94 protein-coding genes and 4 pseudogenes (2 of these 98 cut by a window edge) are annotated in these 115,343 nt (G+C 63.9%); 44 read left to right on the forward strand and 54 right to left on the reverse strand.

What is annotated here, in order from left to right; all coding sequences use genetic code 11:
- The 3 genes from AAHK21_RS11715 to AAHK21_RS11725 form a co-directional block, all read left to right on the forward strand.
- Positions 1-63, forward strand: partial view of a helix-turn-helix domain-containing protein gene (locus tag AAHK21_RS11715; protein ID WP_094011513.1) — the 3' end only. It extends 264 nt beyond the left edge of the window; 63 of the gene's 327 nt are visible here — the last part of the coding sequence; the start codon falls outside the window, past its left edge; its stop codon occupies positions 61-63.
- Positions 64-193: 130 nt separating this feature from the next.
- Positions 194-565: a hypothetical protein gene (locus tag AAHK21_RS11720; protein ID WP_367857304.1), complete on the forward strand. Its 372-nt coding sequence runs from the start codon at positions 194-196 to the stop codon at positions 563-565.
- A 160-nt stretch (positions 566-725) separates the two neighbouring features.
- The gene (locus AAHK21_RS11725) at positions 726-1,187 is read left to right on the forward strand and encodes an Lrp/AsnC family transcriptional regulator (protein ID WP_367857305.1); all 462 of its coding nucleotides are present in this window, start codon (positions 726-728) and stop codon (positions 1,185-1,187) included.
- A gap of 5 nt (positions 1,188-1,192) precedes the next feature.
- Here AAHK21_RS11725 and AAHK21_RS11730 read toward each other — a convergent pair whose 3' ends face one another.
- Positions 1,193-1,483 carry a DUF3077 domain-containing protein gene (locus tag AAHK21_RS11730; protein ID WP_028689051.1) on the reverse strand — a complete coding sequence of 97 codons (291 nt, stop codon included), beginning with the start codon at positions 1,481-1,483 and terminating at the stop codon, positions 1,193-1,195.
- Positions 1,484-1,935: 452 nt separating this feature from the next.
- On the opposite strand from AAHK21_RS11730, the gene AAHK21_RS11735 reads away from it, so the two are divergent.
- From AAHK21_RS11735 to AAHK21_RS11785, 11 genes are all read left to right on the forward strand, one after another.
- Complete coding sequence (locus tag AAHK21_RS11735; protein ID WP_367857306.1) at positions 1,936-2,298, forward strand: toxin; 363 nt, start codon at positions 1,936-1,938, stop codon at positions 2,296-2,298.
- Positions 2,276-2,590: a DNA-binding transcriptional regulator gene (locus AAHK21_RS11740; protein ID WP_023630006.1), complete on the forward strand. Its 315-nt coding sequence runs from the start codon at positions 2,276-2,278 to the stop codon at positions 2,588-2,590. The genes AAHK21_RS11735 and AAHK21_RS11740 overlap by 23 nt, the downstream gene beginning before the upstream one ends.
- Before the next feature lie 160 nt (positions 2,591-2,750).
- Entirely contained in the window at positions 2,751-4,433 is a 1,683-nt protein-coding gene (locus AAHK21_RS11745) for an NAD(P)/FAD-dependent oxidoreductase (protein WP_102681915.1), read from the forward strand.
- 16 nt (positions 4,434-4,449) lie between these two features.
- On the forward strand, positions 4,450-5,232 hold the full coding sequence (locus AAHK21_RS11750; RefSeq protein WP_367857307.1) for a carbon-nitrogen hydrolase family protein: 783 nt from the start codon (positions 4,450-4,452) through the stop codon (positions 5,230-5,232).
- 95 nt (positions 5,233-5,327) lie between these two features.
- On the forward strand, positions 5,328-7,643 hold the full coding sequence (gene pqqF, locus AAHK21_RS11755; RefSeq protein ID WP_367857308.1) for a pyrroloquinoline quinone biosynthesis protein PqqF: 2,316 nt from the start codon (positions 5,328-5,330) through the stop codon (positions 7,641-7,643).
- A gap of 170 nt (positions 7,644-7,813) precedes the next feature.
- The gene (gene pqqA / locus AAHK21_RS11760; RefSeq protein ID WP_003243383.1) at positions 7,814-7,885 is read left to right on the forward strand and encodes a pyrroloquinoline quinone precursor peptide PqqA; all 72 of its coding nucleotides are present in this window, start codon (positions 7,814-7,816) and stop codon (positions 7,883-7,885) included.
- A gap of 73 nt (positions 7,886-7,958) precedes the next feature.
- Positions 7,959-8,870 (forward strand): pyrroloquinoline quinone biosynthesis protein PqqB, encoded by a 912-nt coding sequence (gene pqqB, locus AAHK21_RS11765; RefSeq protein ID WP_367857309.1) that lies wholly within the window; start codon positions 7,959-7,961, stop codon positions 8,868-8,870.
- Positions 8,871-8,897: 27 nt separating this feature from the next.
- On the forward strand, positions 8,898-9,635 hold the full coding sequence (gene pqqC, locus AAHK21_RS11770) for a pyrroloquinoline-quinone synthase PqqC (protein WP_367858983.1): 738 nt from the start codon (positions 8,898-8,900) through the stop codon (positions 9,633-9,635).
- Positions 9,632-9,907: a pyrroloquinoline quinone biosynthesis peptide chaperone PqqD gene (pqqD, locus tag AAHK21_RS11775; protein WP_046857401.1), complete on the forward strand. Its 276-nt coding sequence runs from the start codon at positions 9,632-9,634 to the stop codon at positions 9,905-9,907. Before pqqC ends, pqqD begins: the two co-directional genes overlap by 4 nt.
- Positions 9,879-11,027 (forward strand): pyrroloquinoline quinone biosynthesis protein PqqE, encoded by a 1,149-nt coding sequence (gene pqqE / locus AAHK21_RS11780; protein WP_367857310.1) that lies wholly within the window; start codon positions 9,879-9,881, stop codon positions 11,025-11,027. The genes pqqD and pqqE overlap by 29 nt, the downstream gene beginning before the upstream one ends.
- Positions 11,008-12,819: an alpha/beta hydrolase family protein gene (locus AAHK21_RS11785; RefSeq protein WP_367857311.1), complete on the forward strand. Its 1,812-nt coding sequence runs from the start codon at positions 11,008-11,010 to the stop codon at positions 12,817-12,819. Before pqqE ends, AAHK21_RS11785 begins: the two co-directional genes overlap by 20 nt.
- 31 nt (positions 12,820-12,850) lie before the next feature.
- On the opposite strand, the gene AAHK21_RS11790 is transcribed toward AAHK21_RS11785, so the two are convergent.
- Both AAHK21_RS11790 and AAHK21_RS11795 read right to left on the reverse strand, forming a co-directional pair.
- Positions 12,851-13,009: a YqaE/Pmp3 family membrane protein gene (locus AAHK21_RS11790; RefSeq protein ID WP_003177654.1), complete on the reverse strand. Its 159-nt coding sequence runs from the start codon at positions 13,007-13,009 to the stop codon at positions 12,851-12,853.
- A gap of 155 nt (positions 13,010-13,164) precedes the next feature.
- Positions 13,165-14,442, reverse strand: coding sequence for an aspartate aminotransferase family protein (locus AAHK21_RS11795; protein ID WP_367857312.1), 1,278 nt, complete (start codon positions 14,440-14,442; stop codon positions 13,165-13,167).
- Between the two features lie 210 nt (positions 14,443-14,652).
- On the opposite strand from AAHK21_RS11795, the gene AAHK21_RS11800 reads away from it, so the two are divergent.
- Complete coding sequence (locus tag AAHK21_RS11800; protein WP_367857313.1) at positions 14,653-15,576, forward strand: LysR family transcriptional regulator; 924 nt, start codon at positions 14,653-14,655, stop codon at positions 15,574-15,576.
- A gap of 384 nt (positions 15,577-15,960) precedes the next feature.
- Here the strand turns inward: AAHK21_RS11800 and AAHK21_RS11805 are convergent, their stop codons facing one another.
- The 9 genes from AAHK21_RS11805 to bioB all read right to left on the reverse strand — a co-directional run bounded on the left by AAHK21_RS11805 (position 15,961) and on the right by bioB (position 26,342).
- Entirely contained in the window at positions 15,961-17,739 is a 1,779-nt protein-coding gene (locus AAHK21_RS11805; protein WP_367857314.1) for an acyl-CoA dehydrogenase C-terminal domain-containing protein, read from the reverse strand.
- 130 nt (positions 17,740-17,869) lie between these two features.
- Positions 17,870-19,156, reverse strand: a complete 1,287-nt coding sequence (locus AAHK21_RS11810; protein ID WP_367857315.1) for a diguanylate cyclase — start codon at positions 19,154-19,156, stop codon at positions 17,870-17,872.
- Positions 19,157-19,423: 267 nt separating this feature from the next.
- Positions 19,424-21,229: a phenylacyl-CoA dehydrogenase gene (locus tag AAHK21_RS11815; RefSeq protein ID WP_367857316.1), complete on the reverse strand. Its 1,806-nt coding sequence runs from the start codon at positions 21,227-21,229 to the stop codon at positions 19,424-19,426.
- Positions 21,230-21,479: 250 nt separating this feature from the next.
- Positions 21,480-21,776, reverse strand: a complete 297-nt coding sequence (locus AAHK21_RS11820; protein WP_102681902.1) for a pyrroloquinoline quinone biosynthesis protein PqqE — start codon at positions 21,774-21,776, stop codon at positions 21,480-21,482.
- A 109-nt stretch (positions 21,777-21,885) separates the two neighbouring features.
- Complete coding sequence (bioD, locus tag AAHK21_RS11825; protein ID WP_367857317.1) at positions 21,886-22,566, reverse strand: dethiobiotin synthase; 681 nt, start codon at positions 22,564-22,566, stop codon at positions 21,886-21,888.
- Position 22,567: 1 nt separating this feature from the next.
- Positions 22,568-23,392, reverse strand: a complete 825-nt coding sequence (gene bioC, locus AAHK21_RS11830; protein ID WP_367857318.1) for a malonyl-ACP O-methyltransferase BioC — start codon at positions 23,390-23,392, stop codon at positions 22,568-22,570.
- On the reverse strand, positions 23,385-24,116 hold the full coding sequence (locus tag AAHK21_RS11835; RefSeq protein ID WP_367857319.1) for an alpha/beta fold hydrolase: 732 nt from the start codon (positions 24,114-24,116) through the stop codon (positions 23,385-23,387). Before AAHK21_RS11835 ends, bioC begins: the two co-directional genes overlap by 8 nt.
- Positions 24,109-25,281 (reverse strand): 8-amino-7-oxononanoate synthase, encoded by a 1,173-nt coding sequence (bioF, locus tag AAHK21_RS11840; RefSeq protein WP_367857320.1) that lies wholly within the window; start codon positions 25,279-25,281, stop codon positions 24,109-24,111. Before bioF ends, AAHK21_RS11835 begins: the two co-directional genes overlap by 8 nt.
- Before the next feature lie 2 nt (positions 25,282-25,283).
- Complete coding sequence (gene bioB, locus AAHK21_RS11845) at positions 25,284-26,342, reverse strand: biotin synthase BioB (RefSeq protein ID WP_046857413.1); 1,059 nt, start codon at positions 26,340-26,342, stop codon at positions 25,284-25,286.
- An 89-nt stretch (positions 26,343-26,431) separates the two neighbouring features.
- Between bioB and AAHK21_RS11850 the strand changes: the two genes are divergently transcribed.
- From AAHK21_RS11850 to rarD, 4 genes are all read left to right on the forward strand, one after another.
- Positions 26,432-27,169: a ComF family protein gene (locus AAHK21_RS11850; protein ID WP_367857321.1), complete on the forward strand. Its 738-nt coding sequence runs from the start codon at positions 26,432-26,434 to the stop codon at positions 27,167-27,169.
- A gap of 57 nt (positions 27,170-27,226) precedes the next feature.
- Positions 27,227-27,991: a TOBE domain-containing protein gene (locus AAHK21_RS11855; protein ID WP_046857415.1), complete on the forward strand. Its 765-nt coding sequence runs from the start codon at positions 27,227-27,229 to the stop codon at positions 27,989-27,991.
- 78 nt (positions 27,992-28,069) lie between these two features.
- A complete protein-coding gene (locus AAHK21_RS11860; protein WP_367857322.1) occupies positions 28,070-29,044 on the forward strand; it encodes a serine/threonine protein kinase in 975 nt (324 codons plus the stop codon).
- A gap of 64 nt (positions 29,045-29,108) precedes the next feature.
- On the forward strand, positions 29,109-29,996 hold the full coding sequence (gene rarD, locus AAHK21_RS11865; protein ID WP_046857417.1) for an EamA family transporter RarD: 888 nt from the start codon (positions 29,109-29,111) through the stop codon (positions 29,994-29,996).
- Between the two features lie 260 nt (positions 29,997-30,256).
- On the opposite strand, the gene AAHK21_RS11870 is transcribed toward rarD, so the two are convergent.
- Positions 30,257-30,775, reverse strand: a complete 519-nt coding sequence (locus AAHK21_RS11870; protein ID WP_046857418.1) for a glycine cleavage system protein R — start codon at positions 30,773-30,775, stop codon at positions 30,257-30,259.
- Positions 30,776-31,236: 461 nt separating this feature from the next.
- Between AAHK21_RS11870 and AAHK21_RS11875 the strand changes: the two genes are divergently transcribed.
- Positions 31,237-33,414, forward strand: a complete 2,178-nt coding sequence (locus AAHK21_RS11875) for a malate synthase G (RefSeq protein WP_367857323.1) — start codon at positions 31,237-31,239, stop codon at positions 33,412-33,414.
- Positions 33,415-33,527: 113 nt separating this feature from the next.
- On the opposite strand, the pseudogene AAHK21_RS11880 reads toward AAHK21_RS11875, so the two are convergent.
- Positions 33,528-33,984, reverse strand: a pseudogene (locus AAHK21_RS11880) (PleD family two-component system response regulator).
- Positions 33,985-34,189: 205 nt separating this feature from the next.
- On the opposite strand from AAHK21_RS11880, the gene AAHK21_RS11885 reads away from it, so the two are divergent.
- The 8 genes from AAHK21_RS11885 to AAHK21_RS11920 all read left to right on the forward strand — a co-directional run bounded on the left by AAHK21_RS11885 (position 34,190) and on the right by AAHK21_RS11920 (position 45,124).
- Positions 34,190-36,127 carry a putative nucleotidyltransferase substrate binding domain-containing protein gene (locus AAHK21_RS11885; RefSeq protein WP_367857324.1) on the forward strand — a complete coding sequence of 646 codons (1,938 nt, stop codon included), beginning with the start codon at positions 34,190-34,192 and terminating at the stop codon, positions 36,125-36,127.
- Entirely contained in the window at positions 36,124-36,834 is a 711-nt protein-coding gene (locus tag AAHK21_RS11890; RefSeq protein WP_367857325.1) for a PolC-type DNA polymerase III, read from the forward strand. The genes AAHK21_RS11885 and AAHK21_RS11890 overlap by 4 nt, the downstream gene beginning before the upstream one ends.
- Positions 36,835-36,958: 124 nt before the next feature.
- Entirely contained in the window at positions 36,959-37,477 is a 519-nt protein-coding gene (locus tag AAHK21_RS11895) for an RNA polymerase sigma factor (protein ID WP_367857326.1), read from the forward strand.
- Positions 37,474-38,418, forward strand: coding sequence for a FecR domain-containing protein (locus AAHK21_RS11900; protein ID WP_367857327.1), 945 nt, complete (start codon positions 37,474-37,476; stop codon positions 38,416-38,418). The genes AAHK21_RS11895 and AAHK21_RS11900 overlap by 4 nt, the downstream gene beginning before the upstream one ends.
- Before the next feature lie 147 nt (positions 38,419-38,565).
- A complete protein-coding gene (locus AAHK21_RS11905; protein ID WP_367857328.1) occupies positions 38,566-40,890 on the forward strand; it encodes a TonB-dependent siderophore receptor in 2,325 nt (774 codons plus the stop codon).
- Between the two features lie 78 nt (positions 40,891-40,968).
- On the forward strand, positions 40,969-42,081 hold the full coding sequence (locus AAHK21_RS11910) for a PepSY-associated TM helix domain-containing protein (RefSeq protein WP_367857329.1): 1,113 nt from the start codon (positions 40,969-40,971) through the stop codon (positions 42,079-42,081).
- Positions 42,078-42,251 (forward strand): hypothetical protein, encoded by a 174-nt coding sequence (locus AAHK21_RS11915; protein WP_367857330.1) that lies wholly within the window; start codon positions 42,078-42,080, stop codon positions 42,249-42,251. Before AAHK21_RS11910 ends, AAHK21_RS11915 begins: the two co-directional genes overlap by 4 nt.
- 71 nt (positions 42,252-42,322) lie before the next feature.
- Complete coding sequence (locus AAHK21_RS11920) at positions 42,323-45,124, forward strand: DUF6543 domain-containing protein (protein WP_367857331.1); 2,802 nt, start codon at positions 42,323-42,325, stop codon at positions 45,122-45,124.
- Here the strand turns inward: AAHK21_RS11920 and AAHK21_RS11925 are convergent.
- The 8 genes from AAHK21_RS11925 to glnE all read right to left on the reverse strand — a co-directional run bounded on the left by AAHK21_RS11925 (position 45,085) and on the right by glnE (position 55,118).
- A complete protein-coding gene (locus AAHK21_RS11925) occupies positions 45,085-46,527 on the reverse strand; it encodes a lipopolysaccharide kinase InaA family protein (RefSeq protein ID WP_367857332.1) in 1,443 nt (480 codons plus the stop codon). The genes AAHK21_RS11920 and AAHK21_RS11925 overlap by 40 nt on opposite strands.
- Positions 46,527-47,279 carry a lipopolysaccharide kinase InaA family protein gene (locus AAHK21_RS11930; RefSeq protein WP_023630142.1) on the reverse strand — a complete coding sequence of 251 codons (753 nt, stop codon included), beginning with the start codon at positions 47,277-47,279 and terminating at the stop codon, positions 46,527-46,529. Before AAHK21_RS11930 ends, AAHK21_RS11925 begins: the two co-directional genes overlap by 1 nt.
- The gene (locus AAHK21_RS11935) at positions 47,276-48,010 is read right to left on the reverse strand and encodes a lipopolysaccharide kinase InaA family protein (protein ID WP_367857333.1); all 735 of its coding nucleotides are present in this window, start codon (positions 48,008-48,010) and stop codon (positions 47,276-47,278) included. The genes AAHK21_RS11930 and AAHK21_RS11935 overlap by 4 nt, the downstream gene beginning before the upstream one ends.
- A complete protein-coding gene (gene rfaP / locus AAHK21_RS11940) occupies positions 48,010-48,816 on the reverse strand; it encodes a lipopolysaccharide core heptose(I) kinase RfaP (RefSeq protein WP_367857334.1) in 807 nt (268 codons plus the stop codon). The genes AAHK21_RS11935 and rfaP overlap by 1 nt, the downstream gene beginning before the upstream one ends.
- Complete coding sequence (locus tag AAHK21_RS11945) at positions 48,813-49,937, reverse strand: glycosyltransferase family 4 protein (RefSeq protein WP_367857335.1); 1,125 nt, start codon at positions 49,935-49,937, stop codon at positions 48,813-48,815. Before AAHK21_RS11945 ends, rfaP begins: the two co-directional genes overlap by 4 nt.
- Positions 49,937-50,995 (reverse strand): lipopolysaccharide heptosyltransferase I, encoded by a 1,059-nt coding sequence (waaC, locus tag AAHK21_RS11950; protein WP_046857430.1) that lies wholly within the window; start codon positions 50,993-50,995, stop codon positions 49,937-49,939. The genes AAHK21_RS11945 and waaC overlap by 1 nt, the downstream gene beginning before the upstream one ends.
- On the reverse strand, positions 50,996-52,045 hold the full coding sequence (gene waaF, locus AAHK21_RS11955) for a lipopolysaccharide heptosyltransferase II (protein WP_046857431.1): 1,050 nt from the start codon (positions 52,043-52,045) through the stop codon (positions 50,996-50,998). It abuts the gene before it with no gap.
- 139 nt (positions 52,046-52,184) lie between these two features.
- Positions 52,185-55,118 carry a bifunctional [glutamate--ammonia ligase]-adenylyl-L-tyrosine phosphorylase/[glutamate--ammonia-ligase] adenylyltransferase gene (gene glnE, locus AAHK21_RS11960; RefSeq protein WP_367857336.1) on the reverse strand — a complete coding sequence of 978 codons (2,934 nt, stop codon included), beginning with the start codon at positions 55,116-55,118 and terminating at the stop codon, positions 52,185-52,187.
- A 383-nt stretch (positions 55,119-55,501) separates the two neighbouring features.
- Here glnE and aceE point away from each other — a divergent pair, with 383 nt between their 5' ends.
- The 6 genes from aceE (at position 55,502) to AAHK21_RS11990 (ending at position 65,350) form a co-directional block, all read left to right on the forward strand.
- Positions 55,502-58,147 (forward strand): pyruvate dehydrogenase (acetyl-transferring), homodimeric type, encoded by a 2,646-nt coding sequence (gene aceE, locus AAHK21_RS11965; RefSeq protein WP_046857433.1) that lies wholly within the window; start codon positions 55,502-55,504, stop codon positions 58,145-58,147.
- Positions 58,148-58,160: 13 nt separating this feature from the next.
- Positions 58,161-59,795: a dihydrolipoyllysine-residue acetyltransferase gene (gene aceF, locus AAHK21_RS11970; RefSeq protein ID WP_367857337.1), complete on the forward strand. Its 1,635-nt coding sequence runs from the start codon at positions 58,161-58,163 to the stop codon at positions 59,793-59,795.
- Between the two features lie 308 nt (positions 59,796-60,103).
- Complete coding sequence (locus AAHK21_RS11975) at positions 60,104-61,066, forward strand: IS110 family transposase (protein WP_367856008.1); 963 nt, start codon at positions 60,104-60,106, stop codon at positions 61,064-61,066.
- Positions 61,067-61,221: 155 nt separating this feature from the next.
- Positions 61,222-63,915, forward strand: a complete 2,694-nt coding sequence (locus tag AAHK21_RS11980; protein WP_367857338.1) for a putative bifunctional diguanylate cyclase/phosphodiesterase — start codon at positions 61,222-61,224, stop codon at positions 63,913-63,915.
- Between the two features lie 148 nt (positions 63,916-64,063).
- Positions 64,064-64,732 (forward strand): peptide-methionine (S)-S-oxide reductase MsrA, encoded by a 669-nt coding sequence (gene msrA / locus AAHK21_RS11985; RefSeq protein WP_023632108.1) that lies wholly within the window; start codon positions 64,064-64,066, stop codon positions 64,730-64,732.
- A 3-nt stretch (positions 64,733-64,735) separates the two neighbouring features.
- Positions 64,736-65,350: a glutathione S-transferase gene (locus AAHK21_RS11990; protein WP_367857339.1), complete on the forward strand. Its 615-nt coding sequence runs from the start codon at positions 64,736-64,738 to the stop codon at positions 65,348-65,350.
- 198 nt (positions 65,351-65,548) lie between these two features.
- Here AAHK21_RS11990 and creD read toward each other — a convergent pair whose 3' ends face one another.
- From creD to AAHK21_RS12010, 4 genes are all read right to left on the reverse strand, one after another.
- Positions 65,549-66,877, reverse strand: a complete 1,329-nt coding sequence (gene creD / locus AAHK21_RS11995; RefSeq protein WP_367857340.1) for a cell envelope integrity protein CreD — start codon at positions 66,875-66,877, stop codon at positions 65,549-65,551.
- A 170-nt stretch (positions 66,878-67,047) separates the two neighbouring features.
- On the reverse strand, positions 67,048-68,481 hold the full coding sequence (gene creC / locus AAHK21_RS12000) for a two-component system sensor histidine kinase CreC (RefSeq protein WP_367857341.1): 1,434 nt from the start codon (positions 68,479-68,481) through the stop codon (positions 67,048-67,050).
- Positions 68,481-69,161 (reverse strand): two-component system response regulator CreB, encoded by a 681-nt coding sequence (gene creB, locus AAHK21_RS12005; RefSeq protein WP_038707205.1) that lies wholly within the window; start codon positions 69,159-69,161, stop codon positions 68,481-68,483. The genes creC and creB overlap by 1 nt, the downstream gene beginning before the upstream one ends.
- A 108-nt stretch (positions 69,162-69,269) precedes the next feature.
- Entirely contained in the window at positions 69,270-69,770 is a 501-nt protein-coding gene (locus tag AAHK21_RS12010; RefSeq protein ID WP_094011550.1) for an ATP-dependent zinc protease, read from the reverse strand.
- A gap of 182 nt (positions 69,771-69,952) precedes the next feature.
- On the opposite strand from AAHK21_RS12010, the gene AAHK21_RS12015 reads away from it, so the two are divergent.
- Positions 69,953-70,840, forward strand: coding sequence for an acyltransferase (locus AAHK21_RS12015; protein ID WP_046857441.1), 888 nt, complete (start codon positions 69,953-69,955; stop codon positions 70,838-70,840).
- Positions 70,841-71,011: 171 nt separating this feature from the next.
- Positions 71,012-72,361 carry an APC family permease gene (locus tag AAHK21_RS12020; RefSeq protein WP_367857342.1) on the forward strand — a complete coding sequence of 450 codons (1,350 nt, stop codon included), beginning with the start codon at positions 71,012-71,014 and terminating at the stop codon, positions 72,359-72,361.
- A 53-nt stretch (positions 72,362-72,414) separates the two neighbouring features.
- Here the strand turns inward: AAHK21_RS12020 and AAHK21_RS12025 are convergent, their stop codons facing one another.
- On the reverse strand, positions 72,415-72,984 hold the full coding sequence (locus AAHK21_RS12025; protein ID WP_367857343.1) for a DUF2780 domain-containing protein: 570 nt from the start codon (positions 72,982-72,984) through the stop codon (positions 72,415-72,417).
- 657 nt (positions 72,985-73,641) lie between these two features.
- On the opposite strand from AAHK21_RS12025, the gene AAHK21_RS12030 reads away from it, so the two are divergent.
- Positions 73,642-74,418: an RHS repeat-associated core domain-containing protein gene (locus AAHK21_RS12030; RefSeq protein ID WP_367857344.1), complete on the forward strand. Its 777-nt coding sequence runs from the start codon at positions 73,642-73,644 to the stop codon at positions 74,416-74,418.
- 138 nt (positions 74,419-74,556) lie between these two features.
- Here the strand turns inward: AAHK21_RS12030 and AAHK21_RS12035 are convergent.
- Positions 74,557-74,830 (reverse strand): annotated as a pseudogene (locus tag AAHK21_RS12035) (formaldehyde dehydrogenase, glutathione-independent); the annotation flags it as partial.
- 161 nt (positions 74,831-74,991) lie between these two features.
- Between AAHK21_RS12035 and AAHK21_RS12040 the strand changes: the two are divergent.
- Positions 74,992-75,168, forward strand: a complete 177-nt coding sequence (locus tag AAHK21_RS12040; RefSeq protein ID WP_367857345.1) for a hypothetical protein — start codon at positions 74,992-74,994, stop codon at positions 75,166-75,168.
- A 67-nt stretch (positions 75,169-75,235) separates the two neighbouring features.
- On the opposite strand, the gene fdhA is transcribed toward AAHK21_RS12040, so the two are convergent.
- The 7 genes from fdhA to AAHK21_RS12075 all read right to left on the reverse strand — a co-directional run bounded on the left by fdhA (position 75,236) and on the right by AAHK21_RS12075 (position 84,287).
- Positions 75,236-76,435, reverse strand: a complete 1,200-nt coding sequence (fdhA, locus tag AAHK21_RS12045; protein WP_367857346.1) for a formaldehyde dehydrogenase, glutathione-independent — start codon at positions 76,433-76,435, stop codon at positions 75,236-75,238.
- Positions 76,436-76,721: 286 nt separating this feature from the next.
- Positions 76,722-77,579 carry a formyltetrahydrofolate deformylase gene (gene purU, locus AAHK21_RS12050; RefSeq protein WP_023631289.1) on the reverse strand — a complete coding sequence of 286 codons (858 nt, stop codon included), beginning with the start codon at positions 77,577-77,579 and terminating at the stop codon, positions 76,722-76,724.
- 11 nt (positions 77,580-77,590) lie between these two features.
- Positions 77,591-78,223, reverse strand: coding sequence for a sarcosine oxidase subunit gamma (locus AAHK21_RS12055; protein WP_367857347.1), 633 nt, complete (start codon positions 78,221-78,223; stop codon positions 77,591-77,593).
- Between the two features lie 177 nt (positions 78,224-78,400).
- A complete protein-coding gene (locus AAHK21_RS12060; protein WP_367857348.1) occupies positions 78,401-81,418 on the reverse strand; it encodes a sarcosine oxidase subunit alpha in 3,018 nt (1,005 codons plus the stop codon).
- Entirely contained in the window at positions 81,415-81,750 is a 336-nt protein-coding gene (locus tag AAHK21_RS12065; protein WP_023631299.1) for a sarcosine oxidase subunit delta, read from the reverse strand. Before AAHK21_RS12065 ends, AAHK21_RS12060 begins: the two co-directional genes overlap by 4 nt.
- A gap of 17 nt (positions 81,751-81,767) precedes the next feature.
- Positions 81,768-83,018 carry a sarcosine oxidase subunit beta family protein gene (locus tag AAHK21_RS12070; RefSeq protein ID WP_046857448.1) on the reverse strand — a complete coding sequence of 417 codons (1,251 nt, stop codon included), beginning with the start codon at positions 83,016-83,018 and terminating at the stop codon, positions 81,768-81,770.
- Positions 83,019-83,033: 15 nt separating this feature from the next.
- Positions 83,034-84,287 (reverse strand): serine hydroxymethyltransferase, encoded by a 1,254-nt coding sequence (locus AAHK21_RS12075; protein WP_217868001.1) that lies wholly within the window; start codon positions 84,285-84,287, stop codon positions 83,034-83,036.
- Between the two features lie 318 nt (positions 84,288-84,605).
- Here AAHK21_RS12075 and AAHK21_RS12080 point away from each other — a divergent pair, with 318 nt between their 5' ends.
- Complete coding sequence (locus tag AAHK21_RS12080; protein WP_046857450.1) at positions 84,606-85,646, forward strand: low specificity L-threonine aldolase; 1,041 nt, start codon at positions 84,606-84,608, stop codon at positions 85,644-85,646.
- Between the two features lie 99 nt (positions 85,647-85,745).
- On the opposite strand, the gene AAHK21_RS12085 is transcribed toward AAHK21_RS12080, so the two are convergent.
- The 4 genes from AAHK21_RS12085 to AAHK21_RS12100 all read right to left on the reverse strand — a co-directional run bounded on the left by AAHK21_RS12085 (position 85,746) and on the right by AAHK21_RS12100 (position 89,504).
- Positions 85,746-87,683, reverse strand: a complete 1,938-nt coding sequence (locus tag AAHK21_RS12085; RefSeq protein ID WP_367857349.1) for a methyl-accepting chemotaxis protein — start codon at positions 87,681-87,683, stop codon at positions 85,746-85,748.
- Positions 87,684-87,885: 202 nt separating this feature from the next.
- On the reverse strand, positions 87,886-88,869 hold the full coding sequence (locus AAHK21_RS12090) for an RHS repeat-associated core domain-containing protein (RefSeq protein WP_367857350.1): 984 nt from the start codon (positions 88,867-88,869) through the stop codon (positions 87,886-87,888).
- Between the two features lie 105 nt (positions 88,870-88,974).
- Positions 88,975-89,277 carry a cell division protein ZapA gene (locus AAHK21_RS12095; RefSeq protein WP_023630184.1) on the reverse strand — a complete coding sequence of 101 codons (303 nt, stop codon included), beginning with the start codon at positions 89,275-89,277 and terminating at the stop codon, positions 88,975-88,977.
- Positions 89,274-89,504, reverse strand: a complete 231-nt coding sequence (locus tag AAHK21_RS12100; RefSeq protein WP_023630185.1) for a hypothetical protein — start codon at positions 89,502-89,504, stop codon at positions 89,274-89,276. Before AAHK21_RS12100 ends, AAHK21_RS12095 begins: the two co-directional genes overlap by 4 nt.
- A 276-nt stretch (positions 89,505-89,780) precedes the next feature.
- Between AAHK21_RS12100 and AAHK21_RS12105 the strand changes: the two genes are divergently transcribed.
- Positions 89,781-91,406: a methyl-accepting chemotaxis protein gene (locus AAHK21_RS12105; protein WP_367857351.1), complete on the forward strand. Its 1,626-nt coding sequence runs from the start codon at positions 89,781-89,783 to the stop codon at positions 91,404-91,406.
- 68 nt (positions 91,407-91,474) lie between these two features.
- On the opposite strand, the gene AAHK21_RS12110 is transcribed toward AAHK21_RS12105, so the two are convergent.
- The 3 genes and pseudogenes from AAHK21_RS12110 to gbcB form a co-directional block, all read right to left on the reverse strand.
- On the reverse strand, positions 91,475-91,897 hold the full coding sequence (locus AAHK21_RS12110; RefSeq protein ID WP_367859043.1) for a hypothetical protein: 423 nt from the start codon (positions 91,895-91,897) through the stop codon (positions 91,475-91,477).
- Between the two features lie 81 nt (positions 91,898-91,978).
- Positions 91,979-92,284 (reverse strand): annotated as a pseudogene (locus AAHK21_RS12115) (RHS repeat-associated core domain-containing protein); the annotation flags it as partial.
- 220 nt (positions 92,285-92,504) lie between these two features.
- Complete coding sequence (gene gbcB / locus AAHK21_RS12120) at positions 92,505-93,605, reverse strand: glycine-betaine demethylase subunit GbcB (RefSeq protein WP_046857453.1); 1,101 nt, start codon at positions 93,603-93,605, stop codon at positions 92,505-92,507.
- Positions 93,606-93,902: 297 nt separating this feature from the next.
- Here gbcB and gbcA point away from each other — a divergent pair, with 297 nt between their 5' ends.
- A complete protein-coding gene (gbcA, locus tag AAHK21_RS12125; RefSeq protein ID WP_367857352.1) occupies positions 93,903-95,195 on the forward strand; it encodes a glycine-betaine demethylase subunit GbcA in 1,293 nt (430 codons plus the stop codon).
- 151 nt (positions 95,196-95,346) lie between these two features.
- Here gbcA and AAHK21_RS12130 read toward each other — a convergent pair whose 3' ends face one another.
- The 9 genes and pseudogenes from AAHK21_RS12130 to AAHK21_RS12170 all read right to left on the reverse strand — a co-directional run bounded on the left by AAHK21_RS12130 (position 95,347) and on the right by AAHK21_RS12170 (position 106,033).
- Positions 95,347-96,090 carry an RHS repeat-associated core domain-containing protein gene (locus AAHK21_RS12130; protein WP_367857353.1) on the reverse strand — a complete coding sequence of 248 codons (744 nt, stop codon included), beginning with the start codon at positions 96,088-96,090 and terminating at the stop codon, positions 95,347-95,349.
- A gap of 446 nt (positions 96,091-96,536) precedes the next feature.
- Positions 96,537-96,857: pseudogene (locus AAHK21_RS12135) on the reverse strand (RHS repeat-associated core domain-containing protein); the annotation flags it as partial.
- A gap of 78 nt (positions 96,858-96,935) precedes the next feature.
- Positions 96,936-97,781: an RHS repeat-associated core domain-containing protein gene (locus tag AAHK21_RS12140; protein WP_367857354.1), complete on the reverse strand. Its 846-nt coding sequence runs from the start codon at positions 97,779-97,781 to the stop codon at positions 96,936-96,938.
- Positions 97,782-98,228: 447 nt separating this feature from the next.
- Positions 98,229-98,999 (reverse strand): electron transfer flavoprotein subunit beta, encoded by a 771-nt coding sequence (locus AAHK21_RS12145; RefSeq protein ID WP_367857355.1) that lies wholly within the window; start codon positions 98,997-98,999, stop codon positions 98,229-98,231.
- A gap of 11 nt (positions 99,000-99,010) precedes the next feature.
- A complete protein-coding gene (locus AAHK21_RS12150) occupies positions 99,011-100,243 on the reverse strand; it encodes an electron transfer flavoprotein subunit alpha/FixB family protein (RefSeq protein WP_367857356.1) in 1,233 nt (410 codons plus the stop codon).
- Positions 100,243-102,195: a dimethylglycine demethylation protein DgcB gene (dgcB, locus tag AAHK21_RS12155; protein WP_367857357.1), complete on the reverse strand. Its 1,953-nt coding sequence runs from the start codon at positions 102,193-102,195 to the stop codon at positions 100,243-100,245. Before dgcB ends, AAHK21_RS12150 begins: the two co-directional genes overlap by 1 nt.
- A 176-nt stretch (positions 102,196-102,371) precedes the next feature.
- Complete coding sequence (gene dgcA, locus AAHK21_RS12160; RefSeq protein WP_038707195.1) at positions 102,372-104,432, reverse strand: dimethylglycine demethylation protein DgcA; 2,061 nt, start codon at positions 104,430-104,432, stop codon at positions 102,372-102,374.
- Positions 104,433-104,447: 15 nt separating this feature from the next.
- Positions 104,448-104,978, reverse strand: a complete 531-nt coding sequence (locus tag AAHK21_RS12165) for a DUF5943 domain-containing protein (RefSeq protein WP_367857358.1) — start codon at positions 104,976-104,978, stop codon at positions 104,448-104,450.
- Positions 104,979-105,055: 77 nt separating this feature from the next.
- Positions 105,056-106,033 (reverse strand): dipeptidase, encoded by a 978-nt coding sequence (locus AAHK21_RS12170; RefSeq protein WP_011536164.1) that lies wholly within the window; start codon positions 106,031-106,033, stop codon positions 105,056-105,058.
- A 274-nt stretch (positions 106,034-106,307) separates the two neighbouring features.
- On the opposite strand from AAHK21_RS12170, the gene AAHK21_RS12175 reads away from it, so the two are divergent.
- Positions 106,308-106,709 (forward strand): lysozyme inhibitor LprI family protein, encoded by a 402-nt coding sequence (locus AAHK21_RS12175; RefSeq protein WP_046857459.1) that lies wholly within the window; start codon positions 106,308-106,310, stop codon positions 106,707-106,709.
- 55 nt (positions 106,710-106,764) lie between these two features.
- Here AAHK21_RS12175 and AAHK21_RS12180 read toward each other — a convergent pair whose 3' ends face one another.
- Entirely contained in the window at positions 106,765-108,441 is a 1,677-nt protein-coding gene (locus tag AAHK21_RS12180; protein ID WP_367857359.1) for a DUF4153 domain-containing protein, read from the reverse strand.
- A 318-nt stretch (positions 108,442-108,759) separates the two neighbouring features.
- Between AAHK21_RS12180 and ilvD the strand changes: the two genes are divergently transcribed.
- Positions 108,760-110,601: a dihydroxy-acid dehydratase gene (ilvD, locus tag AAHK21_RS12185; protein ID WP_046857461.1), complete on the forward strand. Its 1,842-nt coding sequence runs from the start codon at positions 108,760-108,762 to the stop codon at positions 110,599-110,601.
- A gap of 164 nt (positions 110,602-110,765) precedes the next feature.
- On the opposite strand, the gene AAHK21_RS12190 is transcribed toward ilvD, so the two are convergent.
- Positions 110,766-111,824, reverse strand: a complete 1,059-nt coding sequence (locus AAHK21_RS12190; RefSeq protein ID WP_367857360.1) for a haloacid dehalogenase-like hydrolase — start codon at positions 111,822-111,824, stop codon at positions 110,766-110,768.
- 244 nt (positions 111,825-112,068) lie between these two features.
- On the opposite strand from AAHK21_RS12190, the gene AAHK21_RS12195 reads away from it, so the two are divergent.
- Positions 112,069-113,460: an L-cystine transporter gene (locus tag AAHK21_RS12195; RefSeq protein WP_046857463.1), complete on the forward strand. Its 1,392-nt coding sequence runs from the start codon at positions 112,069-112,071 to the stop codon at positions 113,458-113,460.
- A gap of 40 nt (positions 113,461-113,500) precedes the next feature.
- On the opposite strand, the gene AAHK21_RS12200 is transcribed toward AAHK21_RS12195, so the two are convergent.
- On the reverse strand, positions 113,501-115,343 hold the 3' portion of the coding sequence (locus AAHK21_RS12200; protein ID WP_367857361.1) for a TonB-dependent siderophore receptor. 545 nt of this gene lie beyond the right edge of the window; only the last 1,843 of its 2,388 coding nucleotides appear in the window; the start codon falls outside the window, past its right edge; it ends in the stop codon at positions 113,501-113,503.

Raw genomic sequence — 115,343 nt, forward strand, 5'->3', positions numbered from 1 at the left:
AAGGCTACCCGCGAGAAGATCGCGGCAGCGCTGGGTATACCGGTGCAGTCTCTGGATCTGTAGTTCGGGTCGCTCTGACCAGCGGCAAAGTGCCTTTAGCACACCCGTTCTATTTCGCCATCACTGCCGCGTTTCTAGAATCCCTCCATCGCTTCGGCACCGGGTCGGAGCCCAGTGATCGAGGGAACGTCACATGAATATCCAAGGAACGCTTGGGACCCTGCTCATTGTACCGATGCTGGCCACGCTCGCAGGTTGCGTGGCACCGGGCTCCTACAACCAGGGCCAGCAGCCTAGCCAGATGGCCGGCGGCAATGCCCCGTGCACACCCAGTGCGACCGACAACCTGATATCCACCGGCCGCAGCCTGCTCAGCATCGCCAACTCGGTACTCGAAACCAAGAACAGCATGAATGGCACTTCAGCCACCTATGACCAACGCATGCAGCTTGCGGAGAACGCGCAGAAGGTCAACAAAGGCAACCAGATGCTCGACAATGTCGAGAGCATGACTGCTGGCCTGAAGTCGCCTTGCGCCACGGCGCAGACCAGCGCGTCACGCTGATAAAACCCAGCGACAGCCTTGGGGCAGGCGCCTTCAGTGCCTGGCCCAAGGCTGTTGGCGTAGCGTGACTTCACCTCACGCCTGCTTCGAATGTTCCACCCGCCTCTTTCTCATCGGCCCCAGGCTGGCTAGGCTAGTGCACCCTATGCCGAGACTCGCCATGCCAGACGCCCGCGCTATAACCCTCGACGAAGTCGATCGCCAGTTGATCTCCCTGTTGCAGATCAACGCCCGCGAAAGCGTCGCCACGCTCGCCCGCCAACTGGGGATCGCCCGTACCACGGTGAACTCGCGACTCGAACGCCTGGAACGCAACAAGGTGATCACCGGCTATGGCGTGCGCCTGGGGCAACGCCTGATCGGCGGCGGCCTGCAGGCGTACGTGGGAATCAAGGCGCAGCCACGCTCGGGCAAGGACATCGTGCGCCACCTGAGCGCCATGGGGCAGGTCCAGCAGTTGTGCGCGGTCAGTGGCGAATTCGACTATGTGGCCTGGCTGCTCAGCGACTCACCGGAGCAACTGGACCAGTTGCTCGACCTGATCGGCAGCCTCGACGGGGTGGAGAAGACCACCACGTCGATCATCCTCAGCAGCAAGGTGGACCGCGGGCAGCCAGGCTGAGGCCCTCAGGCCTCCATCGCGTCGAGCAGCCCCTCCAGCAGCGCCCGTACCGTTTCCGCCGAATGCAGGATCGACCAGATCATCGCCCGCCCCGCCTCGGGGGCATGGTGCTGGGCATAGTCGTCGGCGATTTCCTGGATGGCCCGGGCCAGCATGCTGGCGTGGACCAGGGCGTCGGCGGCATCGACGCCGGGGCGTACGGTGAAGATAGGGGGATGGCTGGACTGGCAGGAGCAGAAGGACTGCTCGGTAGTTGGGTTCAGGGCGAGGGGTGGGTCGGGGACGATCTTTTTCATGGTGTTGCCTCCATTACCGGCTCAAGGAAGCCACCACGCAACCTTCTCACGGGAATGGGTGGCAGCCATGCGCGAGGTGAGAACCGGCGAAGTTGGAGGCTACATTCCGGCCAGGCAAAACCTGCCCGCGCACAGCTGCCATGACAGCATGCCTCCAGTTTGATCGCCGGGTTCTCACGCCCGATCACCGAATATGCGGTGACCGGCTGAAGTTAACCGCGAAGGTTTACCCGCACAGCCAGACCGGAGCGACAGGGCTTGTAGGATAGGTCTCGTTAAATTTCACGTCTGTAGGAAAAGGTCTGACAAACAAAAACCTAGCATCCTCCCAATGACATATCCGGCAACTCTCCCCCGCCAGCACTCCCTCGATCCACGTTTAGGCTGATGACATATGCCCTATTGACGTAGCACAAACCTCATCACAAACTATACGCGGATCACGTACAAAAATGGATGCCCTATTTATCGAGCTGCCCGCTTTCGAGCGCTTTCGCAGCCAGTATCTGGACGATGAAGATTTCCGGTCTCTGCAACGCGTACTGCTTCTGCATCCCCATGCGGGTGACGTCATCAAGGGAACGGGCGGCCCCAGGAAGGTGCGTTTCGCCGATGCACTACGCCATAAAGGCAAGCGAGGCGGCACCCGGATCATCTACTACTGGTGGCAGGCCGGGCTGCAGTTCTGGCTTTTCACGCTTTACGGAAAGGAAGTCCAGGATGACCTGACACCGCAGCAACGCCAGGCCCTGAAGAACCTGCTTGAACGCGAATACCTGATGAGGACGACCAATGCCACGCAACATCTTCACTGAACTCACCGAAGGTTTCGACGCCCTTGCCGATGAGCGCGCCGGCAAACTGACCCTGCGTTCGCACAAGGTAGCCTTCGAGGAACTGGCCCCGCTGGCCCCCAATGAACTGACCGAGCTGCGCCAGCGCCTGAACATGTCCCGGGCGGTGTTTGCCGCGTACCTGCGCACCAACGCCCGCACCCTGGAGAGCTGGGAGCAAGGCCGCTCCAAGCCCAACGCCCAGGCCGTGGCGCTGATTCGGCTGGTGCAGAAGTACCCTGAAACCGTCGAGCACCTGGCGTCATTGAGCTGATTCGTCATTTTTTAATAAACATCAATCATCAAGACGAAACAAATCACATAACGACGTCAATTTTCACCTTAATAACGAACACCCCACTTCATAAAATGGCCACCAGGCATTCTCTATACTCAGGCTCCGCCCCCTGCGCAGCCCCTGGCAAGGTCATTACATGAACAAGAAAAACCGCCACCCCGCCGACGGCAAGAAACCCATCACCATCTTCGGCCCGGACTTCCCCTTCGCCTTCGACGACTGGCTGGAGCACCCGGCCGGCCTGGGCAGCATTCCCGAGGCGCGCCATGGCGAAGAGGTGGCGATCGTCGGTGGCGGTATTGCCGGGCTGGTGGCGGCCTACGAGTTGATGAAGCTGGGCCTCAAGCCCGTGGTGTACGAAGCTTCCAAGCTGGGTGGCAGGCTGCGTTCGCAGGTGTTCAACGGCACCGACGGCATCGTCGCCGAACTGGGCGGCATGCGTTTCCCGGTGTCGTCCACCGCCTTCTACCACTACGTCGACAAGCTGGGCCTGGAGACCAAGCCCTTCCCTAACCCGCTGACGCCGGCCTCGGGGAGTACTGTGATCGACCTGGAAGGCCAGACCTACTACGCCGAGAAGTACGCCGACCTGCCACAACTGTTCCACGAAGTGGCCGACGCCTGGGCCGACGCCCTGGAGAGCGGCGCGCAGTTCGCCGACATTCAGCAGGCCATTCGCGACCGCGACGTACCGCGCCTGAAAGACCTGTGGAACAAGCTGGTGCCGCTGTGGGACGACCGCACTTTCTATGACTTCGTCGCCACCTCGCGCTCGTTCGCCAAACTGAGCTTCCAGCACCGCGAAGTGTTCGGCCAGGTGGGCTTCGGCACCGGCGGCTGGGACTCGGACTTCCCCAACTCGATGCTGGAAATCTTCCGCGTGGTGATGACCAACTGCGACGACCACCAGCACCTGGTGGTCGGCGGCGTCGAGCAGGTGCCGCAGGGCATCTGGCGCCATGTACCGGAGCGCTGCGCCCACTGGCCGGCGGGCACCAGCCTCAGCACGCTGCATGGCGGCGCGCCGCGCACCGGGGTCAAGCGCATTGCCCGCGCCAGCGATGGTCGCCTGGCGGTCACCGACAACTACGGTGACGTGCGCCACTACGCTGCTGTGCTCACCACCTGCCAGAGCTGGCTGCTGACCACCCAGATCGACTGCGAGGAGTCGCTGTTCTCACAGAAGATGTGGATGGCCCTGGACCGCACCCGCTACATGCAGTCGTCAAAGACCTTCGTCATGGTCGATCGCCCATTCTGGAAGGACAAGGACCCGCAGACCGGCCGCGACCTGATGAGCATGACCCTCACCGACCGTCTGACCCGCGGCACCTACCTGTTCGACAACGGCGACGACAAGCCGGGGGTGATCTGCCTGTCCTACGCCTGGATGAGCGACGCCCTGAAGATGCTGCCGCACCCGACCGAAAAGCGCGTGCAACTGGCCCTCGACGCGCTGAAGAAGATCTACCCCAAGACCGATATCGCCGGGCATATCATCGGCGATCCGATCACCATCTCGTGGGAGGCCGACCCGCACTTCCTCGGCGCCTTCAAGGGCGCGCTGCCGGGCCACTACCGCTACAACCAGCGCATGTACGCGCACTTCATGCAGGCCGACATGCCCGCCGAGCAGCGCGGTATCTTCATCGCCGGTGACGACGTATCGTGGACCCCGGCCTGGGTCGAAGGCGCGGTGCAGACATCGCTCAATGCCGTGTGGGGTATCATCAACCACTTCGGTGGCCAGACCCACCCGGACAACCCCGGCCCGGGCGATGTGTTCCACGAGATCGGTCCGATCGCCCTGGCCGACTGAGTGAAGGAGTAGCGCCATGCGCATCGCCCTGTTCCAGGGCACGCCCAAGCCGTTGGACGTGCCCGGCAATCTCGAGCGCCTGCAGCACCAGGCCCAGCAGGCTGCCGCCCAAGGCGCGCAGTTGCTGGTGTGCCCGGAGATGTTCCTCAGCGGCTACAACATCGGCCTGGACCAGGTGGAACGCCTGGCCGAGGCCGAGGACGGCCCCTCGGCGATGAGCGTCGTCGAGATTGCCCAGGCGCACCGGATCGCCATCGTCTATGGCTACCCCGAGCGGGGCGAGGACGGGACGATCTACAACAGCGTGCAACTGATCGACGCCCATGGCCGCAGCCTCTGCAACTACCGCAAGACCCACCTGTTCGGTGAGCTCGACCGCTCGATGTTCAGCCCAGGCGCCGATCACTTCCCGGTGGTCGAGCTGGACGGCTGGAAGGTCGGCATGCTGATCTGCTACGACATCGAGTTCCCGGAGAACGCCCGGCGCCTGGCGCTGAACGGCGCTGAGCTGATCCTGGTGCCGACAGCGAACATGGCGCCCTACGACTTCGTCTGCCAGGTGACCGTGCGCTCGCGGGCGCAGGAGAACCAGTGCTACCTGGTATACGCCAACTACTGCGGCAGCGAGGGCGAGATCCAGTATTGCGGGCAGAGCAGCATCATCGGGCCGGACGGCGATGTGCTGGCGATAGCCGGCCACGAGGAAGGCCTGTTGCTGGCAGATCTGCAGCGCGAGCGGATAGTGAAAGGGCGGGAAGCGTTTCCCTACTTGGCGGACCTGCGTCGGGATCTGCACTGATTGCGCCATTTTGCGGCCTGTCGCCACGACAAGCCGGCTCCCGCAGAGGGCCAGCCAGAACAGACAACCTCGGCATTGCGCGCTAGCATGGCGTCATGTCCGACGCCATCCGCCACCATACCCTTGCCAACGGCCTGCGCCTGACCCTGCGCCACGCCCCGCGCCTCAAGCGCGCGGCGGCGGCGCTACGGGTGCATGCCGGCAGCCACGATGCCCCGGCGTGCTGGCCGGGCCTGGCACACTTTCTCGAACATCTGTTCTTCCTCGGCACCGCGCGCTTCCCACTGGACGACGGCCTCATGCGCTATGTCCAGGGCCTGGGGGGCCAGGTCAACGCCAGCACCCGCGAGCGCACCACCGACTTCTTCTTCGAAGTGCCGCCCACAGCGCTGGCCGGTGGGCTGGAGCGCCTGTGCCAGATGCTCGCCGAACCGGACTTCGCCATCGAGCGCCAGCGCCGCGAACGCGAGGTGATTCATGCCGAGTTCATCGCCTGGTCGCGCAACCCCGAAGCCCAACGCCAGTTCACCTTGTTGCAATCGGTGTCGGCGCGCCATCCGCTGAGCGCTTTCCATGCCGGCAACCGCTACAGCCTGCCGCTGGAAAGCCCGGCCTTCCAGCAAGGGCTGAGACGGTTCCATCAACGCCACTATCAAGGCAAGCAGCTCACCTTGAGCCTGGCCGGCCCGCAGTCGCTGGATGAGCTGACACTATTGGGCAGACAGTACGGCGAGCTGTTCGCCCAGGGTGCGGGCACCGTACGCAACCGGCCGCCCACGTTGCTCGAAGCGCCTTTGCGCCAGCCAACCGCGTGGGGTGCCCGTCATGACTGGCTGTTCGCCCATGACCGCGTGCCGGAAGGCGCGGAGCAGGCGCTTGAATTGTTATTGGCCCAGCTCACCGACAGCCGGCCTGGCGGTTGGCTGGATGCCTTGCGCAAACGGGGCTGGCTGCAGGACTGCAAGGCGCAACAACTCCACGCCCATGCCGGGCAGCTGCTCTGGCATGTCCAGTTGCAGCTGTCGGACGAGGCATGCCTGGCCGAGGCCCGGGCGCTGCTGTATGGCTGGCTGGGTTTTCTACGACAGCAGGATCCTGGACAGCTGAACCTGCGCTTTATTCAACTGCAGCAACGCCGGGAACAAGCTGGCAGCGCGCTCGAACTGGCCCAGCGCGACAGCGCCGGCCGGCCATTCAGCGGCCTGTCCGCCCAAGGCCTGACCGCCTTCGATGCACTGTTGGCCGACCTGCCATCCATGGTTGCGGGAGACTGGCAACTGCCCCCCGAGGAAGCACTGCTGGCAGACACACTGCCCACGATCGGCAGGGCATTGCCAGCCGCGCTCGGTATCGGCCACTGCCTGCAGCCAGCACGCCAGTTCGCGGCCCTGGACCTGCGCTGGCAGGTTCCGTCACCTCTGCGCCAACGCCTGTGGACCGTTCTCGGGCACAGCCTCCGACCGTTGCGCGAGCGTGCCACACAGGCGGCATTGCAACTGGGCTTCGAGGCCAGCGGCGAGTACTGGCAGTTGCGTCTGGCGGGGCATCCCCTGGCCGTGATCAACGCCACACAGGAGGCGCTTGCGTTGCTGCGCGTGCCTGCCAGGCAGCATTGGCAGGCGCCAGCGGCAGCCGAAGCCCCCTTGATACCGATCCGCGCCTTGCTCAAGGCACTGCCGGACACCTTGCTGATGGGCGCAATGCAACCACTACCGGCCTGCACGCCGGACCAGCCGCAGCTCGATTCACTCTGGCAGCAGGCTCGGTGGCAGGGGTTGGCACAAGGATTCGACGCAACGCAGCAGGGGGCGTTGGGAACCGTATTGCAAGGCCTCATGGGCCAGCCTGCCGAGCCTTCAGCGCCACGCCCGATCCAGGGACGCCACTGGCGGCACATCCAGACTTCGGGCAGCGAGCCCGCACTGTTGCTGTTCTGCCCATTGCCTGCGCATCTGCAGCCCACCGGCCGCCTGCTCGCCCAGCTGTTGCAAGGCCCGGTCTATCAACGCCTGCGCGTCGAGTTGCAGTTGGGTTATGCAGTAATCAGCGCCTTTCGTCAGATCGAAGGCTACGGTGGGCTCCTGTTCGGCGTGCAATCGCCGCACGCCAGCCACGCGCAGATCCTTGGCCACCTGCTGGAACTGCTGGGTCAAGGCGTCGCGCTGGACGCCGCTGCCCGTGCGCAGTTGGCAGACCAGTTCGACGAAGCGGCGATGAGCAATGCCGATGTCGTGCAATGGGCCTGGCAGGCACATATGGCGACACATAATCCGGACCTTTCGCGCATGCAGCGGTCTATTCTCAACGTCGAACAAGCTCAGTTGGACGAACTTCTGCAGCAACTCATCGACGCCAGGCACGGTTGGCTGTGCATGGCCAATGCCGCCGCCCCAGACACAAAATGGCGATGACGCATAGGAGGATTGTTACCGTTTGCGCAAGGGCACATTTCGAATAATTAACCTTTCGGTACAATTTTTTCTTGTAAGATAGCGCAATCTCGGCCAATGGAACCTCTCGTGCCTGAGAGAACCCAATAATGAACCGACCACCTCAAACCCCATCCGGAAGGAGCAAACCCATGTGGACCAAACCTGCATACACTGACCTGCGTATCGGCTTCGAAGTGACCATGTACTTCGCCAACCGCTAAGCGGCAGTGCGTTACGACGCCTCGGCCCGCCGGGGCGTTGTCGTTTTTCGGATCAGCGTTTACGAGGGCGCGCATGTACATCCAGATTCTCGGTTCCGCCGCCGGTGGCGGCTTCCCCCAGTGGAACTGCAACTGCGTCAACTGCAAGGGCTACCGCGACGGCACCCTGCGCGCCACGGCGCGTACCCAGTCGTCCATCGCCCTGTCCGACGACGGCGAGCACTGGATCCTGTGCAATGCCTCACCGGACATCCGCGCCCAGCTCCAGGCCTTCGCGCCAATGCAGCCGGCCCGTGCCCTGCGTGACACCGGGATTGATGCCATCGTCCTGCTCGACAGCCAGATCGACCACACCACCGGCCTGCTCAGCCTGCGCGAAGGCTGCCCGCACCAGGTGTGGTGCACCGACATGGTCCACCAGGACCTGACCACCGGCTTCCCGCTGTTCAACATGCTCAGCCACTGGAACGGCGGGCTGGTGTGGAACCGCATCGAGCTCGCAGGCAGCTTCGTCATCGACGCCTGCCCGAACCTGCGCTTCACTCCCTTCCCGCTGCGCAGCGCCGCGCCGCCCTATTCGCCGCACCGTTTCGACCCGCACCCCGGCGACAACCTCGGGCTGCTGGTGGAGGACACCCGCACCGGCGGCAAGCTGTTCTACGCGCCGGGCCTGGGCCAGGTCGGCGCCAAGCTGCTGGAGATGATGCATGACGCCGACTGCCTGCTGGTCGACGGCACCCTGTGGGAGGATGATGAGATGCAGCGCCGCGGCGTCGGTACCCGCACCGGCCGCGAGATGGGCCACCTGGCGCAGAATGGCGCGGGCGGCATGCTCGAGGTGCTGGACGGCTTCCCGCGCCAGCGCAAGGTGCTTATCCACATCAACAACACCAACCCGATCCTCGACGAAGACTCGCCGGAACGCGCCGAAGTACAGCGCCGCGGCGTGGAAGTCGCCTTCGATGGCATGAGTATCGAGTTGTAAGGAGGCCCTGTGAGCGACGCAACGCCGATGTCCCCTGCCGAGTTCGAGCAGGCCCTGCGCGCCAAGGGCGCCTATTACCACATCCATCACCCCTACCACGTGGCGATGTATGAAGGCCGCGCCAGCCGCGAGCAGATCCAGGGCTGGGTGGCCAACCGCTTCTACTACCAGGTCAACATCCCGATAAAGGATGCGGCGATCCTGGCCAACTGCCCGGACCGCGAAATCCGCCGCGAGTGGATCCAGCGCCTGCTCGACCATGATGGCGCACCCGGCGAGGACGGCGGCATCGAGGCCTGGTTGCGCCTCGGTCAGGCCGTGGGCCTGGACCCGGACCAATTGCGTAGCCAGGAGCTGGTGTTGCCCGGCGTGCGCTTTGCCGTCGACGCCTACGTCAACTTCGCCCGCCGCGCCAGCTGGCAGGAGGCCGCCAGCAGCTCGCTGACCGAACTGTTCGCTCCGCAGATCCACCAGTCGCGCCTGGACAGCTGGCCGCAGCACTATCCGTGGATCGACCCGGCCGGCTATGAATACTTCCGTACCCGCCTGGGGCAGGCCCGACGTGATGTGGAACACGGCCTGGCGATCACCCTGCAGCACTACACCACCCGCGAAGGGCAGGAGCGCATGCTGGAGATCCTGCAATTCAAGCTGGATATCCTGTGGAGCATGCTCGACGCCATGAGCATGGCCTATGAACTGAACCGCCCGCCGTACCACAGCGTCACCGCCGAGCGGGTCTGGCACAAGGGGATCACCCTATGAGTTTCGACCGTCAACAAGTGCCCGCCTGGCGCCCCGGCTATCGTTTCCAGTACGAGCCCGCGCAAAAGGGCCATGTGCTGCTGTACCCCGAGGGGATGATCAAGCTCAACGACAGCGCCGGCCTGATCGGCGGGCTGATCGATGGCCAGCGCAGCGTCGCCGCGATCATTGGCGAGCTGCAACAGCAGTTCCCCGGTGTGCCCGAAGTCGCCGACGACATCGAGCAATTCATGGAGGTGGCCCGTGCCGAACACTGGATCACCCTCGCCTGAGGTACCAGTAGGCCTGCCGCTATGGCTGCTGGCCGAACTCACCTACCGCTGCCCGCTGCAGTGCCCGTACTGCTCGAACCCGCTGGATTTCGCCGAGCAGGGCAAAGAGCTGAGCACCGAGCAGTGGTTCAAGGTGATGGCCGAAGCCCGCGAGATGGGCGCCGCGCAGATCGGTTTTTCCGGCGGCGAACCACTGGTGCGCCAGGACCTCGCCGAGCTGATCGGCGAAGCCCGACGCCTGGGCTACTACACCAACCTGATCACCTCCGGCATCGGCCTGACCGAGCAGAAGATCGCCGCGTTCAAGCAGGCCGGGTTGGACCATATCCAGATCAGCTTCCAGGCCAGCGACGAGCAGGTGAACAACCTGCTGGCCGGCTCGAAGAAGGCTTTCGCGCAGAAGCTGGAGATGGCCCGGGCAGTGAAGGCCCACGGCTACCCGATGGTGCTCAACTTCGTCACCCATCGGCACAACATCGACCGGATCGACCGCATCATCGAGCTGTGCATCGCCCTTGAGGCCGACTTCGTGGAGCTGGCCACCTGCCAGTTCTACGGCTGGGCGCACCTCAACCGCCTTGGCCTGCTGCCGACCCGCGCCCAGCTGGAGCGGGCCGAGCGCATCACCAATGAGTACCGCGACAAGCTCAAGGCCGAAGGCAGCCCGTGCAAGCTGATCTTCGTCACCCCCGACTACTACGAAGAGCGCCCCAAGGCCTGCATGAATGGCTGGGGCAGCCTGTTCCTGACCATCACCCCGGACGGCACCGCCCTGCCCTGCCATGGCGCGCGCCAGCTGCCGGTGCAGTTCCCCAATGTGCGCGACCATGACCTGCGCCACATTTGGTACGACTCGTTCGGCTTCAACCGCTTCCGGGGCTATGACTGGATGCCCGAGCCGTGCCGCTCGTGCGACGAGAAGGAAAAGGACTTCGGCGGCTGCCGCTGCCAGGCCTTCTTGCTCACCGGCGATGCCAGCAAGGCCGATCCGGTGTGCGCCAAGTCACCGGACCACGGCATCATCCTCAAGGCCCGCGAAGAAGCCGAGCACGCCACGCTGGAGATTGAACAGATGACCTTCCGCAACGAGCGCAACTCCCATGTCATTGCCCGCGGCTGAGTTCAGCGCCACCCAGGCGGTGGCCGCCGGGACCGATTTCGCCGAACTGAAGGTCGGTGAACACGGTGTGTTCTGGAACGAGTTCCGGCCCGCCGATGGCGCTTGTCGGATCTGGCATTGGCGCAACCACCAGGCACGCTGCCTGACCCCGGACGGGTTCAGTGTGCGCAGCCGGGTCTACGAGTACGGCGGCGGCAGTTTTTGCCTGAGCGACGAAGGGCTGGTGTTCGTCAACGAACAGGACCAGCAGGTCTACCTGCAGGCACTGGACGGCAGCTTGCCGCGCCGGCTCACCCATGCCGACGACCGCCGCTACGGTGATGTGCAGTGGCATGCGGGCCTGGTGCTGGCCGTCGAGGAACACCACGGGGAGCAGGTCGAGCATCGCCTTGTGGGTCTCACCGCAGAGCATCGACAGATCCTGGCAGAAGGCGCCGACTTCTATGCCTCCCCCACACTGAGCCACGATGGATGCCGCCTGGCCTGGATCGAGTGGGACCGGCCGGCGCAACCCTGGACCGTTACCCGCCTGATGAGCCGGGAACGCGAACCTTCTGGCGCCTGGGGCGCGGCACGCTGCGTCGCCGCGCAGGACGAATCCTTGCAGCAGCCCCGCTTCGATGAACAAGGCTGCTTGTACTGCCTCTCCGACCGCGACGGTTTCTGGCAGCCCTGGGGCGAACTCGACGGACACTGGCAACGCCTGCCCGCCGCATCCGCAGACCACGCCACCGCTCCCTGGCAGCTGGGCGCCAGCACCTGGTTGACCCTCGGCGCCACCAGCTATCTGGCCAGCTGGTTCGAGGGCGGTTTCGGGCAACTGGGGTTGCGCCGCGACAGCGGCGAAGTGGAACGCTATGCCAGTGCATACACGCGGTTCCGTAGCCTGGCCTTGGACAACGAGCGGATCTATGCAGTGGCCGCCTCGCCGATCAGCCCAGCGGCAGTGATCGCCATCGACCGGCGCAGCCACGAAGTCGAAGTACTGGCAGGCGGCGCCGAGGTGCTACTGGTGGAACAAATCAGCCGCCCGCAACCGATCCGCTATGCCAGTGGCGATGGCACGGCCCACGGTTTCTTCTATCCAGCCATGCAAGGTACGGCCGGCCTACCCCCACTGGTGGTGTTCATCCATGGCGGCCCGACGTCGGCCTGCTACCCGGTGCTCGACCCGCGTATCCAGTATTGGACCCAACGCGGCTTCGCCGTCGCCGACCTCAACTACCGGGGCAGCAGCGGCTATGGTCGCGCCTACCGCGAGGCGCTGCACCTGCGCTGGGGCGAATGCGACGTCGAGGACGCATGCGCGGCAGTCAGGCATCTTGCCGAGCAGGGCCTGATCGACCCGGCCCAGGCCTTCATCCGCGGTGGCAGCGCCGGGGGCTACACCACCCTGTGCGCCTTGGCCTTCCAGGATGTGTTCCGTGGCGGCGCCAGCCTGTACGGCGTCAGCGACCCCGAGGCGCTGGGCCGGGCCACCCACAAGTTCGAAGGCGACTACCTGGACTGGCTGATCGGCGACCCGCAACGCGATGCCGAGCGGTATCGCCAGCGCACACCATTGCTGCACGCCGGGCGAATCAAGGTACCGGTGATTTTCTTCCAGGGTGAGCTGGATGCGGTGGTGGTACCGGAGCAGACACGCAGCATGCTTGAAGCCCTCAAGGCCAATGGCATCGAGGCCGAGGGGCATTTCTACGCGGGCGAGCGACATGGCTTCCGCCAGGCGAAGAACCTTGCGCATGCGCTTGAGGAAGAGTGGAAGTTCTACTGCCGGTTGCTAGGCCGGTAACTCACCTGGGGCTGCTGCGCAGCCCCAGTATTCAGCGCTTGGCAATGATGTACACCGCGTGCACGATCCCGGGGATGTAACCCAGCAAGGTCAGCAGGATGTTCAGCCAGAACGCGCCACCGAACCCCACCTGGAGGAAAACGCCCAGCGGCGGCAGGAGGATGGCGATGATGATGCGGATGAAGTCCATGCGGTGTGCTCCTTGAAGGTGTATCAACACAGACTAGCCGTACCTGCCGGAGGTTCCACCGGGCAAAAAAACGCCCCTGGCCATGTATTTCAGACCAGAGGCGATGCGCAGGAACGCGAGACGGTTCGTTGAAATTCTGTACGTCGGCTGCCGGGTCAGGCCGGCACTTCACGGCGATTGTGCTGCTGGGCATGCAGCCGGGTGAACGCCCGGGCCAGGCGCAAGAGCATCTCGTCGATGTTACCCTTGCTCACGGTCAATGCCGGCGAGAAGCGCACCACGTCGGCCTGCGGCGCATTGAGCAGCAAGCCTTCCTGCAACGCAGCCTCGACCAGCTGCGCCGCGGCACCCTCACGCAGTTGCAGCCCCCACAACAGCCCCTGGCCGCGCACTTCGCCCTGGCCGTAGCGACCAGCCAGGCGGCTGAGGCCATCGCGCAGGTGGCGACCACTGTCCATCACCTGCTCGAAGAACCCCGTCTCCAGCACGGTCTGCAGCACAGCCAGCCCGGCAGCGCTCATCAGTGCGTTGCCGTGGTGGCTGCCTTCCAGCTCGCCCGGCTCGGCGCAGCAGGCACGCCCGCGGGCCAGCAGCGCGGCCAACGGCACACCGCCGCCCAGGCCTTTGCCGAGGGTGATGATGTCGGCCCGCACGCCGTAGGTTTCTTCTGCCAACAGGGCGCCGCAACGTCCTACACCGGTCTGCACCTCATCGAGGATCAGCAGAATGCCCAGCTCACGGCACAACCGCTCGACACCCTGGAGGTACTCACGGGTGGCCGGGATCACGCCGGCCTCACCCTGTATCGGCTCGAGCATGATCGCCACGGTGCGCGAGTCGACCGCCGCATGCAGCGCCGCCAAGTCGTTGAACGGCACCTTGCTGAAGCCCGGCAAGCCGGGCTCGCAACGGTTGCATGGCAGCGGGTCGGACGCCGACAACGCCCCGAGCGTGCGCCCATGGCAGCCTTGGCTCGCGGTAATGATGTGATAGGCGCCGTTGCGGTGCAGCTGGCCCCATTTGCGCGCCAGCTTGATCGCACCCTCGCAGGCTTCGGCGCCACTGTTGAGCAGGTAGGCCTGATCACTGCCGGTGCGCTGGCACAGCAGCTCGACCAGGTTCAGCAGGCCGCGGCTGTGGTAGCCCGCGCCAGGATTGATCAAGGCCTGGGCCTGGTCGCCCAGGGCCTTGACCAGCACGCTCGGGCTGTGGCCCAGGCTGTTCACCGCGCAACCCTGGGTGAAGTCCAGGTAGGCGTGACCCTCGTCGTCCCACAACCACGACCCCTGGCCTCGCACAAACACGTGCGGCGCACGTTCGATGCTGGGCATCAGTCGCTCGCGGGAGCACTGCGCGGCGGCGGGCACGCTCACCGAGGCACGCTCGGGCTCAGCGACGGCGGGTGCCGAACGGCGCAGGTTGAACAGGTTCATCGGGACTCCGGCCAATCACGGTGGTGGGCGTTCAAGGTTCCGGTCTGGCGCCGGAATTGAATATTCTGCCTTGCCTATCAAAAGTGTTTTTCAGCTGGGGTAACAATCGCCGGGATAAGCGCTATAACCCGTTGGAATACGGCGATAGACTAGGCCTCTGGTCGTTTCGCGGCCATTTCGTTTTCTCAGCTTTTTCGATAAGTATAACTTATGGATTTTCGCCAACTGCGTTACTTCGTCGCGGTCTATGAAGAAGGCCATGTGGGCCGCGCCGCCGAACGCCTGTCGCTGTCCCAGCCAGCACTGTCGCAGCAGATTCGCCAGCTGGAGCACAGCCTCGACCTGAGCCTGTTCGAACGCAGCAACAAACGCCTGCTGCCCACGCTAGCCGCGCATACCCTGTACAACCATGCCGTGCCCTTGCTCGATGGCCTGCAACGGGCCCATGAGGCCATGGGCAACTTCAAGGGCCAGTCGCTGCGCACCCTGGCCATCGGCGTGCTGCAGACCGTACGGCCAAGCCTGGTGCCGCAGTTGCTGGAGCGGGTGCGCAAAGCCCAGCCGCACCTGGTGGTACAGATCTATGAACTGTCGGGGTCGGAGATCGAGCGGCGCCTGCTCAACGGCAGCCTGGACATCGGCATCAGCTACCTGCCGCCACGCCAGCCAGGGCTGCATGGCTTGCTGCTGTACGAAGATGAACTGCAGCTGGTCATCCCCCGTACCCACCCGTTGAAGGACTTCAAGAAGGTCTCGATCCGTCAGGCGGCCGAGTTGCCGATGCTGATGCTTGGCGAGGAATTCCAGATCCGCCAGATCTGGAAGGCGCAGCTGGCCAGCCAAGGGCGCAGGCCGCAGGTGCAGGCCGAGATGAACAACATGGCGGGGATCCTCGACAGCCTGGCGCACACGGCGCTGGTGACCATCCTGCCGGGCCGGGCCAAGGATGCCGCGCAGGACGACCAGGAGCTATTGTGGAAGCCCCTCAGCGAGCCACGTATTCCACTGAAGGTAGGCCTGGTGTTCCGTGACGCGCAACGCCAACAGGCCTCGGTCGAGCTGCTGCGCAGCTTGCTGGAGGAAGAGACCGACCCACGCCAACTGGGTATATCGCCGCTGGACGCGCTTGGCTGAAACACGCGCACAAAGAAAACCCCGCCTAAGCGGGGTTCTCCAGACTGTTTCCCTTCGACATCCCTATCATCCCGCCATCCTGGCAGGAAATCCTTCTTGTCCCTGTTCTATCTTTTCGCGCTTCCTGCGCAACTTCCTTGTAAGGCGTCCTGCTCTGTCCATTGCGCGTCCTGCGCTACGTCCATGTAAGAAAGAGTAACCGTGGATCCAATCTTAGGAAAGAGGCGAAACGTCACCACGTCGTGTAAGCCAAAGCTTACAAAAGAGATCCATTCATAAACATGTGCCGCCGACCAAACAAAAAGGCCGCCCCCGCAGCCGAAATTGCATCCGGTGCGGGGGCGGCCTCATGCCGCAACAGGGCTGCCAGGCAGCCCGGCGGGGTCAGAACTGCGCAGCGTCCAGCAGGTACAGCGACTCGCTACCGGCCTTTACCGAAGCTGCCAGCGAATGAACACGCGGCAGCAGGCGGGCAAAGTAGAACCGTGCCGTGCCCAGCTTGGCGCCATAGAAGTCAGCATCCCCTTCGCCGGCCTTGGCGGCACGCGCCATCAGTGCCCACATGTAGGCATAGGCGACATAACCGAATGCGTGCAGGTATTCGACCGAAGCCGCGCCGATCTCGTTGGGGTTGCCCTTGGCCTGATCCAGCACCCAGTTGGTCAGCTCGTCGAGCTGGTCGAGGGAGGCTGCCAGGGGCTTGGTGAACTCGCCAAGGTCAGCAGCGCTGGCGCCGATGAACTCGCGGATCTCGTCGGCGAACAGCTTGTAGTAGGCGCCACCACTGGCCACCACCTTGCGACCGACCAGGTCCAGTGCCTGGATACCGTTGGTGCCTTCGTAGATCTGGGTGATGCGTACATCGCGCACCAACTGCTCCTGGCCCCATTCGCGGATGTAGCCATGGCCGCCGAAGACCTGCTGGCCATGCACCGTGCACTCCAGGCCCAGGTCGGTAAGGAAGGCCTTGGCCACCGGGGTCAGCAACGCCACCAGTTCCTCGCTGCGCTTGCGGGTCGCGGCGTCTTCGCTGTACTTGGCGCTGTCGAGCTGCATCGCCACATAGGTGGAGAACGCCCGGCCGCCTTCGGTCAGCGCCTTCATGGTCAGCAGCATGCGCCGCACGTCCGGGTGGACGATGATCGGGTCGGCCACTTTGTCCTTGGCCTGCGGCCCTGTCGGGGCGCGGCTCTGCAGACGGTCACGGGCGTATTCCACGGCATTCTGGTAGGAACGCTCGGCCGAGGCCAGGCCCTGGATGCCGACACCCAGGCGCTCGTAGTTCATCATGGTGAACATGGCCGCCAGGCCCTTGTTCGGCTCGCCGACGATATAGCCGACCGCTTCGTCGAAGTTCATCACGCAGGTGGCCGAGCCCTGGATGCCCATCTTGTGCTCGATCGAGCCGCAAGTGGCCGGGTTGCGCGCGCCGAGGCTGCCATCTTCGTTGACCAGGAACTTGGGCACCAGGAACAGCGAGATGCCTTTCGGGCCTGCCGGTGCATCCGGCAGCTTGGCCAGTACCAGGTGGATGATGTTCTCGGTGAGGTCGTGCTCGCCGCCGGTGATGAAGATCTTGGTGCCGCTGACCTTGTAGCTGCCGTCAGCCTGGGGCTCGGCCTTGGTGCGGATGATGCCCAGGTCGGTACCGGCGTGGGGCTCGGTGAGGCACATGGAGCCGGCCCAGACACCCGAGTACATGTTCGGCAGGTACTTTTCCTTGAGCGCTTCACTGGCGTGGGCGTTGATCGACAGGCAGGCGCCGGCGGTCAGCATCGGGTACAGGCCGAAGGCCAGGCTCGAGGCATTGACCATTTCCTCGACCTGGGCGGAAACGACCTTGGGCATACCCATGCCACCGAAGAGCGGATCGCCGCCAACACCGACCCAGCCCCCTTCGGCATAAGTGTTGTATGCCTCGATGAAGCCCTCAGGGGTGCGCACCGAGCCGTTGTCCCAGTGGCAACCCTCTTCGTCGGCGGCGCGGCTCAGCGGCGCGATGGTCTTGCCGGTGACCTTGCCGGCCTCCTCCAGCACCGCCATGGCCGTATCGGCATCGACTGCCTCGGCAAGGCCGGGCAGTTGCGACCAGAGCGTGGCCACGTCGAAGACTTCATTGAGGACGAAGCGCATATCGCGCAGGGGCGCTTTATATTCAGCCATGACAACCTCTCGCTATAAGGGTCGGGGCGGCCCGTGAGGGCCGCGGCACTGGGATGACCGCAGTGTAACCGAACAACTTTTACGAGACATAGGGTCATCATGCGACCGAATGGTCAGGCATAGTCACGCGCTAACTCGCCATGCGCACGGCCCCACGCCGCGACTGCTGACCGAAGGTCATGACGCAGTTACGCCCCGCTCCCTTGGCGCTGTACAGCGCCTGGTCGGCGGACTTGAGCACTTCGTCGGGGTTGCGGTGCTCGACCTGGCGCTCGGCGACGCCGATGCTGATGGTCACCGACACCGTGGTGTTGGCGCCGCCGCCACGGCGCTGGCGACCGGTGGAGTCATCCTGCGGTCGGCTGTTCTGGTCGCGCAACTGGATCGCATAGTTGGCGATCATCTCGCGCACCGCCTCCAGGTGCGGCAGGCATTCTTCGGCGGTCTTGCCGGCGAACACCAAGGCGAATTCCTCGCCACCGTAACGGTAGGCGCGCCCGCCCCCAGTCACCTTGGACAAACGGCTGGCAACCAGGCGCAACACCTGGTCGCCAACATCGTGACCATGGGTGTCGTTGAATTTCTTGAAGTGGTCGACGTCGGTCATGGCGATCACATAGTTGCGCCCCAGGCGTTGCATGCGCTCGTTCAGGGCGCGCCGCCCCGGCAGGCCGGTCAGCTCGTCGCGGAAGGCCATCTGGTAAGCCTCGTGGGATACCGCGGCGGCGATCATCAGCATCACCTGGCTGCACATGATGTTCAGGGTGAACGGCAGGATGAAGGTCTTGGGCAGCATCCAGAAGATGCCGATCAGGCCGATGATCTGCGCGGCATGCAACGGCCTGGGCTCACGCAGGTACTGCACCACCAGCAGGATGAACACCGCCAGGAACAGCGGATAGGCCAACTGGATGAGGCTCATCCACTGGCCATGCAGCGAGGGCCAGCGGATCTCGGCCAGCCAGCCCAGCAGCGCGTCGGGGAAACTTTGCTCCAGCGCGACCGCCACGCTGCTCACGGCGAACAGCACGGCGAATCGGGCCAGCAGGTCCTGGGCCAGGTGCGTGCGCTCCTGCCAGGCGCCATACAGGCCGAACAGCGCCGGCAACAACAGGCAGACCAGGTGGAAGATCACCGCGGCATCCTCGCGGACCCGGCCATTGTCGCGGTAGAAGTCGGTCTGGGTGTCGAGCAGGAAATAGGCGATGTACACCGTGACCATCAGGAACAGCTCACGCTGGCGGCGGTACACGGCACAGTAGGCGCCACCCAGCAAAAGCACCAAGGTGGGCAGAACGTTGAACAGCGATGTGAAGAAGACGCTGAGGTCCCTCACATAGGCTGCCGCAAGCCCTGCCAACAACAGAATCAGCGAAGGCAGGAAGTGGCTCGCGCGTACAGCGGATAGACGAAACAAGGGTAATCTCCGACCCGGCAGATCAATAATGGCATTGTGCCCCTACTTCATCGGCAGCGCACATGAATAGATGAATTTACGGACGCTTTAACGGCAAGGATGGCGGCCAGCTTGAGACTTTCTCGTAACTGGATGCGACATTGGCCTATAGGCGTACTCCATCACGGGGCATGGGTGTGCCCCGCGCCAAGCGGCTTCGCGCAAAGTCGCAGGCAAAAAAAAACCGCCTGCCGGTAAGGGCAGGCGGTTTCGTGCAACCGTCTTGGCTTAGATGGACAGACCGAAGTCTTCTTCCTTCATCGCCATCAGGTTGTCGGCGCCGGACAGAATGGCCGCCACGTGGGTACGGGTACGCGGCAGGATGCGCTGGAAGTAGAAGCGCGCAGTCTGCAGCTTGGCGGTGTAGAACGCCTCTTCGCTGGTGCCGGCCGCCAGTTTCTCGGTTGCCAGGCGGGCGATGTCGGCCCAGAAGTAGGCCAGGCACGCATAGCCGGAGTACATCAGGTAGTCCACCGAAGCGGCACCCACTTCCTCGCGGTCCTTCATCGCGGCCATGCCGATCTTCATGGTCAGCTCGCCCCATTCCTTGTTGATCGCGGCCAGCGGCTCGACGAACTCCTTGGTGGCGGCGTTGCCTTCCTGGGATTGGCAGAACTTGTGAACGATCTTGGTGAAGCCCTTGAGCGCCTCGCCCTGGGTCATCAGCACCTTGCGACCGAGCAGGTCGAGTGCCTGGATGCCGGTGGTGCCTTCGTACAGCATGGAAATACGGCTGTCGCGTACGTTCTGCTCCATGCCCCATTCGGCGATGAAACCGTGGCCGCCATAGATCTGCACACCGTGGTTGGCAGACTCGAAACCGACTTCAGTCATGAACGCCTTGGCAATCGGGGTGAGGAAGGCCAGCAGCGCGTCGGCCTTCTTGCGCTCTTCCTCGTCCTGGCTGTACTTGACGATGTCCACCTGCTTGGCGGTGAAGTAGACCATGGCGCGGTTGCCTTCGGCGAAGGCCTTCATGGTCAGCAGCATACGGCGCACGTCCGGGTGGACGATGATCGGGTCAGCGGCTTTTTCCGGTGCTTTCGGGCCGGTCAGCGAGCGCATCTGCAGGCGATCGCGGGCATACTTCAGGCCGCCCTGGAACGCCACTTCGGCGTGAGCCAGGCCTTGCAGCGCAGTACCCAGGCGAGCGGTGTTCATGAAGGTGAACATGCAGTTCAGGCCCTTGTTGGCAGGGCCGATCAGGTAGCCGGTGGCGCTGTCGAAGTTCATCACGCAGGTGGCGTTGCCGTGGATGCCCATCTTGTGCTCGAGCGAGCCGCAGCTCACGCCGTTGCGCTCGCCCGCGCCGCCTTCGGCGTTGGGCAGGAACTTCGGCACGATGAACAGCGAGATACCCTTGGTGCCGGCCGGCGCATCGGGCAGGCGGGCCAGGACGATGTGCACGATGTTATCGGCCATGTCGTGTTCACCGGCCGAGATGAAGATCTTGGTGCCGGACACTTTGTAGCTGCCGTCGGCCTGAGGTTCGGCCTTGGTGCGCAGCATGCCCAAGTCGGTGCCGCAGTGCGGCTCGGTCAGGCACATGGTGCCGGTCCATTCGCCGGACACCAGTTTGGTCAGGTAGGTCTCCTGCTGCTCGGGGGTACCGTGCTCGGAGATGGTGTTCATCGCACCATGGGACAGGCCTGGGTACATGCCCCACGACCAGTTCGACTCACCGACCATTTCGCTCAGGGCCAGGCCCAGCGACTCAGGCAGGCCCTGGCCGCCGTGCTCGGCGTCGTGGGCCAGGCTCGGCCAGCCGCCTTCGACGAACTGCTGGTAGGCTTCCTTGAAGCCGGTCGGGGTCTTCACGCCCGCCTCGCTCCAGGTGCAGCCTTCCAGGTCGCCGACGCGGTTCAGCGGGGCCAGTACCTCTTCACAGAACTTCGCGCCTTCCTGCAGGATCGCGTCGACCATGTCGGGCGTGGCGTCCTGGCAGCCCGGCAGGCTCTGATAATGCGCCTCATAGCCGAGCAGTTCGTCGCGGACGAAGCGGATATCACGCAAGGGGGCTTTGTAATCAGGCATTGCGATGAACCTCTGTGATGAGTTCGGTAGGGAGACCGCGGGTACCGACCAGCTCTTGGCGGCTTTCGGTCAAACAGTTGTTTGAAACTTACGTTTAGGAGGCCTCGCTGTCAAGGAGGGCTAACAATGGCATTTACGCCGCCGAATATGACGATTCAGCCAAACACCCTCAAACGCATCGCGGGGCAAGCCTGCTCCCACGAATGGAAGCGGGCTTGCCCCGCGCAGTAAGCGAATGTGGTTCAGCGAATCAGGCGTAGGTGTCGATGAACCGACCGAGCATTTCATCGGAAGCCTTGGCGACTTTGGCACCCAGTTCGACTTCGTGCTTGCCCAGCGCCAGTTGCACGGTGCTGGTGGCCAGATCCATCTGCTGACTGCGGTCAACGCCGCGCAGGCGCTCGGCCTGGTAGTCGGTGGACTGCCCGCTGGTGCCACGCTCGACGGCGCCGCTGGCGATCTGCTGGGCGGCCTGGTCGACACGGTTCTGGCCGTTCTGGATGGCACCCAGGCCCGCGTAGTAGGCGGAGCTCGCATTGATTTCCATGTCAGGACTCCATGACGCTGGATGATGAACAGGCCTTATTAAAGCAGCAGAACGGGAAAAAGGCCCGTTGAAATCCCTAATAGCCTTGTGCCAGCTGATAGGCAGAGGCCTAATCCAACAGGTCCAGGTGCAAATGCTCGGCCACCGCGGCGGCGCTCGCCTGCTTCAACCAAGGTACGCGCCCCAGGCATGGCGCGGGCAGCCGCTCGGCCAGGCTCGACAGGTTTTCCTCCAGACGCGATGTCCGCGGATCGACGATGTTCGCCACCCAACCGGCCAGTTGCAGGCCGTCGCGGGCGATGGCCTCGGCGCTGAGCAAGGCGTGGTTGATGCACCCCAACCGCACCCCTACCACCAGGATCACCGGCAGTTTCAGGGCAATGGCCAGGTCTGACAGGTTGGCATGGTCGGACAACGGCACCCGCCAGCCGCCGGCCCCTTCGATCAAGGTGAAGTCGGCGTGCTGCGCCAGCACCTGCTGCATCGCATCACGCAGCACCGGCACGCTCAACACCACCCCCGCCTCGTGCGCCGCCACGTGTGGAGCGATGGCCGGCTCGAAAGCGAAAGGGTTGACCGCTTCATAGGGCAGTTTGACCGAGCTTTCATCGATCAACGCCAGGGCATCGCTGTTGCGCAACCCTCTGGGCGTCACCATGCACCCGGATGCCACCGGCTTGGCCGCCAGCGTGCTCAGCCCCGACTGCATCGCCGCATGCAGCAGCCCCGCGGCGATGGTGGTCTTGCCGACATCGGTGTCGGTGCCGGCAACAAAATAGGCCTGGCTCATGTCACTGCTCCCCGGCCAGCGGTTTGCGCAAGACGCCATACACCACCTGATAGGTGGCAGGCAGCCCCTGAGGCTGGCGGAACTGTTCATAGGCCTGCAACAGGCCCTGCATCCGCGCACGTCCGGTCAACCCCGATGGGCGCCCCGGATTGAGGTTGTGCGCACCCAGTGCCTTGAGCTCATGGGTCAGGCTGCGCACATCGGGGTAATGCAGTACATGGGGACGTCGCTCCAGGTCGATCAGCTCCATGCCGCTGTCCGCGCATAGACGCTGGTAATCCTCGAAACGCCGGAAGCGATTGACATGCACCATGCCATCGACGGCTTGCCAGCTGGCACGCAACTCATCGAGGGTGCCCACGCACAAGCTGCTGAACGCCAGCACCCCGCCTGGACGCAGCACCCGCCGCGCCTCAGCCAGCACGCTGGCGAACTGGCCGCACCACTGCACCGCCAGGCTGCTGAACAGCAGATCGACACTGCCATCGTGCAACGGCAGACGCTCGGCGTCACCTGCAACATGGTGCCGGGCGCCGCCGTGCTCACGGGCATGGCGCAACATGCCCTCGGCGATGTCCACCGCCACACCATCAGCATCGTTGAAGCGCTCGGCCAGGACCCGGCTGAAATGGCCCGTGCCACTGCCCATGTCCAGCCAGCGCACAGGGGCGAGACCTGCGGGCAGTTTCTCCAGCAGCCCCATGCCTACGGCGCGCTGCAGGGCCGCGACACTGTCGTAGCTGGCCGCGGCGCGGGAAAACGAAGCCGCTACCTGGCGCTTGTCAGGCAGGGCACCGGGCAAGGTGGGCTGGGAAAGATCAGTCATCGCCACTCTCATGCAGGAAACTCTTGATGCCCGCCGCCAGCTCCTGCGGGTACTCCAGCAGGAAGGCGTGGGAACTGTCTTCGACCAGGCCGACTTCCACGTCGGGCAACAGGTCGCTCAGGGCCTTGGCAGCCTCCACCGGCACCAGCGCATCACTGCCGGCGAACAGGTGCAGCTGCGGGCCGCCGTATTGCTCCAGGGCAGCGCGTGTATCAAGGCTGGCCAGCACCTCTAGCCCGGTGGCCAGGTACAGCGGATCGGTGTCGGGCACGCCGACGCCCAGTTGGCGCAGCAAGGTGCGCGGTTGCTGCGCACCGTCGCTGCACAAGGTACGGAAGCGCTTGAGGGTCACCTGGGTATGGCTGCGGCAGCCATCGAGGAAGGTGCCGAAGGTATCCGGCGCCATCCCGTGCGGCCAATCCGACCGAGCGACGAAACTGGGGTTGCTGGCCAGGGTGAGCAAGCCGCAGCAATGATCGCCGCGCTTGTGCGCCAGGGCGCTGGCAAGCATGCCACCCAGCGACCAGCCGCCCAGCCACACGTCGTTGGGCAGCTTGCGGTCGAGGTAGTCGACCCAGGCCAGCGGGTCGTGGTCGGGCAGATCCGGCAACGGCATCAGTTCGACCTGCAGGCGCGGGTCCTGGGCACGCAGGCTGGCGGCCAGCGGCTCCAGTGAGGCGGTGCCCAGCCCCCAGCCGGGCAGAAGGATCATTCGGTTACGCATCGGCGGACTCCAGCTGTGGATAACACTCGGCCAATGCATTCAACAATAGCTGCACCTGCGCCTCGCTGTGGGCGGCGCTCAGGGTCACCCGCAGACGGGCACTGCCGGCGGGCACGGTGGGTGGGCGAATCGCCGTGACCAGCAGCCCGCGCTCGCGCAGCAAGCGGGACAATGCCAGCGCCCGCCCCGCATCGCCGATAAGGATCGGCTGGATTGCGGTGTGGCTGTCCATCAGGGTCAGGCCGATCTCTTCGGCGCCGGCACGGAACTGTCGGACCAGCGCGGCCAAGTGCTCACGCCGCCAGCGCTCTCGGCGCAGCAGCTCCAGCGCCTTGAGCGTGGCGCACGCCAATGCCGGCGGCTGGCTGGTGGTGTAGATGTAGGGCCGGGCGAACTGCACCAGTGCCTCGATCAGGTCCTCGCTGCCGGCAACGAAGGCGCCAGCGGTGCCACAGGCCTTGCCCAGCGTGCCGATCAGCACCGGCACGTCATCGACACCCAGGCCGAAATGCTCGACCAGGCCGCCGCCGTTGGCTCCCAAGGTACCAAAGCCATGGGCATCGTCGACCATCAGCCAAGCGTCGCGGCTGCGCGCGGCCTTGGCCAGGGCCGGCAGGTCGGCGCAGTCGCCATCCATGCTGAACACGCCATCGGTGACCACCAGGGTATTGCCGGTAGCTTTCTCCAGGCGACTGCTCAGGCTGGCCGGGTCGTTGTGTAGGTAGCGACTGAAGCGGGCGCCACTGAGCAGCCCGCCGTCGAGCAGGGAAGCGTGGTTGAGGCGGTCCTGCAAGACTGTGTCGCCCTGCCCCACCAGCGCGGTGATGGCACCGAGGTTGGCCATGTAGCCGGTGGAGAACAGCAACGCCCGAGGACGCCCGGTCAACTCGGCCAGCGCTTCTTCAACGGCATGGTGCGGCGTGCCGTGGCCGATCACCAGGTGCGAGGCGCCACCGCCGACACCCCAGCGCTCGGCGCCATCGCGCCAGGCCTTGATCACCTCGGGGTGATTGGCCAGGCCCAGGTAGTCATTGCTGCAGAAGGCCAGCAGCGGCTGACCATCGACCACCACCTGCGGCCCTTGCGGGCTTTCCAGCAGCGGCCGTTGCCGATAGAGGTCCGCGGCACGCCGTTCGGCCAGCCGCGCGGCGAGATCGAAGGCCATGCTCAGGCCGAGGCTGCGTCGTAGAACAGCTCGCTGCTGCGCTGCTCGACCAGCGCCTGCTCGATGGCGGCCTGGTGCACTTCGTCGGCGTGCTCTTCGCGAGCTTCCGGCTGGATACCCAGGCGGGCGAACAGTTGCATGTCCTTGTCGGCCTGCGGGTTGGCCGTGGTCAGCAGCTTCTCGCCGTAGAAGATCGAGTTGGCCCCGGCCATGAACGCCAGTGCCTGCATCTGCTCGTTCATCTGCTCACGGCCGGCCGACAGGCGCACGTGGGACTTGGGCATGAGGATCCGGGCCACGGCAAGCATGCGGATGAAGTCGAACGGATCGACGTCTTCCTCGTCGGCCAGCGGCGTGCCGGCAACCTTGACCAGCATGTTGATCGGCACCGACTCCGGGTGCTCGGGCAGGTTGGCCAGCTGGATCAACAGGCCTGCGCGGTCGTCCAGCGACTCGCCCATGCCAAGGATGCCGCCGGAGCAGATCTTCATGCCGGCGTCACGCACGTAGGCCAGGGTCTGCAGGCGTTCGCTGTAGGTACGGGTGGTGATGATGCTGCCGTAGAACTCCGGCGAGGTGTCGAGGTTGTGGTTGTAGTAGTCCAGGCCGGCCTGGGCCAGGGCCTGGGTCTGCTCCTGGTCGAGCTTGCCGAGGGTCATGCAGGTTTCCAGGCCCATGGCCTTGACCCCTTTGACCATCTCCAGCACGTAGGGCATGTCCTTGGCCGAGGGATGCTTCCACGCCGCGCCCATGCAGAAGCGGGTCGAACCGATGGCCTTGGCCCGGGCGGCCTCCTCCAGCACCTTCTGCACTTCCATCAGCTTCTGTTTTTCCAGCCCGGTGTTGTAGTGGCCGGACTGCGGACAATATTTGCAATCTTCCGGGCAGGCGCCGGTCTTGATCGACAGCAGCGTGGAGACCTGCACACGGTTGGGGTCGAAATGCGCGCGGTGCATGGTCTGGGCCTGGAACAGCAGGTCATTGAACGGCTGCTGGAACAGTGCCTTGACCTCGGCCAGGGACCAGTCGTGACGGGTTGTTGCAATTGCGCTGGCGCTCATCGGCGTTTCCTTATCTATGGTCTGACTGACGCCGGGACAGGAAAACCCTCCAGCGCATCACGGATAGCTCGCATAGTCACGGAAGGCCCATGAACTGTCAACCAATCAAGAACATACTGGTTTACATCTGTACAAATATCGATCAAACCTGTTTGCTTTGCGACGAGCCCGCAGGGCAGCCCTATCCCCTATGCCTCGCCTGCGAGCAGGCGCTGCCCTGGCTGCAAGAGCAATGCCGCCGGTGCGCGCTGCCCCTGGCCTTGGACGACCTTGTCTGTGGCAACTGCAGCCGCCGCCCACCGGCATTCAAACGGGTGATCGCGCCCTGGCATTACGGCTTTCCCGTCGACAGCCTGATAAGCCGCTTCAAGCACAACAGCCAGTGGCCCCTGGGGCGGTTGCTGGCCCAATTGCTCGGCCACAGCCTGAGCCAGCACTATCACGAGGGCTTGCCACGGCCTGACTGCTTGTTGCCTGTTCCACTGGCCGGGCGTCGACTGCGCCAGCGCGGCTTCAACCAGGCGGCGATGCTCGCCCGCTGGCTCGCCAGACAATTGCACCTGCCCTGCGACGAGCACCTGCTGCAGCGGGTGCGCGATACACCGGCGCAACAGGCGCTCGGTGCCAAGGCCCGGCAACGCAACCTGCGCCAGGCTTTCGCCCTCACCCCCGGCAGCGAACTGCAAGGCCTGCACCTGGCGCTGGTCGACGACGTGCTGACCACCGGGGCGACCGCGCAGACCATCGCCCGGTTGCTGCGCCAGGCCGGTGCCCGGCGGGTGGATATCTACTGCCTGGCGCGCACACCGCGCCCGGGCCAGGCTTGACTTGCCCCGGTGACGGCGGCAACGTCGCGGGACCTACACCACGCCTGATGCCCGCCCATGTCACTGCCCGCCTTGCTCACCCAGCACATCGCCCGCCGCCCACAGCGCATCGCCCTGCTGCAACATGTCGCCGAGCAGGGATCCATCACCCGCGCCGCCAAGGCCGCGGGGATCAGCTACAAGGCTGCCTGGGATGCTATCGACGAACTCAACAACCTGGCCGCGCAGCCCCTGGTCGAACGCAGCACCGGGGGCCGCGGCGGCGGTGGCGCCCGGCTGTCCGCCGAAGGCGAACGGGTACTGCGCCTGTACCAGCGCCTGCAGGCGTTGCAGGCAGAAATCCTGGAATCCGCCGAGGACAGCAACGACCTCGCATTGCTCGGCCGGCTGATGCTGCGCACCAGTGCGCGCAACCAGTTGCAAGGGCGGATCAGCGGGCTGCGCCGCGAAGGCCGGCATGACCGCATCAGCCTGGACCTGGGCGGCGGCCTGGAGATCGAGGCCTTGATCACCCGGGGTAGTACCGAGCGCCTGGAGCTGGCACTGGGGGGCACGGTGGTGGCGCTGCTGAAGGCGGGGTGGGTACAGTTGCTGGGGCCGGACGAGCTGGCGGAGCAAGGCAGCAATTGCCTGAAGGCCAAGGTCGAGGAGCTTGTCGGTGAGCAGGACGGTCCAGTCGAGGTGCGCCTGGCACTGGGTAACGGGCAGACTTTGTGCGCTTTCGCCGAGGCTGACTGGCTGGCGCAGTATCAAGTCGGGCCGCAGAGCATGATGCGGGTGCAGTTCCATCCGTCGTTCGTGTTGCTGGGGGTGCCGGTCTAACCGGCTACGACAAGGGCGGGGCCTGCCATGTGATTGGGGTAACATGCAGCCACGCCGTCCCCGCGCCTGGAGCCTTGCATGTCCCACCCCTTCGACACCCTCACCCCCGACCTCGTGCTGGACGCCGTGGAAAGCCTGGGCTTTCTCAGCGATGCGCGGGTGCTGGCGCTCAACAGCTATGAAAACCGTGTCTATCAGGTGGGCATCGAGGGGGAACAACCGCTGATCGCCAAGTTCTATCGCCCTGGGCGCTGGAGCGATGCGGCAATCCTCGAAGAACACACCTTTACCGCCGAGCTGGCGGAGTGCGAAGTGCCCGTGGTGGCGCCGCTGTTGCACGAGGGCCGCTCCTTGTTCGAGCACCAGGGGTTTCGCTTTGCCCTGTTCCCGCGCCGTGGCGGCCATGCTCCGGAGCCGGGCAACCTCGACCAGCTGTACCGCCTGGGTCAGTTGCTCGGGCGCTTGCATGCCGTGGCGGCCATCCGACCATTCGAACACCGTGAACAGCTGGCTGTGGACAACTTTGGCCATGCCTCGCTCAACACCCTGCTGGACGGCGGCTTCGTTCCTCGCGAGCTGCTGCCGGCCTTCGAATCCGTGGCCCGCGACCTGCTCAAGCGGGTCGAGGAAATCTACGCCCGCACCCCGCACCAGCTAATCCGCCTGCACGGCGACCTGCACCCCGGCAACCTGATGCACCGAGACGACGTCTACCATGTGGTCGACCTCGACGACTGCCGCATGGGCCCGGCGGTGCAGGACCTGTGGATGATGCTTGCCGGCAGCCGCGAGGAACGCCTCGGCCAGCTGGCCGAACTGATCGACGGCTACAACGAATTCCACGACTTCGACCCGCGCGAACTGGCCCTGATCGAGCCGCTGCGCGCCCTGCGCCAGCTGCACTACAGCGCCTGGCTGGCACGGCGCTGGGATGACCCGGCGTTCCCGCGCAGCTTCCCGTGGTTCGGCCAGCCGCGTTACTGGGGCGACCAGATCCTCGCCCTGCGCGAACAGATGGCCGCGCTGGATGAACAACCGTTGAAATTGTTCTAGAAGCGCGCCGCGCTCTGTCTACAATAGGCGTCGCTTTATTTAGCTACCTAAGCAAGGATTCTGCATGCACGCCGCAAACCCGCGTCGCGGGTATATTCTGGGCCTTGGCGCCTACATCATCTGGGGCCTGTTCCCCCTGTACTTCAAAGCGATCCAGAGCGTCCCGGCGGTGGAGATCATCGTCCATCGGGTGCTTTGGTCGGCGCTGTTCGGCTCGCTCCTGCTGCTGGTATGGAAGCACCCCGGCTGGTGGCGCGAACTGCGCGACAACCCCAGGCGCCTGGCCATCCTGGCCCTGAGCGGCACGCTGATCGCCGGCAACTGGCTGACCTATGTATGGGCGGTGAACAACGGGCGCATGCTCGAAGCCAGCCTGGGCTACTACATCAACCCGCTGATCAACGTACTACTGGGCATGTTGCTGCTCGGTGAGCGCCTGCGCCGCCTGCAATGGCTGGCAGTGGGCCTGGCGGCCCTCGGCGTGGCGCAACAGGTCTGGCAGGTCGGCAGCCTGCCCTGGGTATCGTTGGCGTTGGCCCTGTCGTTCGGCTTCTACGGGCTCATCCGCAAGCAGGCACCGGTAGCGGCGCTGCCCGGCCTGGTGGTCGAGACCTGGATGCTGGTACCACTGGCGATCGGCTGGCTGCTGCTGCACCCGACGGCCAACAGCGCCAGCCTGGCGTTTTTCAACAGCAGCGAGGCCCTGTGGCTGATCGCCGCCGGCCCGGTCACCCTGATACCCCTGGTGTGCTTCAACGCCGCCGCGCGCCACCTGCCGTACACCACCCTGGGCTTCCTGCAGTACCTGGCACCGACCTTGGTGCTGCTGCAGGCGGTGTGGCTGTTCGATGAGCACCTGACCTCCAGCAACCTGCTGGCGTTCGCGTGCATCTGGGCGGGGCTGGCGGTGTACAGCGTCGATGCCTGGCTGAGTTTGCGCAAGCGCGCCTGATCAATTAATGATCAAACAGCTGGAGGCCACGAAATGCGTGGCCTGCAGCAAGGTCTCCAGAGGTTATCCACACCCTCGTCCCCGTGGTTTGTGCACAAGCGACTGATAACTGGGTGTTTTTTGCTCAATGCTGGCTAACCTGCGTGGCTATTGGGCTGTAGCGGTACGCCCCCAGGTTATCCACAGGGGCGTCCCCGTTAAATCGGGATAACCGTGGGAGCGGCGGTTCGCCGTTGCGACTTGCCCGCGATTGCCTGCAGTCAATCCTCCGGCCGCAACCGCAACTCCACCATCAGATCATCCGCCAGGCTCTCCAACCTTGCCTGCAAATCATCCAGCGACAAGGTCAACGGCAGCGCCAGCAGCGCATCAGCCTGGAACAACGGCTCGCTGCTCATCGGCGCCGGGCGCACCTCGGTGCTCAGACGCTCCACGTTCACCCCAAGCTCCGCCAGCAGGCGGGTAATGTCGCGAACGATGCCGGGCCTGTCGTTACCCACCAGTTCCATCGCGATCGGTTTCCAGGTGCAGGACGGCTCGATGCCGCTTTCGGCGATCAACACTCGAATGCCGTGGTCGCCCAGTTTCTGCAACGACTCGACCAGTTCGGCATAGTTCTCCGCCGGTACCGCCACCCGCAAGATCCCGGCGAACTGGCCGGCCATGCGTGACATGCGGCTTTCCAGCCAGTTGCCATTGTGATCGGCGATGCACTGGGCGATACGTTCTACCTGCCCGGCCTTGTCAGGGGCGATCACGGTCAGTACAAGATGGTCCACGGGGCCACTCCTTCATTCGTCTGCAAGCACCGCCGCAGATGGGGGCGATACGGGGATCGAATCAGTATAGGCAAGGCGCGGCAACCTGCCGCAGGACAGTCAAGGCAACTCATCGTGTACTGTTTCAAGATTTATCTGGAACAATCCACCTGTTTTTTGCGAACATGTCGTCTCCCAGCGTGACCCCATGCGACCAATCGGTCGCAGAGCGACGCTTTTAGTCTGATGTTTACCTGCCTGCTGCTTCATGTAGTATGCATCGGCGCGGACTACAAAAACGTCGTTTCGATGTCTGCCAAGGCGCCTGTGAAAATACGCCAACCGCCCGCCGGCCCGTCTGGCGAGCCGCACCCAGCCGCCCCGGATCACGCGGGCATGCACTGGTGCCGTGTTTAGAGAAGCGCTACAGGCTTAATACAGAAGAGCGAAAGCGAAATAGCTGAGCAGAGGTGAGGCAAGCAATGACTGGATACGTTCAAGTCGGTGGCCTTCAGGTCGCCAAGGCCCTGTACGACTTCGTCAACGACGAAGCGATCCCTGGAACCGGCATCAAGGCCGATGCGTTCTGGGCCGGGGCGGCAGAGATCATTAAAGACCTCGCTCCGAAGAACAAAGCCCTGCTCGCCAAGCGCGACGAGCTGCAAGCCAGGATCGACGCCTGGCACCAGGCCCGCAAAGGCCAGGCCCACGACGCCGTGGCCTACAAGGCGTTCCTCGAGGAAATCGGCTACCTGCTGCCAGCCGTCGAGGACTTCCAGGCCACCACCCAGAACGTCGATGAAGAGATCGCGGTCATGGCCGGCCCGCAGCTGGTGGTGCCGGTGATGAACGCCCGCTTCGCCCTGAACGCCGCCAACGCCCGTTGGGGCTCGCTGTATGACGCGCTGTACGGCACCGATGCCATCAGCGATGAAGGCGGCGCTGAAAAAGGCCAGGGCTACAACAAGGTCCGTGGCGACAAGGTGATCGCTTTCGGCCGCGCCTTCCTCGACCAGGCCGCGCCACTGGCCGCCGGCTCCCATGTCGACTCCACCGCCTACCGCATCGAAGGCGGCAAGCTGGTAGTCGCGCTCAAGGGCGGCAGCAACAGCGGCCTGCGTGACGATGCCCAGCTGATCGGTTTCCACGGCGATGCCGCCGCGCCGACCGCGGTGCTGCTCAAGCACAACGGCCTGCACTTCGAGATCCAGGTCGACGCCAGCACCCCGGTCGGCAGCACCGACGCCGCCGGCCTGAAAGACATCCTGATGGAGTCGGCACTGACCACCATCATGGACTGCGAAGACTCGGTCGCCGCCGTCGACGCCGACGACAAGGTCATCGTCTACCGCAACTGGCTGGGCCTGATGAAAGGTGACCTGGCCGAAAGCGTGAGCAAAGGCGGCAAGACCTTCACCCGCACCATGAACCCGGATCGCGAATACGCCGCGCCCAATGGCGGCAGCGTGACCCTGCACGGCCGCTCGCTGCTGTTCGTGCGCAACGTCGGGCACCTGATGACCAACCCGGCGATCCTCGACGCCCAGGGCAATGAAATCCCCGAAGGCATCCAGGACGGCCTGTTCACCAACCTGATCGCCCTGCACAACCTCAACGGCAACACCAGCCGCAAGAACACCCGTACCGGCAGCGTCTACATCGTCAAGCCGAAGATGCATGGCCCTGAAGAGGTGGCGTTCGCCGCCGAGATCTTCAGCCGCGTCGAAGACCTGCTGGGCATGAAGCGCAACACCGTCAAGGTCGGCATCATGGACGAGGAGCGCCGTACCACGGTCAACCTCAAGGCCTGCATCAAGGCTGCGGCCGAGCGCGTGGTGTTCATCAACACCGGCTTCCTCGACCGCACCGGTGACGAGATCCACACCTCCATGGAGGCCGGCGCCGTGGTGCGCAAGGGCGCCATGAAGAACGAGAAGTGGATCGGCGCCTACGAAAACAACAACGTCGACGTCGGCCTGGCCACCGGCCTGCAGGGCCGCGCGCAGATCGGCAAGGGCATGTGGGCCATGCCCGACCTGATGGCCGCCATGCTCGAGCAGAAGATCGCCCACCCGCTGGCCGGCGCCAACACCGCCTGGGTACCGTCGCCGACCGCCGCCACCCTGCACGCCCTGCACTATCACAAGGTCGATGTGCAGGCCCGTCAGCGCGAGCTGGCTTCGCGCACCCAAGCGCAGGTCGACGATATCCTCACCATCCCGCTGGCGGCCAACACCAACTGGTCGGCCGAGGAAATCCGCAACGAGCTGGACAACAACGCCCAGGGCATCCTCGGCTACGTGGTGCGCTGGATCGACCAGGGCGTGGGCTGTTCGAAAGTGCCGGACATCAACGATGTCGGCCTGATGGAAGACCGTGCAACACTGCGGATTTCGGCCCAACTGCTGGCCAACTGGCTGCGCCATGGCGTGGTCACCCAGGAGCAGGTGCTGGAAAGCCTCCAGCGCATGGCCGCGGTGGTGGACAAGCAAAACGCCGGTGACACTCTGTACCGCCCGATGGCGCCGAACTTCGATGACAACATCGCGTTCCAGGCGGCGATCGAGCTGGTGATCGAGGGTGCCAAGCAACCGAACGGCTACACCGAGCCGGTCCTGCACCGTCGTCGTCGCGAGTTCAAGGCGCGCAACGGGCTGTAAGCCGCCAGTAACACATCGCGGGGCAAGTCGGGACGCCGCACCGCCGCTCCCACGCCAGTTCACATCTGGTGTGGGAGCGGCGGTGCGGCGTCCCGACTTGCCCCGCGATCGTTTCAGGGCTGCTCCAATTTCAGCTCCCGCTTCACCAACCCGAGCAACACCTGCAACTTGTCGGCATCCAGTGGTTTCACCAGAAAGTCCACCACGCCGAGGTGCATTGCTTTAACAGCCTCGGACACTTCAGACTCCCCAGACACCACAATGATCGGCAAGTCGGCCCGCTTCGATGCGCGAATTTGCTGGATCAGCTCCAGGCCATCCTTCGGCTCCATGCGCAGGTCGGTGATCATCAGCGCGATCCGCGGCAGCTTCAACATCGCTTCCTGCGCGCCGTCAGCCGTCATGCAGGCGATGCCTCGGCTCTTCAGGTACAGGCTCAGCGCCTCGCTGTTCACCGGGTTGTCGTCCACCACCAGCACCACGGGACGAGCCGCGACAGGTGCAGTCAGCCCGGCCAGTGCCTCGCGTTCGGCGTCACTCAGTATGTCGTCATGCTCGGCCATGGCCCATCTCGTCAAAAAAATCTCGTTCACAGCTTAGGACCGCGAAATTTACATAGCCCGGTTCGCCTTTCGTCGGGTCCTTGACAGCCTCGCTCTAGACTTACGTCCAATGGGCACCACAGTACGGCCAGCCGACCATGGGGGCCGAGAACAACAAAGCCGACCCCTATAGATAGATATATATAGTTCGGCGTAGCGATACGGTCAGCTTCATGAGCAAAAAGGACGCCTATACCCAGGCCGGCAGGACAGCGGTACTGCAAAACATCCAGGGCACCCTGCAGTTCCTGCAGCGTTTCCCGCCGTTCAACCAGATGGAACACAGCCACCTGGCCTACCTGGTGGAACAGTGCCAGCTGCGCTTCTACGCAGGCGGCGAAAGCATCATCACGCCGGCCGAGGGCCCGGTCGAGCACTTCTATATCGTCAAGCAGGGGCGCGTGGTCGGCGAACGTCACCATGTCACCAAGCCAGGCACCGAGACCACCTTCGAGATCACCAGCGGTGAATGCTTCCCGCTGGCGGCTTTGCTCGGCGAGCGGGCCACCCGCACCGAGCACCTGGCCGGCGAGGACACCTTCTGCCTGCAACTGGACAAGGCCGCGTTCATTCGTGTGTTTTCCATGTCCGAGGTGTTCCGCGACTTCGCCCTGCGCGGCGTCAGCAGCCTGCTCGACCAGGTCAACCAGCAAGTGCGCCAGCGCGCCGTGGAAACCCTGGGCACCCAGTACTCGCTGAACACGCCGCTGGGCGAGCTGGCGCTGCGCCACCCGGTGGTGTGCACGCCAGACACGCCACTGCGCGAAGCCGTGCGGTTGATGCACGAGCAGCAGGTTGGCAGCATCGTGATCATCGATGAGCAGCGCCACCCCATCGGCATCTTCACCCTGCGCGACCTGCGCCAGGTGGTGGCCGACGCCAGCGCCGAACTGACCGCGCCCATCGAGCGCTACATGACCGCAAGGCCGTTCTACCTGAGCCCCCAGGCCAGTGCGTTCGACGCCGCCATGGCGATGACCGAACGCCACATTGCCCATGTCTGCCTGGTGGACAACCAGCGCCTGTGCGGGGTGATTTCCGAGCGCGACCTGTTCTCCCTGCAACGCGTCGATCTGGTGCACCTGGCCCGCACCATCCGCCATGCACCGCGGCTGGACAGCCTGGTGTCACTGCGCGGCGAAATCGGCCAGCTGGTCGAACGCATGCTCGCCCACGGCGCATCCTCGACGCAGATCACCCAGATCATCACCCTGCTCAACGACCACACCGTGTGCCGGGTGATCGAACTGGCCATCGCCGAGCGCGGCGACCCCGGCGTACCGTTCAGCTGGTTGTGCTTCGGCAGCGAGGGCCGCCGCGAGCAGACCCTGCACACCGACCAGGACAACGGCATTCTTTTCGAGGCCCGTGACGGCGCCGAAGCCGAGGCGATCCGCGCACGCTTGCTGCCGTTGGCCCAACAGATCAACCACAACCTGGCCCAGTGCGGCTTCACCCTGTGCAAAGGCAACGTGATGGCCGGCAACCCCGAGCTGTGCCTGTCGCGTGGCGAGTGGGCGCGGCGCTTCGCCGGCTTCGTACGCGAAGCCAGCCCCGAGAACCTGCTGGGCTCGAGCATCTACTTCGACCTGCGCGTGGTCTGGGGCGACGAGCAAGGCTGCGAGCAACTGCGCCAGGGCCTGCTCGAGCAGGTCGCGGACAACCGCATCTTCCAGCGCATGCTGGCCGACAACGCCCTGCGCCAGCGTCCACCAGTCGGGCGCCTGCGCGAGTTCGTGCTGACTCGCCAGGGTGACGACAAGGCCGCCACCCTCGACCTCAAGGTGCAGGGCCTGACCCCGTTCGTCGATGGCGCTCGGCTGCTGGCCCTAGCCCATGGCATAACGGCCTGCAACACCCTCGAACGGCTGCGTCAGCTGATTACTAAGGGGGTAATCGACCCGCTCGACGGCGCCGCCTATGAAGAGGCCTACCACTTCATCCAGCAGACCCGCATGCAGCAACACCAGCGCCAGAGCCGCGAGAACATGCCTTATTCCAACCGGCTCGACCCCGACAGCCTCAACCACCTGGACCGGCGCATCCTGCGCGAGTCCCTGCGCCAGGCCCAGCGCCTGCAGAGCAGCCTGGCCTTGCGGTACCAGTTGTGAACCTGTTCGCCTGGTTGCGCCCCACAGCCCCCGAACTCGATGCGGCGCTGCAGCGGCGCCTGGCCGCGCTGCCCGGCCCTGCGCCCCTGGGCGTGTGCTCCCTGCGCGAACAGCGCTGGGTGGTGCTGGACCTGGAGACCAGCGGCCTGAATCTCAATCGCGACCAGGTGCTGTCGATCGGCGCGGTGGCCATCGAGGACGGTGCCATCGACCTCGGTCGGCCGTTCGAGCGAACCCTGCGCCGCCCCGAACAGAAAACCAACGCCAGCGTGCTGATCCACGGCCTGGGCCCCAGCGCCCTGGCTGCCGGCTGCGAACCGGCCGAAGCCCTGCTCGACCTGATGAGGTTTATCGGCGACAGTCCGGTACTGGCGTTCCATGCCCCTTTCGACCAGCGCATGCTGGCCCGGGCGTTGAAGGACAGCCTGGGCCTGCGCCTGCAGCATCCGTTTCTCGACGTGGCGGAGCTGGCGCCGATGCTCAACCCCGACACCGTGCTGCGCGAGGCCGGGCTGGACGACTGGATCGCCCGTTTCGGCCTCGAAGTCCAGGCCCGCCACCATGCCAGCGCCGATGCCCAGGTGACCGCGGAACTTGCGTTGATTCTCTTCAGCCAGGCGCGCCGCCAGCAACTGGACAGCCCGCTGCAGCTGGAGCAACGGGTGCGCCAGTGGCGACGACGCAAAGCGCAGCACCACGGCCTCTGACTTTTATCACGCTCCCCTGTCATGCTGGCAATCCGATAAGCGTCAATTGCGCCCTGCCCCCTGCCTCTGCCACAATCGCGAATAATTATCGTTAGTTAACGCATTCTTTCCCGGGGAACGCTTCTTGACGTCTGCGCACAGTCCACATGCCGAACTGGTCGGAGCGCTGTACCGCGACCATCGCACCTGGCTGCTGGCCTGGCTGCAGCGCAGCACCGCCTGCCGCCAGCGTGCCGAGGACCTGAGCCAGGACACCTTCGTGCGCCTGCTCGGCCGCGAGCGCCTGGACGCCCCCCGCGAACCCCGCGCCTTTCTGGTCACCGTGGCCAAGGGCCTGTTGTTCGACCACTTCCGCCGTGCCGCCCTCGAGCAGGCCTACCTCGCGGAACTGGCGCTGCTGCCCGAAGCCGAGCACCCATCACCGGAACAGCAACACCTGATCCTCGAAGACCTCAAGGCCATCGACCGCTTGCTGGGCAAGCTCTCGAGCAAGGCCCGGGCAGCCTTCCTGTACAACCGCCTGGACGGCCTGGGGCACGCCGAGATTGCCGAGCGCCTCGGGGTGTCGGTCTCGCGCGTGCGCCAGTACATCGCCCAAGGCCTGCGCCAGTGCTATGTCGCCCTGTACGGGGAGCCGACATGAAGCATGTCCCGGTTTCCAGCAAGGTGCTGGAAGCGGCCATCGCCTGGAAGCTGTGCCTCGACGAAGGTAGCGGTACCCCGGACGAACGCAGCGAGTTCACGCGCTGGCACGCCGCCCACGAGGAGCACGCCCGCGCCTGGCTGCAACTGGGCATGCTCGACCAGCGCGTCAACGCTGCAGCCGGGCCGGTACGCCACACCCTGCTGCAATCCCGGGCCGGGTTGCGCCAGCGCCTGGGCGGCCTGGCCGGCATGCTGCTGCTCGGTGGCCTCTTGGCCTGGGCCGGGGCACCGTCACTGTCGCCCACCTACTGGCTGGCCGACCAACGCACCAGTACCGGCGAGTTGCGCACCCTGCGCCTGGAAGACGGCACCCTGCTCAGCCTCAACAGCCAGACCGCGGTGGACATCGACTTCCAGGGCGAACAACGGCTGATCGTCCTGCACCAGGGCGAGATCTCGGTGGAAACCGGCCACAAGGACAGCCGCCCGTTGCTGGTGCGTACCGAGGAAGGTCGCCTGCGCCCGCTGGGCACCCGCTTCCTGGTCAAGCGCGAGGAGGCCGGCACACGCCTGGAGGTGCTGCAGGCATCGGTAGCCGCCAAACCCCAGCACAGCGGCGACGAGCAGGTGCTGCGCGAAGGCCAGCAAGTGCTGATGAGCGCCGACGGCCTGGGCAGTGTCAGCCCCGTGGCGGTCGGCAGCGACGCCTGGACCCGCGGCATGCTGGTGGTGGACAACGTGCGCCTGGCCGACCTGGTGGCCACCCTCGGCCAATATCGCAGCGGCCACCTGGGCGTCAGCGACGCAGTGGCCGAGCTGCGCGTGAGCGGCAGTTTCCCGCTGACCGACACCGACCTGGCCCTGGCCTCGCTGCAACCGGTACTGCCGGTGAAGATCGAACGACATACGCCGTGGTGGGTCACCGTTACCGCCAAATAGCCCCAGCCAGACCGCCCTTTGGGAGCCGGCTTGCCGCCTCCCAAAGGGTTTTGCAAATCAGTCGTATTTTTTTCACACCCCCCTGTCACTTTTCCACTCTCGCTCGGCAAGGAAGCAGTCAGCACTATTTCGTCGAGGAGCCGCTGAATGTCCCGTGCCGTTGATGCTTTGCTTCGCCCCAGCCTGATGGCCCTGGCCATCGGCCTGGCCACCCCGTTGGCCAGCACCGCCCTGTTCGCCGCCGAACAGTCCGCCATGCGTGCCTACAACCTGCCCAGCGCACCGCTGGCCAGTACCCTGAACCAGATCGCCAGCCAGGCCGGTATCGCCCTGGCGCTGGATCCGGCGCTGGTCAGTGGGCGCAATTCGGCGCCGGTAAGCGGCCAGTACAACGGTATCGGCGCGCTACAGGCAGCCCTGCGTGGTACCGGCCTGCAGTTGCAGCAAAGCAGCGCCGGCAGCTACAGCCTGGTGGCGGAAGGCAGCCTGGCGCTGCCGGAAACCAACATCGACGCCAACAGCAGCTTTGAAAGTGCCTGGGGCCCGGTGGAGGGCTACACCGCCAAGCGCACCGCCGCCGGCACCAAGACCGACACCGCGCTGGTCGAAGTCCCACGCTCCATTTCCGTCGCCACCCGCCAGCAGATGAGCGACCGCGGCGTGCAGAGCCTGGATGATGCGGTGAAGTACATGCCCGGCATCGTCTCCGCCAGTTTCGGCAGCGACACCCGCTATGACTGGATGCGCGTGCGCGGCTTCGAGCCGACCCAGTTCCTCGACGGCCTGCCCCTGCCCCGCGGCGTCTATGCCAACCCGAAAGCCGAAACCTGGAACCTCGACCGCCTTGCGCTGCTGCGTGGCCCGGCCTCGTCGGTGTATGGCCAGACCCCGCCCGGCGGCCTGCTGGACATGGTCAGCCGCCGCCCCCAGGCCGAGAGCAGCCACGAGATCCAGCTGCAGTACGGCAGCGACAACCACCGTCAGATCAACTTCGCCAGCACCGGCAAGCTCGATGAGCAGGGTCAGTTCCTCTATGGCGTCAGTGGCGTGGTGCGCGACAGCGGCACGCAGATCGATCATATCGACAACAAACGCTACAACATCGCCCCGAGCCTGACCTGGAACATCGATGACGACACATCGCTGACCTTCCTCAGCCAGTTCACCCGCGACGATACCGGCGCCACCAGCCAGTTCTACCCGATCCAAGGCACCAAGATCGACATGCCGTTCGGCAAGGTATCCCGCCACAAGAACCTGGGTGACCCGGATTACGAATACTACGACCGCACCTACTACGCGCTGGGCTATGCCTTCGAACATCGTTTCAACGATGTCTGGCAGTTCCGCCAGAACGTGCGCTACACCAAGAGCGAGTTGTCATTCCAGGCGCTCACCGTTGGTGCCTACTTCCAACCCGGCGGCCCGGTGGACAACGAGGGCAATGCCAACCGCATGTCCACCAACGTCGATGAGGACATCAGCCAATTCGCTCTCGACAACAACTTCCAGGCCGACTTCACCACTGGTGACATCAGCCACACGGTTCTGATCGGCCTGGACCGCTCCGCGGCCTATCTGGACTACAACCAGAAAACCGTGCAGACCGGGCTCTACATCCAGGACCAGATGGCGCTCGACAAATGGCGCCTGACCCTGGGCGGGCGTGAAGACTGGGTGCATACCGGCACCACGTTCCGCAACAAGGGCAATGCCACCAACACCCAGCGCGACAAGCAGTTCAGCGGCAACGCGGCGCTCAGCTACGTGTTCGATTCAGGCTTTGTTCCCTATCTGTCCTATGCCGAGTCGTTCCAGCCAAGCAGCGGCTCGAACGCAGACGTCGAGAAGTCGTTCAAACCGACCGAAGGCCAGCAATGGGAGCTGGGTCTGAAGTATCAGCCACCTGGATCCAACACCCTGTTGTCTGCGGCCGTGTATGACCTCACCCAGAAGAACGTGACCGTCACCAACAACGTGGGTGGGAGGCCGGTCTCCAGCCAGACCGGCGAGGTCAAGGTCCACGGCCTGGAACTGGAAGCCGTCTCCGACGTCACCGACAACCTGAAAGTGATCGCCGCCTATACCCTGGCCAAGTCCGAAGTCCAGAAAGGGCAGTACAAAGGCAACCGTCTGCAACAGATGCCCAACCAGCAGGCCTCCTTGTGGGCCGACTACACCTGGCATACCGGTGTGCTTGACGGCTTCGGCATTGGCCTTGGCGCACGCTACACCGGCAACCGCTACGGTGACGAAGCCAACACCTGGCTCGGCAAGAGCAAGGCCTACACTGTGTTCGACGCTGCGGTGCACTACGACCTGGGTCGCCTGGACAACAGCCTCAAGGGCGCCTCGGTGGCGGTCAACGCCAGCAACCTGCTGAATAAGGACTACCTCTCGACCTGCGACGGCTACTACTGCTACTACGGCGACCAGCGCAGTGTCGTCGCCAGCGCCACCTACAAGTTCTGAGTGACCGAAGCCATCGCGGGGCCAGCCCGCTCCCACGGTCTGGGAGCGGGCTGGCCCCGCGATGCGTAAGGAGCCGTGATGAAAAGCCAAACCATCCGCCGCTGGTCAGCGATCCACACCTGGAGCAGCCTGGTGTGCACGCTGTTCCTGCTGCTGCTGGCCCTGACCGGCCTGCCGCTGATTTTCCACCACGAGCTGGAACACCTGCTGGGCGATGCCCCCGAACTGCGCGAGATGCCCGCCGGCACCCCGCACCTGGACCTGCAGCAACTGGTGCTCAAGGCCGAGCAACACCGCCCTGGCGAAGTCATGCAGTACTTCGGCTACGAAGAGGACGAACCCAACGGCGTGGTGGCGATCATGGCCGCCACCGCTGGCACCCACCCGGACCAATCGCACACCTTCATGCTCGATGCCCGCACCGGCGAGGCCGTGGCCATGCCGGCGGCCAACGGCGGTTTCATGATGCTGATGCTGCGCCTGCACGTGGACATGTTCGCCGGGTTGCCCGGCAAGTTGTGGCTGGCCTTCATGGGCCTGCTGTTCGTCGTCGCGATCGTCTCCGGCACGGTGCTGTACGCGCCGTTCATGCGCCGCCTGGAGTTCGCCACGGTGCGCCACGACAAATCCCGGCGCCTGCGCTGGCTCGACCTGCACAACCTGATCGGCGTGGTCACCCTGACCTGGGCCCTGGTGGTCGGGGTCACCGGGGTAATCAGCGCCCTGTCCGACCTGGTGATCGCCGCCTGGCGCAACGACAGCCTGGCGGCCATGGTCGCGCCCTACCGCGATGCACCGCCGCTCACCGAGCGCGCTCCGGCCACGCAGCTGCTGAACATCGCCGAACAGGCCGCGCCCGGCATGCGCCCGGACTTCATCGCCTTCCCCGGCACGCGTTTCTCCAGCGAGCACCATTACGCGGTGTTCATGAACGGCGCCACGCACCTGACCTCGCACCTGTTCACCCCGGTACTGATCGACGCCCGCACCCTCGAAGTGACCGCAGTCGGAAACCGGCCCTGGTACATGGACGCCATGGGCCTTTCGCAGCCCCTGCACTTTGGTGACTACGGTGGCCGGCCGATGCAGATACTGTGGGCCGTGCTCGATGTGCTGACCATCATCGTGCTGGGCAGCGGGCTGTACCTGTGGTGGGGCAAGCAGCGCCGTTCCAGGGAGGGCCAGGCATGAGCCACCGCTCGCAATCGACCGCCAAGGTATTTGCCTGGCCAACGACCATCGCCCTGCTCGGTGCGCTGGGCCTGTTCGCCGCGCTGCTCGGTGACGGCGCATGGGACATGCTCGCCTGGCTCGGCCTCGGCATCCCGGCCTGGCTAGGGCTGCGCGGCCTCTGCCGTTGAAGTAGCCCGTAACCGCCAGAGGCATCACCCACCGGCCTAGCATGCGCGCTCCCCGACACAAGGAGCGCCACATGCGAGCCCTGGAACGCATCGAATTCCTCAACCGGCAGGTCCTGGCGTTGCTTGACGCCATGCCCGTCGCCGACCCACTGATACAAACCCGCCCGCAACTGCACGGCGACCTTGCGCAGTTCTGGGCGGCCACCGACGCCCAGGGTCGCTCACGCCAGCTGCGCCTCACCGACATTCGCCGGGCGATGATGCAGGCCGAAATAGACCTGAGGGTCAGCGACCAGACATTGAGCCCAGCGCTGGCCGCAACCTTGAGCACACTGCTCGACTTGCCGTACGCCTGGCAACGCCATCACCATCCCTTGGGGCGCAGAGCGCAGGTCTATCGCCCGACGCTGTCACGCATCCGTCCCTCTTGGCGCTCCCCCTTGCCTGGGATGTTCGTGATCATCACCGGCACCGCGCCAGGTGAGCCCCTCGAGCCTGAACAGCCAAGCGGCCCTGCTCTGCTCTGCGGGCCCGCCCAGGGTATCGAAGCCTACGCCTCTATCTCAGCATTGCACCGGGAGTTGTGCGAGCGCCTCGACGACCCGATCCAAGGCCCGCCCTTGCTGAACCTGTTGGTACTGGAGCGAAGCATCACCAATGCCACCCAGGCCGATCGCCTGCGCTACGAGTGGTATGCCGACGATCCGCTGGAAGACCAGATCGATTGTTTCGTCCGGGCACAGCGGCAACGCCTCAACCATGCCTGGCCCAAGGATCCGGCCGCGGCCGCCGGCGCGGTCGCGGCTGTACGCAAGGCCATGGCGCTGGCCAGCGAAGCCGGCAGTCGCGCGCTGCTCGACACACGCTATGCACTGCTGCTGGAAAGAAACCTGCCCAACTGGCTGGTTGCGGCAGGCCCACAGGCACTGGCGCATATCATGCAGACCATGCAGGAACTGGTGGCGACGGGCGAGCAGGTAGCCGCTCCCGGCATACCGACATTTGTCCAGTTCCAGCAGCAACACTCCCTGCAGGCCTGGGCCCGAGAGCGTCTTGAGCAAAGCTTGCACCACGATCTGGGCCTGACCCACGCCGTTTCGGACATCCTGGTCAACATCGTCCATACCCGCCAGACCGGCCCGCACGTCAACCCGCTGCAACCTTCCAGCTACGTGACCTGGCGGGGCATCGAGCGAGTGGGCGGCGAACTGGTCGAAACCGTTCGCGAAAGCTACCCGCTGGATGCATTGGCCATGCGCAATGTCACCTGGTTCGATTTCGATTATTGGCTGACCGCCCGGATCACCCACCGCCAGGGCAAGCCACTGCCTGCACAACTGTCGCCGGACTACGTCAAAAGCCTGGTCAGGAACCTGAACGTGGGCGGCACCTATGCCAGGTTTCTCAAGACGCAACTGCTTGAGTCCCCGGCTGGTGCCTGGCGCCTGCAAGCACATGGCAGAATCAACCGGGCACGCATGCGTGCGGAGGCAGCCAAGGCGCGTTACGCCGGGCATCTCGACAAGGCCTGGAACGAACGCGCCTACCACTGGGTGCGACAGGTCATCGAACACCCCCAGAACACCCAGCGCCCAAAGGTTGACGGCCATCGCGTGGTCGCTCGTCAACTGCTGATCAAAGGTCATAGCGTGCAAGGTGTGCTGCTGATAGACAGCCCGTCACCCAGCATCTCGGCTTTTGTCATGTACACCCCGGATGCGCCCGATCGCCGGGCGTGGCGCTCGTTCGCCAGCAGCTTCGAGCTGTTGCGCCTGCTGCGCGCGCAACCGGCGCTGCGCCACTACGCGGGACGGCGCCTGGCGCAGTTGCCAGCGGCCGAAACCGAACAGCTGTTGCGCAAAGGCCGGCTGGGCAAAGTGCTGCGCACTCCCGCCATTCGTGAGGACTTGTTCATTGCCTGCTACAAAGCCGAAGTCCGCGGCTTGCTGGCGGTCAGTGATGCCAACAGCCGCACCACGCTGGAGGTCGACATCGACCAGGCCGTCGGTTTCAGCTGGTACCTGGTCGACCTGATTACCTTGGTGCTGCCTGCCAAGGTTTTCATCCCGCTGGTGCTCGGGCGCATGGCGATCGAAATCTGGAGTGGCGTGGACGCTTATCATCAGGACGACCTGAATGCTGTCCTGCGGCATATGTACAACGCCTTCAGTCACCTCAATGATGCCGGCACCAGCCTGGCCAGCACGGGGTTGGTCCGTCGCCTTCTGCGCGGCATGCCAGCACACCCGCCGCTGCCGCTGCCCTCACGCTACACCGTCAATGCAGACCCCAGGCACCTGCGCTTCCACATCGATGGGCTGTACGGCGAGCAGGTTTACGAGAAGGCCTCGGAATTCGACGGGCTGAGCCACTATTTCATTCAAGATGCCCAGGACCGGTTCTACAAAGTGGCCTTCGATGGCGAACGCTGGCGAGTCATCGACCCCGAACAACCCGATGCTTACCTGGCGCAGCCAGTCAAGCGCCTGGTCAACGGCAACTGGGTCATCGACTCGCCGTTGCACTGGTATGACGGCCTGCCTGATCTGACACGCCTGTTGGACGATTGCCGCCTTCACCCTGCATTGCAGGGCACCGCAACTGACGGACCCGACGGGCTGTGGCAGGCAGCGGGCCAGCTTTACCTGCCGACGGCTCGCGGGCAGCTGCCGCTGCGCCGGCACCTGTTGCCAGGGCACTACCACCTGCTGATCCCCGATGCCGCCGACGCCGGGGTCGTGCCCTGGGCGACCCTGCGCTGGCAGGATCGTCAGTGGCGTATCCGCGTGCGTCAGGCAGGACGCAGCAGCGACTGGCTGCTTCTGCCGGACGTCTACTCGGTCAGCCGCGGCAACAGGCGATCAAGCCGCTGATGGAGCGCACTACCACTGGGCCAGTTACGCAGCATGCGTGCCCGGTCGCGGGCGAAGGCCGGTGCGAAGCTGAGTTGGGTGGCGTGCTGGCACATGGCGTCGAGGTCGATCAGCGACCATTGCCCGTCCTGCCAGAACAGGTTGTGGCCCTTGAAGTCGCCATGGCTGATGCGCTCGCGGATCAGCTGTTGCATCACCCGCACCAGGGCCTCGACCTGATCGTCGGGCGCCTCGCCACTTTGCACGTAGGGTGCGAAGCATTCGATCAGGTCCGGCCCATCGGCGTACTCGGTCACCAGGTAGGCCGTGCTGCGCAGCCCCATCACCCGCTGCTCCAGCACCGCCAATGGCCGTGGCGTGGCAATGTCGAGAAACTCAAGGCGATGCCCCTCGATCCACGAATGCCAGGCTCGGCTCGGGCGCCAGAAGCGCTTGAACCAGTGTGCGGTGTTCTTGATGTTGTAGCGCTTGAGCACCAGCGTGCGGCCGGCCACCTCGATACGCGCCACGCTTGCCGCGCCACCGGTCTTGTACAGGTGGCCATGGTCGATCAGCGCATCGGCCTGCTCGAGCACCGGCAGCAGCGCCTCGACTTCGCCGCGACGGATGGCGCGCAGGCCCGACAGGCTACGCTCGACGCTGAACAGCGTGCATTCGCGCCCGGCCTTGGCCAGGTAGTCCTTCAGGCGCCAGTTGCGCACCTTGTCCACCTGCTTTTGCAACGCCTCCAGCGGCAGCGCATGCTCGGCGTTGGCCAGGATGTAGTGCACCAGCGCCTCCTCGATAAAAGGCTCCAGGCGCTTGGGCAACTGGGCGAAGAACACCCCGAGGTTCTCCAGCACGCGCTGACGCGACAGCTGCTGGCCGGGCGTTTCGGCCTTGATGCCGGCGCCGTCGATCAGGTACAGCTGACCGTCCTGGCGCAGCAGGTTGTCCAGGTGCAGGTCTTCCTGCCACAAACCCTTGGCATGCAGGTGTGCGATGGCGGTCAACGCCTCGCCAAGCACCAGGTGCTGCTCGTCGGCGAGCATCGGCAATGATTCCACCTTGGCCCAGGCGTCACCCAGGCTTTCGGCGTGCTCGAGGTATTCGAACAACAGCCAGCCACCTTCGCCTTCCTTGAGGCCATCGACCAGCAGCCGCGGCGTGGTCAGGCCCTGATCGGCCATCAGTCGGGCACCATCGCGTTCGCGCTGGAAGTGGCGGGCGGCATTGCCGCCGACCAGCAACTTGGCCAGGACCTTGGCGCCACGCCAGATACCGGCGCCGACATAGCGCTGGCCCGGCAGCACACGCAGCAGGCTGAGCAGTTGCAGGTCGGCACTGCCCGCCGCGTCGGCGAGGGTGACTGTCAGGGGCAGGCTTGGGCTGCGCCCGGCCTCCTTCAATTCGGAAAGGCGCATCAGCGGGCCTCTTTGTGACGGCGGCGTTGGGTCAGGCGTTGCAGCCAGGTGGAAACCAGGGCGCTGTCCGCCGGCTGCTCCAGGTAGGCGGCCAGCAGCACACGCACGTCTGCCTCGCTCCAGGCCCGGGCACGCCGTAGCAGCGGCTCGAGGTCCTTGACCCGGTCACGCATGCCGAACAGCAGCGGACGGGTCTTCTCCAGGTCGATCAACTGTGCCTGCCAGCCCTCGCGGCGCTCACGCAGGAAGATGTGCTTGGGGTAGAAGCAACCGTGCATCTGCCCGGCGCCGTGCAGGGTGCGCGCCAGCTGGCCACAGGCCTGGAGGATGCCCTGGCGTTGCGGCGCGGGTGTCTGCGGCCAATGGCCGAGCAAATGCTCAAGGTCGGTCCATTCGTCCAACGCCCGGGTCATGAGGATCGCCCGGTGTTGGCCGGCCTGTTTGCGCTCCCCATAGAAGACCGCCTGCAGCGCCGGGATATCGAGCTTCTGGTAACGGCTGATGTTGCGAAACTCACGAGCGAAGGTCGGCTCGCCGAACGGCCGGTGCAGGCTGCGAGTCAGGTAGTCGCTCTGGCGCTTGAGGTAGTAGCCCTTGCCCTCGAGCTCGAGGCGGAACACGCTGCTCCAGCCGCCGCGGCCGGTGTTGGGTTCGTCCACGGCGTCCAGTTGCAAGGCCCAGAGCGCCTCGAAGTCGCCCAGTCCGTGGCGTTGCAGCAGTGCCTGGTCGGCACTGGCCAGGTAGTCGGTCATTCCCTTCCCTCGAAAAAGCTCAGCACCTGGCGGATGCGCTTCTTGTCGCGCGCATGCAGGCGCGCATGCCCGCGGTACTGCAGGTAGAAGCGCAGGCGCTGGGTTGCCGACAGGTGATACTTGCCAACCTTGTCCAGGCAGGCCAAGTCCTTGATCACCCGGTGGCGCAGCATGAAGCCACGCCAGAAGTCGCCGGTCGGGCAGTCGATGAAGAACAGCGTGCCCTGGTCATCGACCAGCAGATTGCGCCATTTGAGATCGTTGTGGGCGAAATGGTGATCGTGCATCACCCGGGTGTGCCGCGCTAGCTGGCGGCTGACATGATCGACCCAGGCTGGATCACGCAGGCGCGGGTCATCGCGCTCGGCCAACGCCGAGAGATCCTCGGTGCGTGGCAGTTCGCGGGTGATCATTGCCCCACGGCCAAACGCCAGGCCCTGGCGCTCGAGGCCCCAGGCGACCACGTCGGCGGTGGGGATGCCCCACTTGGCGAACTGCTTGAGGTTCTGCCACTCGGCCTTGACGCGCGGGCGCCCCACGTAGCGGCGCATGTGCTTGCCGGCGCCGGTGTAGCGTTTGACGTAGTAGTTGACCCCGTCCCGTTCGATACGGATGACCTCGCTCAACGGGTCGCGGGTCAGGCGCTCGCCCTTGATGGCGAACACCGCGTCGATACTGCCGAAATCGGCCGCCAGGTGCGCATACTCGGGCGCCAGGTTCCAGCTCGCCATCAGAGTGCGTCCCCGTAACGTTGCTTGCGGTCGTAGAGTTTCTGCGCCTTGCGTTCCAGCCAGGCGAACAGTGCGGCCTCGTCCTTGAGCACCTGGCGCAACGGGCGCTGGAAGTAGCCACGCAAGAAGCGCAGCTTGTCGCGGCGGGTCAGGCCGATGTCCAGGGCCGAGAAATACAGGGCGGCCAGGTCCTTGTCGCGCCAGCGGCGGCTGACCGTCGCTCGGGTCTGGGCACGGTGCAGGTCGATCACCGACAGCCGGAAGTCGTCGGCCGTCACCGGGCGATCGGTGTGCAGCAGGAAGTGGCAGATGTAGCAGTCGCGGTGGTTGACCCCGGCACGGTGCATGCCGCCGGTCATCTTCGCCACCTCGGCGATCAGCGCGCGCTTCAGGCGCGGTGCTGGCGGCTGCTTCACCCAGTCGATGCTGAAGTCTTCCAGGCTGACGGTCGGCGCCAGCTCCTCGGTGACGATGAACGAGTGCTGGGTGGCCGGATTGCCGCCACGCTCGCCATATGCCACCGCGGTCATGGTCGGCACGCCGACTTCATGCAGGCGCTGGATCGCGCGCCATTCCTGGCCGGCGCCGAGCACCGGCAGCTTGGCGCTGAACAGGTTCTTGAAGATCTCGCCCCAGCCAATGCCACGGTGGATCTTGACGAAGAAGCCCGCGCCATCGACCTCCGTACGCAGGGTGCGACGGCCTTCCAGCTCGCGGTACACCTCGCCCTGCAGGGCTTCGACGGCGTCGAAGGGGTCACGCCCGGCCCACAGGCGCTTGAACGGTTCGGCCAGTATCAGCTTCATGCGGTTTCCTGCCCAAGGATCACGTCGGCGGCATGCTGCGGCATGCTGTACAGGTCGGCGGTGGCGGCGAACGCCACGCCGTTGCTCGACCAGGATGCACGGGCCGCGGCGTCTTCGAGCATGCGTTGCAGATAGGCGTTGAGCTGGTCCTGCTCGAACGGCTCGTCCAGCACCAGGCCGCTGTCGGCCTCGGCGATGTAGTGGGCATAGCCGCACACCTGCGATACCAGCACCGGCAGGCCGGCGACCAGCGCCTCGAGCAATACGGTACCGGTGTTCTCGTTGTAGGCCGGGTGGATCAGCAGGTCGGCGCCAAGCAGGAAGCGCGGGATATCGCTGCGCCCCTTGAGGAACTGCACCTGGTCACCCAGGCCGAGAGCCGTGCTCTGCACCTGGAACAGCTTGGGGTCGTCCTGGCCGATGACCATCAGTTTCGTGCGCTTGCGCAGGGCCGACGGCAGCGCCGCGAGGGCCTTGAGGCTGCGGTCGACGCCCTTGGTCTTGAAGCCCGAGCCGATCTGCACCAGCAGCAACTCGTCGTCGGCCAGGCCGAACTCCTGGCGGAAGGCGGCGCGGATGGCCTCGGCGTCGGCCGGGCGCCGGCGGTCCTGGGAAATGCCCGGCGGCAGCAGGTGGAAACGCGCCTCGGGCGTGCCGTAGTGCTTGATGAACAGCGGCTGCTGCACCTCGGAGATCATCAGGATCTCGGTGCGTGCATCCTTGGCGAACACCGCCCGCTCGTACTCGGCGAAGTGGCGATAGCGGCCCCAGCGGCGATAGAGGCCGCCGCGCAGGGTCTGGGCCTTGTCCTCGAAGCAGCCGTCAGCGGCGTAGTAGACGTCCAGGCCGGGCATCTTGTTGAAGCCGATCAGGCGATCGACCGGACGCTTGGCCAGGTCCGCCGCCATCCACGCACTGAGCTTCTCGTTGCGGCGGTGGTTGAACAGCGCCTTGACCGGCGCCACCAGCACCTCGAAGCCCGGCGGAATGTCGCCTTCCCAGATCAGCGTGTAGACACGGATCTGGTGGCCACGCTTCTGGCATTCGAGGGCGATGCGCATGAAGTCACGCTGCAGCCCGCCAAAGGGGAAATACTTGTAGAGCACAAAAGCCAGTTGCATCAACGAACATCCTCAGCCAGCAGCAGCGCGCTCAAGCGGCCCGCCACATGCTCGGGATTCAGGCGAGTGAAGCACAGCGGCCACTCGCGTTTGAGATCGAACCGGCGCAGGTCCTCGGCGCTCGGTTTGTAGGTGCACTTCTTCTGCAGGCACGGGGCGCAGGGGAAGTCGCTCGCCTGGTGGATCTGGGCGCGTCCGTAGGCACCGGTCAGACCAGGGTTGGTGGGGCCGAACAGGGAGATGGTCGGCACATCCAGGGCGGCAGCCAGGTGGCCCAGGCCGGTGTCCACCGCCACGCAGGCCTTGGCGGCGGCCAGCACACGGGCCACGCCTGCCAGGTTCAATTTGGGCAGCACCTGGCAATTGTTCAAGCCCTGGGCGATACGCTCGGCGCGGGCTTTTTCCGCAGGGTTGCCCCATGGCAGCATTACCTGCAACTTGCGCCGGCCCATGCGCTCGGCCAGCTCGCGCCAGTAAGCCTCGGGCCAGTGCTTGGTGGCCCAGGTGGTGCCATGCAGGAACACCACGTAGGGCGCTGCGGGCGGCAGTTGCAGGCGGTTGAGGTCAAGGCCGTAGTTGCCCAGCCCTTCCGGCAGGTCGTAGGCCAGGGCCAGGGCGAACAGTTGGCGCACGCGCTCAACGGCATGCTGGCCGACAGCGACCGACAGCCGCCGGTCGTAGAAGCGACTGGCCCAGCCCTCACGGGCCGAGTAACGGTCCAGACCGGCTACCGGCGCTTTCACGTAACGGGTCAGCCAGGCCGACTTGACCAGGCCCTGGGCATCGATCACCAGGTCGTACTTGCGCTCGCGCAGGCGCTGCTTGAAGGCCTTCCACTCGCCGCTCTTGAGCGTCTGCCAGATATTCTTGCGCCAGCGGCGGATCGCCACCGGGATCACCTGGTCGACCGCCGGGTGCCAGCTGGGGATCTCGGCGAAGCCCTCCTCCACCACCCAGTCGAAACGGATGCCGGGGATGGCGTGGGCGGCGTCGGTAAGCGCCGGCAAGGTATGGATGACGTCACCCAGCGACGACGTCTTGATGATCAGGACCCGCACTCAGTCGACCTCGGCCACGGTTGCGATCAGGTCGGAGCCACCCAGGCTGTGCAAGGCGGCGATCACTTTCGCCGGCTCCAGCAGCCGCAGGCAGTTGTAGTGGCCGAAGCGGCAGGTGCGGTCGAAGCAGGGGCTGCATTCGATACCGGTGCGCACCACTTCCACCTGGTCGGCCAGCGGCGGGGTAAAGCCCGGCGAGGTCGAGCCATACACCGCCACGAGCGGACGGTTGAGGGCGGCGGCCACGTGCATCAGCCCGGAGTCATTGGACACCACGGCGCTGGCGCAGGACATCAGGTCGATGGCCTCGGCCAGCGAGGTCTCGCCGGCCAGGTTGCAGGATTCTTCACGCAGGCCCGGGATCAGCCGGTCGCGGATCTGCTCGCCAACCGGGTGGTCGTTCTTCGAACCGAACAACCACACCTGCCAGCCCTGGCGGATCATCGCCTCGGCCACCTCGGCGTAATGCTCGGCGGGCCAGCGCTTGGCCTCGCCGAACTCGGCGCCGGGGCACAGGGCGAGCACCGGACGGTCCAGCTCCAGGCCAAACTTGGCCAGGGCGGCCTCGCGGCTGGCGGCCTCGATTTGCAGGGCCGGGCGCGGATACGGCTTGGGCAGCTCGGTACCCGGTGCGTAGGCCAGGGCCATGAAGCGCTCGATCATCAGCGGGTAGCGCGCCTTGTCCAGCTTGCGCACATCGTTGAGCAGCAGGTAGCGCATCTCGCCGCGCCAGCCGGTGCGCTTGGGGATGCCGGCGAAATACGGCACCAGCGCCGACTTGAGCGAATTGGGCAGCAGGATCGCCTGGTCGTACTGGCCGGCCAGCGACTTGCCGATGCGCCGTCGCGTGGCCAGCTCCAGCGCGCCGTGGCCGAGCGGGAAGCTCAAGGCCTGGCGCACCTCGGGCATGCGTTCGAGGATCGGCCGGCTCCACTCGGGTGCCAGCACGTCGATCACGCAGTCGGGGTGCTGCTGTTTGAGGCTCTGGAACAGGGTCTGCGCCATCACCATGTCGCCGACCCAGCTGGGGCCAATGATCAGTATTCTCATGCTTTATCCAGAAACATTCGGGGAGGCTGCAGGCTGCGCTACAACCTGGCCTCCCCTCTTTATATTCAGGCTATGTGGCGGACAGTGTACCACCGAGGGCGCGCTGCGCCCTGTTCGCCGCAGCGCGGCCCCGGCAAGCTCAGGTCAACCCAAGCTGCCCCCAGATCCGCCTTACCTCACGGCGCTCCTCGGCGAACTGCGCCGCGTCGATCACCCCGGCCTGCTTCTGCAACGCCTGGCGGTGCGAGGCCGAGCGGAACGCCTTGTACAGCTCGCGCAGCAGCACGGCGTCGGCGGCGGGCATCAACCCGGCCTGTTCGAGCTCTTCGAGGATACGGATGTTGTCGGTCCAGCGCAGTATGGCCGGATGGTCGTGGGACCAGGCCAAAGCGGCGTATTGCACCATAAATTCGATATCCACGATACCGCCGGCATCCTGCTTGATATCGAAGGGCTGCCCGGCATCGAAGGCATTGCCCGCCGTGCCTGCGGCGGTGGCCTTGGTGCCCAGGTTGTCGCGCATCTTGGCGCGCATCTCGCTCACTTCGACGCGTAGCTTGTCCAGGTCACGGGGCTGGCCGAGCACCTTGGCCCGCACGCCCTCGAACGCACTCGCCACCTGTGGACAACCCACCAGCACCCGGGCCCGCACCAGGGCCTGGTGCTCCCAGGTCCAGGCCTCGTTCTGCTGGTAGCGCTCGAAGGCGCCCAGCGAGCTCACCAGCAACCCCGAGGCGCCGGACGGACGCAAGCGCATGTCCACGTCATAGAGCTGGCCGGAGTTGGTCTGGGTGGTCAGCAGGTGGATGATGCGCTGGCCCAGGCGAGTGTAGAACTGCGCGCTGTCGATCGGCTTGGCACCGTCGGTTTCGGCGTTCGGGTCGCCATCGTGGATAAACACCAGGTCCAGGTCCGAGCCGTGGCCCAGCTCGAGGCCGCCGACCTTGCCGTAGCCGACGATGATGAAGCCCGGGTCGCACAGGCTGCCGTCGCTGCGCTTGGGCTGGCCATGGCGCGCCACGGTCTGGCGCCAGGCCAGGGCCAGCACCTGGTCGAGAATGGCCTCGGCGAGCCAGGTCAGGTAGTCACTGACCTTCATCAACGGCAGGTTGCCACTGATCTCCGAGGCGGCCACGCGCAGGCTGTGGGCCAGCTTGAAGTGGCGCAGGGCCTCCATCTGCTGTTCCAGGTCGTCCTCGGGGATACGGGTGAGCCGTTCGCGCAGCTCGGCGGCCAGCTCCGGGGCCAGCGGCGGGCTGAACAGCCGGCCTTCGTTGAGCAGCTCGTCGAGCAGCAGCGGATAGCGGGCCATCTGCTCGGCGATCCACGGGCTGGCCGCGCACAAGGTCAGCAGACGGCGCAGGGCACCGGGGTTTTCGGTAAGCAGCACCAGGTAGGCGGAGCGGCGCGCCACCGCCTCGACCAGGGGCAGCACCCGCTCCAGCACCAGGTCCGGGTTGTCGTGCTCGACCGCCTGGGCCAGCAGCCGCGGGATGAAGGCATCCAAGCGTTCACGACCGATGCGCTGCATCGAACGCAGCGTCGGGCTGACCCGCAAGGCGTTGAGCCGGCGCAGCGCCTCGGCAGGCTGATGGAAACCGGCCTCCTGCAACTGGCGCCCGGCGGCTTCTTCATCCTGGGCCTGCTCCCACAGAGGCGACCATTCGCCACCGACTACAAGTTCGCCCTCGGCTTCATCCTCATCCGGATCGGCGATCACCTGGCGGAAATGCCAGTCGATGCGCCCGCGCCAGTGCATCAGTTGGGCATGGAAACCGTCCCAATCGGCAAAGCCCAGCATATAGGCGATGCGCGCGCGGTCGGTCGGGTCGTCCGGGAGCATCTGGGTCTGGCGGTCGGCGATGGCCTGGATCGCGTGCTCGGTATAACGCAGGAACTCGTAGCCGTCGCGCAGCTCGGCGACCACCGCCGGCGGCAGGTAGCCCTGGCCCTCCAGGGTGGTCAGCACCTTCAGCAGCGGCCGCTGCTGCAGGCTCAGGTCGCGCCCGCCATGGATCAGCTGGAATGCCTGGGCGATGAACTCGACTTCGCGGATGCCGCCGGCCCCCAGCTTGATATTGTCGGCCATGCCCTTGCGCCGCACCTCCTGCTGGATCAGCTGCTTCATGGTGCGCAGCGCTTCGATGGCAGAGAAGTCCAGGTAACGCCGATAGACGAACGGCCGCAGCATCTCCTGCAGCTGCGCACCGGCCGCCTGGTCGCCGGCCACCACCCGCGCCTTGATCATGGCGTAGCGTTCCCAGTCGCGCCCCTGGTCCTGGTAGTACTGCTCCAGGGCATTGAAGCTGAGCACCAGCGCGCCGGCAGAGCCATACGGGCGTAGGCGCATGTCGACACGGAACACGAAGCCATCGACGGTGACCGGGTCGAGCGCCTTGATCAGGCGCTGGCCCAGGCGGGTGAAGAACTCCTGGTTGTCCAGCGAGCGCTTCACGCCTTCGGTTTCACCGCCCTCGGGGAAGGCGAAGATCAGGTCGATGTCCGATGACAGGTTCAACTCCACCGCGCCCAGCTTGCCCATGCCCAGCACCACCAGGTGCTGGGGCTGGCCGCTGCGATTGCCGATGGGCGTGCCGAACTGCTGGCAATGGCGCGGGTAGAGCCACTGATAGGCTTCGTCGATGCTGGCGTCGGCCAGGTCGGACAGGTCGCGGCAGGTCTCGGCCAACGCTGCCTGGCGGGTCAGGTCGCGCCAGATGATGCGCAACTGCTGGCGGTTGCGCTCGCGGCGCAGGTTGCGCGCCAGTTCGTCCTCGCTTTGCGCGGCCTGGGCGACGACGTGGATGTGAGCGCGCAGTTGGCCTGGGGTGTATGCCCGGTCCATCGCGCCACTGGCCAGCAGCTCGAACAGCACCGCCGGATCGCGCTGGGCCTGCTCCAGGACGAAGTCGCTGGCGGCGGCGACCTGGTCGAACTGGCGCCGATGTCCGGCGCCCAGGCTGTCCAGTTGCAGGTCAGCATGACCGGCCAAGGCATCGCGAAGAAATTGCTGGTTGCGAGCGACCAGTGGTTGGAGAGCGGCAGGCAGATCGAGCGGCAAAGGCAGGCGCATGGTCTATCCTTGATCGGCGTGAAAGAGAGCGGTTGGGGAGGTCAAACGGGGGTTGGACCACGGTTGGACTGTCGTACAAAAGTTGGAAATAGCTGATAAAGCCGAAAAATTGGCAAAACCCATCAAGATTCACCTACTCGCGACACACCGCCAACCAACATGAACGTTTTTCCTCACAACCCGGGATGCGACCAAACGTCGCATTTGTGTAGTTTTACTACTACGCCCAACGTGCAAAAGCATGAAATGCGAAAGCATTTGTAGTAAAACTACACCGCGCCGGATGACTGTCCGGTAATCCAAGAATTCACGACGTCTGCCCATAAGGCCAGTCGCAAACTCAGGCCATCGATTCTGGTGGCCTTTCCGCCCTGGAGCAAGCCATGCAAGACCTCGATCCAATCGAAACCCAGGAATGGCTGGATGCCCTGGAGTCGGTCCTCGACAAAGAAGGCGAAGACCGCGCTCATTACCTGATGACCCGTATGGGCGAGCTGGCCACCCGCAGTGGCTCGCAGCTGCCGTATGCCATCACCACGCCGTACCGCAACACCATCCCTGTCACCCACGAAGCACGCATGCCCGGCGACCTGTTCATGGAACGCCGCATTCGCTCGATGGTGCGTTGGAACGCCCTGGCCATGGTCATGCGCACCAACCTGAAAGACTCGGACCTGGGCGGACACATCTCCAGCTTCGCCTCCAGCGCCACCTTGTATGACATCGGCTTCAACTACTTCTTCCAGGCCCCGACCGACGAACACGGCGGCGACCTGATCTTCTTCCAGGGCCACGCTTCGCCAGGCGTCTACGCCCGCGCCTTCATGGAAGGCCGCATCAACGAAGAACAGATGAACAACTTCCGCCAGGAAGTGGACGGCAACGGCCTGTCTTCGTACCCGCACCCGTGGCTGATGCCTGACTTCTGGCAGTTCCCGACCGTTTCGATGGGTCTGGGCCCGATCCAGGCGATCTACCAGGCGCGCTTCATGAAGTACCTGGAAGCCCGTGGCTTCATCCCGGCCGGCAAGCAGAAGGTCTGGTGCTTCATGGGCGACGGCGAGTGCGACGAGCCGGAATCCCTGGGCGCGATCGCCCTGGCCGGCCGCGAGAAGCTGGACAACCTGATCTTCGTCATCAACTGCAACCTGCAGCGCCTCGACGGCCCGGTTCGCGGCAACGGCAAGATCATCCAGGAACTCGAAGGCGTGTTCCGTGGCGGTGGCTGGAACGTCAACAAAGTCGTCTGGGGCCGCTTCTGGGACCCACTGCTGGCCAAGGACACCAACGGTGCCCTGCAGCGCCGCATGGACGAAGTCATCGACGGCGAGTACCAGAACTACAAGGCCAAGGACGGCGCGTACGTCCGTGAGAACTTCTTCAACACCCCAGAGCTCAAGGCCATGGTCGAAGACCTGTCCGACGACGAGATCTGGAAGCTCAACCGTGGCGGCCACGACCCGTACAAGGTCTACGCGGCGTACCACCAGGCCGTGAACCACAAAGAGCAGCCGACCGTCATCCTGGCCAAGACCATCAAGGGTTACGGTACCGGTGCCGGCGAAGCCAAGAACACCGCGCACAACACCAAGAAGGTCGACGTCGACAGCCTGCGTCACTTCCGTGACCGCTTCGACATCCCGGTCAAGGATGCCGACCTTGAGAACCTGCCGTTCTTCAAGCCTGAAGAAGGTTCTGCCGAAGCCAAGTACCTGGCCGAGCGCCGTGCTGCCCTGGGCGGTTTCGTGCCTCAGCGTCGCGCCAAGAGCTTCAGCGTGCCGACCCCGCCACTGGAAACGCTGAAAGCGATCCTGGACGGCTCGGGCGACCGCGAAATCTCCACCACCATGGCCTTCGTGCGTATTCTGGCGCAGCTGGTCAAGGACAAGGACATCGGCCAGCGCATCGTCCCGATCATCCCGGACGAAGCCCGTACCTTCGGTATGGAAGGCATGTTCCGCCAACTGGGCATCTACTCGTCGGTCGGCCAGCTCTACGAGCCAGTCGATAAAGACCAGGTGATGTTCTACCGCGAAGACAAGAAGGGCCAGATCCTCGAGGAAGGCATCAACGAAGCCGGCGCCATGTCGTCGTTCATCGCTGCCGGTACCTCGTACAGCTGCCACAACCAGCCGATGCTGCCGTTCTACATCTTCTACTCGATGTTCGGCTTCCAGCGCATTGGCGACCTGGCCTGGGCCGCTGGCGACAGCCGCACCCGTGGCTTCCTGATCGGCGGTACCGCCGGCCGTACCACCCTGAACGGTGAAGGCCTGCAGCACGAAGACGGTCACAGCCACATGATGGCGGGCACCATCCCGAACTGCCGCACCTACGATCCGACCTACGGCTACGAGCTGGCGGTGATCATCCAGGACGGCATGAAGAAGATGACCGAAGAGCAACAGGACATCTTCTACTACATCACCGTGATGAACGAATCCTACCAGCAGCCAGCCATGCCGGCCGGTGTCGAGGAAGGCATCATCAAGGGCATGTACCTGCTCGAAGAAGACACCCGCGAAGCCGCGCACCACGTGCAGCTGATGGGCTCCGGCACCATCCTGCGCGAAGTTCGCGAGGCGGCGAAGATCCTGCGTGAAGAGTTCAACGTCGGCGCCGACGTGTGGAGCGTCACCAGCTTCAACGAACTGCGTCGCGACGGCCTGGCCGTGGAACGCGCCAACCGCCTCAAGCCTGGCCAGAAGCCTCAGCAGACCTACGTCGAAGAGTGCCTGGCCGGTCGCAAGGGCCCGGTCATCGCCTCCACCGACTACATGAAGCTGTTCGCCGAGCAGATTCGCCAGTGGGTGCCGAGCAAAGAGTTCAAGGTCCTGGGTACCGACGGTTACGGTCGCAGCGACAGCCGCAAGAAGCTGCGTCACTTCTTCGAAGTAGACCGCCACTTCGTGGTGCTGGCTGCCCTGGAAGCCCTGGCTGACCGTGGCGAGATCGAACCCAAGGTTGTGGCTGACGCCATCGTCAAGTTCGGCATCGACCCGGACAAGCGCAACCCACTGGACTGCTGAGGAGTATTTTTAAGTGAGCGAACTCATTCGCGTACCTGACATCGGCAGCGGTGAAGGTGAAATCATCGAGCTGTTCGTCAAGGTCGGTGACCGTATCGAGGCCGACCAGAGCCTGCTGACCCTGGAGTCCGACAAGGCCTCCATGGAGATTCCGGCCCCCAAGGCCGGCGTGGTCAAGGAACTGAAGGTCAAGCTGGGCGACCGCCTGAAAGAAGGCGACGAGCTGCTGGTCCTGGAAGTCGAGGGTGCCGCTGCCGCGGCACCTGAGGCGCCTGCCGCTGCTGCTCCGGCGCCAGCTGCTGCCCCAGCGCCTGCTGCCGAAGCCGCCCCTGCTCCGGCCGCAGCCCCGGCTGCCGCCAGCGTGCAGGACATCCACGTGCCGGACATCGGCTCGTCGGGCAAGGCCAAGATCATCGAAGTGCTGGTCAAGGTCGGCGACACCGTCGAAGCCGACCAGTCGCTGATCACCCTGGAGTCCGACAAGGCCTCCATGGAGATCCCGTCGCCTGCCGCTGGCGTGATCGAAGCCGTGCTGTGCAAGCTGGAAGACGAAGTCGGCACCGGTGACCTGATCTTCAAGATCAAAGCCGCTGGCGCTGCCCCTGCTGCTCCGGCTCCGGCTCCGGCCGCTGCCGCACCGGCTGCCGCTCCTGCCCCAGCTGCTGCACCTGCCGCTGCTGCTCCGGCAGCCGCCCCAGCACCGGCCGCCACCGCGCCGGCCGCTGGCAGCAACGCCAAGGTCCATGCAGGCCCTGCCGTTCGTCAGCTGGCCCGTGAATTCGGCGTCGACCTGGGTTCGGTCGCGGCTACCGGTCCGCACGGCCGCATCCTGAAAGAAGACGTGCAGGTCTACGTCAAGGCGATGATGCAGAAGGCCAAGGAAGCCCCGGCTGCCGGCGCTACCGGTGGTGCTGGCATCCCGCCGATCCCGGTCGTCGACTTCAGCAAGTTCGGTGAAGTCGAAGAAGTCGCCCTGACCCGCCTGATGCAGGTCGGTGCCGCCAACCTGCACCGCAGCTGGCTGAACGTGCCGCACGTGACCCAGTTCGACTCCGCCGACATCACTGAGCTGGAAGCTTTCCGCGTTGCGCAGAAGGCCGTGGCCGAGAAGGCTGGCGTCAAGCTGACCGTGCTGCCGCTGCTGCTCAAGGCCTGCGCCTTCCTGCTCAAGGAACTGCCGGACTTCAACAGCTCGCTGGCGCCAAGCGGCAAGGCGATCATCCGCAAGAAGTACGTGCACATCGGCTTCGCCGTTGACACCCCGGATGGCCTGCTGGTCCCTGTGATCAAGAACGTCGACCAGAAGAGCCTGCTGCAACTGGCTGCCGAAGCCGCCGCGCTGGCCGAGAAGGCCCGCACCAAGAAGCTCTCGGCCGACGACATGCAAGGCGCCTGCTTCACCATCTCCAGCCTCGGCCACATTGGCGGCACCGGCTTCACGCCGATCGTCAACGCGCCGGAAGTGGCGATCCTCGGCGTCTCCAAGGCGACCATGCAGCCGGTCTGGGATGGCAAGGCCTTCCAGCCCAAGCTGATGCTGCCGCTGTCGCTGTCCTACGATCACCGTGTGATCAACGGCGCCGCCGCCGCGCGCTTCACCAAGCGCCTGGGCGACGTGCTGGGCGATATCCGCACCATGCTGCTGTAATAGCTGCACGCTGCCCCTCACTCGAGGGGCAGCACCGTTTTCGAGCTGCCACGCTCGTACCTCAACCCCGCCAATTGGCGGGGCTTTTTTTTATTGGGCCCGCTTGTATGGTTAGACTTGAAGGGGTGGTGGGACTAAATGCCCGATTCTGACTGTTCGCATCAGTACAGACCGTGGGAGACATCGCCCCACCCCTTCCACCAAAGCGCCGATAAAGAATGCATCGTTTGCAAGCGACGATAGAAGCAAGCCAGCGCCTCTTGGTGAAACCCCTTCAAGCCAAAAAACCATAACGTGAGGAAGCGCCCATGGCAATGCAGGTTGGCAAGCTGATCGTGGGTGCGGATGTCGCGAAAGCTGAACTGGTGATTCATCACGATGATCGCGATGAGGTCATCAGGCTGAAAAACGCCAAACTCGAAATCAAAAGATGGCTGAAACAGCAGCCTCTCAACACGGCTATTGCTGTTGAGGCGACTAATGTTTATCACCTCGATCTGGTTGAACTGGCTCACAGCCTAGGCTTCGAGGTGTATGTCATTGATGGGTTCCAGCTGAGCAACTACCGGAAAAGCGTGGGTGGACGAGTGAAAACGGATCCTTCTGATGCTCGGCTGCTGTCCCGGTTTTTGAAAAACGAGGGGGAAGACCTTCGCCCTTGGACTCCTCCTCCCGCCGTCTACGGCAAGCTACAGAGCCTTCTTCGACGCAGATCGGCCTTGGTGACTGCTCGCACTGCAATGATGCAGAGCTGGGCTAATGAAGCCTTGTTGAAAGTCGCCTTCAAAACCTTTGTAAAATCCATAGACAGGCTGGATCTACTGATCCAAAAAAAGATTAAGGAAGTGCTGCGAGAAGCTGGCCTGCACGAACAAGTTGCCCGCTGCCAAGCGATAGAGGGCATTGGTTTTCTCACCGCTACGGCATTGGTGATGGCCTTTATGCGGGGCGAGTTCAAAAGCAGTGACTCGTACATTGCATTCCTGGGAATGGATCTACGAGTCAGTGATTCAGGACAGAAAAATGGACGCCGCCGCCTGACGAAAAGAGGCTGCTCGGAGATCAGGCGTCTATTGCATAACGCCGCCATGGCGGCGAGCCGATCGGCTGCTTGGAAAGACGTCTACGAACAATATCGGAAAGCGGGTAAAGCAACGACACAGGCGCTGGTAATCCTGGCTAGAAAGCTTGCACGAGTGGCATTCGCCCTGATGAAAAACCAGGACGAATATGTCACTAAAGGCGGAAAACTGGCTTGCTGCAAACCATAGAATCTCCCACCAAGGACCTCGCTTCAGATTTCATCCTGTTGGCCGACAACCTGTTCACAGCATCCCGCATGGCCGCTTGCCAGCCCACGGGACATGATGCAACCTTGCCCGATACGCCGTGCCTCAGGCCGCGCCCCAGTTCAAGCGAGTCTTCGATGAAAAGCCAACCCGATGCCGCCAGCCGTGTGGCGGCCGAGGTCGTGACGCAGCTCCCCGTGCCCTCGCGGCTCGGCATGCTGCGTTTCGAACGGCTGAACGAAGCCAGTTGGGCGATGCTCTACCTCGATCCGGCCTGCGACCGCCAGTTCGGCCTGCCCGCCGCCGAGCTCTGCGCCCTGATCGGCTCGCCCTATGCCAGCCTCATGGAGCCGGAGGCGCGCTACAAGCTGCACGACGAAATCCAGCTGCAACTGGCCCAGCGCGGCTACTACCGGGTGCGCTATACCCTGCACGCCTGCCCCGCGCCACTACGCCTGCTGGAAGTCGGCGAAAGCTACAAGCAGCACAATCGCCAATTGTTGCGTGGCTACCTGACGGTGTTCGACGACCACCAGCAGGACGCCCCCGACCTCGACGCCAACGACCTGGAATCGCGCAACAACCGCCTGCAGCTGGCCCTGCAGCTGAACCAGCGCGCCCAGCAGGAGCAGCTCGAGCACCTGGACCGGGTCCGCGCCCAGCAGGACCTGATCCTGCGCCTGGCACGCCAGCGCTACAGCGTCGGCAACTCGCTGCTCGAAGCCGCCGAGCTGATCACCCGCAGCGCCTGCGAGATCTACCGGGTCGACTGCGCCAGCATCTGGTACCTGGACGACCAGCGCCTGGAGCCGATCAGCGCCTGGTATCGCCGCGAACAGCAGCACCGCATGCCCGAGGCGATCGACGCCAGCCGCTTCCCCGACTACCTCGAGGCCCTGCACGCCAGCCGCGCCATCGACGCCCACAACGCCAGCCACGACCCGCGCACCCGCGAGATGGCCGAGTCGCTGTACAGCACCGACGACAACGCCATGCTCGATGCCAGTATCCGCATTGATGGCCAGGTGGTCGGCGTGCTGTGCCTGGAGCAGACCGGCCAGCCGCGGGCCTGGCAGTCGGACGAGATCGCCTTCGCCGGCGAGCTGGCCGACCAGTTCGCCCAGGTCATCAACAACCACAACCGACGCACCGCCGCCAGCGCCCTGCACCTGTTCCAGCGGGCCGTGGAGCAGAGCGCCAGCGCCTTCCTGCTGGTCAACCGCGACGGCGTGGTGGAATACGTCAACCCCAGCTTCACAGCGATCACCCAGTACAGCACCGAGGAAGTCCAGGGCCACCACCTGGCCGAACTGCCGGCCCTGGAAAACCTCAGCGAGCTGCTGTTCGACTCGCCGTCGAGCCTGGCCATGGGCAACAGCTGGCAGGGCGAGTTCAAGAGCCGGCGCAAGAACCTCGAGCCCTACTGGGGGCAACTGTCGATCTCCAAGGTGTACGGCGACAACCGCGAGCTGACCCACTACATCGGCATCTACGAAGACGTCACCCAGAGCAAACTGGCCCAGCAGCGCATCGAGCGCCTGGCCTACACCGACAACCTGACCAACCTGGGCAACCGCCCGGCGTTCATCCGCAACCTCGACGAGCGCTTCGCCCGCGACAGCAACAGCCCGATCTGCCTGCTGCTGGTGGACATCGACAATTTCAAGCGGATCAACGACAGCCTCGGCCACCAGACCGGCGACAAGCTGCTGATCAGCCTGGCCCGGCGCCTGCGCAACAGCCTGGCCAACGGCGGCAGCCTGGCGCGCTTCGCCAGCAACGAGTTCGCCGTGCTGCTCGACGACACCAGCCTCGATGACGGCCAGGGCGTGGCCCACCAGCTGCTGCGCACCCTCGACAAGCCGATGTTCGTCGACAACCAGCTGATCAACGTCACCGCTTCCGTGGGCCTGGCCTGCGCGCCACTGCACGGCAGCGACCCGGCCACGCTGATGAAGAACGCAGGCCTGGCCCTGCACAAGGCCAAGGCCAACGGCAAGCACCAGGTCCAGGTGTTCACCGAGGTGCTCAACGCCGAGGCCAGCTACAAGCTGTTCGTCGAGAACAACCTGCGCCGCGCCCTGACCCAGAACGAACTGGAAGTGTTCTACCAGCCCAAGCTGTGCCTGCGCAGCGGTCGCCTGCTGGGCCTTGAGGCGCTGCTGCGCTGGAACCACCCCGAGCGCGGCATGATCCGCCCCGACCAGTTCATCAGCGTGGCCGAGGAAACCGGCCTGATCATCCCCATCGGCAAGTGGGTGGTGCGCCAGGCCTGCCGCATGAGCCAGCAGCTGCGCGAAGCAGGTCTTGGCAACCTGCACGTGGCCATCAACCTGTCGCCCAAGCAGTTCTCCGACCCGGAGCTGGTCGGCTCGATCGCCGGCATCCTCAAGGAAGAAGCCCTGCCGCCGCACCTGCTGGAACTCGAGCTGACCGAAGGCCTGCTGCTCGAAGCCACCGAAGACACCCACCGCCAGCTCGACGAGCTCAAGGCCCTGGGCCTGACCCTGGCCATGGACGACTTCGGCACCGGTTACTCGTCGCTGAGCTACCTGAAGAAGTTCCCGATCGACATCATCAAGATCGACCGCAGCTTCATCAACGAGATCCCCGACAACCAGGACGACATGGAGATCACCTCGGCGGTGGTGGCCATGGCCCACAACCTCAAGCTCAAGGTGGTCGCCGAGGGCATCGAGACGCCCGAACAGCTGGCGTTCCTGCGCCGGCACCGCTGCGACGTCGGCCAGGGCTACCTGTTCGACCGCCCTATCCCGGGGCGCGAGCTGAGCGAAAAACTGCGCCGCTATCCGCGTGGGCCGGTGGACTGACAGCGGCACAAACCTCGGGCACTATAGAAGCCATCCAGGCCTCATCGCCGGCAAGCCGGCTCCCACAGTAATCCCGATCTCCTGTGGGAGCCGGCTTGCCGGCGATGAGGCCAACACCTGTCCAACTGGTAAACACAGAGGAACGGCCATGGTCCTGCGTTCGGAAATCCTGGTGAACAAAAACGTCCTGCCCACCGCGGAACAGGCCCTGCCTGGCCGCGAAACCCCGATGACCCTGCCCGAGTTCCACTACGTGTTCGAAGGCACCCCGCTGCTCGGCCCGTTCTTCGAAGGCGACATCGACTTCGCCATCTTTGGCCTGGGTTGCTTCTGGGGCGCCGAACGGCGCTTCTGGCAGCGCGAAGGCGTGGTCAGCACCGTGGTCGGCTACGCCGGCGGCTTCACCCCCAACCCGACCTATGAAGAAGTCTGCTCGGGCCTGACCGGCCACACCGAAGTGGTGCTGGTGGTGTTCGACAAGAACAAGGTCAGCTACCGCGAACTGCTGGCGATGTTCTGGGAGCTGCACAACCCGACCCAGGGCATGCGCCAGGGCAACGATGTCGGCACCCAGTACCGCTCGGCGATCTACTGCACCTCGCCGCAGCAACTCGAGGAAGCCCAGGCCAGCCAGGCCGCCTTCCAGGCCGAACTGAGCAAGGCCGGCTTCGGCGAGATCACCACCGAGATCGCCCAGGCGCCGACCGTGTACTTCGCCGAGGCCTACCACCAGCAGTACCTGGCCAAGAACCCGGACGGCTACTGCGGCATCGGCGGCACCGGCGTTTGCCTGCCGCCCAGCCTGCAGGGCAACTGAGCCATGATCCTGTTCCATTCGCCGTTGTCACCGTTCGTGCGCAAGGTGATGATCGTCCTGCACGAGACCGGCCAGCTGGAGCGCGTCAGCGTGCAGGGCGTGAACATCAGCCCGCTGAACGGCGACGAGCAGCTCAACCGCGACAACCCGATCGGCAAGATCCCGGCCCTGCGCCTTGACGATGGCAGCGTGCTGCACGATAGCCGGGTGATCTGCGAATACCTCGACAGCCAGCATGTCGGCCTGCCGTTGATCCCCCGCGAGGGCTCGGCGCGCTGGCGGCGCCTGACCCTGGCCGCGCAGGCCGACGCGATCATGGATGCCGCGGTGGCTACGCGCTACGAGACCTTCCTGCGCCCGGTGGACAAGCAGTGGGACGCTTGGGTGACAGCGCAGGGCGAGAAGATCCGCCGCGGGCTGGCGAGCCTGGAGCACGAGCACCTGGCAGAGATCATCTCCGGCTTCGATATCGCCGCGATCGGTGTGGCCTGCGCCTTGGGTTATCTGGACTTGCGCCAGCCGGAGTTCGACTGGCGCGGAGAGTATCCGGGGCTGGCGGCGTGGTATGCCGAGGTGTCGAAGCGGCCGTCGATGGTGGCTACAGCTCCTGTAACCTGATCCGCCGCAATCGCCGCGGTTCGTCGCCACGGCAAGCCGGCTCCCACAGAGTTCAGCGCAATCCTTGTGGGAGCCGGCTTGTCGTGGCGACGAACCGCGGCGATTGGGCTGCACGGCAGCCCCGGCGTCACTGCGGTATCACAGGAAACAACTGCGCAATCCTGAGCGCCAACCAGCGCCCGATCTCTCTATCCTCCCTCATACCCCCCTCCCCACCCGCGACCAGTCCAGCCGGCGGGTCAGCACCATGAACACGCCCAGCAGGCCAAAGCACAGCAACGAGCCCATCAGCAGTGCGTAGTCCTCGGCGCTGAGCAGCCCGTAGAGCATGCCGTACAACGCCGCCAACCCCGCCGCAAAGCCCACCCCGCGTCCCAGGCTGCGCAGCACGTGCACCAGGTAGAAGCCGATCAGCAGCACACAGCCCGACGCCGACAGCCCATAGGCCAGGCCGAACCCCAGGTGCTCCGACAACGACAGCAGCAGCAGGTAGAAGAACGCCAGGGCCACGCCCACCAGGATGTACTGCACCGGGTGCACGCTGAGGTTCTTCAGCACCTCGAACAGGAAGAAGCCGGCGAAGGTCAGGGCAATGAACAGCAACGCGTACTTGATCGCCCGCTCGCTCTTGAGGTACTGGTCCACCGGGTCGACGAAGCTGACGCCGAAAGCCCGGTCGGTGAAGTCAGCGCACTTCTGCGCCGAGGCGCACAGGCGCACCGCTTCTTCCAGGTTGGTGGCAAAGAACGTGGTCTGCCAGTGGGCGCTGAAGCCTTTCTCGTCGATGGCGCGGCGGCTGGGCAGGAAGTTGCCGATGAAGCTCGGGTGCGGCCAGTTGGCGCGCATGTCCACGGTACTGCTGCGCCCGACCGGCAGCACGGCCAGTTGCCCGGTGCCCAGCAGGTCCAGGTCGAAGGCATAGGTGAACTCCCGGGCCTGCGGTTCGCTGAACTGCGGCAGGTCCACATGCACGCCGCCAGGCAACCAGTCGACACCGTTGCCGGGCTGGAACGGCAGGCGCTGGTCGTCCAACTTCAGTTCAAGGCTGTTCTCGATGCCGCGGATATCACTGATGCCGACCATCAGCCGCGGCTTGTCGAAGCGATAGTCGTCGTAGTCCTTCTCGATCCCCCAGCGCTCGGGCAGCTTGAAGCGGCCGCTGATCCTGCTCTTGGCATGGAACAGGCGCGCCTGGTAGATGCCCCGGGCACGCAGCTCGGTATCGACACCCACATCCATTTCGAAGGTTTCCGGCAGGAAATACAGCTGGCCGTGGACCGTACTGGTTTCCTGGACGCTCTTGCCGTCCTTGTCGATCCAGCGGCGCTCGTACTTGCGATAGGGCACCACCACCACCGGGCCACTGACCAACTGGTCGAAGCTGGAGCTCGCGGCGATCTCACCGAGCACGTTGTTGCGCAGTTGCTGACGTTCGTCGATCAAGCCGCCGATCATCAGCAGGGGAATCAGCAGCATCAGGATCAGCACGGCAATCAGGCCGAGCTTGAAACCTAGGGTCTTGTTCATGGGATTGGGCTCCGTTTGCGATGGGGGCAGTGTCTGCCCGCTGCGTGGAGCCCTTGGGGAGGGAATGTGGAGATTGTGTGGAGATTCGGGCTACCCGCGCGCATGCCATGCGCAAATCCCCTTGGGAGCCGGCTCGCCGGCGAAAGGGCCGCAAAGCGGCCCCCGGCAACTCAACTGACGCGCCGCGCCGGCAGCCACAACCTCACCCGCACGCCACCCTCGACGTTGTCCACGGCCAGCGCCCCGCCATGCAACTGCATCACCTCGGCCACGAAGTTCAGCCCCAGCCCGGTGCTCTTGCGCCCGGTGCCGGGCCTTGGCAGCGAATAGAAGCGCTCGCTGACCCGGCCCAGGGCATATTCGGGGATCGCCTGCCCCTGGTTGAACAGGCTCAAGGCCACCCGCTCGCCATCGCGCTCCAGCTCGAAGGCCAATGCGCCTTGCTGCGGAGTGAAGTCCAATGCGTTGTCCAGCAGGTTGGCCAGCGCCTGGCGCATCAGGAATGGATCGCACAGCAGCCTGAGGCCCGCCGGGATCCGCTGGCGTACCTGCAACCCGGCACCGTCGATCCTCGTGCCATGGGCCAGCAGCAGCTCGTCGATCAATGCCGCCACCGCCACCTGCTGCTCGTCCTCCAGGGCCTGCATCTGTTCGACCCGGGCCAGGTTGAGCAGCCGCTCGATCATCTGCTGCAAGCGGTCGCTCTCGCGCTCGATATTGCCGGCAAAGCGCGCCCGCTGATCTTGCGGCATGTCGCCCTGCAGCAGTTCCGAGGCGCCACGGATCGCCGCCAGCGGGCTCTTGAGTTCATGGGTGAGCGTGTGCACGTAGCGTTCAACGTAGGCCTTGCCTTCGAGCTGGGTACGCATGCGCTCCACCGCCGTGGCCAGTTGCAGCAGCTCGCCGCCCTTGTAGTGCGGCAGCGCGGCACGCTGGCCCTCGCTGACCGCCTGGGCATAGTGGGTTAGGCGGCGCAGCGAGCGGGTCAGCCACCACGACAGCGCCGCCCCCACCAACAGGCCAAGCACGATCAGCCCGAGGCCGAGGATCAGCAGGCGCCGCTCGGAGCGGTCGATGTACGGCTGCAGCGAGCTGTTGGGCTTGGCCACGGTGACCACGCCGATGATCTGGCCGCCGTCGAGGATCGGCGCCGCCACATGCATCACCGAGGTGCTTTCGTCATCCGGGTCGCTGCGGGTCGAGCGTGCGCCGTACTGGCCGCGCAAGGTCAGGTAGACGTCGTTCCAGCGCGAATAGTCCTTGCCCACGGCCTGGCCGCTGGAGTCGAGCAGGACGACGCCCTTGGCATCGGTCACGTAGATCCGGTGGCTGACCTGGTTTTTCGCCAACCCCCAGATCTGCGCGCTCGGGCGCCGCTCGCCATAGGAGGCCAGTACCTGCGACAGGCGGCTCTGGGTCAGGGTGCCGTTCTTCACATCGTCATGAAGGATCTCGGCCAGCAGATTGGCGGTGTCCACCAGGGTTTCTTCCGATGACTGCCGCACCACCGGGCGGATCTGCTCGCGCACCGTATTGAGCAGGAAGTAACCCGCCAGGCCGACGAACAGGAAGTACACCAGGAAGATGCGAATCCCCAGGCGCATCAGGCGTGCTCCGGGCTGTAGCTGTAGCCCAGGCCGCGGTGCGTCTGGATTGCCTCGGCATCGGGCGCGACCTGGCGCAGCTTGGCGCGCAGGCTCTTGATATGGCTGTCGATGGTGCGCTCATAGCCCACGTCCGAGGCCACGCCCAAACCATCGAGCAGTTGCTCGCGGCTGAACACCCGGCGCGGTTGCTCGAGCAGGCTTTGCAGGAGGCGGAACTCATGGCGGGTGAGCGCCAGCGCCTGGCCCCGGTAGCTGATACGCATCGCCAAGGTATCGAGCTGGAACGGCGTGCTGTCGCTGGCCACTTCAACCCTCGGCGCCATGCGCTTGAGGATCGCCCGCACCCGCGCCGCCACCTCGCGGGGGCTGAACGGCTTGACCACGTAGTCGTCGGCGCCGATTTCCAGACCCAGCACGCGGTCGATCTCGGCGTCGCGGGCGCTGAGGAACATCACTGGCACCTCGCTGAAACGGCGCAGCTGGCGGCAGGTCTCGAAGCCACTGATATCGGGCAGGCCGATATCGAGGATCACCAGGTCGGCCGGGCGCAGGCGCTGCTGCTCGACGGCGGCGCTGCCGAGGGTCACCCACTCGGTGCTGTGGCCGTCGGCCTGCAGGGCGTAGATGAGGGTGTCGGCGATGGCGGATTCGTCTTCGACGATGAGGATGTGGGGCATCTGAGCGGCAAGCCTCGAGCTGCAAGCTTCAAGTGAAAGCGGATCGCGGCAACTTACACCGATCCGCCGTTTCTTGCAGCTTGTCGCTCGATGCTTGCTACTGCCGCATCAGCAGCCCGGATTGCCTGCCGTGAACTTCTCGCGCGGATCCACCGCCGCCTTGAACTTGCGCAGGGCCTTGGAGCCGATCAACAGCGGATAGCGGAAATTGCTGCGGTCGACCAGGTTGACCTCCACGGTGCGTTTCACATCGCCCAGGCACATTTCCAGGTCGATCACCGGGCGATGCGAGAGCGCTGGCGACTCCTCCTCGTCATCTTCCTCGGCGCGGTTCTTGATCTTGCTGATACGCGACACTTCATGCTCGTAGAGCTTGTCGCTGGCGCCCTCGGTCGCCAGGCGGAAGCGCACCCACTCGTTGCCATCACGGGTGAACATCTCGATGTCCTTGGCCGACAGCGAAGCGGTCCAGGCACCGGTATCCATCTTGGCTTTGAGGGTCTGGCCGATCTCCGGCAGCTTGATGTTCTCGTAACGGCCATAGAGCGTCGGTTCCGCGGCCATCACCGGCAGCGCCAGAAGGGACAGCAGGGCAAGCAAGGGTTTCACAGGGCAGGCTTCCTTGAGAGGGGTCAGTGCTTAGACTGTGCGGGCAGGATAGGTTCGTCGCCACAGGTTAAACAACATAATGTGAAACATTTGTCCCAGTTAATGGACGTACGACGTTTGGCTAAGGGCCATACCCTGCTTATCATTGCCAACCGTTCACTTCACACAACAAGAGTCCCCTTATGCGTCGCCTGCTGACCGGCATCCTCACCCTCACCCTGCTGCTGCTCAACACCCTGGTGCTGATCGGCCCGCTGCTGGTCTTCGCCCTGCTCAAGCTGGTGCTGCCGGGCCGTGGCCGCGACTACGCGTCGGCCGCGGTGATGTGGATCGCCGAAACCTGGTCGGAAATCGACAAGGCCATCTTCGCCCTGTGCATCCCCACCCAGTGGGACATCCGCGGCGTCGACACGCTGCGCCAGGACACCTCGTACCTGTGCGTGAGCAATCACCAGACCTGGGTGGATATCCCGGCACTGATCGAGAGCCTCAACCGCCGCGTGCCGTTCTTCAAGTTCTTCCTCAAGAAAGAGCTGATCTGGGTACCGCTGCTGGGCCTGGCCTGGTGGGGGCTGGATTATCCGTTCATGAAGCGCTACAGCAAGGCCTTCCTCGACAAGCACCCCGAACTCAAGGGCAAGGACCTGGAGATCACCAAGGCCGCCTGCGAGCTGTTCAAGCGCCAGCCGGTGACCGTGGTCAACTACCTCGAAGGCACCCGCTTCACCGAGGCCAAGCGCGCCGAGCAACAATCGCCCTACCGTCACCTGCTCAAGCCCAAGGCCGGCGGCGTGGCTTTCGTGCTGGCGGCGCTGGGCGAGCAGCTGGATGCGCTGCTTGATGTGACCATCGTCTACCCGGGCGACAAGGCGCCGGGGTTCTGGGACCTGCTCAACGGCAGCATCAGCCGGGTGATCATCGACATCCGCGTACGCGAGCTGGACCCGGCGCTGTGCGAGGGCGATTACGAGAACGACCCGGCGTTCCGCCAGACGGTGCAGGCCTGGGTCAACCAGCTGTGGCTGGACAAGGACCAGCGGATCGCGCAATTGCGCGCGGAGATGCGCTGAAACCAATGGCCCTGTCGCGCTCTTGCCCGCGATAGGGCCTACAAACACCTCACCAAACCTCGATTAAAATCCAGATTTATAATCGACATAAGGAACTCTTTGTTTGTCACCACCCACCTGAGTGGATAAAAATCGATCAACCACAACTACAAGAAAAGCCAGGATCGATCGATGGCCAACCCTCCCTGCTCCGCCCCCGCGCAACTGCGCCGCGTCCTGGGCCTGCCCGCCCTGGTGTTCTTCGGCCTGGTGTACATGGTCCCGCTGACCATCTTCACCACCTACGGCATCGTCACCGAACTCACCGGTGGCCGCACCGCCGCTGCCTACCTGGTCACCCTGCTGGCCATGCTGTTCACCGCCACCTCCTACAGTTTCATGGTCAAACGCTTCCCGGTCGCGGGCTCGGCGTACTCCTACACCAACATGGCGTTCGGCCCCAACGTGGGTTTCCTGGCGGGCTGGTCGCTGCTGCTCGACTACCTGTTCATCCCGATGATCAATTACCTGCTGATCGGGCTGTTCCTCAACATCGCCTTCCCGGCCATCCCGGCCTGGACCATCGTGCTGGCGGCCATCGCCGTGGTGACCGTGCTCAACGTGGTCGGCATCCACTCGGTGGCCAAGACCAGCAACCTGATCGTCGGCGCGCAGATCGTCTTCATCGGCGTGTTCGTCGCCCTGTCCTGGCAGGGCCTGGCCGGCCAGCCGGTGGACCTGCTGGCACCGCTGCGCGGTGATGGCAGCGCGCCGGGCTTCGGCGCCTTGATGGCGGGGGCGGCGGTGCTGTGCCTGTCGTTCCTCGGCTTCGATGCCGTGTCGACCCTGGCCGAAGAATGCAAGGACGCCCGCCGCGACGTGCCGCGGGCGATCATCCTCACCACCCTTGGCGCCGGGCTGCTGTTCACCGTGCTGGCCTACGTCAGCCAGCTGGTACTGCCGGGCAGCACCTTCGCCAACACCGATGCCGCCGCCAACGAAGTGATGATGAAGGCCGGCGGGCAGTTCCTCGCCAACTTCTTCACCGCTGCCTTCGTTGCCGGCAGCCTGGGCTCGGCGCTGGCCTCGCAGGCGGCGGTGTCGCGCATCCTGTTCACCATGGGCCGCGACCGCGTGCTGCCGCAGCGCAGCTTCGGCTACCTGTCGCCGCGCTTCGGCACGCCGGTGTTCGCCACCCTGCTGGTGTCGGCGTTCTCGCTGCTGGCACTGGTGATCGACCTGGCCACCCTCGCCTCGCTGATCAGCTTTGGCGCGCTGGTGGCGTTCTCGGCGGTGAACCTGGCGGTGGTGAAGACGCACCTGATGGATGACGCCAGCCAGCGCACGCCGCTGGGCCTGCTGCGCTATGGCGCGGTACCGCTGGTGGGGTTGAGCCTGACCTTGTGGCTGTGGACCAGCTTGTCGGCGCTGACGCTGGTGATCGGCTTGTGCTGGTTTGCGTTGGGGCTGGCGTACCTGGCGGTGCTGACAGCCGGTTTCCGTCGGCCGGTGCGGCTGGTGGATTTCTCCGAAACAGCGTAGCCCCGCATGCCTCCTGCAGGAGCGGCGGTGCACCGCTCCTGCAGAGGATGGGGTCAGACCGACGGGGTGTTTACCGCCGGGCTACCCCACAAACTCCCCAGGTTCTGCAGCAACGATCCGGCAATCCCCTGCTGCCCCAGGTACTGCAGGATCAACGGCGCGAATTGGCCGATCATCCCGGTATCCATGCCCAGCGCCTTGAAGGCGGTGTCCAGGTCGTTGCGGTTCTCGACTTCACCACCCAGCGCATTGCTCAGGGCCGAGCTGTTCTTGTCATTGCCCAGCAACTGCCCCAGCCCGTTCAGCCCACCCAATGCATTGTTGCCCGACAGCAGGTCGAGCCCCGGCACAGCCTTGGTCAACTGCCCGTAGTCATCGCCGCTGAGGTTGTTGCGCGCCAGGCCCAACATGGCCCCCGCGCCGCCGATGGCCTGCTCGGGCGTGATCTTCAATTCGCTGCCCAGCGTATTGAGCAGGTTGGCCTGGGCGGCTGGCGCTTGCCCCTGGGCCTGCTGGTTCTGGTTCTGCATGGCCGAGACGGCATTGGCCGCATCGCTGAGGTTGAAGGCGAACACCGGGCTTGCGGCCAGGGTCATCAGGGTTGCCAGGGTGAATGCTTTCATCGGGAGGGACCTCGTCGGCCGGAATGGCCGGGAAACGAGGGGTTGGACTGGGGTGCCGGGGGTTTGTTCCGGGCCGGCCATCGGTGTTCATCCCAGGGCCCAATCGCTGGCAAGCCAGCTCCCACAGTGGATTGCGCAATAGCTAGGGCCCTGCGCGGCCCCTGTGGGAGCCGGCTTGTCGTGGCGACGAACCGCGGCGATGGGCCGCACAGCGGCCCCGGCTGTTTCAACCCTGCTGATAAAAGCCCGAGGCAGGCACCTGCTTCAACGCCCCCACCAGCGCATCGACCTGCCCCCAGGCGACGGTCAAGTGCTGCAAGCTGGACGCCTGGAGTTGTCTTTCGAGGATGGCAGTGGAAAGGGATTAGCCGGGTGGGAGCTGGAATTTGGCGTGAAGGTCTTCAGGTGGGTCAGGGACGATTTCTTTCATCGAGGCACCATGCTGTGTTGGCGACCGGAAAAGCCTAGTGGCCAGGATTTCCCTCGACAATCAGACGTGTATCGACAGATTGCACAGGGTATTTCTTTCGACTCTGTAAGCCTGTAAGAAACTCCCTGCGAAATAGGGAGGATAATTCCCACACCTAGCAATTTTGCTAGTTGTTTGATTCGCCGATCGGCTTCATGCTCCTGAATACCATAGTTGGAGGCCGGATCATGAGTAATAGACCCAACAGGAATTTGATCACGATACTGTTATGCGATAGGAGCGGGACAGTCCTAGGTACACAAACCCAAAAATTCACTTACACACCGTTCGGCTATGACCGTGTTGAAAACACTGGGCCATCTCATCTAGGCTTTAATGGCGAGAGGCGCTCGAGGACCGACAGCTACATCCTTGGAAGCTTTCGAAGCTACCTTTCAGTGCTTATGCGCTTCAATTCTCCAGACAATCTTAGCCCCTTCGATGCCGGCGGTGTAAATCCATACACTTACGTTGACAACAACCCTATAAACATGACAGACCCAACCGGTCATTTACCATGGATTATCAGAAAAATATTCTCAAGTAATGCATCACTGCAACAACACTCCAAAACCAGAGCCGACCATTATAAAGTCGCCTATGATAATGCGGTAAAAGACATGAAGCCTGCGGAATTTTATGACATGAAAAAACAGGCCTCTATCAATAACGCGCGCTCCATCGCTGTCAACGCAAAGGATCACTTAGACAAACACAATAATCGGCTTAGCCGCCTTGGACACTCGAAAGTAATATACCAAAAAGCCTCATTAGCACCCCCAGAACAATCAACTATCTCCCGCTCGGCAAATACAGAAGCTCCTCAACCGCGCAAAGTCCCTAAGCACGAGCAATTTGGACTATCCGAAGCAGAGTATGCAGCTCAAATAGGCAAACCAAAAACCTTTACACGAATTTTTAACACCCCGCAGATGACCGAGGCCCTTAGAAGCCTACAACAATAGAAGACCACATACTAAAACCCTGCTAACAGCTCAATAATCACACCCTGCAAAAATACAAAAGACCAAAGCGCAATAGCGCTTTGGTCTGTACATCTGGCGCGCACCCTTAACTGTAAAGCCTAACACCAGAGCATCTTCCTATGCTGTGCCAAGCATCTTATGCGGATCAATCACAAACCTCTTCGACACCCCCGAATCAAACTCTCAATACCCCTCCGGCGCCTGATTCAGGCTGATCACCGGCCCCCACCACTTCAGCGATATTGACACGGCCCCACATGATCACCTGCATCAACTAGCGGTTGTACTTCATGGTCGGGGTCTGCCCGGTGTGGAAGCTGTGGGACTTGGCCCAGCCCAGGTCGAAGCGAATGCTCAGCGCGCCGATCTTGGCGGCGGCATCCACCGCGCCCAGATCTGGCCACATACAGATCCCGACAGCCTTAATAGGGCAGAAAATAGTGGTAGGCCGCATGATTAGGCCATCCAATAGCCCTAGTATTTATGCCAGTTGTCAACCCTATGGTTTCGCGGCAGATTCAGATGCTGAATCACTCAAACATAGGTGACCCTATGAATCAGACCAATAAGCACATGACCTCCACAAAATTACTGGCAACTGATATGCAGGGCTCAGTGCTCCATCAGCGCTCCCCCGAAAACCCTGATGCTTCTTACGAAAGCCTCTCTGAAAAAGACAAAGCATCTTCTACTGCAAATTCATCAGAGCCGAAAAAGTCACGCACTTAAAGTGCCTATCGAACATGAGCAATACAAAAAACAGAGCCCCTATATACGGGGCTCTGACTATTCCGACCTACGCCGCACTAAACGTCTTATGCGGGTCAATCACAAACTTCTTCGGCACCCCTGCATCAAACTCGCCATACCCCTCCGGCGCCTGATCCAGGCTGATCACCTGCACCCCCACCACTTCGGCGATATTGATGCGGTCCCACATGATCGCCTGCATAAGCTGGCGGTTGTACTTCATGGTCGGGGTCTGCCCGGTGTGGAAGCTGTGCGACTTGGCCCAGCCCAGGCCGAAGCGGATGCTCAGCGCGCCGATCTTGGCGGCGGCATCCACCGCGCCCGGGTCTTCGGTCACGTACAGGCCCGGAATGCCGATGTTGCCGGCCACTCGGGTCACTTGCATCAGCGAGTTGAGCACGGTGGCCGGGGCCTCGTGCTTGGCGCCTTCATGGCCATGGCCACGGGCTTCGAAGCCGACGGCATCGACGGCGCAGTCCACTTCCGGCTCGCCGAGGATATCGACGATCTGCTCGTGCAGCGGGGTGTCCTTGGACAGGTCGACCACCTCGAAGCCCTGAGACTTGGCGTGGGCCAGGCGCAACGGGTTGAGGTCGCCGACGATCACGCAGGCGGCGCCCAGCAGGCGGGCGGACGCTGCGGCGGCCAGGCCGACTGGACCGGCACCAGCAACGTAGACGGTGCTGCCCGGTCCAACACCTGCGGTGACGGCGCCGTGGTAGCCGGTGGGGAGGATGTCGGACAGGCAGGTCAGGTCGCGGATCTTCTCCATGGCCTTGTCGCGGTCCGGCAGTTTCAGCAGGTTGAAGTCGGCATACGGCACCAGCACGTATTCGGCCTGGCCACCGGTCCAGTCGCCCATGTCGACGTAGCCATAGGCGCCGCCGGCGCGGGCCGGGTTGACGGTGAGGCAGACGCCGGTGTGCATCTCTTTGCACGAACGGCAACGGCCGCAGGCGACGTTGAACGGCACCGACACCAGGTCGCCGATCTTCAAGCGCTCGACGTCACGGCCCAGCTCGACGATTTCACCGGTGATTTCGTGGCCGAGTACCAGGCCGACCTGGGCGGTGGTGCGGCCACGGACCATGTGCTGGTCGGAGCCGCAGATATTGGTGGAGACCACCTTGAGGATGACACCGTGCTCGATCTTCTTGCCGCGCGGGTCCTGCATCTTGGGGTAGTCGATCTTCTGCACCTCGACCTTGCCCGCGCCGAGATACACCACTCCACGGTTACCAGACATGCTCTTACCTCGCTTGATTTGTATTTATGCAGCGGTGGTGGAAAGCGCCGCCTTTCCGTGGGCGGCCTGTGTTACTGGAATGAAGGGATTGTGGGCTTGATGGGGGATGGGGCGGTGACTGGATGCGACAGGGGGATGCCTGTTTGCGGCGCAAAAACCTGGGGCCGCTTTGCGGCCCATTCGCTGCGGTTCGTCGCCACGACAAGCCAGCTCCCACAGTGTCCGCGCAGAACCTGTGGGAGCTGGCTTGCCAGCGAAAGGGCTGCGCAGCAGCCCCGGCGATCTATCAGAGCACGACCGTGCGATTGGCGTTGAGGAACACCCGCCGCTCAATGTGATACCCCACCGCCCGCGCCAGGGTAAGGCACTCGATGTCCCGCCCCTTGGCGATCAGGTCTTCCGGATAGTGGCTGTGATCCACCACCTCCACACCCTGGGCGATGATCGGCCCTTCGTCCAGGTCGTTGTTGATGTAGTGCGCGGTGGCACCGACCATCTTCACGCCCTTGTTGTAGGCCTGGTGATACGGCTTGGCGCCCTTGAACCCAGGCAGCAGCGAGTGGTGGATGTTGATCGCCCAGCCATCCAGCCGGCGGCACAGCTCCGGCGACAGCACTTGCATGTAGCGGGCGAGGATCACCAGTTCGGCGCCGCTCTCCTCGATCACCTGCAGCACCTTGCGCTCCTGCGCCGGCTTGTCGTTGGGGTCGAGGGCGAAGTGGTAGTACGGAATCTTGTGCCAGTGCGCCAGCGGCTCCAGGTCGGGGTGGTTGGACACCACCGCGACCACATCCATGGCCAGCTGGCCGATGCGTTGGCGGTACAGCAGGTCGTTCAGGCAATGGTCGGCCTTGGACACCATGATCACCACCTTGGGGCGGTGATTCGGCGCGGTCAGCTCAAAGGCCATGCCGAAGGCTTCGCTGCGTTCGGCGAGGCCGGCGCGGAAGCCCTCCTCGTCGAAGCCGTCCGCGGCGCGGAACTCCACACGAATGAAGAACCGCCCCGAAAGCCGGTCATCGAAGGAATGGTGCTCGGTGACGTAGCAGCGCTGCTCGTAGAGATGACGCGTCACCACATCGACCGTGCCGAGCATGCTCGGGCAGTCGGCGGTGAGAATCCAGGTGTCCGGTGCCCGACTCATGGTGCTGCTCCTTAGGCTTCGATGGCCAGGCCGTACTCGGCCGATGCGTCCTGCAGCCACAGCCACCAGTAGTCGGAGAAGCTGCGGCGAATCACCAACTCCCAGGTGTCCTCGGCGGTGCGGCGGATCACCAGTTGCGACTTGGCGAACACGGTACCGACGGCCTTGCCGACCGGGAAGTTGTTCGGGTGTACATCATAGCTGGTGGATTTCATCAGCACGTCGCGCACGTTGGGGCCGCGCAGCTCGAGCAGGGTCTGCCCACCGGTGACGTTGACCACCTGGATATGCTGGCCGTCGAGGGCATCGCGCAGCTTCTGCTCCACAGTGAACTCCTGGCCGCCGGGGACGATCAGCAACCACTCGTCCGGGCCGACCCACTGCAGCGACATCTCGCTGTTGGCGACCACGGTCAGGGCCACCGGCAGCTCCAGGCCAAGGGCCTTGTGCACGCCGCCGGCGAAGGCCTGGTCATGGCCGTCGCCACGCAGGGTCAGGTGGCCGAGGAATTTCTTTTCGCGCAGGGTCACGCCTGCGTTCTTGCGGCCCTTGCCGACCAGGCTGGCCAGGTCGGCGTGGTGCAACGGCGACTGAGCCTTGGCGTCGGCGCCGGGGTTTTGCTGGAAGACGTTGATAGCGCTCATTTCTTACCTGCCTTGAATTCGTGTTCGTCGAAGCGATGCAGCAACTGGATGGATGCGCTGGCCCCATCGCTGGCAAGCCAGCTCCCACAGGGACCGCATCGACCTCAGGAACTGCATCGAACCTGTGGGAGCCGGCTTGCCGGCGAAGGGCCTGGCCTGCCCCCACAGGGCCCGGAATCAAACGTTCTGCCGCTCACCCTTCGGATCGAAGAACACCGAAGACACGATTTCCGCCTCGATCACGCTGCCATCGGCCTGCGGCGAATACACCCGCTCGCCCATGCGCTTGAGGCCGCCCTTGACCACGCCCATGGCGAACGAATAGCCCAGGGAGTTGGCCGCGTAGCTGGAGGTGACGTGGCCGACCATGTCCATCGGGATCGGCTGCTTGGGGTCGAACACCAGCTGGGCGCCCTCCGGCAGCCACACGTTCGGGTCCACGGGCTTGAGGCCCACCAGCTGCTTGCGGTTGTCGCGGGTGGTGTCTTCACGGTTCATGCCGCGCAGGCCGATCCACGAGAAGGCCTTGTTGCGGCCCACGCACCAGCTCATGTTGAGGTCGTCCGGGGTCATCGAGCCGTCGGTGTCCTGGCCAACGATGATGAAGCCCTTCTCGGCGCGCAGCACGTGCATGGTCTCGGTGCCGTACGGGGTCAGGTTGTACTTCTTGCCCGCCTCGACGATCTGCTCCAGCACGCCCATGGCGTAGTTGGCCTGCACGTTGATCTCGTACGACAGCTCGCCGGTGAACGAGATGCGGAACACCCGCGCCGGCACGCCGCCGACCAGGCCTTCCTTCCAGCTCATGAATGGGAAGCCGTCCTTGTCCAGGTCGATGTCGCTGACCTCGGCCAGCAGCTTGCGGCTGTTGGGGCCGGACAGAGTCATGGTCGCCCAGTGGTCGGTGACCGAGGTGAAGTACACCTTCATTTCCGGCCATTCGGTCTGGTGGTACAGCTCCAGCCACTGCAGCACGCGGGCGGCGCCGCCGGTGGTGGTGGTCATGATGAAGTGGTTGTCGCCGACGCAGGCGGTCACGCCGTCGTCGAAGACCATGCCGTCTTCCTTGCACATCAGGCCGTAGCGGGCCTTGCCCACGTCGAGCTTGGTCCAGGCGTTGCTGTAGATGCGGTTGAGGAACTCGCGGGCGTCCGCGCCCTGGATATCGATCTTGCCCAGGGTCGAGGCATCCAGCAGGCCGACGCTGTCACGCACGGCCTTGCATTCGCGGGCCACGGCGGTGTGAATGTCTTCGCCGGGCTTGGGGAAGTACCACGGGCGCTTCCATTGGCCGACGTCCTCGAACTCGGCGCCGTTCTTGATGTGCCAGGCATGCAGGGCGGTGAAGCGCACCGGTTCGAACAGGTGGCCGCAGTGCCGGCCGGCTACCGCGCCGAAGGTCACCGGCGTGTAGTTGGGGCGGAACATGGTGGTGCCCATTTCCGGGATGCCTATCCCGAGCGAACGGGCGGCGATGGCCAGGCCGTTGATGTTGCCCAGCTTGCCCTGGTCGGTGCCGAAGCCCAGCGCGGTGTAGCGCTTGACGTGCTCGACCGACTCGAAGCCTTCGCGGGTGGCCAGCTCGATGGCCGCGGCGGTGACGTCGTTCTGTTGGTCGACGAACTGCTTCGGCGCACGGGCGGTGCCTTTGTCGTGGGGCACCTGGAACAACGCCACGGTGGCCTCTTCCTTGCGCGCCAGGGTTTTCGGCAAGGTGCCGACGCTGGCCTTGAAGCCGGCCTCGGTGGCGGCGCGAACACCGCCTTCGAAACCGTCGGCGATCACGTCACCGAGGGCGTAGACACCGTTCACGCCACCGACGCACACGCGCTTCTGCGGGGCATCGCCCGGCACGAAGCCGAGGATGTCTTCACGCCACACCGGGCGACCGCCCAGGTGCGAGGCCAGGTGCACCACCGGGCTGTAGCCGCCGGAGGTGGCGATCAGGTCGCAGTCGAGGGTTTCACCGGGGCTGGTGACCTTGCGCGCCTGCACATCGATGGCGGCCACGCGGGCGCCGGTGACGTGCTTGCTGCCCTTGGCCTCGATCACGGCGCTGGAGGTGAGGATGCGGATGCCCTTGGCACGCGCCTCCTCGACCAGAGACCCGCGTGGGTTGTGGCGGGCGTCAGCGATGGCGACCACCTGCAGGCCGGCGTCGTGCCAGTCCAGCGCGGCGCGGTAAGCGTGGTCGTTGTTGGTCGACAGCACCAGCTTGCGGCCTGGGGCCACGCCATAGCGGCGCACGTAGGTGGACACGGCGCCGGCCAGCATGTTGCCCGGCAGGTCGTTGTTGCCGTACACCAGCGGGCGCTCGTGGGCACCAGCAGCCAGTACTACGCGGTTGGCGCGCACGCGGTGCACGCGCTGACGCACCTGGCCGATCGGGGCGCGGTCGCCGAGGTGGTCGGTGAGCCGCTCATGGATGGTCAGGAAGTTATGGTCGTGGTAGCCGTTGACCGTGCTGCGCGGCAGCAGGGTAACTTCCGGCAGGCTTTCCAGCTCGGCCACAACCGCATTGACCCAATCGGCGGCCGGTTTGCCGTCGAGGGTTTCGCGGCTGTCGAGCAGGGTGCCGCCGAACTCTTCCTGCTCGTCCGCCAGGATCACCCGTGCGCCACTACGGGCGGCAGCCAGCGCGGCAGCCAGGCCGGCAGGGCCGGCGCCGACGATCAGCACGTCACAGTGCTGGTTCATGTAGTCGTAGCTGTCCGGGTCATTCTGCAGCGGCGCACGGCCCAGGCCCGCCGCCTTGCGGATGTACTTCTCGTAGGTCATCCAGAACGACTTGGGGTACATGAAGGTCTTGTAGTAGAACCCGGGCGGCATCATGTTGCCGCCGACCTTGCCGATGATGCCCATCATGTCGTTGTTGACGGTCGGCCAGCCGTTGGTGCTGGTGGCCACCAGGCCTGCGTACAGGGCCTGCTGGGTGGCGCGCACGTTGGGGATCTGGGTGGCTTCGCTGGCGCCGATCTGCAGGATCGCATTCGGCTCTTCGGTACCGGCGGCGATGATCCCGCGGGGACGCGAGTACTTGAAGCTGCGCCCGACGATGTCGACGCCGTTGGCCAGCAGCGCGGCGGCCAGGGTGTCGCCGGCATAGCCCTGGTAGGTCTTGCCGTTGAAGGTGAAGTTCAGCACCTTGCTGCGGTCGATACGGCCGCCGCTGGCGAGGCGATAGGTCTGGCTCATACTTTTTCCCCTTGGCCCTTGGCGGTCGCTGGCGCGCTGCTCTGTTTCGAGGCGGCGGTGACCTGAGGCTTCTCGCCGATCTTGTAGGTTTCCAGAATCTCGTAGGTCACGGTGTCGCGGGTGACGTTGAAGTACTGGCGGCAGCCGGCAACGTGGTCCCACAGCTCGTGGTGGATGCCACGCGGGTTGTCGCGGAAGAACATGTAGGTGCCCCACTCCTCGTCGGAGCAGGCGTTCGGGTCCAGCGGGCGGGCGATATGGGCCTGGCCGGACGCGTGGAATTCTTCCTCGGAGCGCAGCTCGCCGCAGTGGGGACAGAAGATGTGCAACATGACGGTTGTCTCCGGGGTCAGTGGGCGACGGCAGCGGCGCCGTGTTCGTCGATCAGCGCGCCGTTGTAGAAACGGTCGATGGAGAATGGCGCGGCCAGCGGGTGCATCTCGCCCTTGGCCAGGCTGGCGGCAAACACGTTGCCCGAGCCCGGGGTGGCCTTGAAGCCGCCAGTGCCCCAGCCGCAGTTGAAGAACATGTTCTTCACCGGGGTCTTGGAGATGATCGGGCAAGCGTCGGGGGTGGTGTCGACGATGCCGCCCCACTGGCGGTTCATGCGTACGCGGGAGAGGATCGGGAACATCTCGACGATCGCCTGCAGGGTGTGCTCGATGACCGGGTACGAACCGCGCTGGCCGTAGCCGACCCAGCCGTCGATACCGGCGCCGATCACCAGGTCACCCTTGTCGGACTGGCTGATGTAGCCGTGCACGGCGTTGGACATGATCACGCTGTCGATGATCGGCTTGATCGGCTCCGATACCAGCGCCTGCAACGGGTGCGACTCCAGCGGCAGGCGGAAGCCGGCGAGCTTGGCCATGTGCCCGGAGTTACCGGCGGTGACCACGCCGACGCGCTTGGCGCCGATGAAGCCCTTGTTGGTCTCGACGCCGATCACCGCGCCGTTTTCCTTACGGAAGCCAATCACTTCGGTCTGCTGGATCAGGTCCACGCCCAGCGCGTCAGCGGCACGGGCGAAGCCCCAGGCCACGGCATCATGGCGAGCCACGCCGCCACGCCGTTGCACGGTGGCGCCGAGGATCGGGTAGCGGGTGTTTTTCGAGCAATCCAGATAGGGGATCTCGGCCGCCACCTGCTCTGTGCGGATCAACTCGCCGTCTACACCGTTGAGGCGGTTGGCGTTGACCCGGCGCTCGGAGTCGCGGATGTCCTGCAGGGTGTGGCACAGGTTGTAGACGCCGCGCTGGGAGAACATCACGTTGTAGTTGATGTCCTGCGAGAGGCCTTCCCACAACTTCATGGCGTGCTCATACAGGTGCGCCGACTCGTCCCACAGGTAGTTGGAACGCACGATGGTGGTGTTGCGAGCGGTGTTGCCCCCGCCCAGGTAGCCCTTCTCGATCACCGCGACGTTGGTGATGCCGTGCTCCTTGGCCAGGTAGTAGGCGGTGGCCAGGCCATGGCCGCCACCGCCGACGATGACCACGTCATAGACCTTCTTCGGCGTCGGCGTGCGCCACATGCGCTGCCAGTTCTCGTGGTGGCTGAGGGAGTGCTTGAAGAGGCCGAAGCCCGAATAACGTTGCATGGTGTTCTGCTCCACTCAGCGGTAGACCGGGAAGTCGGCGCACAGCGCGGCGACGTTCTTGGCCACATCGGCCTCGACATCGGCGTCGCCCAGGTTGTCCAGCACATCGCAGATCCAGCCGGCCAGGGCCACGCACTGGGCGACCTTGAAGCCGCGGGTGGTGACGGCCGGGGTGCCGATGCGCAGACCCGAGGTGACGAACGGCGACTGCGGGTCGTTGGGCACGGCGTTCTTGTTGACGGTGATATGGGCGCGGCCCAGGGCGGCGTCGGCGTCCTTGCCGGTCAGGCCCTGGCGGATCAGGCTGACCAGGAACAGATGGTTGTCGGTGCCGCCGGACACCACGTCGTAGCCGCGCTCGATGAACACCTGGGCCATGGCCTGGGCGTTTTCGATGACTTGTTTCTGGTAGGCCTTGAATCCAGGCTCCAGCGCTTCCTTGAAGCACACCGCCTTGGCGGCGATCACGTGCATCAGCGGGCCGCCCTGGGCACCGGGGAACACGGCGGCGTTGAGCTTCTTCTCGATCTCTTCGTTGGACTTGGCCAGGATCAGGCCGCCACGCGGACCGCGCAGGGTCTTGTGGGTGGTGGTGGTGACCACGTCGGCGAAGGGGATCGGGTTGGGGTACAGGCCGGCGGCGACCAGGCCGGCGACGTGGGCCATGTCGACGAACAGCAGCGCGCCGACTTTATCGGCGATCTGGCGGAAACGCGGGAAATCCAGGGTCTTGGAGTAGGCCGAGAAGCCGGCGACGATCATCTTCGGCTTGTGTTCCACGGCCAGGCGCTCGACTTCGTCGTAGTCGATCAAGCCGGTTGCGGTGTCGATCCCGTATTGAACGGCGTTGTACAACTTGCCCGAGGACGACACCTTGGCGCCGTGGGTCAGGTGGCCGCCGTGGGCCAGGCTCATGCCCAGGATGGTGTCGCCGGCCTGCAGCAGGGCCAGGTACACAGCGCCGTTGGCCGAGGAGCCGGAGTGCGGCTGGACGTTGGCGTAATCGGCGCCGAACAGCTGCTTGGCGCGCTCGATGGCCAGCGCCTCGACTTTGTCCACATGTTCGCAGCCGCCGTAGTAGCGCTTGCCCGGGTAGCCTTCGGCGTACTTGTTGGTCAGGCCGCTGCCCTGGGCCTGCATCACGCGCTTGCTGGTGTAGTTTTCCGAGGCGATCAGCTCGATGTGATCTTCCTGGCGCTGTTCCTCGGCATTCATCGCCGCCAGCAGTGCGTCGTCGTAACCCTGGATCTGGTCTTGCTTGCTGAACATCGTGTATCTCCCGGCAGCGATCGTTTCTTGTCTGGTGAGGGTTTTCCCACCCTTTGCAGCGATGGTATGACCGGGCACGGCGGTACAGATGCCTGCGCGCGCCTTGCAATGGCGCGTTTACGACATTGCTACCCCAAGCGCCACACAGCCCTGTGGGAGCCGGCTTGCCGGCGATGGGGCCAGACGCAGAACCATCGCTGGTTGAGCGGACGCTATCGCCGGCAAGCCGGCTCCCACAGGGATAGCGTTGGCCTGTATAGGCAACCGCCGAATCGATGGTTTAGAGTGCGTGCCTGCGTCGTAAAAAGGACAGGCGTCATGACCAATAACAACCAGCAATTCGCCAGCGACAACTATTCCGGCATCTGCCCCGAAGCCTGGGCCGCGATGGAAAAGGCCAACCAGGGCCACGAACGCGCCTACGGCGACGACCAGTGGACCGAACGCGCCTCGGAGTACTTCCGCAAGCTGTTCGAGACCGACTGCGAAGTGTTCTTCGCCTTCAACGGCACCGCTGCCAACTCCCTGGCCCTGGCCTCGCTGTGCCAGAGCTACCACAGCGTGATCTGCTCCGAGACCGCCCACGTCGAGACCGACGAATGCGGCGCGCCGGAGTTCTTCTCCAACGGCTCCAAGCTGCTTACCGCGCCTAGCGTCAATGGCAAGCTCACCCCCGAGTCGATCCGCGAAGTGGCACTCAAGCGCCAGGACATCCACTACCCCAAGCCGCGGGTGGTGACCCTTACCCAGGCCACCGAAGTGGGCACCGTCTACCGCCCCGACGAGCTCAAGGCGATCAGCGCCACCTGCAAGGAACTGGGCCTGAACCTGCACATGGACGGCGCGCGCTTCACCAATGCCTGCGCGTTCCTCGGCTGCTCGCCGGCCGAGCTGACCTGGAAGTCTGGCGTGGATGTGCTGTGTTTTGGTGGCACCAAGAACGGCATGGCGGTGGGCGAGGCGATCCTGTTCTTCAACCGCGACCTGGCCGAAGACTTCGACTACCGCTGCAAGCAGGCCGGGCAGCTGGCGTCGAAGATGCGCTTCTTGTCGGCGCCATGGGTCGGGCTGCTCGAAGACGGCGCCTGGATGCGCCATGGCCAGCACGCCAACCACTGCGCGCAGCTGCTGGCGTCGCTGGTGAGTGACCTGCCGGGGGTGGAGCTGATGTTCCCGGTTGAGGCCAACGGGGTGTTCCTGCAGATGCCGGAACCTGCGCTGGAGGCGCTGCGCAACAAAGGCTGGCGTTTCTATACCTTCATCGGCAGCGGTGGTGCGCGGTTCATGTGCTCGTGGGATACCCAGGAATCTCGCGTGCGGGAGTTGGCGGCGGATATCCGCGGTATCTTCAACGCCTGACAGGCCGCCATCGCCGGCAAGCCGGCTCTCACAGGGTTAAGCGATCACCTGTGGGAGCCGGCTTGCCGGCGAAACGAGCGCAAAGCGCTCGCCTGCGATTCAAAGGCGGAACCCACCCATCTGCCGCGCCAGGTCATCGGCCAAACCACGCAGCGCCTGGCACTCCTCGCGGCAATCCTGCACCTCGGCGGCCGTCTGCCGCGCCAGGTCGGAAATCCCCTGTACCGTCCGGTTGATCTCCTCGGTCACCGCCGACTGCTCCTCGGTGGCCGTGGCCACCTGCTCGTTCATGCCGCTGATGCGCTCGACCTGATCGGTGATCGCGCCCAGCGAGGTGCCGGTGCGCTGGCTCGACTCGACCCCGTTGCCGGTGGCCGTTTGCCCGGCCTGCATCGACGCCACCGCCATGCCGGCGCCGTGCTTGAGACGCTGGATCATCTGTTGCACTTCGTCGGTGGACACCTGGGTGCGTCGCGCCAAGGTGCGTACTTCATCGGCGACAACCGCGAAGCCCCGGCCCATCTCACCGGCCCGCGCGGCCTCGATGGCGGCGTTGAGCGCCAGCAGGTTGGTCTGCTCGGAAATGCTGCGGATCACCGCCAGCACCTCATCGATCGAGGCAACCTCGTCGGCCAGCTGGGTCACGGCCTCGGCGGCGCGGCCGATCTCCCCGGACATGCCCTCGATGTTGTGGATGGAGCGGCGCACCACTTCCCGCGCCTGCAGCGCCTCATCCCGCGCCGACTGCGAGGCGTGGGCAGCGGAGCCGGCGTTCTGGGCAATATCCTGCACGGTCAGGCCCATCTCATGCACGGCGGTGGCGACCATCTCGGTCATTTCCTGCTGGCGGCCCGAGCGCTCGGCGGTGTTGTCCACCACCTGGGTCACCTGCTCTACCGACTGGTGCAGGCGTTCGGTGGTGCGCAGTACCTCGCCGATCAGGCCGCGCTGGCTGTCGAGGAAACGGTTGAAGCCCCGGGCCAGATCGCCCAGTTCGTCCTGGCGCGCATCGTCCAGGCGATGGCTGAGGTCGCCCGCGCCACCGCCGATCTGCACCAGCGCCGCCGTGACCTGGCGGATCGGCCGCACCAACCCGCGCGCCAGCAGCACCACCAGCAACAACGAGATCAGCGCCACGCCGCCGCCAATCAGGCAGGTCTGCCAGATCGCCTGGCGCGCCTGGGCATAGATCTCGGCTTCCGGCACCTCGGCCACCAGCGTCCAGTTCAGGTCGCGCAAGGGCAAGCCCAAGGCCAGGTAGTCCTCGCCATCACGTTGGAAACGGCTGCTGCGCAGGCCCTCGCCGCCTACCAGCACAGCTTTCGCCGCCTTGACGTCCAGTTGCTCGGCAAGTTGACGCTTGCCACTGAACTGCTGGTCGGGATGCACCTGGATCAGCCCGTCGTTGCGCACCAGGAACACCTTGCCGTGCTCGCCGAAGCTGAAGTCGTGGATCAGCTTGGACAGCTCGGTCATGCGCAGGCCCATGCCCGCCACGCCCACCAGCTGGCCGGCCTTTTCCACGCGATAGTCGATGAACAGCGCCAATTCGCCCGTGGAGCCATCGATGTCGATGTTCAGCATGCGCTCGGCACCGCTGTCGATGTAGCCGTAGAACCAGTTGTCCTTGGGGTTGGCGCGACTGAGGGTGCGGTCCAGGCCTTTTTCGTTGTAGTAGTTGCCGCTCACCGTGGAGGCGAACAGGGTGGTAAAGGCGTGGTTGCGCTGCTTGGCGGCGTCGAGGTATTCGATGAACGCCGGCAGCGCGGCGGGATCTTCACCGGCAGCCAGCCAGTCGCGCAGGAGGGTGTTGCCGGCGATATCCGCGGCCGCCACCAGCGGGCGGCCGAGCATGCGCTCGATATCGTTGCGGATGGCTTCGATGCTGGCCGGCAAGGCCGTGTCCACCAGGTAGCGCTCGGTGAGGCGGTTGAGCGCCACCGTGTAGATCGCCACCACCACCAGGATGCTCGCCAGCAGGGCGGCGCCCATGCTCGCGATCAATTGCCATTGGATGCTCCGCCGCCAGATGCGCATGTGCCACTCCCCGATAATTATTGTTTTTCGGGAAGTGTATACACTTAAGTATCCAGTTATTCCAGCGATCCGCGACAGTGAGGGTCGCCATCAACGCGGGTGTCCACTCTCCAAATCCACGACGTGGCAGCGGGCCTTGTGGGAACGAGGCGTTCGACGGCCTGCTCGTGCTCACTCGATCGTGTAATGGCTAACCAACTGGTCACGCGGCGCCACGGATCTCGCCAACTACGGGCCCTGTGTACAGTGCTCGAACGCCCCCCACCACTAGGCCTGCTGCTGCTTGTGCGCCCCTAGCTACCAGACTTGCAGCAGCCTGAGCGCCCTCTACCACCATTGCTGTTCCGGACACTTCATAAAACGTTTCTGCAACCACACCAAGGACGGAGAGCTTATTTTCCTTAGCCTTGGCCACCCAGCCTGTCACCATCGGCTGGGTCAGCAACGCCCCCCCTCCGGCAATGCCCATGCTACTGGCCGTTTGCGCAACATAGGTCGAAATATCCTCGGCGCCCGTCGGCGCGTCAGCAAGCCCCTTTTGTAGCAGCACTGATCTGCCAACATCCCCGAAAAATCCCCCCCAGAACTGCAATGTGTTACCCCATTTGTTGAGAAGGGTCGGCTCAACCCCCCCCGGGTTTATGCGTTTTTTCACAACTTGATCAGCAACGCGGTTGAAGGCTCCGACAGAGGTCATCGTGCTGGCCGAATAGCCGAAGACATGGCCAACCACAGTTACAGCGGTTTGGCCTGAGGGATCCCGTCGATTCACCGGGTTCCCCGCGCAATATGCATAAGCGTTGATCCCTCCATCATCGAAAGGACTCAGCTGATCGGGGGAATGAAAACGCATCAACGCTGGGTTAAAGGCTCTATGACCATTGCCCAACAGATACCCTTTCAACCCGGGCTCAAAGCGTTGCCCGGTAAAGCCTGTCATTGGCAAAGACTCGATGGCCGCCCGATGGCCGTAGACGGAGTAGACCACTGCCTGAACGTTTGACACCGTGTGGACCGAAAGTGGGCTGAACATCCAATCGGTCGCCAAAAGTTTCTGCGCACCCACGCCTGTTTCCTCGCATGCAGATTTCTGTTTGAAATCTACCAAAACATCAACGACCGCAAACCTGGCAAAAATACCAGGTTGTGGAGCGATTGCTTCGGCATCGCGAGAAGGCGAGGCCATGATCGAAGGATTGGCATTTTTGGCAGCGGATATGGCGCGAGAAGATGATCAAGACCTGGGGTCTGTAATGGCCTCATCGCGGGGCAAGCCCCGCGATGGCGTCATTCAGACGTCGGAGACGGCCTTGCTGATGGCATCGACCGTAGCGTCGATCTGCGCTTGGGTGCGCTCGAGGGTGCGGTCGTGCTCGCGCTGCAGTTCGATCTGCTTGGAGCACAGGTTCAGGGCGGCCAGCACCAGCAGCTTGTCGCCGATCAGGGTCGGGTAGCTGCGCTTGGTCTCGGCCAGGGCGACATTGAGCATGCGCACGGCCTGGTTCAGGGTTTCTTCCTGGCCCTCGGGGGCCTTCAGCGAATAGTCGTTGCCCAGGATCGACACGACATTGACCGGCTGCGCTTGCAGTCTCATGCGTTCACGACACCTGCGCTGGCGCGCTCGACCAAGGCCTGGATGCGCGCGGCGGTGGCGCCGTGCTTCTCTTCCTGCTCCATGAGCGACAACTGCAGGCTGTCGTTCTCTTCCTTGGCCTGGGCCAGTTCCTGGCTGAGGTTGGCGTTCTGTTCGGCCAGCTGTGCGTTCTTGTGCATCAGGTCGCTGACCAGTTGCTCGAGTTGATTCAGGGAAGTTTCCAACATGCGTCTATCTCGGTTGTTGCAAAGGGCGCACACGATAAGGAAAAACCTGCGCCCTCGCCATTAAATATCGGATTCAAAAGGTGTTTGCCGGGTTCAGGTTGACCCAGGATCAGCCCCCTTGTTCCGACTTGGGTCAACCGCTGGTCAGGAAAATAGTTAGCTGCCTCACAATTTCATCAAGTCAGCCTAAAGACTGGCCGGTCACGACCGATAGGCAGGCAGGTCTTCTTCCGTCGCATGGATCGCGGCACCTCTTCTGCCTTGGAAACCGCCTCCATGTCCTTACGCAATATGAATATCGCGCCCCGCGCGTTGCTCGGGTTCGCCGTGATCGGTGTGCTGATGCTCGGCCTGGGTATCTTCTCGCTGATCCAGATGGGCAATATCCGCCAGGCCGGCGTGACCATCGAAGAAGTCAGCGTGCCCAGCATCAAGACCCTCGACGAGCTGACCGCACTGAACCTGCGCCTGCGCACCCTCTCCTACCGCCTGCTGCTCAACCGCGAGCCGGCCACCCAGCAAGACACCCTGCGCCTGCTGGACGAGCGCAATGCGCAGATCGACAAGGCGCGCCGCGCCTACGAGCCACTGGTGACCGCCGCCGACGAGAAGGCCGCCTTCGACCAATACGGCCAGCTGCTCAACCAGTACCGCCAGCTCGAGGCGCGCATGCGCAGCCTGAGCCAGGCCGGTGACCTCGATGCCCTGCGTGACCTGCTCAACCGCGACCTGCTGGACAACTCCGAGCAGATCAACAAGGTCATGGACGCGCTGGTGCGCATCAACACCGACCAGACCAGCGCCACCAACGCCCAGGCGGCCGAGCAGTATAGTGGCGCCTTTGCCCTGGTCATCAGCCTGCTGGTAGCGGCCACGGTGCTGACCTTGCTGTTCGCCTTCCTGCTCACCCGCAGCATCGTCAAGCCCATCGACGAGGCGCTCAAGGCCGCCGAGCAGATCGCCGAAGGCGACCTGACCCATAGCATCCATGCCGACGGCACCGACGAGGCCGCGCGCCTGCTCAAGGCCATGGCCAAGATGCAGGACAAGCTGCGCGACACCTTGCAACTGATCGCCGGCTCCGCCACCCAGCTGGCCTCCGCCGCCGAAGAGCTGAACAGCGTCACCGACGAAAGCGCCCGTGGCCTGCAGCAGCAGAACAACGAGATCGAGCAGGCCGCCACCGCCGTTACCGAAATGACCAGTGCCGTCGAAGAAGTGGCCCGTAACGCGGTCAGCACTTCGGAAGCCTCCAGCGAAGCCAGCCGTTCGGCCGGCGATGGCCGCGACCTGGTACTGGAGACCGTGGGCGCCATCGAGCGCATGAGCGGCGATGTGCAGGCCACCGCCAAGCTGATCGCACACCTCGCCGAGCAGTCCCGTGATATCGGCAAGGTGCTCGACGTGATTCGCGGCCTGGCCGACCAGACCAACCTGCTGGCGCTCAACGCCGCCATCGAGGCCGCCCGCGCCGGCGAGGCAGGCCGTGGTTTTGCCGTGGTTGCCGACGAAGTGCGCGCCCTGGCCCACCGCACCCAGCAGTCCACCAGCGAGATCGAGCGGATGATCGGCAGCATTCAGGGCGGTACCGAGCAGGCCGTGGACTCGATGCGCACCAGCACCGAGCGCGCCGAATCGACCCTGAACATCGCCCGTGGCGCGGGCCTGGCGCTGGACACCATCGCCGGCGCGGTGGCGCAGATCAACGAGCGCAACCTGGTGATCGCCAGCGCCGCCGAGGAGCAGGCCCAGGTGGCCCGCGAGGTGGACCGCAACCTGGTGAACATCAACGACCTGTCGGTGCAGAGCGCTACCGGGGCGCACCAGACCAGCGCGGCAAGTGCCGAGCTGTCGCGGCTGGCGGTGGATCTGAACGGGTTGGTGGCGCGGTTCCGCACCTGAACCCTTGAACAAAGGCTGGCATCCAATGCCAGCCTGCAGGCACGGTGCTCCGATCAGTCGAATGTCATCTACGATCGGTTGGAGCTCGCTAGAACCTCATAGTCACTTTGCCGTATCTGATTGCCTCTGTTGAGTATCTGATCCATAAGCAGCTTCGCGCCAGTAACCTGGTAGGCAGTCGAGGCCAACATGCCGACTACACTCGCCTCCGATGAGCGCATGCGCTGATAGATGTCCCGCGTCATTTCCCAGTAGTTCAAGCCAGTGCTCCCCAGCGCTGCGCCAGTGATGAGATCGTCTGGTACTTCAACGATGCCTGTCGTATCGACAAACTTTAAAACGCCAACCCAGAATGCAGTGGCAATACCCGCCTGCCTCGACGCAGTGAGTGGCTTGTAATCGGCTACCGGCTGGGTGTATCGATTGGAGACATCATTCAGGGCCAGGAGGAACGCGGAACCGACCGCAACGATGGGCGGTACTTCATTCAACACTGATCCGAACGTCACGTCAGCCTGAGGTTGGGGGGACCTCCTCGGCCGCTTAGATACAAGCATTGGTATTGACGCTCTGCCGCTCGAATCGGTCTGGTTTATCGGGTCACCGATACAGTAAACGTAAGCATTCAGACCTCCCGCCTCGAACGGGCTGAGGCGGTCAGCCGATTGAAAGCGCATGAGGGTCGGGTTGTAGACACGATGGCCGTTACCCAGGTGGTAGCGATCCATCCCGCTGTCACGCGGCTCCCCGCAGTACGCGACTACCGGCCCGTCGTGAGAAGGCAACGCTCCGTAGGGCGTATGGCAACGGTTGGAAAAGCCTGTGCCAGAGAGTGGCGTTCTCTGCTTGTCCGCAGCGAGCAGATGGGGAGTCGACATATCCGTTCAACCTGCGTTCGTTTGCCGTCCCAGACATACTGACAGCAGCCCCCGCAGGTATGAAACTGACAGAATTACCAGGTAGCACTACTCACAGGCCAATGCGGGCGCAATCTCCGCAGAGGATTACCCAGCCACTTGGGCTGGGCATATCACAGAGAACTGAAGCTGAAGGCGGAGCATGTGGGAGCGCACCTGTCCTACGGCGCTCCCTGATGGATCAATACTCGATCCGCACATCCCCCTTCGGCACGCTGCAGCACGACAGGATGTAGCCCTCGGCCTCATCCTCCTCGGTGATCCCGCCGTTGTGCTCCATCTCCACCTCGCCGCCGAGCTTGAGCACCTTGCAGGTGCCGCAGATGCCCATGCCGCAGGCCTTGGGGATCATCAGCCCGACCTTGGCCGCCGCCGCATGCACGGTCTCGCCCGGGGCCACGCGGATGCTCTTGTCGCTGCCAACGAACTCCACCAGATTCAGATCGGCCACATCCACTTCCGGCGCATCGGCCGCCGCTTCGGCGTGCTCGACCGCATCGGCCTTGGCTTCAGGCGGCGTCGCGCCGAACGATTCCTCGTGGTAGTTCTTCATGTCGAAGCCGACCGCTTCGAGCATGCGCTTGACCGCGCTCATGTAGGGCGTGGGGCCGCAGCAGAAGATGGTGCGCTCGAGGTAGTCCGGGGCAATCAGCTCCATCAGCCGCTGGTTCAAGTAGCCCCGATAACCCGCCCACGGCTCGCCCAGCCCGTGCTTCTCGCAGATGATGTGCAGGCTGAAGTTGGGGATGCGCGAGGCCATCTGCTCCAGCTCACGGTGGTAGATGATGTCTTTCGGCGAGCGGGCGCTGTGCACGAACACCATGTCGACATTGGCGTTGGTGTCGTAGAACCAGCGCGCCATGGACATCACCGGGGTGATGCCGACGCCGCCGGACAGGTACAGCGTCTTGCCGGCCGGGAAGTCGATGGCGTTGAACAGCCCTACCGGCCCGTGCACCGGCAGCTCGGCGCCTTCGTGCATGGTGTCGTGGAGGAAGTTGGACACCAGCCCACCCGGCACCCGCTTGACGGTGATCGAGAAGCTGTAAGGCACTGACGGCGAGCTGGAGATGGTGTACGAACGCATCACCGGCTTGCCTTCGATCTCCAGTTCCAGGGTGACGAACTGCCCGGGCTTGAAGAAGAACATGATCGGCTGGTCAGCCATGAAGCAGAAGGTGCGCACGTCCCAGGTTTCCTGGATGACCTTGACGCAACGCACGATGTGGCGGCCATTGGCCCAGGTCTGGGTGGTAACCGGGTTGAGGAAGGTATCGGACATGTTCATCTCCAGCAGCCGACTGTCGGCCTTTCTTATGGCTCCGATAATGCGCATAGCGCCGTCTACGTACATTCCCATCCGCGACATCGGCGTGCTTATCGCGACCAGCCCCGCGCTACAAGGGCTGGCGCGTCGGAATTCGATGCGGCCATGTCGCCCGTGGATATGGTCCTTTCACTGCCCGGACGCACACTCCTCGGCAAAACAACACGCTGTTTATCTCGAAGAACAGCCTTGCGGCACTACAACAACGATTAGCCACTTCAGCCGGCCGCACGCGGCCACGAGGACCACACGATGGACGTCACCGCAACCCTGAGCCTGGGCGATCCACTGGAACCTGCACGCAAGGCCACCGCCGAGATGCTGCAGACCCGCGAGCGCACCTACTCGCTGCCGCAACCGTTCTACTGCGATGAGCGCCTGTTCCAGATCGACATGCAGGAGATCTTCCACAAGGAGTGGCTGATCGCCGGCATGGTTTGCGAGATCCCGACCAAGGGCAACTACATCACCCTGCAGATCGGCAAGAACCCGATCATCGTGATACGCGGTGCCGAAGGTAAGGTGCATGCCTTCCACAACGTCTGCCGCCACCGCGGCTCGCGCCTGTGCGTCAGCGACAAAGGCAAGGTGGCCAAGCTGGTCTGCCACTACCATCAGTGGACCTATGAGCTCGATGGCCGGCTGCTGTTCGCCGGCACCGAGATGGGCGCCGACTTCGACATGAACCAGTACGGCCTCAAGCCTGTGAACGTGAAAGTGGCCGGTGGCTACATTTTCATCAGCCTGGCCGAGAATCCGCCGGCCATCGACGAGTTCCTCGCCACCCTCGACCACTACATGGAACCCTACGACATGGAGAACACCAAGGTGGCGGTGCAGACCACCTTGATGGAGAAGGCCAACTGGAAGCTGGTGCTGGAGAACAACCGCGAGTGCTACCACTGCAGCGGCTCGCACCCGGAGCTGTTGAAGACGCTGCTGGAGTGGGACGACACCAACGACCCCCGCGCCAGCCAGGAATTCAAGGACCACGTCGCCGCCTCGGCCGCTGCCTGGGACGCCGAGAAGATCCCCTACCTGCACAAGAGTCATGGCCTGCGTAATCGCATCGTGCGCATGCCGCTGCTCAAGGGCACCGTGTCGATGACCATGGACGGCAAGGTGGCGTGCAAGAAGCTGATGGGCCGCATCAAGAACCCGGATCTGGGCTCGATGCGCATCCTGCACCTGCCGCATTCGTGGAACCACTGCATGGGCGACCACATGATCGTGTTCACCGTGTGGCCGATCAGCGCGCAGGAAACCATGGTCACCACCAAGTGGCTGGTGCACAAGGATGCGGTGGAGGGTGTGGATTACAACCCCGAGGAGATGCGCAAGGTGTGGGATGCCACCAATGACCAGGATCGGCGGTTGGCGGAGGAGAATCAACGGGGGATCAACTCAACCGCCTATCAGCCGGGGCCGTATTCGAAGACCTATGAGTTTGGGGTGGTGAATTTCATTGACTGGTATAGCCAGCGGCTGCTGAACAACTTAGGTGCCGAGCCGGCCCCTTATTTAAAGGAAGTGACCTCTCAGTAACCTCGGAGCCCTACTTGCTGTCTGGCCATAGGCAGTCGGTATGTAGGGCATTCCACCCTCATCTTGCGCAGCCACAGCTATAACCCTGTAGTCTTCTTATGTTCGCGTGGAACGACTACGGGAGGCCCTCTGCTACACAGCAAATATCCCCTTACAGCCTGCTCAAAAAGTCCTCATTCTCCCCTGCTTGCCTCAACATATCGTTGGTGCGACTCAGACCGGCTTGCCTCTTTTTCTGTATCGCCTGAACAATATCTACACCGGCAATGAGAATGTCGACACCTGTCGCGCTTAGACTGAATACTGCGGCCGCTCCCTTCAAATTGTCAGCGGTAATCATCAGTCCATCATAGCCCGCCTGCTCTCCCGGCGTAGTAGGGCCTGGCAGGTTGCTTACAAGCTCAGATATCGCGGTCAATCCAACTGCAGTCGCCTTGAGCGTGTGTGAAACATATTCACCAAGCTTTTTCGGTTCATACCATGGCACCTCTGAGCCGGTGACAACACGCTTTACAATTTTCTCGGAAACAAGAATACCTTCCATGAAAATTTTTGCCGTCATGAGATTATTTTTCGCGACTGAATAGAACTGTCGCCCATCAGTGTCTACATGATTGACAGGGTCAAGCCCGCAATAGGCATAATAATTTATCCCCCCTTGGGCAAAAGGACTCAATGCGTCTGGAGAAAGAAAACGCATCAGGGAGGGACTGTAAAAACGATGACCATTACCGAGCGCGTACCCGTTCAGACTACACTCACCCAACTGACCTGCGAACCCCAGTAACGCGCTAGGTGACTTCACAAATCCGTAGACGGTGTATGCACCACCTGTGAGGCTGCTCAACGTGCTTCTTTGCCTGTCAGTTTGATAAAACAGCGCATTGATTGTCATGACGGTTTCCCCTAGAAAAACCTGTTACTTTCCTCTCGATAATCTGCAGTGCTCGATGAACCTCGGACATTCATGGTCTGTACGTTTAATGAACCTGGTGAAGGAGGTACGCTTCCACTTGACTCTGTATCACTTGACGCTTGCGACCCTGGTGGTGAAAGCTCATTAAGCTGTTGAGTGACTTGCATTAACGACTCTTCGAAACTTTGCTTGCGAAGATACAGTTCCACGATAGTTTTTCTAAGCATTATTTCCGCTTTGCTTGGATTAACCGAAGAGGGGCTAATATTTTCGACTAGCACCTTCTGGCTAGACACCAGCCTATCATCCAGTTCTTTAATTGCTAAATTTAAACTCACAGCCCGATTTGAAAGATCATATAATTGAGCAGACTGAAAATCCGCCGGGGATATCTTCCTACCTAACCTTTGCTTTCCTGGCGTTCTCCCAGTGTCATCTCGAAAATTAACTGGATCTCCATGACAGTATGCGTAGGTATTTATCCCACCTCGCCCAAATGGACTCATCTGGTCGGCAGAAAAAAAACGCATCAGCACGGGACTGAATACCCGATAGCCATTTCCGAGCAGATACCCCTTCAAGAAACTTTCACGCACTATCCCATCAAAACCCATCAATGGCCCGGCGGGCATTACCGGACTTGCGCCATATACGGTATAAGCAATAAATCTAGGACCGCCTCGTAGCCTGACAGCTAGGGTGCTGTGCTGAAGATCAGTCTGCAACAATGAGAGAGAGGTGAACATGGTCGTTACCTCGACAGGGCGAATAGTCAAAACGAATCGTAACTGCGTCAAAGTTGACGGAGTATCCTAACCGGAAAATTAATCAACTCGCCTCAATGCAGCGGCATGATCGGAAGGTTCGGGATCGCTATCAGAGCTAGTCGAGCCCGGGCGGCTGCCCCTGACATCTACGACGCTGTGCTGAGTTTTGAACGTGCTAAGCACTTTTTCATTTTCCTGGGCCATTTCCGCCATTGCGATTTCGTCCGCATGTATGGTCCGGAAACTCTGTTGGACACGGTTGGCCACAGGCGCAGCCAATGCCTGGAGCTTGTTAAGATAGTAACTGCCGCCCTTCAGCATATCTTTTCCAAACAGGTACCCGAATGTGCCAAAACCATTTATGCCCGTTGTCCAGTTAGCATAGTCATCACCAGCGGGTTCCCCGTGGTACTGCAGCAAAGCACTATACATCCCCACTGCGGCGACGGGAGCAGCAATGAGCGCGGTAATCGCATCCGCTGTCGATGGCAATTCTCGATTTTTTATCATCTTGACTACTTCTCTGCCGGCCACATACAGCGCCGGCAAATTACCTGCCACAGTCGCCTTGTACCCAGGAATATTACCGCTTGGGTCCGTCATGTTGATGGGGTCCCCCTTGCAATACGCATAGGGGTTCAGGCCTCCGGCACCAAAAGGGCTCAGCGTATCGGGAGAATGGAAACGCATCAGCTGAGCGTTGTAAGCCCTACGGCCATTGCCCAGCAGGTAACTACCCGATCCTGATTCACGAAACTGCCCTGAATACCCCATGCGCGCGAAACCCGTTAACGCGCAACGGTCACCGAATGGGGTATAGGAAGCAAGCGCATATCCTGAAGCGTCCAAAGCAAGGCTAGTGCTCAGCAGGTGGTCGCTCGCTAATAGCTTTTTCTTGAACATGGGTAGGCTCCTGTCTGACGTGACAGCAACGCTATCACCCACTACCACCGAGCTTTAACTGGCAAAATTGCTAGGTCAGACAGACAGCTTGGTCCATGGGGACCCCTTTAAGCTATTGACGGGTACGGCCCGACCTATTTATCCAACGGCTCCGCCGCCCACCGCGGCTCAAAAAATAGTCACTTCTGGGCAGCTCAATGAAGTCCGGGCCCGCAGCCTTGAGCAAACAAATTATCCACAGAGGCATGAACAGGCTTTGTTGAAAACTCGAAACCTTCTAGCCCTACCCTGTGCATATTTGAATTCTCCCCCAATGCCGAGTCTCCGCCCCAGCGAAAACACTACTGTTCAAAATTCGACCAATTCTTTATAAGCCCTGTCGTACATGGCTTACAGCGGTTTTCGAACAAATTATCCACAATGTGACCAACAGCCATTGTGGGTAAATCAGCGCAGCACCCCCTCCTCCATCAGCAATTTGAGAATGGCCTCGGCCCCTTCCTGTGGAGAAACATCCTTTAGTACCTTGCCGCCTCCGCCACTGGCCTTGGCCGTGGCAGCCTTCATACGGTCGGCGCCACTCTTGGCCTTGATCACCTTGAGCCGCTTGGGTCGTGGGCGGGCCGGTTGCAGGGCGTCTTCGGCCAGCAGCGGATCGTCCACGACTTCTACCGTGCGCGCCGCCAGCACACCGCGCCGGGCCGGGCCGAAGGCCGATTGCCGTGGCTTGGGCGCGGCGTTATCCACAGTCGCCAGCAATGGCAGGCGCACTTTCAGGCGACGCCGCTGGCCGCGTGGCAGTGCCTGCAGCACCTGGGCAGTGCCGTTGTCGATGGACTCGACCTCGGCCAACCCCACCACCAGCGGCCAGCCCAGTTTCTCGGCCAGAAGGAATGGCAGCATGCCCGAGCCTTCACCGGTTTCGGCCTGGCTGCCAGCCAGCACCAGCTGGGCACCCGCCTCGCGCAGATAATCGCCGAGCACGCCCAAGACATCGGCGCCCGCAGGCTGTTCCAGCACATCCAGATGATCCAGCCCCATGCCCAGATACGCACGCAGCGCCTCTTCCCGAGGATCGCCAGCATGCACCACCTGCAAGTTATCCCCAGCCAGTTGCAAGCCCAGTTCCACGGCACGGGCATCCTGCTCGGCGCGTCGGGCGCGGCCGGAGCTGGGGTGGGCGCCGATCGAGACCAGGCTGATGACTTTCGTACTCATGCTCGCTGCCCCTATGCCGCGTCGCGCTGGCCGCTGCTGCGGAAGTTGTCCACAGCCTCGATCAGTGCCTGGAGAATCGCCGAGCTGTCGCCGATCACCGACAGGTCGGCCCGTTTGATCATGTCGCAGCCCGGGTCCATGTTGATCGCCACCACCTTGTCGCAGGCACCGATGCCCTGCAGGTGCTGGATGGCGCCGGAGATACCCACAGCCACATACACCCGTGCGGTAACCCAGGTGCCGGTAGCGCCGACCTGGCGGTTGCGCGGCATGAAGCCGTCGTCCACCGCCACCCGCGACGCGCCTTCGGTGGCGCCCAAGGCAGCGGTGGCCCGGTGATACAGATCCCAGTCCTTGACCCCGTTGCCGCCGGAGACGATGAACTCGGCTTCGGCCATGGCGATGGCCGCCGGGTCCACGGCCACCGAGCCGAGGTCTTCGATGCGCGACAGGCTGCGCGCCACGCCTGTGGACAACTCCACCGGCAGGGCTTCATGGCGAGTCTCGCTTACCGGCTCGGCGCATTCGGCAGCGGCGAGGATCAACCGCGGCACGTCGCGCTGGATATCCTGCTGGCCCGCGCCGGCACGGCCGATGCACTGGCCATCCTTGACCTGCCACACCCTTGTTGCCGGGCGCTCACCCAGGGCTGCGGCGAAACGTCGGCCCAGCTCGCCACCACCGCTGCGGCTGTCGGGCAGCAGCCAGTGGCGTGGGGCGAACTGGTTATCCACAGCCCGCAGGCCCTGGACCAGTTGTTCCGGTGCATAACCCTCGAAGGCCTCACCCTCGATGACCAGCAGGCGGTCGACGCCGGCTGTGGAAAAGTTGCTTTCCTTGTGCTCGCCGAACACCACGGCCAGCACCGCACCGTCGCTACCGGCCAGGCTGTGGGCCAGGCCGAGCAGATCGCGGTCATGGCTGCCGAGACGACCGCCGACCATATCCGGGACCACGGCGATATAGAACGCAGGCGCAGCCACGCTGTGCAGCGGCAACTGCACTTCGGCAGCTGCCGTGCGCCGGCCACCGACACTGGTGCCCTGCTGGGCGCCGCTGCGGTCGATGCGCTTCAGGCCGTTGGGGCCGATGAAGCCGGCAGCAATCGCATGGGGATTCTTGCGCATCAGCCCATTGGGGCCCATCCAGCTGGTTTGTTGCGTCTGCATGGCCGCATGCAGCGGGTGCAGGCGGTTACGGGCGATCCACTCGGCGCGTGGGTCGCGGCGGATGATGTCGCTCATCAGTGCACCTCCGCAGGTTCACGTTTCGCCGCTGGCGACTTTGCGCTGGCGGGGGCCTCATCTTCGATCAGTACATCGGCGACCAGCTCGGCCAGGTCCTTGATCTGTGGGCGCGGTTCGACCACGCCTTCGAGCATCGCCGTGCACTGCGGGCAGCCCACGGCCACCAGCTCCGCTTCGGTCTCGCGGATATCGTCCATGCGCATGTCGGGGATACGCTGCTTGCCGGGGATATCGGTGATCGGCGCACCGCCGCCTCCGCCACAGCAGCGGGAACGGAAGCCCGAGCGCTGCATTTCGCGTACCTCGATACCGAGGGCCCTGAGCACGTCGCGCGGGGCTTGGTACTCGCCGTTGTAGCGGCCCAGGTAGCAGGGATCGTGATAGGTCACGCTACCGCCCTTGTGCTGGCCGAGGTTGAGCTTGCCGGCGGCGATCAGTTCGGCGATGTAGGTGCTGTGGTGCTGCACCTGGTACTCGCCGCCAAGGGCGCCGTACTCGTTCTTCAGCACATGGAAGCTGTGCGGGTCGCAGGTGACGATGCGCTGGAACTGATATTTGGCCAGGGTCTGGATATTGCGCTTGGCCAGTTGCTGGAACGTTGCCTCGTCGCCCAGGCGGCGCGCCACGTCACCGCTATCGCGCTCTTCCAGGCCGAGCACGGCGAAGTCCACGCCGGACGCTTTGAGCACTTTGACGAAGGCGCGCAGGGTGCGCTGGTTGCGCATGTCGAAGGCGCCATCGCCCACCCAGAACAGCACCTCGGTGGTTTTCACCTCTGGGAGCAGCTTCAGGTTGAGGTCGGCCGCCCAGTTCATCCGCCCGCCGGGGGCGAAGCCGCCGGGGTTGTCGGTGGCGATCAGGTTGTCCAGCACCTCGGCGCCCTTGTTCGGCGTGGCGCCCTTTTCCAGGGTCAGATGGCGGCGCATGTCGACGATGGCATCGACGTGCTCGATCATCATCGGGCATTCCTCGACGCAGGCGCGGCAAGTCGTGCACGACCACAGCGTCTCGGCATCCACCAGGCCGTTGACGATCGGCTGGTGCGGGTGGCCGCCATGTTCGCCGATCGGCTTGCCCGGGTACGGGCTGCCGGCGAACCGCGCGTCGGTGCCACCGGCCAGGCCGATGACCATGTCCTGGATCAGTTTCTTCGGGTTCAGCGGCTGGCCAGCGGCGAACGCCGGGCACATGGCCTCGCATTTGCCGCACTGCACGCAGGCGTCGAAACCGAGCAACTGGTTCCAGGTGAAATCCACCGGCTTTTCCACGCCCAGCGGCGCATTCGGGTCTTCCAGATCCAGCGGCTTGAGGCCAGTGGAGCGGCCACCGCCAAAGCGTTCGGCGCGGCGGTGCCAGGCCAGGTGCAGGGCACCGGCGAAGGCGTGCTTCATCGGCCCGCCCCAGGTCATGCCGAAAAACAGCTCGGACACGCCCCAAACAACGCCGATACCCAGCAGTGCGACCAGTACCCAGCCGCCCGTGCCTTCAGGCAGGATCCCCGCCACCGGCAAGGTAGCAATGAAGAAGCTCGCCGCGAACATCAGCAGGCTCTTGGGCAGGCGCATCCACGGGCCTTTGGACAGGCGCGCAGGCGGATCGAGGCGGCGTTTGAAGACGAATAGAGCGCCGGTGAACATGATCACCGTGGCCACCAGCAAGGCGTAACCGAGGATCTTGCTGTGCAGGCCGAAGCCGTGCACCAGGATCGCCAGCACGGCCGAGAGCACGAAGCCGCCAGCGGTGGCCACGTGGGTCTTGGACATGTACTTGTCGCGCTCGACCACATGGTGCAGGTCCACCAGGTAGCGCCGCGGCATGGCCAGCAGACCGCCGATCAGGTCGACCTCGCTTGGCCGCCCGCGCCGCCACATGCGCACCCGGCGCAGGGCGCCGAGCACCGCCAGGGCGAGAGCGGTGAACAGCAGAATGGGTAGAAGGGTGTTCAACATGGGAGGCTCCCACAACAGCGGTAAGCGTGCGTCGGTCCCTGTGGGAGAGGTCGGTGGGAGCGGGCTTGCCCCGCGATAGCGTCCGATCGGCCAATCAGGTTGCACCTGCTGGCGCTATCGCGGGGCAAGCCCGCTCCCACCGTGTTCTCCCTACAGGAACCGCGTTGGTCCTGGGCTCAGAAATCCTTGCACAGCCGCAAGGCGTCGTAGATCGCCGCGTGCACGTTGCGCTGGGCCACGCAGTCGCCGATGCGGTACAGCAGGTAGCCCTCGCCCGGCTGGCTGAGGATCGGCTGCGGCTTGATGGCGAACAGCGCCTCCACATCGATCTGGCCCTTGTTGCGCGAACCGTCCTTGAGCGCGTAGTACAGCTGCTCATCGGGACGCACGCCGTTTTCCACCACCACCTGGTCGACCACCCGTTCTTCCTTGGCGCCGGTGTACTCGTTCTCGAGCACCGCCACCAGCTTGTCGCCTTCGCGGTAGACCTTCTCCAGCATCATGTCGCCGGTCATGATCACTTCTTTCGGGTACATGCTGCGGTAGTAGGTCGGGAAGGTGGTGCCGCCCATGGCCACGCCCGGCTTGATGTCGTCGGTGACGATCTCGACCTGGCTGCCCTTGTCGGCAATGAAGTCGGCCACCGACATGCCGGTGAATTCGCAGATGGTGTCGTACACCAGCACGTTCTTGCCCGGCGCGACCTTGCCGTCGAGCACGTCCCAGCTGCTGACCACCAGACCTTCGGCAGCGCCCCAGTGCTCGTTCTGTTCAAGGAACGAGTGCCCGCCCACCGCCAGCACGATCACATCCGGGCGCAGGTCCTGGATGGTCGCCACGTCGGCGGCAGTGCCCAGGCGCAGGTCGACCTTCAAACGCGCCAGCTCCAGCTGGTACCAGCGGGTGATACCAGCAATCTGGTCACGCTGCGGGGCCTTGGCGGCGATGGTGATCTGCCCGCCAATCTGCTCCTTCTTCTCGAACAGGGTCACATCGTGGCCACGTTCGGCTGCCACGCGGGCCGCTTCCATGCCGGCGGGGCCTGCGCCAACCACCACCACCTTGCGCTTGACCCCGGTGGTCTTCTCGATGATGTGCGGCACGCCCAGGTATTCACGGGAGGTCGCGGCGTTCTGGATGCACAGCACATCCAGGCCCTGGTACTGGCGGTCGATGCAGTAGTTGGCACCGACGCACTGCTTGATCTGGTCGATCTGGCCCATCTTGATCTTGGCGATCAGGTGCGGGTCGGCCATGTGCGCGCGGGTCATGCCGACCATGTCCACGTAGCCGCCTTCGAGAATGCGCGTGGCCTGGTTCGGGTCCTTGATGTTCTGCGCGTGCAGCACCGGGACCTTGACCACTTCCTTGATGCCGGCCGCCAGGTGCAGGAACGGCTCCGGCGGGTAGCTCATGTTGGGGATGACGTTGGCCAGGGTGTTGTGGGTGTCGCAGCCCGAGCCGACCACGCCGATGAAATCGAGCATGCCGGTGGCGTCGTAGTAGGCGGCGATCTGCTTCATGTCCTCGTGGCTGAGGCCATCGGGGTGGAACTCGTCGCCGCAGATGCGCATGCCCACGCAGAAGTCGTCGCCGACTTCCTTGCGCACGGCCTTGAGCACTTCCAGGCCGAACTTCATGCGGCCTTCGAAGGTGCCGCCCCATTCATCGGTACGCTTGTTGACCCGCGGGCTCCAGAACTGGTCGATCATGTGCTGGTGCACGGCCGACAGCTCGACGCCGTCCAGGCCGCCCTCCTTGGCCCGACGCGCAGCCTGGGCGTAATTGCCGATCACCCGCCAGATCTCTTCCACCTCGATGGTCTTGCAGGTGGCGCGGTGAACCGGTTCACGGATGCCCGAGGGTGACATCAGCGTTGGCCAGTTGAAGCCGTCCCAACGCGAACGCCGGCCCATGTGGGTAATCTGGATCATGATCTTGGCGCCATGCTTGTGCATGGCGTCGGCGAGGTTCTGGAAGTGCGGGATGATGCGGTCGGTGGACAGGTTGACCGAGGCCCACCACTCCTGCGGGCTGTCGATGGCCACCACCGACGAGCCACCGCAGATCGCCAGGCCGATGCCGCCCTTGGCCTTCTCTTCGTAGTACTTCACATAGCGGTCGGTGGTCATGCCGCCGTCGGTGGCATACACCTCGGCGTGCGCGGTGCTGAGCACGCGGTTGCGGATGGTCAGCTTGCCGATCTGGATCGGCTGGAACATTGCTTCGAAGGCCATGACGCTATCTCCGGCTTACAACGGCTTTGTAACGAACAGGCCATCTTCGTGGCCTTCTTCCGACCCGCCGTAGACCTGCTCGGCCACGGTGCGGATCGAGCTGCCGCGAGCGGCGAGAATCTGATCCATGGCGCCGGCGAACCAGCCGGTGAACATGTAGTCGACCTTGCGGCCGCACTTGCCGTACACGTACACGAACGCCGAGTGCTTGAGCTTGACGCTGCAGGTGCCTTTTTCCAGGTCGATGTCCTGGATTTCGAACAGGCCCCAGCCACGCTGGCTCAGGCGCTTCATGTAATGCTCGAACACCGCCACGCCTTCCAGGCCATGGCATTCGGCTTCCTTCTCGCACCAGTGCCAGGCGGACTTGTAGCCGGCCTTGTAGAGGATCTCGGCATAGGCGTCGGCGCCCAGCACTTCCTCGATGCCCATGTGGTTGTTGACGAAGAAATGCCGTGGCACATACAGCATCGGCAGGGCGTCACTGGTCCAGACACCGGTCTCGCTGTCGACTTCAATTGGCAATTGCGGGGCGATCTTGGCCATGGAAACTCAACTCCATACAAATTTTTATTGGTGTGCCCCGGCGTTGCTGGCAGGGGCTTTCAGGCTTGGAGAGCGGCTTACTCGCCCCAGACGTCCTTCAGGACGTTGACCCAGTTTTCGCCCATGATCTTGCGCACCACGCGCTCGCTGTGGCCGCGTTTGAGCAAGGTCTCGGTGAGGTTGGGGAACTCGCCGACGGTGCGGATGCCCAGTGGGTTGATGATCTTGCCGAAGTTGGTCAGGCGCCGGGCGTAGCCCTTGTCGTGGGTCAGATACTCGAAGAAGTCCTGGCCGTGGCCCTGGGTGAAGTCGGTACCGATACCGATGGCGTCTTCACCGACGATGTTCATGGTGTACTCGATGGCTTCGGCGTAGTCGTCGATGGTCGAGTCGATGCCCTTGGCCAGGAACGGCGCGAACATGGTCACACCGACGAAACCGCCGTGGTCGGCGATGAATTTCAGCTCTGCGTCGGACTTGTTGCGCGGATGTTCCTTGAGGCCTGAAGGCAGGCAGTGGGAATAGCAGACCGGCTTCTTCGATTCGAGGATGACTTCCTCGGAGGTTTTCGAGCCGACATGGGACAGGTCGCACATGATGCCGACGCGGTTCATCTCGGCGACGATCTCGCGACCGAAGCCCGACAGCCCGCCGTCGCGCTCGTAGCAGCCGGTGCCGACCAGGTTCTGGGTGTTGTAGCACATCTGCACGATGCCCACGCCCAGTTGCTTGAACACGTCGACGTAGGCGATCTGGTCCTCGAACGCGTGGGCGTTCTGGAAGCCGAAGAGGATGCCGGTCTTGCCCAGTTCCTTGGCCTTGCGGATGTCGGCGGTGGTACGCACCGGCATCACCAGGTCGCTGTTTTCGCGGATCAGCTTCTGGCTGGAAGCGATGTTGTCGACGGTGGCCTTGAAGCCCTCCCACACCGAGACCGTGCAGTTGGCCGCGGTCAGCCCGCCCTTGCGCATGTCCTCGAACAGCTCGCGGTTCCATTTGGCAATGATCAGGCCGTCGATGACGATGCTGTCGGCGTGAAGTTCGGCTGGGCTCATCAGGCTGTCCCCTTTTATTGAAGTTTGCAGGCGCCGAACCTTGTGCCGACGCTTTGGGGCCAGCATATGCCTGCGGCCCGAGGCGCCCCGATGCAAAAACGACAGGGGGTTTGCCGAAAGCGTCAATGGCCGACCTGGCACGCTCTAACGCGCCCCTCGGCAATGAGAGCGAGTCTCGACAACGCTGTTTCATGAACATTTTCTCGGGGAGCTATCGCCCGGGCCTGGGCTGAGCGAGAATCCAGCGACTCGCAGCCTCTTCAGGAGAAACCCGATGAAATCAATGGCATGGCTGGTCTTGCTGGCAGTGGCTTTCGGCGCTCACGCTGCCGAAGAGGAAAGCACCCCCTGCGACAACGTCGAGACCGACCAGCAGGGCTATGCCTGCGCCGCCTACAACAAGCAGACCGCCGAACGCGAGCTGAAGGCGGCTTATGACGACCTCATGCAGCGCATTCGCGACCAGTACGCGGATGAAAGCGACAAGGCCGCGGCGCTGAGCGGCAAGATGGAAGCCGCCGAGAAACTCTGGACGCAGCTGCGTGACGCCGACTGCAAGGTCGAGACCTGGGCCGAGAAACCCGGCAGCAAGGCGTTCGAGGCGGCGTGGGACACCTGCGTGGCGCAACGTAGCGATGAGCGGTCGGAGTACCTGCAGGGCATCGGCCAGCAGTGACCTTTTGCCCGCGAAGGGCCGCCAAGCGGCCCCCGGGGAGTTTCCGCGCCGGGCGCTAGCGCCTGAACTCCGGCCGCAGCTCCTGGCCATCGATGCTCAGCGTCTTGTAACGCGGCGCCACCAGTTTCACCGCCCCCTCGCGAATACCGTTGGCCAGGCTTTCGAGGTTTTCCATGTTGCCGCTCAGGCTGCCCACCTCGCGCCACTCGCGGTCTTCCCAGGTGAACACGAACAGCTGCGATGCATAGGTGTGCCGGGGGATCATCAGCACTTCGTTGTGCCCGTCGCCATCCAGGTCGACTGCCCACAGGTAGCAGCCCTTGCCACCGCACTGGCTTTGCGCAAGCGTCGCGTCGGCCAATGATTCGCTGCTCGATTGCACCGGCCCGAGCCACTCGAACTTCGGGCCATGGTCTTCGGCCACTGTAGGTTGACGCACCTGGGCCATCTGCACCAACAACTGCTGGCGGCGGCCCGCATCGAACAGTTCATCCGTCTGCAGCCGCTGCTCGAGCTGCTCGAAGGCTTCACGCCCCGGCTGGCCGAGGTCGCGATACAAGGTCTCGGCGTCGAACTCGGTGATCGGCGTGTGCCCGTTGACCAGACGCTGCACCTGGCTCCTCGCACTCAATGCCTGCGGATCGAGCAGCGGCGTGTAGAACACCACCACCAACAGTGCACTGAGCAGGGCGATCCATGGATTGCTCAGGCGCAGGCTGTGCAGCCAGGCCTGGCGCGACGCCAGCACCGCCCAGACCGCCGCCAGGCCATGCGCCAGCATCACGCCCACCAGCATCGACGCCATGATCCGTGTCGGTGTCAGCCCGTACTGGTCGATACGCAGCCAGCTCGCATAGGCCGCCAGGCCCACCAGCACCGGCAGGCACAGCAGGCTGGCCTCCACCAGGCGCTTGAGCGGCGCGGGGTAGACGCTACCTTGCCGGCCATCCTGGAACACGCCGTTGACCAGGAACAGGTTGATGCCCGCCAGTACCAACAGAAGAGTGGTCGAATAGCCAGTGTCCCACACCGGTTGCAGGCCGGAGAACGGCAATGTCAGGGTGAACAGCACGGCGATCAGCGCACTGAGCGGCAGCAGGAAGCGGCACAGCGTCAGCAGGATGCCGCGCAGCAGGCCGATGATCTTCTCGTTTTCCCGGCCCATGCGCATGCCCAGCGAAAACACCACCGGCAACACCAGCCAGAGAAACACCGGTGACTCCACCGCGTCCTTGACCTGCGCAACGCCCAGCATGCTGAACAGCAGCGCGCACAACCACAGCAGTTGCCAGAACAGTCCGGTCAGCAGCTGTGCCAGGAAGACGATGAAAACGTTGTTCCAGGCATGCCGGAACAGATCTTCGTAGCGCGGGCGCAACCCTTCGCCGGTCGGCCAGGCGAGAATGAACGCAGTGCCGATATAGGCCAGCACGATGGCGGCCAGGCACCAGGTCTGCTGCAGCCAGTCCATATGCCCGGTATCGAAGAGCCAGGCACTGATCCCGCTGAGCAGCACGGTCAGGCCCAGTACCAACCAGCCGGTGCCACGCTGCAGCACCGCGCTGCCAAGCAACTGCAGGTTCACGCCCGCTACCGCCACCGCGACGCACAGGGCTACCGACAGGCTGAAACCCAGCAGCTGACCCTCCCCCTTCACGGTGGTGAGCCACACCAGGCCCTGGATCAGGCCGATGACGACGTAGAACAATAAGGAGCGACTTGGCGCTGGCATTGCAAATCCTTTTGGCCAGAGAGGTAGGAGGCGCGCAAGTCTACCGAAACCGGCTCGCACCACGCCAAGGCCTTTACCTTGCGGGCTGGCGACTGCCAATTATCACAACGCCATTCCCTCACGAGCGCGGCGGTGTAGAATCGAGCCATTCATCGCCAGACACCCCCGGCGGGTTTATGAGCTCTGGTCGAGCCTGCGGCGATCCCGCGCGGTCCTTCGACCCCCATCCGTGCCTGTGGCAACCGGCCTTCGGCGTTTTTAGGACAAGAGAAGCTCACTCCCTCATTAGTGACCTGATTAAGCCGCCAGGAGCGCTCCATGCCTGATTATCGTTCCAAGACCTCCACCCATGGCCGCAACATGGCCGGCGCCCGTGCCCTGTGGCGCGCCACCGGGATGAAGGACGAAGACTTCAAGAAACCGATCATCGCCATCGCCAACTCGTTCACCCAGTTCGTCCCGGGCCACGTGCACCTGAAGGACCTGGGCCAGCTGGTTGCCCGCGAGATCGAACGCGCCGGTGGCGTGGCCAAGGAATTCAACACCATTGCCGTCGATGACGGCATCGCCATGGGCCACGACGGCATGCTGTACTCGCTGCCCAGCCGCGAGATCATTGCCGACGCCGTCGAGTACATGGTCAACGCCCATTGCGCCGACGCCATCGTCTGCATCTCCAACTGCGACAAGATCACCCCCGGCATGCTGATGGCCGCCCTGCGCCTGAACATCCCGGTGATCTTCGTCTCCGGCGGCCCGATGGAAGCCGGCAAGACCAAGCTGGCCAGCCACGGCCTGGACCTGGTCGACGCCATGGTCATCGCCGCCGACTCCTCGGCCAGCGACGAGAAGGTCGCCGAGTACGAGCGCAGCGCCTGCCCGACCTGCGGTTCGTGCTCCGGCATGTTCACCGCCAACTCGATGAACTGCCTGACCGAGGCCCTGGGCCTGGCCCTGCCGGGCAACGGCTCCACGCTGGCGACCCACTCCGACCGCGAGCAGCTGTTCCTTACCGCAGGCCGCACCATCGTCGAGCTGTGCAAGCGCTACTACGGCGAGGGCGACGCGTCGGTGCTGCCGCGCAGCATCGCCAACTTCAAGGCGTTCGAGAACGCCATGATGCTCGACATCGCCATGGGCGGCTCGACCAACACCATCCTGCACCTGCTGGCCGCGGCCCAGGAAGGCGAGGTGGACTTCGACCTGCGCGACATCGATCGCCTGTCGCGCAAGGTGCCGCAGCTGTGCAAGGTGGCGCCGAACATCCAGAAGTACCACATGGAAGACGTGCATCGCGCCGGCGGCATCTTCAGCATTCTCGGCTCGCTGGCCCGTGGCGGCCTGCTGCACACCGACCTGCCGACCGTGCACAGCCCCAGCATGGAAGAAGCCATCGCCAAGTGGGACATCACCCAGACCGATGACGAAGCCGTGCACACCTTCTTCAAGGCAGGCCCGGCCGGTATCCCCACGCAAACCGCGTTCAGCCAGTCGACCCGCTGGGAAACCCTGGACGACGACCGCGAAAACGGCTGCATCCGCAGCTTCGAGCACGCCTACTCGCAAGAGGGCGGCCTGGCCGTGCTGTACGGCAACATCGCCCTGGACGGCTGCGTGGTGAAGACCGCCGGCGTGGATGAGTCGATCCACGTGTTCGAAGGCAACGCGAAGATCTTCGAGAGCCAGGACAGCGCCGTGCGTGGCATCCTCGCCGACGAAGTGAAGGCCGGCGATATCGTCATCATCCGCTACGAAGGCCCGAAAGGCGGCCCTGGCATGCAGGAGATGCTCTACCCGACCTCGTACCTGAAGTCCAAGGGCCTGGGCAAGGCGTGCGCGCTGCTCACCGATGGCCGCTTCTCCGGCGGCACCTCGGGCCTGTCCATCGGCCATGCCTCGCCGGAAGCCGCCGCAGGCGGCGCCATCGGCCTGGTGCGCGATGGCGACAAAGTGCTGATCGACATCCCCAACCGTTCGATCAACCTGCTGGTCAGCGATGAAGAGCTGGCCGCGCGTCGTGTCGAGCAGGACAAGAAGGGCTGGAAGCCGGCGGAAGTGCGCCCACGTAAAGTGACCACTGCACTGAAGGCCTATGCCCTGCTGGCCACCAGCGCCGACAAGGGCGCGGTGCGCAACAAGGCAATGCTCGAAGGGCTGTGAGGCTCTGAAGGCAAAAAGAACCGGCGCCTGGTGCGCCGGTTTTTTTATGCCTGAGAAGGCCTCATCGCCGGCAAGCCGGCTCCCACAATGCAATCGCTGGCCTTGGCATTGCACCTGTGGGAGCTGGCTTGCCAGCGATTGGGCCGGAACAGGTCATGCGTATTTCACTGAATCTGCTCCGGCGTCACGATCACCCAGTTCTTGTCCGCCGTCACCGGCAAGCCTTCATTGGCCTGGGCCGCTGCATTCTTCGCGATCATGCCGTTGAGCTGGTCCATGTACTTGGCCTTGCGGTTTATCCACAGGTGGATGCCGCCTTTGTTCACATCGACGCCGTGGAACTGCATGTAGCCATCGCTGGTCGGGGTATCGCCCCCTACCAGCACCGGTTTCTTCCACTCATCGATGTAAGTGAGGATCGCCGCCTGCTTGCCCGCCATCCAGGTGGCCGGCGTCCACAGGTACGGGGTCAGCTCCAGGCCTTCGTTGGCCTTGGGATCGTACTGCCCGGCGCTGATCTGCTTGCGCGCCGTGGTCAGCTGGCCACTGGCGCGGTCCTTGAGCAGCAGGCTCACACCGATCACGTTCTGTGGTTTGACGTTGTAGCCGTACTTGGGATCTGAGGCGACCATGCGTACCAGCTCTTCGGACGCCGCCGAGATCACATAGACCTCGATGCCGTTCTCCATCAGCTTGTTGTACAGCTCGGCCTGGCCCGTGAACACCTTCGGCGGCTGCACCTCGATACTCTTGACCTGGTCGCCCTCGTAGTAGGTGCTGGGGATCGGCTTGCCCGAGGCCATCAGCTCGTCGACCTGCTGCTTCAGTTCCTTGAGAGTGAAGCCCGAGAATACCTGCGCCACCCAGGGGTAGCAGACCATGTCGTCGAGTTCGCACAGGCGGTAGTAGTAACTGAACAGGCTCTCCTTGTGCTCGGCGCTGTCCTTGAACGGGATGAGTTTGAGCGAAGGGTCGAGCTTGTCGCGGGTCAGCAGGCCCTTGTTCTCCATGAACGGTAGCAGTGCCTCTTCGAGGTCGAAGCGGTAGCTGGTGTTGTCCATGTCGAACACCGCGTAGTTACCCTTGTTGGCGTTGGCGGCAATCATCGCGTCGAGCTTCTGCGCGGCTTCGGCCGGCCAGTGCTTGAGCTCGGTGGCCGCCCAACTGCTGGCACTCAGCAACAAGGCAAGGCCGCCGGCAAGGATTTTCGGAGCTGACATCATGTGCGGTTCTCCCAAAGACGTGGCCGCTCAACCCTAGACCTGATTTGTGACAGGCAGGCATGCGCCACCGACCTCGAAGCAACCGCAAACGCCATGTGTATTGCCAAAAACGACCAGGCGTTATTCCATAAACGACTATGCAAATTCCTTTTAGGTATAAATTCGTTTGTTTTCAGGCTGTTAGCATTTCCGTTCGTAATCGCTCACAGAGGCGATGCCTCTTTTGCCTTTTTCCGGAGCTTCAATGAACCTGCCGCTGTCACTCAACCTGCTGGCGTTCCTGGCCCTGCTGCTGGGCCTGGCGCAAACCCGTCGCACCGACTGGAGCCTGGCCAAGAAGGTGCTGCTGGGCCTGGCCCTCGGCGTCGGCTTCGGCCTGGTGCTGCATACGATCTACGGCGCCGGGCACCCGGTGCTCAAGGCCACCATCGGCTGGCTCGACCTGGTCGGCAATGGCTACGTCGGTTTGCTGCAGATGATCGTCATGCCGCTGATCTTCGCCTCGATCCTCAGCGCCGTGGCCCGCTTGCACAACGCCTCGGCACTGGGCCGCATCAGTGTGCTGAGCATCGGCACCCTGCTGCTGACCACCGCGATCGCCGCGCTGCTCGGTATCGCCCTGACCAACCTGTTCGGCCTGAGTGCCGAGGGGCTGGTGGCCGGTGCCCAGGAAAGCGCCCGCCTGCAGGCCATCCACAGCGACTACGCGGGCAAGGTCGCCGACCTCAACATTCCGCAACTGCTGCTGTCGTTCATCCCGACCAACCCGGTCGGCGACCTGGCCCGGGCCAAGCCGACCTCGATCATCAGCGTGGTGATCTTCGCCGTGTTCCTCGGCCTCGCCGCACTGCAACTGATCAAGGACGACAAGGACAAGGGCGAGCGCGCCCTGTCGGCCATCGACGTGCTGCAGGCCTGGGTCATGCGCCTGGTGCGCCTGGTGATGAAGCTCACCCCCTACGGTGTGCTGGCCTTGATGACCAAGGTGGTGGCCAGCTCCAACCTCGACGACATCCTCAAGCTGGGCAGCTTCGTGGTGGTGTCGTACATCGGCCTGGGCCTGATGTTCGTGGTCCACGGGGTGATCCTGGCGCTGACCGGCGTCAGCCCGCTGCGCTTCTTCCGTAAAGTCTGGCCGGTGCTGACCTTCGCCTTCACCAGCCGTTCCAGCGCCGCCAGCATCCCGCTGAACATCGAGGCGCAGACCTTGCGCCTGGGCGTGCCGCAATCGATCGCCAGCTTCAGCGCCTCGTTTGGCGCGACCATCGGCCAGAACGGCTGCGCCGGCCTGTATCCGGCGATGCTGGCGGTGATGGTCGCCCCCGCAGTGGGCATCGATACCTTCGACCCGCTGTGGATCGCCACCCTGGTGGCCATCGTTACCCTCAGCTCGGCAGGCGTTGCCGGCGTCGGCGGCGGCGCGACCTTCGCCGCGCTGATCGTGCTGCCAGCCATGGGCCTGCCGGTGGAACTGGTGGCGCTGCTGATCTCGGTGGAACCGCTGATCGACATGGGCCGCACGGCGTTGAACGTGAATGGTTCGATGACGGCGGGCGTGGTTACCAGCCAGTTGCTCAAGCAGACCGACCAGCAGGTGCTGGCTGGGGATGAGCATGCACAACTGAGTCACTCCTGAAAGATTACCGGGGGCGCTTTGCGCCCCCGGCGATCCAGGCTCAGTACGTCGCGCGCAGCTTGAGCGTCAGGTTGCGCGGCTCGCCATAGAAGTTCGAGCCCCAGGCACTGTCCACACGCTCGTAATACACACGGTCGAACAAATTGTTGGCCGTGAGTGTCGCCGACAGGTGCTTGTTGAAGCGATAGCCCACCTGCGCCGTGGCCACGCTGTAGCCACCCTGCACGAAGTCCACGCTGTTGCGCGTGTAGTAGGTGGAGCTGACCACCCGCACGCCGCCTCCGACACTGAACCCTTCCAGCGGCCCATCGGCGAACGCATAGCGCGTCCACACATTGAAGTTGTGCTTGGGCGTGATGCTGATGCCCTGGTAGTCGGCCTGACGCCCCGACTCCAGGCGGGTGAAGGCGTAGCCGGTGCTGATGCTCCAGTTGTCGGTCAGGTTACCGGACAGCTCGGTTTCCCAACCCTGGCTGCGCACCTTGGCCTGGGCCTCGTAGAACGGCGTCTGGCCAATCTGCTGGGCGCGGTTCTCGTCATAGATGCGGAACACCGCCACGCTGCCGTTCAGGCGGCCGTCGAAGAACTCCCGTTTCAGGCCCAACTCATACTGTTTGCCCTCGCGCGGCGCCACCGTGCTGTTGCCGCCGGCCATCTGCGTCTGCGGCTTGTACACCGTGGTGTAGCTGGCATAGGCCGACAGTTCGGGGGTGAGCTTGGCGACCAGCGCACCGTAGGGGATCACCTTGCGGCGAACACTGGTGTGGGGGTCGGAGAATTCGTTGAAGAACGGGTTGGCGTTGTGGCCATCGCTGTCGAACCAGATCACTCGGCTACCGAGGATCACGTCCAGCCAGTCGTTGGCGCTGACCTTGGTGCGCGCATACAGTCCGTACTGGTTCGACTTGGACGAGTTGCCGTTGTCCATGGCGTAGTCGATCTTGGGGATGTCGATGCTGCCAGGGTCGAACACGTTGATGTCGAACCACTCCCGGCCACCGTAGCGAAAGTCCTTGTCCACATGCTGGTAGTCGGCGCCCACGGTGAGCTCATGGGTACGCCCGAACGCCTCGAACGGCCGCGTCACGAAGCTGTCCAGGCCCAGGGTCTTGATGTGGGTGTAGTAGTTGTAGGCCACCGCGGAACTGGCACCGGTCGCCGGGTCCACGGCGCCGTCGGTCCAGGTGAAGTTGCGCGTGGGTGCCTCGGCGTCGCGATAGGTCAGCGAGGTCTTGAACTGGCCACCATCATCCAGCGCATGGTCGACCTCGAAGAAGCTTTCCCAGACCCGCTCGTCCAGCTCGTTCCACTTCGCGTCGACGAAGGTCGAGCGCTTGACGTCGAGCAACTTGCCGCTGTCGTAGGCCGGCAGACCGAACGCGGGCACCGACTTGTTGCGCTGGTAGGCGCCGCCCAGGGTCAGGGTGGTGGCCGGCGACAGGTCGTATTCCAGGCGCCCATACATCATCGGGCGCTCGTTCTGTGCGTAGTCGACGAAGGCCTGGTTGTTCTCGTAGGCGGTGACAAAACGCCCGCGCAGGCTGCCATCGCTGTTCAGCGGCCCGGTGACGTCAACCGTGGAGTGGTAGCGATCGTAGGTGCCCGCCGACAGCTCACCAGACAGGGCAAACTTGCCCAAGGCGCGCTTGCGCACCAGGTTGATGGTGCCACCGGGTTCGCCCGCGCCCTGGTACAGGCCGGATGGCCCGCGCAGCACTTCGACGCGGTCATACATGGCCAGGTCGAACGCCGTGGCCATGTCGCCTTGCCCGGTGGGCTGGGTGACGCCATCGACCTGCACCAGGTCGACCGGGAAGCCGCGCATGTAAACGTCATTGAGGTTGGAGCCGGTGTTGTAGCTCTTGATCGTGGTACCGGTCACC

This window comes from Pseudomonas sp. TE50-2 (genome assembly GCF_040813665.1).
Classification (GTDB): Bacteria; Pseudomonadota; Gammaproteobacteria; order Pseudomonadales; family Pseudomonadaceae; genus Aquipseudomonas; species Aquipseudomonas soli.

What these genes read in the sequence shown, in the direction of transcription:
- AAHK21_RS11920 (WP_367857331.1), top strand. Translation starts at nt 42,323, where the DNA reads ATGCGAGCCCTGGAACGCATCGAATTCCTCAACCGGCAGGTCCTGGCG.
- AAHK21_RS11980 (WP_367857338.1), top strand. Translation starts at nt 61,222, where the DNA reads ATGAAAAGCCAACCCGATGCCGCCAGCCGTGTGGCGGCCGAGGTCGTG.
- creB (WP_038707205.1), bottom strand. Translation starts at nt 69,161, where the DNA reads ATGCCCCACATCCTCATCGTCGAAGACGAATCCGCCATCGCCGACACC.
- waaF (WP_046857431.1), bottom strand. Translation starts at nt 52,045, where the DNA reads ATGAGAATACTGATCATTGGCCCCAGCTGGGTCGGCGACATGGTGATG.
- AAHK21_RS12030 (WP_367857344.1), top strand. Translation starts at nt 73,642, where the DNA reads ATGAGTAATAGACCCAACAGGAATTTGATCACGATACTGTTATGCGAT.
- AAHK21_RS12055 (WP_367857347.1), bottom strand. Translation starts at nt 78,223, where the DNA reads ATGAGCGCTATCAACGTCTTCCAGCAAAACCCCGGCGCCGACGCCAAG.
- AAHK21_RS12145 (WP_367857355.1), bottom strand. Translation starts at nt 98,999, where the DNA reads ATGAGTACGAAAGTCATCAGCCTGGTCTCGATCGGCGCCCACCCCAGC.
- bioB (WP_046857413.1), bottom strand. Translation starts at nt 26,342, where the DNA reads ATGAGCGCCAGCGCAATTGCAACAACCCGTCACGACTGGTCCCTGGCC.
- AAHK21_RS11875 (WP_367857323.1), top strand. Translation starts at nt 31,237, where the DNA reads ATGACTGGATACGTTCAAGTCGGTGGCCTTCAGGTCGCCAAGGCCCTG.
- AAHK21_RS11720 (WP_367857304.1), top strand. Translation starts at nt 194, where the DNA reads ATGAATATCCAAGGAACGCTTGGGACCCTGCTCATTGTACCGATGCTG.
- purU (WP_023631289.1), bottom strand. Translation starts at nt 77,579, where the DNA reads ATGAGTCGGGCACCGGACACCTGGATTCTCACCGCCGACTGCCCGAGC.
- fdhA (WP_367857346.1), bottom strand. Translation starts at nt 76,435, where the DNA reads ATGTCTGGTAACCGTGGAGTGGTGTATCTCGGCGCGGGCAAGGTCGAG.
- AAHK21_RS11835 (WP_367857319.1), bottom strand. Translation starts at nt 24,116, where the DNA reads ATGCGTAACCGAATGATCCTTCTGCCCGGCTGGGGGCTGGGCACCGCC.
- AAHK21_RS12105 (WP_367857351.1), top strand. Translation starts at nt 89,781, where the DNA reads ATGTCCTTACGCAATATGAATATCGCGCCCCGCGCGTTGCTCGGGTTC.
- pqqB (WP_367857309.1), top strand. Translation starts at nt 7,959, where the DNA reads ATGTACATCCAGATTCTCGGTTCCGCCGCCGGTGGCGGCTTCCCCCAG.
- AAHK21_RS11855 (WP_046857415.1), top strand. Translation starts at nt 27,227, where the DNA reads ATGTCACTGCCCGCCTTGCTCACCCAGCACATCGCCCGCCGCCCACAG.
- AAHK21_RS12090 (WP_367857350.1), bottom strand. Translation starts at nt 88,869, where the DNA reads ATGGCCTCGCCTTCTCGCGATGCCGAAGCAATCGCTCCACAACCTGGT.
- dgcB (WP_367857357.1), bottom strand. Translation starts at nt 102,195, where the DNA reads ATGTTGAACACCCTTCTACCCATTCTGCTGTTCACCGCTCTCGCCCTG.
- creC (WP_367857341.1), bottom strand. Translation starts at nt 68,481, where the DNA reads ATGCGCCTGGGGATTCGCATCTTCCTGGTGTACTTCCTGTTCGTCGGC.
- bioD (WP_367857317.1), bottom strand. Translation starts at nt 22,566, where the DNA reads ATGAGCCAGGCCTATTTTGTTGCCGGCACCGACACCGATGTCGGCAAG.
- AAHK21_RS12095 (WP_023630184.1), bottom strand. Translation starts at nt 89,277, where the DNA reads ATGAGACTGCAAGCGCAGCCGGTCAATGTCGTGTCGATCCTGGGCAAC.
- AAHK21_RS11885 (WP_367857324.1), top strand. Translation starts at nt 34,190, where the DNA reads ATGAGCAAAAAGGACGCCTATACCCAGGCCGGCAGGACAGCGGTACTG.
- AAHK21_RS11815 (WP_367857316.1), bottom strand. Translation starts at nt 21,229, where the DNA reads ATGCCTGATTACAAAGCCCCCTTGCGTGATATCCGCTTCGTCCGCGAC.
- AAHK21_RS11790 (WP_003177654.1), bottom strand. Translation starts at nt 13,009, where the DNA reads ATGGACTTCATCCGCATCATCATCGCCATCCTCCTGCCGCCGCTGGGC.
- AAHK21_RS11915 (WP_367857330.1), top strand. Translation starts at nt 42,078, where the DNA reads ATGAGCCACCGCTCGCAATCGACCGCCAAGGTATTTGCCTGGCCAACG.
- AAHK21_RS11930 (WP_023630142.1), bottom strand. Translation starts at nt 47,279, where the DNA reads ATGACCGACTACCTGGCCAGTGCCGACCAGGCACTGCTGCAACGCCAC.
- AAHK21_RS11820 (WP_102681902.1), bottom strand. Translation starts at nt 21,776, where the DNA reads ATGGAAATCAATGCGAGCTCCGCCTACTACGCGGGCCTGGGTGCCATC.
- AAHK21_RS11905 (WP_367857328.1), top strand. Translation starts at nt 38,566, where the DNA reads ATGTCCCGTGCCGTTGATGCTTTGCTTCGCCCCAGCCTGATGGCCCTG.
- bioC (WP_367857318.1), bottom strand. Translation starts at nt 23,392, where the DNA reads ATGACTGATCTTTCCCAGCCCACCTTGCCCGGTGCCCTGCCTGACAAG.
- AAHK21_RS12085 (WP_367857349.1), bottom strand. Translation starts at nt 87,683, where the DNA reads ATGCGCATCTGGCGGCGGAGCATCCAATGGCAATTGATCGCGAGCATG.
- AAHK21_RS11735 (WP_367857306.1), top strand. Translation starts at nt 1,936, where the DNA reads ATGGATGCCCTATTTATCGAGCTGCCCGCTTTCGAGCGCTTTCGCAGC.
- dgcA (WP_038707195.1), bottom strand. Translation starts at nt 104,432, where the DNA reads ATGGCCTTCGAAGCAATGTTCCAGCCGATCCAGATCGGCAAGCTGACC.
- AAHK21_RS12100 (WP_023630185.1), bottom strand. Translation starts at nt 89,504, where the DNA reads ATGTTGGAAACTTCCCTGAATCAACTCGAGCAACTGGTCAGCGACCTG.
- AAHK21_RS12175 (WP_046857459.1), top strand. Translation starts at nt 106,308, where the DNA reads ATGAAATCAATGGCATGGCTGGTCTTGCTGGCAGTGGCTTTCGGCGCT.
- AAHK21_RS12060 (WP_367857348.1), bottom strand. Translation starts at nt 81,418, where the DNA reads ATGAGCCAGACCTATCGCCTCGCCAGCGGCGGCCGTATCGACCGCAGC.
- AAHK21_RS12170 (WP_011536164.1), bottom strand. Translation starts at nt 106,033, where the DNA reads ATGAGCCCAGCCGAACTTCACGCCGACAGCATCGTCATCGACGGCCTG.
- AAHK21_RS11795 (WP_367857312.1), bottom strand. Translation starts at nt 14,442, where the DNA reads ATGAACCTGTTCAACCTGCGCCGTTCGGCACCCGCCGTCGCTGAGCCC.
- pqqD (WP_046857401.1), top strand. Translation starts at nt 9,632, where the DNA reads ATGAGTTTCGACCGTCAACAAGTGCCCGCCTGGCGCCCCGGCTATCGT.
- AAHK21_RS12040 (WP_367857345.1), top strand. Translation starts at nt 74,992, where the DNA reads ATGAATCAGACCAATAAGCACATGACCTCCACAAAATTACTGGCAACT.
- AAHK21_RS12075 (WP_217868001.1), bottom strand. Translation starts at nt 84,287, where the DNA reads ATGTTCAGCAAGCAAGACCAGATCCAGGGTTACGACGACGCACTGCTG.
- AAHK21_RS11725 (WP_367857305.1), top strand. Translation starts at nt 726, where the DNA reads ATGCCAGACGCCCGCGCTATAACCCTCGACGAAGTCGATCGCCAGTTG.
- AAHK21_RS11860 (WP_367857322.1), top strand. Translation starts at nt 28,070, where the DNA reads ATGTCCCACCCCTTCGACACCCTCACCCCCGACCTCGTGCTGGACGCC.
- AAHK21_RS11740 (WP_023630006.1), top strand. Translation starts at nt 2,276, where the DNA reads ATGCCACGCAACATCTTCACTGAACTCACCGAAGGTTTCGACGCCCTT.
- pqqC (WP_367858983.1), top strand. Translation starts at nt 8,898, where the DNA reads ATGTCCCCTGCCGAGTTCGAGCAGGCCCTGCGCGCCAAGGGCGCCTAT.
- ilvD (WP_046857461.1), top strand. Translation starts at nt 108,760, where the DNA reads ATGCCTGATTATCGTTCCAAGACCTCCACCCATGGCCGCAACATGGCC.
- AAHK21_RS11805 (WP_367857314.1), bottom strand. Translation starts at nt 17,739, where the DNA reads ATGGCTGAATATAAAGCGCCCCTGCGCGATATGCGCTTCGTCCTCAAT.
- AAHK21_RS11800 (WP_367857313.1), top strand. Translation starts at nt 14,653, where the DNA reads ATGGATTTTCGCCAACTGCGTTACTTCGTCGCGGTCTATGAAGAAGGC.
- msrA (WP_023632108.1), top strand. Translation starts at nt 64,064, where the DNA reads ATGGTCCTGCGTTCGGAAATCCTGGTGAACAAAAACGTCCTGCCCACC.
- AAHK21_RS11945 (WP_367857335.1), bottom strand. Translation starts at nt 49,937, where the DNA reads ATGCAACTGGCTTTTGTGCTCTACAAGTATTTCCCCTTTGGCGGGCTG.
- glnE (WP_367857336.1), bottom strand. Translation starts at nt 55,118, where the DNA reads ATGCGCCTGCCTTTGCCGCTCGATCTGCCTGCCGCTCTCCAACCACTG.
- creD (WP_367857340.1), bottom strand. Translation starts at nt 66,877, where the DNA reads ATGAACAAGACCCTAGGTTTCAAGCTCGGCCTGATTGCCGTGCTGATC.
- AAHK21_RS11925 (WP_367857332.1), bottom strand. Translation starts at nt 46,527, where the DNA reads ATGCGCCTTTCCGAATTGAAGGAGGCCGGGCGCAGCCCAAGCCTGCCC.
- AAHK21_RS12020 (WP_367857342.1), top strand. Translation starts at nt 71,012, where the DNA reads ATGGCCAACCCTCCCTGCTCCGCCCCCGCGCAACTGCGCCGCGTCCTG.
- AAHK21_RS11745 (WP_102681915.1), top strand. Translation starts at nt 2,751, where the DNA reads ATGAACAAGAAAAACCGCCACCCCGCCGACGGCAAGAAACCCATCACC.
- rfaP (WP_367857334.1), bottom strand. Translation starts at nt 48,816, where the DNA reads ATGAAGCTGATACTGGCCGAACCGTTCAAGCGCCTGTGGGCCGGGCGT.
- AAHK21_RS12140 (WP_367857354.1), bottom strand. Translation starts at nt 97,781, where the DNA reads ATGTTCAAGAAAAAGCTATTAGCGAGCGACCACCTGCTGAGCACTAGC.
- AAHK21_RS12180 (WP_367857359.1), bottom strand. Translation starts at nt 108,441, where the DNA reads ATGCCAGCGCCAAGTCGCTCCTTATTGTTCTACGTCGTCATCGGCCTG.
- AAHK21_RS11750 (WP_367857307.1), top strand. Translation starts at nt 4,450, where the DNA reads ATGCGCATCGCCCTGTTCCAGGGCACGCCCAAGCCGTTGGACGTGCCC.
- AAHK21_RS11910 (WP_367857329.1), top strand. Translation starts at nt 40,969, where the DNA reads ATGAAAAGCCAAACCATCCGCCGCTGGTCAGCGATCCACACCTGGAGC.
- gbcB (WP_046857453.1), bottom strand. Translation starts at nt 93,605, where the DNA reads ATGTCCGATACCTTCCTCAACCCGGTTACCACCCAGACCTGGGCCAAT.
- gbcA (WP_367857352.1), top strand. Translation starts at nt 93,903, where the DNA reads ATGGACGTCACCGCAACCCTGAGCCTGGGCGATCCACTGGAACCTGCA.
- pqqF (WP_367857308.1), top strand. Translation starts at nt 5,328, where the DNA reads ATGTCCGACGCCATCCGCCACCATACCCTTGCCAACGGCCTGCGCCTG.
- AAHK21_RS11935 (WP_367857333.1), bottom strand. Translation starts at nt 48,010, where the DNA reads ATGGCGAGCTGGAACCTGGCGCCCGAGTATGCGCACCTGGCGGCCGAT.
- AAHK21_RS12195 (WP_046857463.1), top strand. Translation starts at nt 112,069, where the DNA reads ATGAACCTGCCGCTGTCACTCAACCTGCTGGCGTTCCTGGCCCTGCTG.
- AAHK21_RS11975 (WP_367856008.1), top strand. Translation starts at nt 60,104, where the DNA reads ATGGCAATGCAGGTTGGCAAGCTGATCGTGGGTGCGGATGTCGCGAAA.
- bioF (WP_367857320.1), bottom strand. Translation starts at nt 25,281, where the DNA reads ATGGCCTTCGATCTCGCCGCGCGGCTGGCCGAACGGCGTGCCGCGGAC.
- AAHK21_RS12130 (WP_367857353.1), bottom strand. Translation starts at nt 96,090, where the DNA reads ATGACAATCAATGCGCTGTTTTATCAAACTGACAGGCAAAGAAGCACG.
- aceE (WP_046857433.1), top strand. Translation starts at nt 55,502, where the DNA reads ATGCAAGACCTCGATCCAATCGAAACCCAGGAATGGCTGGATGCCCTG.
- AAHK21_RS11730 (WP_028689051.1), bottom strand. Translation starts at nt 1,483, where the DNA reads ATGAAAAAGATCGTCCCCGACCCACCCCTCGCCCTGAACCCAACTACC.
- AAHK21_RS12025 (WP_367857343.1), bottom strand. Translation starts at nt 72,984, where the DNA reads ATGAAAGCATTCACCCTGGCAACCCTGATGACCCTGGCCGCAAGCCCG.
- AAHK21_RS11990 (WP_367857339.1), top strand. Translation starts at nt 64,736, where the DNA reads ATGATCCTGTTCCATTCGCCGTTGTCACCGTTCGTGCGCAAGGTGATG.
- AAHK21_RS12080 (WP_046857450.1), top strand. Translation starts at nt 84,606, where the DNA reads ATGACCAATAACAACCAGCAATTCGCCAGCGACAACTATTCCGGCATC.
- AAHK21_RS11850 (WP_367857321.1), top strand. Translation starts at nt 26,432, where the DNA reads ATGAACTGTCAACCAATCAAGAACATACTGGTTTACATCTGTACAAAT.
- AAHK21_RS12165 (WP_367857358.1), bottom strand. Translation starts at nt 104,978, where the DNA reads ATGGCCAAGATCGCCCCGCAATTGCCAATTGAAGTCGACAGCGAGACC.
- AAHK21_RS12015 (WP_046857441.1), top strand. Translation starts at nt 69,953, where the DNA reads ATGCGTCGCCTGCTGACCGGCATCCTCACCCTCACCCTGCTGCTGCTC.
- AAHK21_RS11900 (WP_367857327.1), top strand. Translation starts at nt 37,474, where the DNA reads ATGAAGCATGTCCCGGTTTCCAGCAAGGTGCTGGAAGCGGCCATCGCC.
- AAHK21_RS12190 (WP_367857360.1), bottom strand. Translation starts at nt 111,824, where the DNA reads ATGATGTCAGCTCCGAAAATCCTTGCCGGCGGCCTTGCCTTGTTGCTG.
- AAHK21_RS11785 (WP_367857311.1), top strand. Translation starts at nt 11,008, where the DNA reads ATGTCATTGCCCGCGGCTGAGTTCAGCGCCACCCAGGCGGTGGCCGCC.
- AAHK21_RS12070 (WP_046857448.1), bottom strand. Translation starts at nt 83,018, where the DNA reads ATGCAACGTTATTCGGGCTTCGGCCTCTTCAAGCACTCCCTCAGCCAC.
- rarD (WP_046857417.1), top strand. Translation starts at nt 29,109, where the DNA reads ATGCACGCCGCAAACCCGCGTCGCGGGTATATTCTGGGCCTTGGCGCC.
- AAHK21_RS12065 (WP_023631299.1), bottom strand. Translation starts at nt 81,750, where the DNA reads ATGTTGCACATCTTCTGTCCCCACTGCGGCGAGCTGCGCTCCGAGGAA.
- AAHK21_RS12150 (WP_367857356.1), bottom strand. Translation starts at nt 100,243, where the DNA reads ATGAGCGACATCATCCGCCGCGACCCACGCGCCGAGTGGATCGCCCGT.